Annotated in this window: 93 protein-coding genes, 1 tRNA gene and 2 riboswitches (2 of these 96 only partly in view); of the genes, 29 read left to right on the top strand and 65 right to left on the bottom strand. The window is 60.6% G+C overall.

The window, feature by feature from the left end:
• From CI601_RS03235 to CI601_RS03160, 16 genes are all read right to left on the bottom strand, one after another.
• Positions 1–29: the start of a helicase gene (locus CI601_RS03235; protein ID WP_183129718.1), read on the bottom strand. Its footprint begins 2143 nt before the window's first position; 29 of the gene's 2172 nt are visible here — the first part of the coding sequence; it begins with the start codon at positions 27–29; its stop codon lies beyond the left edge, outside the window.
• 23 nt (positions 30–52) lie between these two features.
• A complete protein-coding gene (gene tyrS, locus CI601_RS03230) occupies positions 53–1384 on the bottom strand; it encodes a tyrosine--tRNA ligase (protein ID WP_121914256.1) in 1332 nt (443 codons plus the stop codon).
• A gap of 248 nt (positions 1385–1632) precedes the next feature.
• Positions 1633–2364, bottom strand: coding sequence for an SGNH/GDSL hydrolase family protein (locus CI601_RS03225; protein WP_121914255.1), 732 nt, complete (start codon positions 2362–2364; stop codon positions 1633–1635).
• A gap of 92 nt (positions 2365–2456) precedes the next feature.
• Complete coding sequence (argH, locus tag CI601_RS03220) at positions 2457–3923, bottom strand: argininosuccinate lyase (RefSeq protein ID WP_183129717.1); 1467 nt, start codon at positions 3921–3923, stop codon at positions 2457–2459.
• Positions 3920–5155: an argininosuccinate synthase gene (locus tag CI601_RS03215; RefSeq protein ID WP_121914254.1), complete on the bottom strand. Its 1236-nt coding sequence runs from the start codon at positions 5153–5155 to the stop codon at positions 3920–3922. Before CI601_RS03215 ends, argH begins: the two co-directional genes overlap by 4 nt.
• A 59-nt stretch (positions 5156–5214) precedes the next feature.
• Positions 5215–5751, bottom strand: a complete 537-nt coding sequence (locus CI601_RS03210) for an arginine repressor (protein ID WP_121914253.1) — start codon at positions 5749–5751, stop codon at positions 5215–5217.
• Complete coding sequence (gene argF / locus CI601_RS03205) at positions 5751–6725, bottom strand: ornithine carbamoyltransferase (protein ID WP_121914252.1); 975 nt, start codon at positions 6723–6725, stop codon at positions 5751–5753. Before argF ends, CI601_RS03210 begins: the two co-directional genes overlap by 1 nt.
• A 47-nt stretch (positions 6726–6772) precedes the next feature.
• Positions 6773–8068, bottom strand: coding sequence for an acetylornithine transaminase (locus CI601_RS03200; protein WP_121914251.1), 1296 nt, complete (start codon positions 8066–8068; stop codon positions 6773–6775).
• Complete coding sequence (argB, locus tag CI601_RS03195) at positions 8055–9002, bottom strand: acetylglutamate kinase (RefSeq protein ID WP_121914250.1); 948 nt, start codon at positions 9000–9002, stop codon at positions 8055–8057. The genes CI601_RS03200 and argB overlap by 14 nt, the downstream gene beginning before the upstream one ends.
• A 71-nt stretch (positions 9003–9073) precedes the next feature.
• Positions 9074–10243 carry a bifunctional glutamate N-acetyltransferase/amino-acid acetyltransferase ArgJ gene (gene argJ / locus CI601_RS03190; protein WP_121914249.1) on the bottom strand — a complete coding sequence of 390 codons (1170 nt, stop codon included), beginning with the start codon at positions 10241–10243 and terminating at the stop codon, positions 9074–9076.
• Positions 10240–11334: an N-acetyl-gamma-glutamyl-phosphate reductase gene (gene argC, locus CI601_RS03185; protein WP_121914248.1), complete on the bottom strand. Its 1095-nt coding sequence runs from the start codon at positions 11332–11334 to the stop codon at positions 10240–10242. Before argC ends, argJ begins: the two co-directional genes overlap by 4 nt.
• A 108-nt stretch (positions 11335–11442) precedes the next feature.
• Complete coding sequence (locus tag CI601_RS03180; protein WP_220702619.1) at positions 11443–12033, bottom strand: DJ-1/PfpI family protein; 591 nt, start codon at positions 12031–12033, stop codon at positions 11443–11445.
• A 23-nt stretch (positions 12034–12056) separates the two neighbouring features.
• A complete protein-coding gene (locus tag CI601_RS03175; protein WP_121914247.1) occupies positions 12057–12665 on the bottom strand; it encodes a DUF4190 domain-containing protein in 609 nt (202 codons plus the stop codon).
• Positions 12666–12690: 25 nt separating this feature from the next.
• Positions 12691–15297 (bottom strand): phenylalanine--tRNA ligase subunit beta, encoded by a 2607-nt coding sequence (gene pheT, locus CI601_RS03170; protein ID WP_121914246.1) that lies wholly within the window; start codon positions 15295–15297, stop codon positions 12691–12693.
• 7 nt (positions 15298–15304) lie between these two features.
• The gene (gene pheS / locus CI601_RS03165) at positions 15305–16372 is read right to left on the bottom strand and encodes a phenylalanine--tRNA ligase subunit alpha (protein ID WP_121914245.1); all 1068 of its coding nucleotides are present in this window, start codon (positions 16370–16372) and stop codon (positions 15305–15307) included.
• A 69-nt stretch (positions 16373–16441) separates the two neighbouring features.
• Complete coding sequence (locus CI601_RS03160; protein ID WP_121914244.1) at positions 16442–17362, bottom strand: RNA methyltransferase; 921 nt, start codon at positions 17360–17362, stop codon at positions 16442–16444.
• 220 nt (positions 17363–17582) lie between these two features.
• Between CI601_RS03160 and CI601_RS03155 the strand changes: the two genes are divergently transcribed.
• Positions 17583–18203: a superoxide dismutase gene (locus CI601_RS03155; protein ID WP_024626528.1), complete on the top strand. Its 621-nt coding sequence runs from the start codon at positions 17583–17585 to the stop codon at positions 18201–18203.
• A gap of 109 nt (positions 18204–18312) precedes the next feature.
• On the opposite strand, the gene CI601_RS03150 is transcribed toward CI601_RS03155, so the two are convergent.
• The 3 genes from CI601_RS03150 to CI601_RS03140 all read right to left on the bottom strand — a co-directional run bounded on the left by CI601_RS03150 (position 18313) and on the right by CI601_RS03140 (position 23032).
• Positions 18313–20802: an ATP-binding cassette domain-containing protein gene (locus CI601_RS03150; protein WP_121914243.1), complete on the bottom strand. Its 2490-nt coding sequence runs from the start codon at positions 20800–20802 to the stop codon at positions 18313–18315.
• Between the two features lie 10 nt (positions 20803–20812).
• Positions 20813–21487 (bottom strand): ECF transporter S component, encoded by a 675-nt coding sequence (locus CI601_RS03145; protein ID WP_121914242.1) that lies wholly within the window; start codon positions 21485–21487, stop codon positions 20813–20815.
• 49 nt (positions 21488–21536) lie between these two features.
• Positions 21537–21652, bottom strand: a riboswitch (TPP riboswitch).
• 3 nt (positions 21653–21655) lie between these two features.
• Positions 21656–23032, bottom strand: a complete 1377-nt coding sequence (locus tag CI601_RS03140) for a dipeptidase (RefSeq protein ID WP_121914241.1) — start codon at positions 23030–23032, stop codon at positions 21656–21658.
• Positions 23033–23098: 66 nt separating this feature from the next.
• Here CI601_RS03140 and CI601_RS03135 point away from each other — a divergent pair, with 66 nt between their 5' ends.
• From CI601_RS03135 to CI601_RS03115, 5 genes are all read left to right on the top strand, one after another.
• Positions 23099–23725: a DUF3043 domain-containing protein gene (locus CI601_RS03135; RefSeq protein ID WP_121914240.1), complete on the top strand. Its 627-nt coding sequence runs from the start codon at positions 23099–23101 to the stop codon at positions 23723–23725.
• Between the two features lie 141 nt (positions 23726–23866).
• Positions 23867–25354 carry an NAD(P)/FAD-dependent oxidoreductase gene (locus tag CI601_RS03130; protein WP_121914239.1) on the top strand — a complete coding sequence of 496 codons (1488 nt, stop codon included), beginning with the start codon at positions 23867–23869 and terminating at the stop codon, positions 25352–25354.
• Between the two features lie 48 nt (positions 25355–25402).
• Positions 25403–26137, top strand: a complete 735-nt coding sequence (locus CI601_RS03125) for a DUF4191 domain-containing protein (RefSeq protein ID WP_121914238.1) — start codon at positions 25403–25405, stop codon at positions 26135–26137.
• A gap of 142 nt (positions 26138–26279) precedes the next feature.
• A complete protein-coding gene (glnA, locus tag CI601_RS03120) occupies positions 26280–27716 on the top strand; it encodes a type I glutamate--ammonia ligase (RefSeq protein WP_024626535.1) in 1437 nt (478 codons plus the stop codon).
• 202 nt (positions 27717–27918) lie between these two features.
• The gene (locus CI601_RS03115; protein WP_121914237.1) at positions 27919–29265 is read left to right on the top strand and encodes an MFS transporter; all 1347 of its coding nucleotides are present in this window, start codon (positions 27919–27921) and stop codon (positions 29263–29265) included.
• A gap of 44 nt (positions 29266–29309) precedes the next feature.
• Here CI601_RS03115 and CI601_RS03110 read toward each other — a convergent pair whose 3' ends face one another.
• From CI601_RS03110 to CI601_RS03100, 3 genes are all read right to left on the bottom strand, one after another.
• Positions 29310–30506 (bottom strand): Mrp/NBP35 family ATP-binding protein, encoded by a 1197-nt coding sequence (locus tag CI601_RS03110; RefSeq protein WP_121914236.1) that lies wholly within the window; start codon positions 30504–30506, stop codon positions 29310–29312.
• Between the two features lie 69 nt (positions 30507–30575).
• On the bottom strand, positions 30576–33164 hold the full coding sequence (gene ligA, locus CI601_RS03105) for an NAD-dependent DNA ligase LigA (RefSeq protein WP_121914235.1): 2589 nt from the start codon (positions 33162–33164) through the stop codon (positions 30576–30578).
• On the bottom strand, positions 33157–36561 hold the full coding sequence (locus CI601_RS03100) for a tetratricopeptide repeat protein (RefSeq protein ID WP_259465293.1): 3405 nt from the start codon (positions 36559–36561) through the stop codon (positions 33157–33159). Before CI601_RS03100 ends, ligA begins: the two co-directional genes overlap by 8 nt.
• A 53-nt stretch (positions 36562–36614) precedes the next feature.
• Between CI601_RS03100 and CI601_RS03095 the strand changes: the two genes are divergently transcribed.
• Positions 36615–38870 carry a hypothetical protein gene (locus CI601_RS03095; RefSeq protein WP_121914234.1) on the top strand — a complete coding sequence of 752 codons (2256 nt, stop codon included), beginning with the start codon at positions 36615–36617 and terminating at the stop codon, positions 38868–38870.
• Positions 38871–38888: 18 nt separating this feature from the next.
• Here the strand turns inward: CI601_RS03095 and CI601_RS03090 are convergent, their stop codons facing one another.
• The 4 genes from CI601_RS03090 to ppgK form a co-directional block, all read right to left on the bottom strand.
• Positions 38889–41126, bottom strand: coding sequence for an exo-alpha-(1->6)-L-arabinopyranosidase (locus tag CI601_RS03090; protein WP_121914233.1), 2238 nt, complete (start codon positions 41124–41126; stop codon positions 38889–38891).
• Positions 41127–41197: 71 nt separating this feature from the next.
• On the bottom strand, positions 41198–42574 hold the full coding sequence (locus CI601_RS03085) for an MFS transporter (protein WP_121914232.1): 1377 nt from the start codon (positions 42572–42574) through the stop codon (positions 41198–41200).
• A 131-nt stretch (positions 42575–42705) separates the two neighbouring features.
• Complete coding sequence (locus CI601_RS03080) at positions 42706–43887, bottom strand: pyridoxal phosphate-dependent aminotransferase (protein WP_121914231.1); 1182 nt, start codon at positions 43885–43887, stop codon at positions 42706–42708.
• A 75-nt stretch (positions 43888–43962) separates the two neighbouring features.
• The gene (gene ppgK / locus CI601_RS03075) at positions 43963–44733 is read right to left on the bottom strand and encodes a polyphosphate--glucose phosphotransferase (RefSeq protein WP_024626544.1); all 771 of its coding nucleotides are present in this window, start codon (positions 44731–44733) and stop codon (positions 43963–43965) included.
• Between the two features lie 172 nt (positions 44734–44905).
• Here ppgK and CI601_RS03070 point away from each other — a divergent pair, with 172 nt between their 5' ends.
• Together CI601_RS03070 and CI601_RS03065 are read left to right on the top strand one after the other, a co-directional pair.
• Positions 44906–45685: a nitroreductase family protein gene (locus tag CI601_RS03070; RefSeq protein WP_121914230.1), complete on the top strand. Its 780-nt coding sequence runs from the start codon at positions 44906–44908 to the stop codon at positions 45683–45685.
• 52 nt (positions 45686–45737) lie between these two features.
• Positions 45738–46511 (top strand): histidine phosphatase family protein, encoded by a 774-nt coding sequence (locus CI601_RS03065; RefSeq protein WP_121914229.1) that lies wholly within the window; start codon positions 45738–45740, stop codon positions 46509–46511.
• 12 nt (positions 46512–46523) lie between these two features.
• Here CI601_RS03065 and CI601_RS03060 read toward each other — a convergent pair whose 3' ends face one another.
• From CI601_RS03060 to CI601_RS03030, 7 genes are all read right to left on the bottom strand, one after another.
• The gene (locus tag CI601_RS03060; protein WP_121914228.1) at positions 46524–47558 is read right to left on the bottom strand and encodes a glycosyltransferase; all 1035 of its coding nucleotides are present in this window, start codon (positions 47556–47558) and stop codon (positions 46524–46526) included.
• A 52-nt stretch (positions 47559–47610) separates the two neighbouring features.
• Complete coding sequence (locus CI601_RS03055; protein WP_183129716.1) at positions 47611–49527, bottom strand: FtsX-like permease family protein; 1917 nt, start codon at positions 49525–49527, stop codon at positions 47611–47613.
• A gap of 140 nt (positions 49528–49667) precedes the next feature.
• Positions 49668–50405, bottom strand: coding sequence for an ABC transporter ATP-binding protein (locus CI601_RS03050; RefSeq protein WP_121914303.1), 738 nt, complete (start codon positions 50403–50405; stop codon positions 49668–49670).
• A complete protein-coding gene (locus CI601_RS03045) occupies positions 50398–51612 on the bottom strand; it encodes a hypothetical protein (RefSeq protein ID WP_147437929.1) in 1215 nt (404 codons plus the stop codon). The genes CI601_RS03050 and CI601_RS03045 overlap by 8 nt, the downstream gene beginning before the upstream one ends.
• A gap of 73 nt (positions 51613–51685) precedes the next feature.
• The gene (locus tag CI601_RS03040) at positions 51686–52543 is read right to left on the bottom strand and encodes an ABC transporter ATP-binding protein (protein ID WP_259465292.1); all 858 of its coding nucleotides are present in this window, start codon (positions 52541–52543) and stop codon (positions 51686–51688) included.
• Positions 52544–52577: 34 nt separating this feature from the next.
• Positions 52578–53441, bottom strand: a complete 864-nt coding sequence (locus tag CI601_RS03035; RefSeq protein ID WP_121914224.1) for a hypothetical protein — start codon at positions 53439–53441, stop codon at positions 52578–52580.
• The gene (locus tag CI601_RS03030; protein ID WP_183129715.1) at positions 53428–54078 is read right to left on the bottom strand and encodes an RNA polymerase sigma factor; all 651 of its coding nucleotides are present in this window, start codon (positions 54076–54078) and stop codon (positions 53428–53430) included. The genes CI601_RS03035 and CI601_RS03030 overlap by 14 nt, the downstream gene beginning before the upstream one ends.
• A 165-nt stretch (positions 54079–54243) precedes the next feature.
• Positions 54244–54378, top strand: a riboswitch (FMN riboswitch).
• Between the two features lie 5 nt (positions 54379–54383).
• Here CI601_RS03030 and CI601_RS03025 point away from each other — a divergent pair.
• Both CI601_RS03025 and CI601_RS03020 read left to right on the top strand, forming a co-directional pair.
• Positions 54384–54989, top strand: coding sequence for an ECF transporter S component (locus CI601_RS03025; RefSeq protein WP_081709191.1), 606 nt, complete (start codon positions 54384–54386; stop codon positions 54987–54989).
• 28 nt (positions 54990–55017) lie between these two features.
• Positions 55018–57420 carry an energy-coupling factor transporter ATPase gene (locus tag CI601_RS03020; protein ID WP_121914222.1) on the top strand — a complete coding sequence of 801 codons (2403 nt, stop codon included), beginning with the start codon at positions 55018–55020 and terminating at the stop codon, positions 57418–57420.
• Positions 57421–57844: 424 nt separating this feature from the next.
• Here CI601_RS03020 and CI601_RS03015 read toward each other — a convergent pair whose 3' ends face one another.
• The 6 genes from CI601_RS03015 to CI601_RS02990 all read right to left on the bottom strand — a co-directional run bounded on the left by CI601_RS03015 (position 57845) and on the right by CI601_RS02990 (position 65637).
• The gene (locus CI601_RS03015) at positions 57845–60493 is read right to left on the bottom strand and encodes an ATP-dependent Clp protease ATP-binding subunit (RefSeq protein WP_121914221.1); all 2649 of its coding nucleotides are present in this window, start codon (positions 60491–60493) and stop codon (positions 57845–57847) included.
• Between the two features lie 101 nt (positions 60494–60594).
• On the bottom strand, positions 60595–61593 hold the full coding sequence (locus tag CI601_RS03010; protein ID WP_121914220.1) for a DUF3027 domain-containing protein: 999 nt from the start codon (positions 61591–61593) through the stop codon (positions 60595–60597).
• A gap of 68 nt (positions 61594–61661) precedes the next feature.
• The gene (locus tag CI601_RS03005; protein ID WP_121914219.1) at positions 61662–62051 is read right to left on the bottom strand and encodes a cold-shock protein; all 390 of its coding nucleotides are present in this window, start codon (positions 62049–62051) and stop codon (positions 61662–61664) included.
• Positions 62052–62137: 86 nt separating this feature from the next.
• Entirely contained in the window at positions 62138–63952 is a 1815-nt protein-coding gene (locus tag CI601_RS03000; RefSeq protein ID WP_259465291.1) for a cell wall metabolism sensor histidine kinase WalK, read from the bottom strand.
• 130 nt (positions 63953–64082) lie between these two features.
• Positions 64083–64841 carry a response regulator transcription factor gene (locus CI601_RS02995; protein WP_024626572.1) on the bottom strand — a complete coding sequence of 253 codons (759 nt, stop codon included), beginning with the start codon at positions 64839–64841 and terminating at the stop codon, positions 64083–64085.
• A gap of 4 nt (positions 64842–64845) precedes the next feature.
• The gene (locus CI601_RS02990) at positions 64846–65637 is read right to left on the bottom strand and encodes a TPM domain-containing protein (RefSeq protein ID WP_121914218.1); all 792 of its coding nucleotides are present in this window, start codon (positions 65635–65637) and stop codon (positions 64846–64848) included.
• Between the two features lie 69 nt (positions 65638–65706).
• Here CI601_RS02990 and CI601_RS02985 point away from each other — a divergent pair, with 69 nt between their 5' ends.
• Positions 65707–66000 (top strand): WXG100 family type VII secretion target, encoded by a 294-nt coding sequence (locus CI601_RS02985; RefSeq protein WP_024626574.1) that lies wholly within the window; start codon positions 65707–65709, stop codon positions 65998–66000.
• Positions 66001–66206: 206 nt separating this feature from the next.
• Here the strand turns inward: CI601_RS02985 and groL are convergent, their stop codons facing one another.
• The 3 genes from groL to CI601_RS02970 form a co-directional block, all read right to left on the bottom strand.
• Entirely contained in the window at positions 66207–67826 is a 1620-nt protein-coding gene (groL, locus tag CI601_RS02980; protein ID WP_024626575.1) for a chaperonin GroEL, read from the bottom strand.
• A 296-nt stretch (positions 67827–68122) separates the two neighbouring features.
• Positions 68123–68326 carry a cold-shock protein gene (locus CI601_RS02975; RefSeq protein ID WP_015022108.1) on the bottom strand — a complete coding sequence of 68 codons (204 nt, stop codon included), beginning with the start codon at positions 68324–68326 and terminating at the stop codon, positions 68123–68125.
• Between the two features lie 169 nt (positions 68327–68495).
• Positions 68496–69140 (bottom strand): LytR C-terminal domain-containing protein, encoded by a 645-nt coding sequence (locus CI601_RS02970; RefSeq protein ID WP_121914217.1) that lies wholly within the window; start codon positions 69138–69140, stop codon positions 68496–68498.
• A gap of 148 nt (positions 69141–69288) precedes the next feature.
• Here CI601_RS02970 and CI601_RS02965 point away from each other — a divergent pair, with 148 nt between their 5' ends.
• The 12 genes from CI601_RS02965 (at position 69289) to CI601_RS02910 (ending at position 81594) form a co-directional block, all read left to right on the top strand.
• On the top strand, positions 69289–70077 hold the full coding sequence (locus CI601_RS02965) for a uracil-DNA glycosylase (protein ID WP_259465290.1): 789 nt from the start codon (positions 69289–69291) through the stop codon (positions 70075–70077).
• 45 nt (positions 70078–70122) lie between these two features.
• Complete coding sequence (locus CI601_RS02960) at positions 70123–71178, top strand: AAA family ATPase (RefSeq protein WP_395947993.1); 1056 nt, start codon at positions 70123–70125, stop codon at positions 71176–71178.
• A complete protein-coding gene (locus CI601_RS02955) occupies positions 71175–72107 on the top strand; it encodes a DUF58 domain-containing protein (RefSeq protein ID WP_121914215.1) in 933 nt (310 codons plus the stop codon). Before CI601_RS02960 ends, CI601_RS02955 begins: the two co-directional genes overlap by 4 nt.
• Positions 72104–72637 carry a hypothetical protein gene (locus CI601_RS02950; RefSeq protein WP_121914214.1) on the top strand — a complete coding sequence of 178 codons (534 nt, stop codon included), beginning with the start codon at positions 72104–72106 and terminating at the stop codon, positions 72635–72637. The genes CI601_RS02955 and CI601_RS02950 overlap by 4 nt, the downstream gene beginning before the upstream one ends.
• On the top strand, positions 72634–73710 hold the full coding sequence (locus tag CI601_RS02945) for a VWA domain-containing protein (RefSeq protein WP_121914213.1): 1077 nt from the start codon (positions 72634–72636) through the stop codon (positions 73708–73710). The genes CI601_RS02950 and CI601_RS02945 overlap by 4 nt, the downstream gene beginning before the upstream one ends.
• Positions 73707–74735, top strand: coding sequence for a VWA domain-containing protein (locus CI601_RS02940; protein ID WP_121914212.1), 1029 nt, complete (start codon positions 73707–73709; stop codon positions 74733–74735). The genes CI601_RS02945 and CI601_RS02940 overlap by 4 nt, the downstream gene beginning before the upstream one ends.
• A complete protein-coding gene (locus CI601_RS02935; protein WP_121914211.1) occupies positions 74732–75265 on the top strand; it encodes a DUF6466 family protein in 534 nt (177 codons plus the stop codon). Before CI601_RS02940 ends, CI601_RS02935 begins: the two co-directional genes overlap by 4 nt.
• A gap of 126 nt (positions 75266–75391) precedes the next feature.
• Positions 75392–75721 (top strand): hypothetical protein, encoded by a 330-nt coding sequence (locus CI601_RS02930; protein ID WP_121914210.1) that lies wholly within the window; start codon positions 75392–75394, stop codon positions 75719–75721.
• Positions 75718–77145, top strand: coding sequence for an alpha/beta hydrolase (locus CI601_RS02925; protein ID WP_121914209.1), 1428 nt, complete (start codon positions 75718–75720; stop codon positions 77143–77145). The genes CI601_RS02930 and CI601_RS02925 overlap by 4 nt, the downstream gene beginning before the upstream one ends.
• 72 nt (positions 77146–77217) lie before the next feature.
• On the top strand, positions 77218–78663 hold the full coding sequence (gene purB, locus CI601_RS02920) for an adenylosuccinate lyase (RefSeq protein ID WP_024626585.1): 1446 nt from the start codon (positions 77218–77220) through the stop codon (positions 78661–78663).
• Positions 78664–78665: 2 nt separating this feature from the next.
• The gene (locus tag CI601_RS02915) at positions 78666–81137 is read left to right on the top strand and encodes a lysylphosphatidylglycerol synthase transmembrane domain-containing protein (RefSeq protein ID WP_183129713.1); all 2472 of its coding nucleotides are present in this window, start codon (positions 78666–78668) and stop codon (positions 81135–81137) included.
• A 169-nt stretch (positions 81138–81306) separates the two neighbouring features.
• On the top strand, positions 81307–81594 hold the full coding sequence (locus tag CI601_RS02910; RefSeq protein ID WP_015022121.1) for an HU family DNA-binding protein: 288 nt from the start codon (positions 81307–81309) through the stop codon (positions 81592–81594).
• A 105-nt stretch (positions 81595–81699) separates the two neighbouring features.
• On the opposite strand, the gene CI601_RS02905 is transcribed toward CI601_RS02910, so the two are convergent.
• From CI601_RS02905 to rpoZ, 10 genes are all read right to left on the bottom strand, one after another.
• Positions 81700–83127 (bottom strand): proteasome accessory factor PafA2 family protein, encoded by a 1428-nt coding sequence (locus tag CI601_RS02905; protein WP_121914208.1) that lies wholly within the window; start codon positions 83125–83127, stop codon positions 81700–81702.
• Positions 83128–83130: 3 nt separating this feature from the next.
• Complete coding sequence (locus CI601_RS02900) at positions 83131–83334, bottom strand: ubiquitin-like protein Pup (RefSeq protein WP_121914207.1); 204 nt, start codon at positions 83332–83334, stop codon at positions 83131–83133.
• Between the two features lie 24 nt (positions 83335–83358).
• Positions 83359–84195 carry an inositol monophosphatase family protein gene (locus tag CI601_RS02895; protein ID WP_045924645.1) on the bottom strand — a complete coding sequence of 279 codons (837 nt, stop codon included), beginning with the start codon at positions 84193–84195 and terminating at the stop codon, positions 83359–83361.
• Positions 84196–84285: 90 nt separating this feature from the next.
• Positions 84286–85794, bottom strand: a complete 1509-nt coding sequence (dop, locus tag CI601_RS02890; protein WP_121914206.1) for a depupylase/deamidase Dop — start codon at positions 85792–85794, stop codon at positions 84286–84288.
• Positions 85791–87353, bottom strand: a complete 1563-nt coding sequence (gene arc / locus CI601_RS02885; RefSeq protein WP_121914205.1) for a proteasome ATPase — start codon at positions 87351–87353, stop codon at positions 85791–85793. The genes dop and arc overlap by 4 nt, the downstream gene beginning before the upstream one ends.
• A gap of 70 nt (positions 87354–87423) precedes the next feature.
• Positions 87424–88398, bottom strand: a complete 975-nt coding sequence (fmt, locus tag CI601_RS02880) for a methionyl-tRNA formyltransferase (protein ID WP_121914204.1) — start codon at positions 88396–88398, stop codon at positions 87424–87426.
• 45 nt (positions 88399–88443) lie between these two features.
• A complete protein-coding gene (locus CI601_RS02875) occupies positions 88444–89148 on the bottom strand; it encodes an HAD family phosphatase (RefSeq protein ID WP_121914203.1) in 705 nt (234 codons plus the stop codon).
• A 100-nt stretch (positions 89149–89248) separates the two neighbouring features.
• The gene (locus CI601_RS02870) at positions 89249–91552 is read right to left on the bottom strand and encodes a primosomal protein N' (protein WP_121914202.1); all 2304 of its coding nucleotides are present in this window, start codon (positions 91550–91552) and stop codon (positions 89249–89251) included.
• Between the two features lie 92 nt (positions 91553–91644).
• Positions 91645–92865 carry a methionine adenosyltransferase gene (gene metK / locus CI601_RS02865; RefSeq protein WP_121914201.1) on the bottom strand — a complete coding sequence of 407 codons (1221 nt, stop codon included), beginning with the start codon at positions 92863–92865 and terminating at the stop codon, positions 91645–91647.
• Between the two features lie 61 nt (positions 92866–92926).
• A complete protein-coding gene (gene rpoZ, locus CI601_RS02860) occupies positions 92927–93211 on the bottom strand; it encodes a DNA-directed RNA polymerase subunit omega (protein ID WP_015022131.1) in 285 nt (94 codons plus the stop codon).
• A gap of 178 nt (positions 93212–93389) precedes the next feature.
• On the opposite strand from rpoZ, the gene ilvD reads away from it, so the two are divergent.
• Positions 93390–95249, top strand: coding sequence for a dihydroxy-acid dehydratase (gene ilvD, locus CI601_RS02855; protein ID WP_121914200.1), 1860 nt, complete (start codon positions 93390–93392; stop codon positions 95247–95249).
• Between the two features lie 74 nt (positions 95250–95323).
• On the opposite strand, the gene gmk is transcribed toward ilvD, so the two are convergent.
• From gmk to CI601_RS02800, 10 genes are all read right to left on the bottom strand, one after another.
• On the bottom strand, positions 95324–95947 hold the full coding sequence (gene gmk, locus CI601_RS02850) for a guanylate kinase (RefSeq protein ID WP_121914300.1): 624 nt from the start codon (positions 95945–95947) through the stop codon (positions 95324–95326).
• Positions 95948–96042: 95 nt separating this feature from the next.
• A complete protein-coding gene (carB, locus tag CI601_RS02845) occupies positions 96043–99417 on the bottom strand; it encodes a carbamoyl-phosphate synthase large subunit (RefSeq protein ID WP_121914199.1) in 3375 nt (1124 codons plus the stop codon).
• Positions 99410–100639, bottom strand: coding sequence for a glutamine-hydrolyzing carbamoyl-phosphate synthase small subunit (gene carA, locus CI601_RS02840; protein WP_024626599.1), 1230 nt, complete (start codon positions 100637–100639; stop codon positions 99410–99412). Before carA ends, carB begins: the two co-directional genes overlap by 8 nt.
• Before the next feature lie 196 nt (positions 100640–100835).
• Positions 100836–101540 (bottom strand): transcription antitermination factor NusB, encoded by a 705-nt coding sequence (gene nusB / locus CI601_RS08525; RefSeq protein WP_121914198.1) that lies wholly within the window; start codon positions 101538–101540, stop codon positions 100836–100838.
• A gap of 22 nt (positions 101541–101562) precedes the next feature.
• Complete coding sequence (gene efp, locus CI601_RS02830) at positions 101563–102126, bottom strand: elongation factor P (RefSeq protein WP_015022137.1); 564 nt, start codon at positions 102124–102126, stop codon at positions 101563–101565.
• 236 nt (positions 102127–102362) lie between these two features.
• The gene (gene tuf, locus CI601_RS02825; RefSeq protein WP_024626601.1) at positions 102363–103562 is read right to left on the bottom strand and encodes an elongation factor Tu; all 1200 of its coding nucleotides are present in this window, start codon (positions 103560–103562) and stop codon (positions 102363–102365) included.
• Between the two features lie 195 nt (positions 103563–103757).
• Positions 103758–105884 carry an elongation factor G gene (gene fusA / locus CI601_RS02815; RefSeq protein WP_121914197.1) on the bottom strand — a complete coding sequence of 709 codons (2127 nt, stop codon included), beginning with the start codon at positions 105882–105884 and terminating at the stop codon, positions 103758–103760.
• 26 nt (positions 105885–105910) lie between these two features.
• A complete protein-coding gene (rpsG, locus tag CI601_RS02810; RefSeq protein WP_015022140.1) occupies positions 105911–106381 on the bottom strand; it encodes a 30S ribosomal protein S7 in 471 nt (156 codons plus the stop codon).
• Positions 106382–106384: 3 nt separating this feature from the next.
• The gene (gene rpsL / locus CI601_RS02805; RefSeq protein WP_015022141.1) at positions 106385–106756 is read right to left on the bottom strand and encodes a 30S ribosomal protein S12; all 372 of its coding nucleotides are present in this window, start codon (positions 106754–106756) and stop codon (positions 106385–106387) included.
• A 448-nt stretch (positions 106757–107204) separates the two neighbouring features.
• Positions 107205–107573, bottom strand: coding sequence for a DUF488 domain-containing protein (locus CI601_RS02800; RefSeq protein ID WP_121914299.1), 369 nt, complete (start codon positions 107571–107573; stop codon positions 107205–107207).
• A gap of 117 nt (positions 107574–107690) precedes the next feature.
• Between CI601_RS02800 and CI601_RS02795 the strand changes: the two genes are divergently transcribed.
• From CI601_RS02795 to CI601_RS02780, 4 genes are all read left to right on the top strand, one after another.
• Entirely contained in the window at positions 107691–108683 is a 993-nt protein-coding gene (locus CI601_RS02795; protein ID WP_121914196.1) for a YwiC-like family protein, read from the top strand.
• Entirely contained in the window at positions 108680–109255 is a 576-nt protein-coding gene (locus CI601_RS02790) for a DNA-deoxyinosine glycosylase (protein ID WP_121914195.1), read from the top strand. The genes CI601_RS02795 and CI601_RS02790 overlap by 4 nt, the downstream gene beginning before the upstream one ends.
• Positions 109245–109703: an ASCH domain-containing protein gene (locus tag CI601_RS02785; protein WP_121914194.1), complete on the top strand. Its 459-nt coding sequence runs from the start codon at positions 109245–109247 to the stop codon at positions 109701–109703. Before CI601_RS02790 ends, CI601_RS02785 begins: the two co-directional genes overlap by 11 nt.
• Positions 109704–109823: 120 nt before the next feature.
• Positions 109824–109896: transfer RNA gene (locus tag CI601_RS02780), tRNA-His, on the top strand.
• Positions 109897–112635: 2739 nt separating this feature from the next.
• Here CI601_RS02780 and CI601_RS08380 read toward each other — a convergent pair.
• The 3 genes from CI601_RS08380 to CI601_RS02765 form a co-directional block, all read right to left on the bottom strand.
• The gene (locus CI601_RS08380) at positions 112636–113355 is read right to left on the bottom strand and encodes a hypothetical protein (protein WP_147437928.1); all 720 of its coding nucleotides are present in this window, start codon (positions 113353–113355) and stop codon (positions 112636–112638) included.
• Between the two features lie 1174 nt (positions 113356–114529).
• A complete protein-coding gene (locus CI601_RS08420) occupies positions 114530–114673 on the bottom strand; it encodes a hypothetical protein (RefSeq protein ID WP_183129712.1) in 144 nt (47 codons plus the stop codon).
• 34 nt (positions 114674–114707) lie between these two features.
• Positions 114708–115343, bottom strand: the 3' portion of a protein-coding gene (locus tag CI601_RS02765; protein WP_121914191.1) for a DUF3737 family protein. Its footprint extends 342 nt past the window's final position; only the last 636 of its 978 coding nucleotides appear in the window; its start codon lies off the right edge, out of view — the gene reads right to left on this strand; the stop codon is at positions 114708–114710.

The following is a 115343-nucleotide window of genomic DNA, read 5'->3' as shown; positions in this document are numbered from 1 at the left end:
CCCCGGGAATGATTGTGTTCTTCTGCCATCAGTGTCCTTAATTCCTACGTTCCTACTTGCCGGCCCGACGCTCAAGTGCGCCCAGGGCCTTCTTTCCTCTGCGAACCAGGGCGAAGCGCCCATGCAGAAAGTCCTTGTTCTCCAAAACCTGATCCGGATCCTCGACCCGCTGGTTATTCAGGTAGAAACCGCCCGATGCCACAGTCTTGCGCGCCTCGGAGACCGAACGGAAGAGTCCGGCCGCAACACCGGCTTCCACCAGACGCTGGCCCTCGCTGGCTGCGGGCAGAGCTCGCCCGCCTTGTCCATCATCGACCTTGAGGCCGTCGAGTGCGGAATCCAGCACATCCTCGTCCAGCTCCTCCAGGGTCTTGCCACGACCGAAGAGGGCACCAGAGGCATCGATGGCCCCTTGGGCGGCATGCTCGCCATGCACATAGGAGGTCACCTGCCAGGCCAGAACCTTCTGGGCCTCGCGCGCGCCCGGATCCTGGGCGGTCCTCTCCTCCAGACGCTCAATCTCGGCCTTGGGCAGGAAGGTGAAGGTCTTCAGCAGCTTGACCACCTGGTCGTCAGGCTGGTTGAACCAGAACTGATAGAAGCGGTAGGGGCTGAACATGGTGGGATCCAGCCAGACCGCATTGCCTTCGGACTTGCCGAACTTCTTGCCCTGGGAGTCGGTGATCAATGGGCTGGTCATGACGTTGACGGAGGCATTGCGCACCTTGCGGATCAGGTCCAGGCCGCTGGTCAGGTTCCCCCACTGGTCGCTGCCGCCCAGCTGCAGACTGCATCCGTAGCGGTCAAAAAGCTCCAGGAAGTCGTTGCCCTGAAGCACCTGGTAGCTGAACTCGGTAAAGGAGATGCCCTCGTCGGAGTCCAGACGGCGGGCCACCGTGTCCTTGGCCAGCATGGTGCCCATGCGGAAGTTCTTGCCCACATCGCGCAGGAAGTCGATGGTGCTCATAGAGCCGGTCCACTCATAATTATTGACGAATCGGACGGGGTTGTCCCCTTTAGTGTCCAGGAAGCGTCCGATCTGGCCACGCAGGCGCTCGGTCCACTCGGCCACGGTCTGCTTGGGATTCAGGGTACGCTCCCCCGACTGCCGAGGATCACCGATCAGTCCGGTGGCCCCTCCTACAACGGCGATGGGATGCAGACCGGCCGCCTGCAGGTGGCGCATGTTGAGCAGCTGGACCAGATTGCCCACGTGCAGTGAGGGGGCCGTGGGGTCAAATCCGCAATAATAGGTCACCGAGGGGTCGGCCAGCACCTTCCTGAGCTCGGACTCGTCCGTGCACTGGGCAATGAGACCGCGCCACTTGAGTTCGTCGAAAAGCGAGTCGAAACCCGCCTGCCTGAAATCGGTGACCTGCGACATGAGAGGCTACTCCCTATCGAATATTTGATAAATGTATGCTAAACCCTACTATTCTTGCAACAGATACCGACACGGCAAGGCCCTGAGCCGCCGCGGACAAGGCTGCACCAAGCCGGAATTCCCGAGGAATGAAGGTGGGTCGATTATTCATTGCGAATCAGCCGCTGTCGATTGACTATTGATCACTGACTGTCTCGCTGAGGCAGGGCGACCAGAAGGAACCTTTCAGCGTAATCGCTGCATTCAAGTCAGGAATGCGCAGACACAGACAACTGATCGATCAAGTCTTGGGGAATGTGGTCGACCACGCAGGCGGCCATGCGCCGATATCCTTCAACCCCCGGATGGAAGTGGTCAATGCCCCAGAAGTCGGGCCGGTCAGTGCCAACGTCGTCGCGGGTGGCATCCACGAAAGGCACCGAGGCCTCTTGGCAGACCTGACGGCTGGTCTGCGTCTGACGGGCTATCCGACGCTCCACTTCGGCCCTGAGCGCCCGACCCAGGGCAGGATCCCGATAGAGCTGCCCAGAGCTCAGGACCAGCACCTGGCGGCCCTTGTCTTTAGCCAGCTCGATGCTGGCAGCCAGGTCATCCCGCCACTGCTCATCGGTGCGGTTGGCCATGATGTCGTTTGATCCTGCACACAGAACCAGCAGATCAGGATGGTCCTGCAAAGCGGGCAGGAATCGGTAGCGCACCCTGCGGATGGTGGCCCCCAGCCGACCCTGGGTCGACCAGGATACCGGGCGCCCCAACCGGGTGGCCAGGCAGGCGGCTATGTCAGGAACAAAGCCCTGGCTCTGGTCCTTCACCCCGCAGCCGACCGCCATGGAGTCGCCCACCACCAGCATGGTCAGCGGCTCCAGGTCGCGGCCTTGATCCGGTGGCGAGCACAACCCTTGGCGTGAGCCGGGCGGCTCCTTGGCCAGAGTGATGTGCTGTTTGGCCCACCAGGCCTGGACCAGTGCCACCGGATTCATGTTCGCCGCCGCCTTTCGCTCTTTGCCCTCCCTCTTGGGGATTGCCGTTGGGCATTCTAACGCGGCCACCCGCCTGGCGGAAACCGGAAAGTTCACCTGGGCGGACGGTAGGCGGGCCCATCAGACTGCGAGTCGGCGAAGGCCTTCAGCTCCTTCAGCGCATCTGCAGCCTGGTCCATTTGCTCCTTGACTCTCTCCGGTGCGGTGCCACCCTGGCCCCGGCGAGCGCGCACGGCTCCCCCAGCGGTCAGAACCGAACGGACCTTTGGAGCTTGATCGGCAGGCACCCAGTCAGCGAAGACCTTGATGAAATCGGCATCCCCCAGGTCAGCCAACTCGCAACCACGCCCCTCGGCCAGCTTGACGCAGGCTCCGGAGAGCTCGTGGGCATGCCGGAAGGGTACTCCTTGCCTGACCAGCCATTCGGCCAGGTCAGTAGCCAGAGCGAAGCCTGTGGGAGCCTGCTCCTCCAGCCGATCCTTGTTGAAGGTCAAGGTGGCGACCATACCGGCAAAGGCGGGCAGCAGGACCTCCAGAGTGTCCACCTGGTCGAAGACCGCTTCCTTGTCCTCCTGCAGGTCGCGCGCATAGGCTGTAGGCAGCCCTTTGAGAGTGGTCAGCAGGCCAGCCAGATCCCCGACCAGTCGACCGGCCTTGCCGCGAGCCAGCTCAGCCACGTCCGGATTCTTCTTCTGAGGCATGATGGAGGACCCAGTCGAATATCCGTCGTCCAGGCGAACGAAGGCGAACTCCTGGGTGTTCCAGATGATGATCTCCTCGGCCAGCCTAGATAGGTCCACGCCGATCATGGCGGCAACGAAGGCGAATTCGGCCACCACATCCCTGGCGGCTGTCCCGTCGATGGAGTTGGCGCAGACCCGGCTAAAGCCCAGATCCCGGGCCACTGGCAGGGGGTCCAGACCAAGGGTGGTGCCAGCCAGCGCACCCGATCCGTATGGGCTGGCATCAGCACGCTGGTCCCAGTCTCTCAGGCGCTCCAGGTCACGGATCAGGGGCCAGACATGGGCCATGAGCTGGTGGGCCAGGAGGACAGGCTGGGCATGCTGCATGTGGGTGCGGCCAGGCATAACCGTGGTCCCAGCCGCACGGGCCTGATCCATCAGAGCCTGGGCCGTGCGCAGCAAATCCTTGGCCAGCACCCGAGCGTGACGACGCAGCCAGATCCGAATCAGGGTGGCGATCTGATCGTTGCGCGAGCGCCCGGCCCGCAGCTTGCCGCCCAGCTGGTCCCCCGCAATGTCGATCAGGCCGCGTTCCAGCGCCGTGGCTTCGTCCTCATCGCCAGGCTCAGGGGCGAAGGCGCCGGAATCCACCTGGTCCTGGAGTTCATCGAGGGCTTGTTCCATACGTGCCAGCTCATCATCATCCAGCAGCCCAGCACGGTTGAGGGCCCGAGCGTGGGCCCGGGAACCGGCCAGATCGTCATCGGCCAGTCGCCAGTCGAACTGGGTGGACCGGCTGAGCTCAACCAGCGCCGGCGAGGGACCACCGCTGAAGCGCCCACCCCAGAGGGCCATGGGCTTGTCGCCGGTGCTCACTGCTCTTGTCCGTCCTGCGCGATGCCGTTACCGAAGCGCATGTCGCGTGCGGCAGCCACCTTGTCGGCCAGGCCGTAGATAGCGATAAACCCGTTGGAGGCGTTCTGGTCGAAGCTGTCGCCGGACTCGTAGGTAGCCAGGCTGTAGTCGTAGAGTGAGCTGTCGGAGTGCCGACCGGTGACCACGGCCCGCCCCCCGTGCATGACCATGCGGATGCGGCCGGAGACATAGCGCTGGGTCTCCTCGATGAAGGCGTTCAGGGAGCGGACGGCCGGCGAGTACCACTGGGCGTCGTAGACCAGCTCGCCCCAGCGCTTGTCGATGTCGCGCTTGATCCGGTGCTGTTCGCGCTCCAGGCAGCAGTTCTCCAACTCCTGGTGAGCGGTGATCAGGGCAATGGCCCCGGGTGCCTCGTAGAGCTCGCGGGACTTGATGCCCACCAGCCTGTCCTCGATCAGATCCACACGTCCGATCCCCTGGGCTCCGGCCCGGCGGTTCATCTCCTCAATGGCCTCCAGAGGCGTAACGGCCCTGCCGTCGATGCGCACGGGGATACCCTGCTCGAAGTCGATGGTCACCTCATCCTCGACCGGTGGGAAGGCCGGGTCGTCGGTGTAGGAGTAGACGTCCTTGGTGGGCCCGTTCCAGGGATCCTCCAGGTAGCCGGTCTCGATGGCCCGTCCCCAGACATTCTGATCGATGGAATAGGGGCTCTCCTCGGTCTGCTCGATGGGCAGGTGGTGCTCCTTGGCGTAGGCAATCTCCACATCCCTCATCAATCCCAGGTCACGGATGGGGCTGATGGCCTTCAGCGAGGGGTCGATGGACATGATGGAGACCTCGAAACGGACCTGATCGTTGCCCTTGCCGGTGCAGCCGTGGGCTATGGTGTCGGCACCGTACTGGTGGGCCGCCTGAACCAGATGCTTGGTAATCAGTGGCCTCGAGATGGCCGATACCAGCGGGTAGACCCCCTCGTACATGGCATTGGCCTTGAGCGCCAGCATGCAGTAATCCTTGGCAAACTCGTCCCGGGCATCCACCACGACGGACTCGACAGCCCCGCAGTCCAGAGCCCGCTGGCGGATGGTCTGCAGACGCTCGCCGCCCTGCCCCACATCCAGGGAGACGGCCACCACATCCTTGCCGGTGCGCTCCTTGAGGTAGGGAATGGACACCGAGGTGTCCAAGCCGCCTGAGTAGGCCAGCACGATGCGATTGTTTTCGGTCATGGCGATCCTCTTTCCTTCTAATTTCACACTTGTCAATATTCAGTTCGTGCTTTCGGCGATCATCGGACCCTGGCATCCTCCTGGCCGGAGACGATGGTCATGAGCCAGTCGGCCCGGGATGAAGCCGATTCATCGTCTGCAGCGATGATCAGTATCGTGTCGTCCCCGGCTATGGTGCCCAGGATTCCATTGATGGGCTGGCGGTCCAGGGCGGAAGCTGCATACTGGGCGGCGCCGGCCGGGGTTCTGACCACCAGCAGGTTGCGGGCCCGGGCCACCGAAGTGATCAGACCGGTCAGAATCTTGGCCAGGTAGGCATCGGTCTTGTTTTCCCCCTCGACCTCAGGCCCCTCGGCGGCAGCGGCTTCCATGGCCTGCTGATCGGTCGTGGCGGGAATCCAGTAGGCCATGCTGCCGTCTGCATACCGCAACTTGGTGGCGTGCAGGTCGTCCAGGTCCCGGCTCAGGGTGGCCTGGGTCACCTCGATGCCCTGCTCAGCCAGCAGGGCCGACAGCTGCTGCTGGGAGTTGACCCGATGTCGGCTCAGAGCCTGGCGGATGGCATCCAGCCGGGCCACCTTGGTCGTCGGGCGCATCAGCACACCCCCTGCAGGAGGGATTCGTCACCCCGGGAGCGGGCCACCAGCCAGGTCATCAGAGCCTTCTGGGCATGCAGCCGGTTTTCCGCCTCGTCCCAGACCACGGACTGGGGGCCGTCGATGACCTCAGCCGTAACCTCCCGGCCCCTATAGGCGGGCAGGCAGTGCTGGAAGAGGGCATCCGGACGGGCATGGGCCATAAGTTGGGCGTTGACCTGATAGGGCAGGAAGGGATGGAAGCGGATGGCGTACTGGTCCTCCTCGCCCATGGAGACCCAGGTGTCGGTGAAGACGCAGTCGGCATCCTCCACGGCCTGGACCGGATCCGTGGTGACCAGAATGGATCCGCCGTTTTCCGCGGCCAGGGTCCGCGCCTGTTCCACCAGGTTTGGATCGGGCAGGAAGCCGTTGGGTCCGGCAATCCGCACGTTCATGCCGGCTACTGCCCCTGCCAGCAGATAGGAGTTGGCCATGTTGTTGGCTGCATCACCCAGGTAGGCGATGGTCATGCCGGCCAGGGCGTCGACCCCGCCCCGGTGCTGTGCCAGGGTCAGGAAGTCCGCCAGAACCTGGCAGGGATGGAAGGAGTCGGTCAGGGCGTTGATGACGGGCACGGTGGCATGGGCAGCCATGGTCTCCAACCGATCCTGGCCAAAGGTGCGCCAGACTATGGTGGATGTCATCCGTGTCAGCACGTTGGAAGTGTCCGCCACGGGTTCGCCACGGCCCAGCTGCGAGCCAGAGCTATCGATGACCATGGGATAGCCGCCCAGCTGGGCCACACCCACGCAGAAGCTGGTTCTGGTGCGCGTGCTGGGCTTGTCGAAGATGATGGCCACGGCCTGAGGCCCCTTATAAGGCTGAGATAAATAGGGATTTGCCCTGAAAGCCATGCCCAGTCGAAGGACCTCCAACTGCTCCTCGTGGTTGAGGTCGTCGTCACGCAGCATGTGCCGCAAACCCTTGTTCATTTCTACCTCCCTATCACTTTGCTTATGCACGTCATCGATGGCTGATCTCACTGATCATCCTGCCGCAAGCCCTTGTCCGCGAGACTGGCCGGAGCCTTGGACAGAATGTCCACGGCCAGGTCGATCTGATCGGCGTGGATGATCAGGGGCGGGGCCAGACGCAGGGCATCGGGGGCCACAGCGTTGACGATCAGCCCATGATCCAGGGCCCAGGAGGCCAGATCCCCGGCACAGGGCGCGCTCAGCTGGACAGCATCCAACAGTCCCCTGCCTCTGACCTGGGTATAGAGGGGATTGCCGCAATCGGTAAGGCCGGCACGCAGCCTCTCCCCCATCTGCCGCGCCCGTTCCAGCAGGCCCTCCCGCTGGATGGTTTCCAAGGTGGTCAGTGCCAAAGCCGATCCCAGAGGATTGCCGCCGAAGGTGGATCCGTGCATACCCGGGGTCAGCAGACCTGACGGCCCGGGGCCGAAGGTGATCATCCCGCCCATGGGGAATCCGCCTGCCACCCCCTTGGCGAAGGTGAGCACGTCCGGGCAGGCTCCTCCGGACAGGCTCTGGTCTTGGAAGGCGAACCAGTGGCCGGTCCTGCCCATGCCGGTCTGCACCTCGTCCAGAATCATCAGGGCTCCATGCCGGCTACAGAGCTCACGCACCTGCCGAACGTAGTCAGGATTCAGCGGCAGCACTCCGGCCTCTCCCTGGATGAGCTCCAGAATGACGGCAGCCACCGGCTCTCCCGAGGTCTCCCCCTGTGCGAAGGCCTCTTCTATAGCCTCGCCGTCTTCTGCCGGCAGGAAGCCCATACCTGGGACCAGGGGCTGGAAGGGCTCACGGATGGCCGGCTTCCAGGTCAGACTCAAGGAGCCCATGCTGCGGCCGTGGAAACTATGAGTCAGCGCCAGGATCCGACCGGGATGCCCGCCCATGCGAGCGCCATGCAACCGAGCAAGCTTGATGGCCGCCTCATTGGCCTCGGTTCCCGAGTTGGCGAAGAAGACGCGTGATCCCTCCGGTGCCTGAGCCAGGTCCAGCAGCCGTTCGGCCAGCTCGATCTGAGGCTGGGAGGCGAAGAAGTTGCTGATGTGGGCCATCTTCCCGGCCTGCTCAGCCAGTGCCTTATTCCAGGCAGGATGGGCGTAACCCAGAGCATTGACCGCGATTCCGGCCATCATGTCCAGATAGCGGTTGCCGTCCAGGTCCCAAATCCAGGCCCCTCGACCATGGTCCATGACCCTGCCCGGCCGCCCGAAGACCTGCATGTGGACGCGGTCATAGCGGTCTGCCCATTGACTGCTCTGCGGCCCCTCGGGGGTTCTCATAGGTGCATCAGCCTTCGTCATGGCTCCTCCTCATGATCATGTCCTTGCCCGGTACGACCACCGTGCCGATGCCGTTGCGGGTGAAGATCTCGTTGAGCATGGAATGCGGTCGCCGTCCGTCGATGACGTGTGCCTCGCCCACCCCGGAGCGCACGGCCTGCAGGCAGGCCTCCATCTTGGGGCGCATCCCCTCATGCATGTCCTCCAACATATCCTCCAGCCGGTCCACGCCGATACTGGAGACCAGGGAGTCGGCCTGGGGCCAGTTGGCATACAGGCCCTCCACATCGGTGAGGATGACCAGTTTCCGAGCCCCCAGAGCTACTGCCAGAGCGGATGCGGCCGCGTCGGCATTCACGTTGAGCACCTGGGTGGGATCCTGCTCGTCAGGAGCCACGGAGGAGACGACGGGAATCCTCCCGGCATCGATCAGGTCTTCGACGGCCGAGGCATCCACGCCCACGACCTCGCCCACCAGGCCCAAATCTACCGGCTTGCCATCCGCCATGCCGGTACGGCGGGCTGCACTGAACAGGCCAGCATCCTCCCCTGACAGGCCTACAGCCATGGGACCGTGGGCATTGATGGCACCGACCAGATCCCTGCCCACCTGTCCGGTCAGCACCATGCGAACCACCTTCATGGTCTCCGGTGTGGTCACCCGCAGGCCGCCCCGGAAGACCGAGGGGATGCCCAGGGCCTGGAGCATGCTGGAGATTTGCGGGCCGCCGCCGTGCACCACCACCGGATGCATGCCCACCTGCCTCAGGAAGACCATGTCCTGGGCGAAGCACTGCCGAAGATGGTCGTCCACCATGGCATGGCCGCCGTATTTGACTACGATCCGCTGGCCGGCGAACTCCTCCAGCCAGGGCAGGGCCTCGATGAGCACCTGGGCCTTGCGGGCGTCGTCCAAGGCCTTTTCAGCTTCGGCTTCCTGCTCGTCATCCGCCATCCTCTTCCCCTTCCTTATGACTATCTTCCGATTGCTGCAGCTCTTGGCAGCGCGCCTGATCGGGCTTCCCATCAGGTGTGGTAGTCGGCATTGATGGTCACGTATTCGTGGGTCAGATCATCGGTCCATACCGTGGCCTGGCTGTCGCCCTGGCCAAGGTCGATGTCGATATGGACCTCTGGGACGTGCAGGTCGACCAGCTCCGGATCCTGGCCGGGACGGCCGCCCTGGCAAACCTTGATGCCGTTGAAGCTGACATCCACATGGGCCGGGTCATAGGCCGCCGTTGCAACCGGCACGGTGCCCAGGGAGGACACCACTCGACCCCAGTTGGGATCCTCGCCGGCCACCGCGCACTTGAGCAGTGTTGAGCCGGAGACCGCCCGGGCGCAGGCAAGGGCTGCATCCTCACTCTCGGCACCGTCCACCAGGATGCGGATCCGATGCCTACTGCCCTCGCCGTCGGCCACAATCCGATGGGCCAGATCCGCGCAGGCCTGACCGAGCTTCTCCTGGAACTGGTCGGGATCAGGCCGTACTCCTGAGGCCCCGGAGGCCATCAGCAGGACGGTGTCATTGGTGGACATGCACCCGTCCACGTCGATCCGGTTGAAACTGAGCTGGCAGGCCTCTGACAGGGCTTGACGTGCCTGTTCCGGCTCCAGAATGGCATCGGTGGTGATGACACAGATCATAGTGGCCAACTGCGGGGCGATCATCCCGGAACCCTTGACCATGCCGCCCAGCCGCCAGCCGGATCCGTCCACACCCACGGTCTTGGTGCAGGTGTCGGTGGTCAAGATGGCCTTGGCGGCCTCTTCGCCGGCCTCCTGACTGGCCGACATCTCCTGGGCAGCCTGGTCAATGCCGGTCAATATGGAATCCAGATGCAGCAGATGGCCGATGATCCCGGTGGAGCAGACAGCAACCCTCTTAGTCGGCAGGCCCAGTTGCTCTCCTGTCCGCTCGGCCATGGCCCTGGCCTGGTCCAGGCCCTCGGGACCAGTGCAGGCGTTGGCATTGCCGGAGTTGATGACCACGGCTCCAGCATGGCCTTCTTCAAGGATTCGGCTGGTCCAGATGACCGGAGCGGCCCGGAAACGATTGGGTGTAAAGACCCCCACAGCCGTGTCCATGGGTCCGCTGTTGACGACCAAGGCCAGGTTTCGGCGCTGTGAACCTCCCGGACGGTGGGCGATGGCGGTGCCGGTCCGGAAGCCTGCAGGGTAGGTGATGCTCATGGTGCCACTCCTATGGTTGTCAATCCGGTCTCCTCAGGCAGGCCCAGGGCCAGATTCACGGCCTGGAGGGCCTGGCCTGCGGTGCCCCGAGTCAGGTTGTCGATAGCGGCGAATGCGTAGAGGCGGTCGGCGCGCTGGTCCACAGCGACCTGGACCTGGGCCCGGTTGGAGCCGTACACGTCGGCCGTGGAGGGGAGCCTGCCCTCGGGGAGCAGATCGACGAACTGCTCCCCGGCATAGATCTCTTCCCAAACGGCACGAATATCAGCCATCCCCATGCTCCGTCCACGCTCGCTCAGCTTGGCCGAGACCACAGCCAGAATCCCCCTAGACATGGGGACCAGTATGGGGGTCAGCCCCAAACTGATGGGCTGTTTCCCAAGACCTCCGAGGTTCGGGTCCGCAGCTGCGGCCTTACGCAGGTTCTGCAGAATCTCAGGGATATGCCGGTGGGTGCCGCCGACCGAATAGGGATGGGCTGAATTGATGGCCTGGGCTGCCAGCAGATCCATTCTGCCGCTTGAGCGTCCGGCACCCGAATAGCCGACTGCCAGATCAGCAACCAGATCATCGGTCTGCACCAGTCCGGCGGCCAGGGCAGGCTGGAAGGCCAGGGTGACTGCCGTGACATTGCAGCCAGGTCCAGCGATCCGCCGAGTCTGTCCAAGCCGCTGACGCTGACGACCGCCACCAGGATTGAGCAGCTCAGGCATCCCGTAGGTCCACGGGCTTGAGAAAGGTCCGCCGTAATAGTCTTGCCAGTCCTCCGGATCCTCCAGCCGGTGATCAGCGCCCAGGTCGACCATCAGCGATTGTGGATCCAGCTGCTCGGCCAAGGGACCCGAAGCCCCGTGAGGCAGGGCCAGAACCACCAGATCATGGCCGGCCAAGATCTCCGGCTTCGTATCCTGAATCTGCAGCGAGACCAGCGACTCCGGAAGGTTGGGCGAGAACTCCCCCAACAGTCGGCCAGCGGAGCCGTGACCGGTGACCGTGCATACCTGAAAGGCTGGATGCGCTGCCAATAGACGGATCATTTCCGAGCCGGCATACCCCGAAGCTCCCGCTACAGCCACCGTGTATTGCCGCATGAGTGCTCCCTTCATCGGGCACCATCATACATACTCATGCAGTAAAACGCATATTTATACAGTTCGGCGTGTCGCTATGCACATGCTTTAGTTATGCGAAACTGTCACCTATGCGAAGGGGTCATAACCGGAGTCCCGGTTGCGGATGTATTCCATTTGCCTACTGGCCCTGTCCGCAGCCTCGGGCCCGCATGTGTCCTCCACAAAAGCCAGTGCCATGTCAATACCGGCCGAGATACCCGAAGAGGTACGAAACTTGCCATCGACCACCCAACGGGCATCCTTGACCCAGTTCACACGCTTCCCCGTGCTGACGACCCAGTCAAAGGCCAAGTCATTGGAGGTCGCACGCCAACCGTCGAGCACACCGGCGGCAGCCAAGAGAGCCGATCCTGTGCAGACCGTCATTACCTGGGGCGACTGGGCGGCCAGGCTTGCCAACTGCCCAATCCATCGGTCGTTTCCAACCAGAGTTCGCGTGCCGGACCCGCCAGGTATCAGCAAAACTCCCTTGGGATCGATCGCTTCGGGTCCTAGAGCTTCGACCCTGACACCGCCCTCCCCGACTTTCACTCCAGGGCCCTCCAAGGAGAAAAGTCGCACCCGGGCGCCATCAGCATTGATGAAAACCTCAAAGGGGCCGAAAACATCCAAGGGCTCAAACCCGTCGAATACGACAATATTGATATCCAAACCCATCTGAATGACCCCCTGCTTAGATCTCAGGCGCTGACACCGTCCCCGCCTGAGCCGCCGCCACCCGTCGAGGGCGACGGCACCATCTGTTGGTAGAAGTCGTTCAGGGAGACCCCGTTGACCAGAAGCCAGATCCAGGCCAAGGTAAAGAGCAGGTTGATGATCAGGGCAGCCATGGCCAGCCCGTAGCCCTTCATATGCAGTCGGCGGGTCCGATACATGGAAACGCCGCCGAGCAAAGCGGGAATCACAGGCATGGGCAGGAAGAGGGCCATAAGGAAGGCGATGATGGCGCAGGGATCCCAGTGGCCGTAGACCGGATTTTGGGAGGGGTCGTTCAGATCGGGCATGCCCTGGGGAAGCCATCCTGGCGCACCGGGACGGGCCTGAGGATTGCCAGGATTTCCGCCGCGGCCGGGACCCGACTGCCCCGCCATGGGCATGGGCCTATTGGCGGGGTTGCCCTGGGACGAATCGGATTCCTTGGCCTTGGGTTCGGGGTCTGGGCGACCGTAGATGTACGGATTCCATCCTGGATAACGATCGGCGCGCGCGCCGTACAAGGGCTGGTCGCCCCCATCATGATCCTGGCGGTCGGGTCCACCGGCTGTGCCCTGTTCTTGAGAATCCGTCATGTCCCTCGGTCCCCTTGATGCCCGGTCAGGCACGCAGCACGGCGCCCAGACCTGCAGTCTTGTCAACGATGGCCTGGCGCAGGGATTCGCTGTCCTCGGACGTCAAGGTGCGGTCCGGGGCGCGGAAGGTGACTGCGAAGGCCAGCGATTTTGCATGCTCACCGATCTGATCGCCAGTGAAAACGTCGAACAGCTCGATGGATTCAAGACTAGACCCAGCCGCTTCTCTGATGGCGGAAGTCAGGTCGGCTGCCGAGACCGTGTCCGGCACGGTGAAGGCCAGATCCTGACGGACCGGCGGGAAGGTCGACACGGGCTTGGCCTGCAGGGGGGTGTAGTCCAGGTGGTCCAGCACCATGTCCAGACTCAGCTCGAAGGCGGCCGAGTGGGCAGGGAAGCCCAGAGCCTGATCAACCCGAGGATGCAGCTCGCCCACCATGCCGACAAGCGTGCCGTCATCCAGAACCAGCCTGGCGGTACGACCCGGATGCCACTGGTCGGGCACCTGCTCAGCTGAGGGCTGCTCCAGCCGATAATGTGCTCCCAGCCTATCCAGGACACGACGAGCCGATTCGACTGCATCGGTCCAGTCCACATCCCTGCTGTCCTTGAGCCAGCCGTCCTCCTGGGCACGGCCGGTCAGCAAGGCCGCCACATGCAACCGTTGCTCTGGCAGACCCTGGTCCAGGCGGGCCAGATCCGCGTCGCTGGGCCGCACACCGCCTGGAAGGGTGGGCACCGCAGGAGCCTTGGGGTCGCGACGGAAGACATAGCCGATCTCGAAGAGACGCACATCCGTGTTGCCACGGCGCAGGTTGCGCTCCACGGTGTTGGCCAGCGGCAGCAGCAGGCTCTGCCGCAGGTAGGGCCTGTCAGCGGCCATGGGGTTGGCGAGTTCCACGCTGTTGACATGGACCTCATCAGGATCCATGCCGAAGGCCTTGAAATCAATGTCACCGACGAACGGGTAGTCAAGAACCTCGGTCAGTCCATACTCGGCCAGGGTGTCAGCCACCCAACGGCGACGCTGCTGGCGATCGGTCAGACCAACCGCTCCGGACACCTTGGGTGATGGCACGGTGACGGGGATGCGGTCATAGCCCACCAGGCGGGCCACCTCCTCGACCAGATCACAGCCCTCGCCTAGGTCGGGCCTCCAGGTTGGCGGAGTCACCGACAGCCGGTCTTGAGGATCGCCCTGGACCGTGCAGCCGATGTCTCGCAGAATGGCCACGATGCGCTGGGGCTCCACCTCCAGTCCGGTCAGACGTGCCACCTCGCTGACGGCAAAGTCGATGACCGGCATGGGCTTGGTCTGATCCATATCCAGCGGAGCATCCAGATCCTGCCCACCGGCAAGGCGATGCAGCAGGTCAGCGGCCATGGCTGCCGCGGCTGGCTGCATCTGCGGATCAACCCCGCGCTCAAAGCGCTTGGAGGCCTCCGAGGGCAGCTTGTGGCGACGGGCGGTCCGGGCGATGGTCACCTGGTCGAAGTGGGCGGACTCAATCAGAATGTTCTTCGTCTGATCGGTCACTTCTCCGTACAGACCGCCCATGACGCCGGCCAGTCCCAGGATGCGGGAACCCTCTTGGCCGTCGGGCGAGTCAGTGATGAGCAGATCCTCGGTGCTGAGCTCGCGATCCTTGCCATCAAGGGTGGTCAGGTGCTCGCCCTGCCTGGCCCTGCGCACCACGATGGGCCCGCTGAGCTTGTCCAGATCGTAGGCGTGCAGGGGCTGGCCCAGATCCAGCATGACGTAGTTGGTGATGTCCACCGGCAGGCTGATGGAGCGCATGCCGGCCCGAACCAGCCGACGACGCATCCAGCTGGGAGTCGGCGCCTTGGGGTCGCACCCGGTCAAGGCACGCAGGTAGTACCGATCACAACCTGGCTGACCGTGAATAGGGTTCTCATCCTGAACGCGCACGGCCAGCGGAGCCTGATCCTCCTGGGCTGCCGAGGCCGGCACCGTCTTGTTCAGTTCAATCACCGGATCCGTATATTTGGCGCCCGTGGAGTGGTGGTATTCGCGGGCAACCCCCCGGTAGGAGAAGGCATAGCCACGGTCAGGGGTGATGTTGATTTCAAGCACGGGCGTATTCAAATGCAGAAGGCTCATGGCATCGTCACCGGGCTTGAGCTGTTCGTACTGCTCGGGGGTGAACCCGTAGTTGCGCAGCAGGATGATGCCCTGGTGGTCCGAACCCAGCCCCAGCTCACGCTCGGAGGCGCACATGCCGTCCGAGATATGACCGTAGGTCTTGCGTGGTTCGATGCGTAAGTCACCGGGTAGGACGGCCCCTGGCAGGGTCACCACCACCTTCTCACCCGCAGCCATGTTGGGGGCCCCGCAGACGATGCCACGCGGCACCTTGCGACCCTGGTCGTCCACGGCGTTGTACTGCTCACCCACATCAACATGACACCAGTTGATGGTCTTGCCGTTCTTCTGAGGCTCAGGGTCGGCATCCACCACATAGCCGACTACGATTGGGCCGGTCACAGTGGACTGGTGGATGTCCTCTTCCTCCAGACCGACCCGGACCAGGTCCTTGGCCAGCTGTTCATAGGTCAGATCCTCAGGGACCTGCACATGCTCCTTGAGCCAGTCGATATCTACCATTGGCATCTGACGGTCACTCCCCCATCTCGAACTGCTGGCTGAACCGCACGTCGCCTTCGACCAGGTCGTGCATATCGTTGATGTCGTGGCGCAGGAGCAGGGTGCGCTCCATGCCCACACCGAAGGCGAAGCCTGAGTAGCGCTGCGGGTCCACGCCGGCCGACCTCAGAACGTTGGGGTTGACCATGCCGCAGCCTCCCCATTCGATCCATCCGGGGCCGCCCTTCTTGTCAGGGAACCAGAGATCCATCTCGGCGCTGGGCTCGGTGAAGGGGAAGTACGAGGGCCGTAGTCTGGTCCGGGCCTCGGGACCGAACATGGCCACAGCGAGCTTGTCCAGGGTGCCCTTGAGGTCGGCCATGGTCAGGTGTTCATCCACGGCGATGGCCTCGCACTGGTGGAAGACCGGGGTGTGGGTGGCATCAAGCTCGTCGGTGCGGAAGACCCTGCCCGTGCAGGCCACGTAGAGCGGTACGCCACGGGTTATCAGGGAACGGGCCTGATCCGGGGAGGTATGGGTGCGCATGACCATGTTGGAGCCGACGAAGCCGGCGGCGTCCCTGGCCTGGCTGCCCTTGACGTAGAAGGTGTCCTGCATCTGGCGGGCGGGATGGTCAGGGCCGAAGTTGAGGGCATCGAAGTTGTACCACTCGGCCTCCAGCTCGGGGCCCTGGGCGATACTCCAACCCATGGAGACGAAGAAATCCTCCACGTCCTCCATGAGCTTGGACAGCGGATGACGTGCGCCCTGAGGTTTACGCTCGACCGGAAGGGTCATATCCACCTGCTCGGCAGCAAGGCGGCGGGACTCCTCCTCCTGGCGCAGCTGTCGCTCCTTGAGCCCGTAGGCACGGCCGAAGTCAGCCTTGAGCTTGCCCGCTAAACGGCCGGCGGTCTTCTTCTGATCCGCTGGCAGCCTTCCGATGATCCGGCCGGATCCGGCCAGGGCTGAACCTGTCCCTGCATACTCGGCCTTGATCGCCTTGAGTTCTTCCAGATCGGAGGCTTCGCGAATCCTGCCGATGCCCTCGTTGACCTCGTCGGTCATCGCCGCGGGGTCGAATTCTTCCTGTGCCACCATGGACCTTTCCACTGTGGCCAATGCCGTGTCCGGGCCGCAAATCAGCGGAAATCCCGGTCGTTGACGCCTTCACATTCTTTCAATACGACTCGACATGGCCATGGCGTAAAGCAGCACCGCCGCCGAGGTGGCCAGATTGAGTGATTCAGCCCGCCCGTATATGGGTATGCGAACGATCTGATCCATGGACTGCAGCAACTCATTGGGCAGTCCACGTGCCTCATTGCCGAAAAGCAGGGCCATGGGTTGACCCGACGAGTCTGGCTTGGCCAGGGCACCGCTCGCCATCAAATTAGTCAGGGAACGGACGGGTTTGTCCGGCGTGCCATAGACATCCGCGGCCACTATGGACCGACCCTGTCGTCTGCACAGACCCAGGAAGTCCTCGGTGCTCATGGTCACCAGGGGGATGTGAAAGGCCGATCCGGCCGTAGAGCGAATGACCTTGGGATTGGTGAGTTCCACGCACTGGTCCACCAGGATGACCGCCCGGCAACCGGCGGCATCGGCGGTGCGAATGACGGTTCCGGCATTGCCTGGATCACGAATCTGCCAGAAGGCCGCCACCAGGTCGGTCCCCTCCCCCGTCAGGTGCTGGGAATCCTCAAGATCCGTCGGTTGGGCCAAAAATCCATCAGTGCGCGCCTGGGCCAGGATTCCCTGGGCATTGCCGCTGATGGCATGCATGACCCGGGCCGAGACGAAGTGTCCGTAGCAGTCAGGCAGCTCCCGTGCCTGATCCATGATGGCCCCTATGGTCTCGTTGAGCGGCTGCGGATGACCGCCCTGGGCTGCAGGAGAGGATTCATCCGCCTGAATATAAAGGTCGGTCAGCAGGTCGGGACGCCAGCGGATCGCCTCGCGCACGCTCTGCGGGCCCTCTATCAGGAAACGGCCATGACGCTGCCGAGCCCGCCGATCCTGCAGTTCAGCCAAGCGACGAATTCGTTGGGCACGGGGATTGTCAAGAAGGGATTCATCAAAGGGCATGGGCACAACTCTAGCCCCGGCAGCCGAGAGCACGGCTGACGGACCTTCATGAGCCCACATCTGTGGGAAAGTTCACTGAAAGAAAGGTCTGCACCCCTTGTGCTCGGCCAACAAGGGGCTAGGGTAAAAGAACCGGTCGGGTCGACCACGTCCATTGCTGGTATGGCGCAGACCGACCATCGCACATCTGGCTTGACCAGAATCATTGTGAGGAGACGATATGCCCGTATACACACTTCCCGATCTGCCCTACGACTACTCGGCACTGGAGCCGTACGTGTCCGGCAAGATCATGGAGCTGCACCATGATAAGCACCATCAGGCTTATGTGAACGGGGCCAACAAGGCCCTGGAGCAGATCCACGACGCGGCCGAGTCCGGCAACGTGGCTCAGTCCAACCTGCTGGAGAAGAACCTGGCCTTCAACCTGGCCGGGCACAAGAACCACTCCATCTTCTGGAAGAACATGGCCCCGGCCGACGGCCAGGAGCCTACTGGCGAACTTAAGGCCGCCATCGAAGACCAGTTCGGGTCCTTCCAGGGCTTCCAGACCTACTTCGAGTCTATGTGCGCAGGCATCCAGGGCTCCGGCTGGGCCGTCCTGGCTTGGGATACCCTGGGCGAGCGCCTGGTCACCCTGCAGATGTACGACCACCAGGGCAACCTGCCCGTCACCATCTTCCCGCTGGTCCTGCTGGACCTCTGGGAGCACGCCTACTACCTGGAGTACCTGAACGACCGGGCCAGCTACGTCAAGGCCTGGTGGCACATCGTCAACTGGGAGGATGCCTCCAAGCGCTTCGACGAGGTGCGCAACATCAACACCACTCTGGCCAGGTAAAAGACCAGCGCTTCCAACCACAGGCAAACCCTGGCCCTTTCCCCTCTCTGCGGGAGGTGGAAAGGGCCAGGGTTCCTCTATATCTGAAGCCTGCGAAAGACCCTGACGATCAGTTGCCGAAGAAGGCGATGGAGCCAGTCAATGCAGCCACGGTCAGGGAGATTGCGGGCACAGCCAGGCAGATAAGCAGGAAGCCCGCATCACGAGTTCTGACATGGGAAACCCTGGCATGGGTTCGTGGAGTGCTGCCGCCGAAACCGCGGGCCTCCATGGCCGTGGCCAAGGTCGTCGAACGCCTGATGGACAGGACCAGCAGCGCGAAGGCCTGGGGCATAAAGGCCTTGAAACGATTCTCATCGCCCAGTCCGCGACTGCGGCGCGAGGCCGTCAGGGCCGACCAGTCGTCCTTGAGAACAGTGAAAAGCCGCATGCCGGCCAACCCGCCGTAGACGAAGCGATCAGGCAGGTGGAGCACCTGGCTGAAGGCATCAGCCAGGTCAGTGGCGTCTATTCCCAGCACGGTGATGATGGCGGGGATCCCGATGGCCAGGATTCGCAGCGCAGTAGCCAGGGCCAGATCCAGCGACCGCTGGGTGATGTGGATCATCCCCCACTGCCAGAAGGTGGCGCCGCCGCTCTTGCCATAGAGGATGATTGCCAGAGCCGAACCCGGCGCCCCCAGGAAGATGGGCCAGGTGGACCTGACCACGCGCAGGGGCGTGAAGCCTGCCGCGCCCAGCAGCAGGAACTCCAGAATCAGGGCCGTCGTGGCCGAAACCGGGTCCAGGCTAATCAGCAAGGGCAGAGCCGCCAGAAAGGCCCCGATCAGACGAAAGGCTGGATTGATGGATGCTATGTATGGCGATCGGCTGGCTGGCTTGACCGGCTCATCCCGCTGATCCATGGGCGTGACGGTCAGTCTGGCTGCAACAGTCTTCTGGCGAGCCTGCATATCTGACTCGACTGCAGGCCAGACGGCCTTCCGGGCTCCTGGAGGCGTCATTTCCACCAGACGGGCATCCAGGGTCTGAACCAGTTCCCGGTCATGGGTGACCAGGATGATGCAGGCTCCCTGGTCGCGCAGGTCTGCAATCAGCTGGGCCATGCTGACCCAGGTGTTCCTGTCCTGGCCGAAGGTGGGCTCGTCAAGAATCAGCATCTGTGGTGCAGCGGCCAGGGCCGAAGCCACAGTGAGCCGCCGCTTCTCGCCACCGGAGAGCGTGTAAGGGTTGGCGCGGGCGTACTGTCTCAGACTGAAGCGCCCCAGCAGCTCCAGGGCGCGGGCCTGGGCCTGGTCCTCGGTCATGCCGGTGCGAATGGGGGCCAGCTTGACCTCTTCCAGGACCGTGCCCCGGGCAAACTGGTGCTCGGGATTCTGAAAGACATAGGCGATGCGCGCCGCCAGCTGGGATGAGGTCCACCGGATGGGTTCGGGATCTGCAGGCATCTGCCCTTGGGGTCCCCGAAGTAGGCGATCCTGGGCAAGCACCGAACCGGCCACGGGCTCCAGCAAACCAGCCAGGGTCATGGCCAGCGTGGACTTGCCGGCTCCGTTGGCTCCGACCAGGGCAGTGACCTGCCCGGCTCTGAATTCCAGATCGATGTGCTCGGCCACTGCCTTGCCCTGACGACCAACCGCCAGATCCCGGGCGGTCAACAAGACTTGATGGCCATCATGACCGTGGCCGGATTGCCCAGACCGAACCCGTCCAAGCTCAGGGAGCGAATCCTTGGCGCTCCTATAGGCCTCGGGAACCCAGATGCCCAGGGAGGCCAGATCCAATCCAGGATCAGTGAAGACTTCCTGGGGGCTGCCGTCGGCCATGATCACTGTCTTGCGATAGGCTGCAGCACCCGATCCGCCGGCGCTGTCTTCAACCTCGCCCAGCCCAAGCACGATGACCCGGTCGATCATATCCATCCAAGGCCCTGCCCGGTGCTCGACCAGAACCATGGTGGAGCCTTGCCGATCCAAGACCTTCCTGACGGCACCGACAATTTGCTCGACACCGACCGGGTCCAGGTTGGCCGTTGGCTCATCCAGTAGAAGCAACCCAGGCTGCATGGCCAGAGCGCCGGCCAGGGCCAGACGCTGCATCTGCCCCCCACTCAGATGCATGGTGGATCGGGTCAGCTGCAGGTCAGCCAGACCCACCTCGGCCATGGCCTTCCGCACCCGTGGCCAGATCTCCTCGCGGGGCAACCCCATGTTCTCAGGCCCGAAGGCCACATTGTCACCCAGCCGCTGAAAGATGGCCTGAGCATCCGGATCCTGCAGGACCAGACCCACACGCCCCCGGCTGGATACGGCGGGATTGCCGTCGATCAGGACCTGACCCTGGGTCACCCCGCCTTCGTCATCCTCGACCTGGTCCTGACCGCTCTGCGGGGCATGATCGCCCAGCAGTCCGGCCACACCCTCAAGGATGGTCGATTTGCCAATGCCGGAGGCTCCCAGCAGAAGCACCCGTTGACCTGCGGGAATACTCAGGGAAAGATCCCTGACAGCGAAGTGGTTCCGATAGGCATGGCGGTACCCCCAACCGCGCAGTTCCAAGGTCGCGGGTCGATAGGGATTGTCCTGGATGCTCTGGTCCACGCCCAGACCTCTACTTCCCGGCCGTCCGAATATCGCGGCCGGAGGCGAAGCGGTCCAGAGCCCCGGTGGCGGCAATGGCCTTATAGAGGTACCAGACCAGCACTCCGGCGATCAGCGCGCCCGAAATCAGGGTGGCTATCAGATAGATCACCCCATAGGGGCCGGTCAGGTTGATGGCCTGTAGGTGCGTGCAGAAGGAATACAGCCAGCAGCCGAAACCAGCGGCAGCGCCCGACAGTGCCACCGTGGACATGTTCCAACGCCGGTAACGCAGCAGCATGAAGACCAGTTCGGCCATGAAGCCCTGAAGTAGACCGATCAGTATGGTCTCCACAGGCACCCAGAGACTGCCCAGCAGCGACTCCAGGATGGCGGCGACCAACTCGGCATAGACGGCCGCCCCCGGCTTGCGCACGATGACCGATGCCAGGGGCCCGGCAAACAGGTAAAGCCCGTTGAGCACGCCGCCCAGACCGGGTACAACCCCGTCCAGGAATGACCAGGGAATGGTGGTCACCAGGGCGACCACCCAGTAGATGACTGCGGAGGCCACCCCGATGACCGAGGCGACGGCGATATCCACCACCCTCCACCGTCGGGAGGGGGTTCTGACTTGAGAGGGAGTCCGCTCAGACTCCGGCTCTGATCCAGAAACAGTATTGTTGCTGAAATGACCATTGGTCATGATCTTGTGCCTTTCCTCGGGGCGCTCCGTATGAGCGCCATCCCGTTCAGGCACGGGTCCAGTGACATCCGTGCGCCGGCATTACCCGGTAAACGTTCGTCCGGTTGAGGCTAAGCCTCCTCTCAGCCGCACGCCCTTAGGCATACGGCCCCCGTGTCACCAGCCATATTAGAACATACGATGGTCAAGGGAATCCAGCAGGAGGGCCTCGGTGATGATGTTGTCGATCAGCCCCTGCAGGGAGATGGACTCGTTCGGGCTGTGGGCGTTGGACTGGGGATCCTCGGGGCCGGTCACCAGGACCTGGGCCTCAGGGAAGAGGCGCTTGAGCTCGGGGATGAAGGGGATGGATCCGCCCTCGCCCTTGTTGACCGGGTCGCGTCCGAAGGCCTGCCGCATGGCCTCCTCGGCCTGCCGGACCACCGGGCTATCGGCATCCATGGCCCATCCCATGCCCATGTCGCTGGGGGTGACCTCCACCTTGGCCCCATGAGGGGCATGGGCGACCAGGAAATCAGCCAGAGCCTGCGCGGCCTGCTCAGGCCGTTGGGTGGGCGCAGTCCGCAGCGAAATGCGGAAACGGGTCTTGTCGGCCAGCACGTTGAAGGAGCCCTCCACCGGGTGCGCATCAAAGCCGATCACCGCCGCCGCCGGCTTGGTCCAGAGCCTGGAGGCCAGGGAGTCGGTTCCGGCCAGCCGGTAGGAGTCCACCACGCCGGCATCCGCACGCAGCTGAGCCTGGTCCAGGTCACGCTGCAGGCCTCCGATGGGCTGTTCACCCTCCAGGCCGGGCACCGCCAGCTGACCCTGGTCGTCATACATGGATGCAATCAGCATGGCAGCCAGGGTGTTGGCATCCAGGATGGGCCCGCCGAACTGCCCGGAATGGACCGGGTGCTCCAGGACTGTGACCGTGACATCCAGGTCCGCATTCCCTCTTAGTGAGGTGGTCAGGCTGGGGGTGTCCGCCGACCAGTTGCCCGAGTCGGCCACGATGATCAGGTCCGAGGCGAAGTCGTCCCGATGAGCTTGGAGGAAGGGGATGAAACTGCGCGAGCCCATCTCCTCCTCGCCTTCGATGAAGACCTTGACGTTGACGTGCAGGTCCTTGCCCAGGGCATGCAGGGCACCCGAGTGGATGGCGATGCCGCCACCGTCGTCGGCCGATCCGCGTCCGTAGAGCCGTCCCTCCTTCTCCACACCGGTAAAGGGGTCAGTGGACCACTGGGAGGGGTCGGGCACCGGCTGCACGTCGTGATGGGCGTAGAGCAGAACGGTCGGGGCCTCGTCGTCCACCTGCCGGGATCCGATGACCTCGAAAGCACCAGGGGTCCCGTCAGGATTGGTGGCCTGGACCACACGGGCATCTACACCCACCTGCCGCAGTTGCCCGGCCACATAGTCAGCCGATCGCCGCATGTGATCCCCGGTAATCCCCTTGGCCGAAACCGAAGCCAGGGCGATCTTGTCCTTGAGCAGATCGACGATCCGGCTCCTATCGTCCTGCACACGTGTGCGGATCGTCTCCAGCCCCAGCTCCGCCATCGTTACCTCCTCTGATTGCTTGTGAATCAATGCTTGCGAGTCTAGGCGTCACCGTAACCTGTTCGCATGACATGGAACCCCTTCTCACGCAAGGATCGACGGGACAAAGAGGCGGAGGCGGACCAGGCGGCCTCCACTGAAGAGGCACGAGGCAAGGGACGCCCCACCCCCAAACGCAAGCAGGCCGAGGCTAGGAACCTGCGACCGTTGGTCCCCAAGGATCGCAAGGCCTCACGCAAGGCCGCCAAGGCCCGGATCCGGGCCCGTGAGGATGCCCAGTACGAGGCCATGAGGACCGGCGACCTCGACCACATGCCCAAATCGGAGCGCCTGCCCTGGAGGATCTACATCCGCAACTATGTGGATGCCCGTTTCAATCTGCTGGAATGGATATTCCCGGCCATCATCCTTATGTTCGTCGCCACCCTGATGGGCATGTTCGTGGGTCCGCAGCATTATGCCACTTTCACCATGGTGGTGACCGTCCTGCTGTATGGCTACCTGATCATTGCCCTGATCGATACCTGGCTGATGTGGCGCAAGCTCAAGCGACTGCTGATCGACAAGTTCGGCGAGCGCTCGGTGGCCAAAGGTTCACGTTCGGCCTCCTACGCCTGGCAACGTGCCATGATGGTCCGGCGCTGGCGGGTTCCCAAGCCCAATCAGAGCAAGCGCGGGCACTGGCCCGACTGACAAGCGAATCGTCCTGACATACCGAACGATGGACTGGTAGCGCCGCCCGGTGCCCTTTGGGTTCCGGGCGGTCTTTGTACTCACTCCACATTGTGCGAATGCTCTTCATTCTCCCAGCCGGTACGGCTAGCATGGATTCTTATGCAGCAATCGATCAACCAACCCGGCACAGAGTCTCTTGACCCCTGGGATGCCGACAGCCGCCAGTACGACACCATCATTATCGGATCGGGCCCAGGCGGGTATGCCACTGCCCTGCGCACGGCAGAACTGGGCGGACGGGTGGCCCTGGTCGAGCAGGACCCTGTGGTTGGCGGCGTCTGCCTGAACCGCGGATGCATCCCTACCAAGGCCCTGCTAACAGCCACCCAGGTTTTGGAACAGGCTGACCTTGGAGCCGCCATGGGCATCAATATCGGGTCGGCCAGCATCGACTACCAGAAGCTTCAGGATTATCAGGACCGGATGGTGGACGCCATGACCGGCGGCCTGGCGAGCCTGCTCAAGCAGCGTGGCATCACCGTGGTGCACGGCCACGGCACCATCGTCGGCGACGGCTTGGTGGAGGTGACCGCTGCTGACGGCAATCGAACCCGACTGACCACCTGCGATACCATCCTGGCCACTGGGTCTCACGCCAGGCCCTTGGAGGAGCTCCCCTTCGATGATCTGGTCATCGACACGGACCGGGCGCTGACCCTCAAGCCCTTCCCCCGCAGGGCGCTGATTATCGGTTCAGGTGCGGTGGCCCTGGAATTCGCCACCATTTGGAACCAAGCCGGCTGCCAGGTGACCCTGATGGTCAGGCATGACCGGGTGCTCTCCCACTGGGGTCGGCGGACCGGCCAGATCATGACCCGGGAGTTGAAACGTCAGGGAATTCAGATCATTACCCATGCCCGCTGCTCGGGCGGACACCGTCTGCCCGCAGATGGGGGCATGCAGGTCGACTACCAGCCGACCGACGACAAGGGCCAGGCGGGAACGATCGAGACCGATCTGGTTCTGGTGGCCATTGGCAGGGACCCCAACACGAACCCCGAGCATATGAAGGAGCTGGGCATCGACCTGGACGGGCAGGGCCAGGTCCTGACCGACTCCCAGGGGCGCACCAGCCGTGACCGTGTCTGGGCCCTGGGCGACATCACCCCGGGTCACCATCTGGCCCACAGGGCCTTCCAGCAGGGCATCACCCTGGCCGATGCCGCCTCTGGTCTGGATCCTGAACCAGTCAACGAGGCCACCATCCCCCGCGTGGTCTTCTCCTCCCCCCAGGCCGCAGCTGTGGGTTTCAGCCGGCAGGAGGCCGAGGACGATCCATCGCTGAACCAGGTCAAGGAGACCATCTACCCCATGATGGCCAACTCGCGCATGCGCATGAGCGGCCTGCAGGGCACCCTCAGCCTGATCACCGCCTGCCAAGCCACCGATCTGGAGAAGCAGATAGTCGTCGGTCTGGAAATGGTCTCCCCCCAGGCCTCCGAGAACATCGCCGAGGCCCAGCAGCTGGTGGGCAACCAGATCCCGCTGCACCGGGCGGCCGGGCTCATCCATCCCCATCCCACCTTCTCGGAAGCCATTGGAGAGGCCCTGCTCAAGGCTGACGGCAGACCCCTGAACATGCAGTAGGCATGCGGTAGACTGGTCAACCAGTGAACGTTTCCGAGTGAGGATGGCATGGCTACAGAGGACACCAAGGGCAAAAAAGCAAAAAAGAAGAACAGCACGATCAGTCAGATCGTCAAGATCTACCAATTCACTTACGCAGAAGACAAGGCTCTTCCCTGGCTACTGGCCGCGGCCATTCTGGTGCCCACACTGATAACAGTGGTGATCTGCCTGCTGGCTCACTTTGGGTGGCTGTCCTGGATCCTGACCGTGCTTCTGGGCATCATGGTCGGCCTGCTTCTGGCCACCATGACCCTGACCAGGCGCTCCGACAAGGTCGGCTACGCCAAGATGGAGGGTCGTCCAGGCGCTGCCGCCGCCGTGCTGAGCAGCATCTCCAAGGCGGGCTTCTCCTTCCCCCAGGAACCCGTATGGATTGATGCCAAGACCAAGGACGCCGTCTGGAGGGGCACCGGCCGCACCGGGGTCTACCTGATAGCCGAGGGCGACTACAACCGCGTCAACAAGGCCATGAACCGCGAAGAGGAGAAGATCCGCCGCATCACCCGTGGGTCGGCCATCCCCATCTACCGGATCAGCGTGGGCCACGGTCCTGACCAGGTTCCACTCAACAAGCTCCAGCGCACCGTGATCAAGAAGAAGGTCAAGCTGACCGCCACCGAGCTGGAGACCCTGAACGACCGGCTGGTCACCCTGCAAAAGCGGCAGAACGCCCTGGGCATGCCCAAGGGCATTGATCCGACAAAGATACACGTCAGCCGCAAGGCCATGCGCGGGCGCTGATGTTTTGAAGGTCCCGGCATCTCCCCAGGGAGGCGCCGGGACCTTCGCATGAAACACCCCCGTAACCTCAGCGGTGCATTGCCGAAAAAACCGGTCCCCTAGACTGGGTGACCGTTACGGTTTCCACGAAAGGAGCAGTTCAGTGAGCGAACTTAAGTCAAAGGCCGATTGCGAAGCTCTGATAAACCAGGAGGGCGTGGAATATGTCTCAGTCAGGTTCACGGACCTGATCGGGGTCCAGCAGCACTTCACCGTCCCCGCCAGCGAATTCCTCAAAGACGCTTTCACGGACGGCATGGCCTTCGACGGCTCCTCCGTCCAAGGCTTCCAAGCCATCAACGAATCGGATATGAAGCTGATTCCCGATCCAGAGACTGCTTACATGGATCCCTTCCGCCGTCATCGCACCCTGAATGTGGCCTTCTCCATTGTTGACCCGGTGACCGACGAGCCCTACTCGCGCGACCCCCGGCAGATTGCCGCCAAGGCGGAGGCCTACCTGCGCTCCACCGGCATCGCCGATACGGCCTCTTTCGCCCCCGAGGCCGAGTTCTTCATCTTCGACAAGGTCCGCTTTGAGAACAGCATGCAGCGCTCTTTCTACGAGGTCGACTCCATTGAGGCTCCTTGGAACTCGGGCGTCGACGTCGAGGAGGATGGCTCCGACAACATTGGCTTCAAGAACCGGGTCAAGAAGGGCTACTTCCCTGTGCCCCCCATCGACCATTACCAGGATCTGCGCGACGACATGGTGGCCAACCTGCAGAAGGTGGGCCTGATTCTGGAGCGCTCCCATCATGAGGTGGGCGGCGCCGGCCAGCAGGAGATCAACTACCGTTTCAACACCCTGCTGCATGCGGGCGACGACCTGATGAAGTACAAGTACGTGGTCCACGAGACCGCCGCCCTGGCCGGCAAGGCGGCCACCTTCATGCCCAAGCCCATCGCCGGGGACAACGGGACCGGCATGCACTGCCACCAGTCCCTCTGGAAGGATGGCAAGCCCCTCTTCTACGACGAGAACGGCTATGGCGGACTTTCCGACATTGCCCGCTGGTATGTGGGCGGCCTGATCGAGCATGCCTCGTCTGTTCTGGCCTTCACCAACCCCTCCACCAACTCCTACAAGCGTCTGGTGCCCGGCTATGAGGCCCCTGTCAACCTGGTTTACTCGGCCCGGAACCGTTCGGCGGCCATCCGCATCCCCCTGGCCGGCACCTCGCCTGCCGCCAAGCGGATCGAGTTCCGCGCCCCCGACCCCTCCTGCAACCCCTTCCTGGCCTTCTCGGCCCAGCTGATGGCAGGACTGGACGGCATTCTCAACCACACCGAGCCCCCGGCCCCCATCGACAAGGACCTCTATGAGCTGCCTCCCGAAGAGCATGCCCAGATCAAGCAGGTGCCCGGCTCCCTGGAGGAGGCTCTGAACGCTTTGGAAGAGGACCACGACTTCCTGAGCGAGGGCGACGTCTTCACCGACGATCTGATCCAGACCTGGTTGGACTTGAAGCGCGGTGAACTGGACCAGACTCGTCTGGCCCCCACACCTCTGGAGTACGAGCTCTACTTCCACATCTGAGTTCGTATGACGACTGAGGCCGGCTGACCGGCCAGTTCACACATAGGGCCTGATCCTTCATGCCGAAGGGTCGGGCCTCTTTGCGTATCAGGACTATCGGCATCCGCCCATTGATGGCAACACGCCAGCCCCGGCATCCCGGCAGGCGGTCAGGCCAGAATGAGGAGAGGTACGAAAACAGATCCGATGGAGGTGGAAACCGATGCGCTGGCTGCGTGAGTTCATGGAGTTGCCCGTATATCTGCGAGCCATGCTCATCGTGGACCTCATGTGCAACTTCGGCATCGGTCTGGTTATGCCCATCGAGCTGCTCTTCGCCACCCATTCCCTGGGCGCCACCATGAGCGAGGCCGCCCTCCTGGTGACCATCAGCTCGGTAGGGTCGCTGATCTCCAACCCCATCATCGGCTGGGTCTCGGATCGTCGCTCCTCCTGGCTGGCCATGCACACGGCCATGATCTTCTCGGTCATCGGCCCCCTGATTTTCACCGTGGCCCACGACTACCGGGCAGCAGTGGCGGGAGCCTTCGTCTCGGGCTTGGGGATGGGCATGCAGACCTCCTGGGCCAGCATTCTGACGCAGATCTCCACCAGGGAGCAGCACCGGATCGTCTACGGCATCAATCAGGCCGAACTCAACCTCGGCATCGGCCTAGGAGCTGCTGTGGGCGGACTGCTGGCCGCAGGTGGTCAGGACTTTCTCTACCGCATTGGCTTCGGCGGCAGGGCCTTGGGATTCGCCCTGCTCAGCCTTTCCTTGCTAGTTATCGAACGACACTGGCAGCTGCGACGGTTGACGGCTGAGCTCAAGGCCAAGGCAGAGCGGGAGGTCGTCCAGGAATCCGCCGGGACAACCCATGCCCTAAAGGCCAGCCGGGCAGACAGCACAGAAAGCGTGACCGCCAACGACACCTTCGGCGGACGGACCAGCTCCCTGACCAGGGTGTTGGTCTCCATGGCGCTGCTGACCCTGGGCACCTTCTTCATGGACCTGTTCGGCTACTCCCAGTTCGACGCCGGTCTGGTCACCACCCTGATCTCAGATCCACACATCCCCCGCTGGTCCCTGTCGGTGGTGGACGTGGTCAACACCTTCTCGGTGGTCATCATGAATATCGTGTTGCTGCCCCGGCTCAAGGACGCCAACCATGTACGCCTGCTGCGTACCGTGCCGGTCTTTTGGGCTGCGGCCTGGGTGATCATCGTCCTGGGTCTGCGCCTGGATTCCACTCCCGGCGCTCTGAGCGTGGCCTCCCTGGGCATCACCATCTTCGGACTAGGCGAGGTCATGATGGGCATCTCCCAGCCGGTGGTGGCCGCTGAGCTGGCCGGGCCATCATTCAGCGGACGTATGTTCGGCCTGCTCAACACGGCCGCCTCCCTGGGCTACATCGTGGGACCCATGTTCGCCTCCTACATCCTGGCCGGACATGAGGCCATTCCCTTCCTGGCCATGTGCGCCATCGGCTTGGTCGTGCTGGCAGTCCCCTGGTTCCTGGCCATCCCTTCGCGGCAGATCACCAGCCAAAAGAGCCCGACCGCCGTCTAGCCTCAGGCAAGGTACGGCACCGGACTAATAACCTTGTTTTAGAGTCAGTCCTCACCGGCGGCCCGACGAGCATCGCCAGGCTCCGAACCTTCCATCAGGGTCTTGGCCAGATCCACGAATCGCTCGGTCAGCGGCGAATCATCCAGGGAGCCATCTGACCTTAAGACAGCCGGACGGCCGGACTCCCCCGACTCGCGCAGGTCGGTCTGTAGGGGCAACTGCTCCAGCAGAGGCACCTGATACCCCAGATCCCGGGTCAGCTGGTCGGCTACACGCTGGCCGCCTCCCTGACCGAAGATGCGCAGCCGCTCGCCATTGTGCTCGTACCAGGACATGTTCTCGATTACACCTTGGACCTTGGTAGGTAGCTGGAGAGCCACCAAACCTGAACGCACGGCCACCTGCGAGGCCGATGGCTGGGGGGTGGTGACCACGATCAGGCGACTGTTGGGCAGGGCCTGGGCCACGGACAGGGCCATGTCCCCGGTGCCTGGGGCCAGATCCAGCAGGAGCACATCAGGGTCACCCCACCAGACATCAGAGAGGAACTGCTCCAGCGAGCGCTGCAGGCGCGGACCCCTCCAGAGGATGGCCCGGTCCGATCCGGCGAACATACCAATGGATATCAGCTTGACACCCCATGCGGTGACCGGCATCAGCATGCCGTGCAGATTGGTGGGCCGACTGTGTACGCCAAAGAGCCCAGGCAGGGAGAATCCGTAGATGTCCGCATCAATGGCGGCCGTGTCATAGCCCAGGGCAGCCAGCGTGGCCGCCAGGTTGACCGTCACCGAGGACTTGCCCACGCCCCCCTTGCCCGAGGCGATGGCGAAGATGCGGGTACCCACGCCAGGCTTGGAGAAGGGGTTGCTGCGCCGGGCGGCCTTGAGATCGGCCACCAGGTTGTCCAGTTTCTCCCGGCTCATGGAGGAGACATCGATATGGGGGCGCAACCGGGCTCGCGGATAGGAAGTCACGGTCCCATTGATCTGGTTGGTGATGGTGGTCGATAGCGGACAACCCTTGATGGTCAGCTCCACCCGCACGGTCACCTCATAGTCGGCCTGGGCATCCCTGGCTGGCTCGACAATGATGTCGGTGATCATGCCCAGATCTGTGATGGACCGTCCCAGCTCTGGATCGATGACCCGGCTGAGCCGCTCATAGACCTCCCCCTTGATTCTTCGAGGCAGCTCCTCCAGATTCCGGGTCCCTTCCTTGCGATGCTCTACTTGTTCCATGCCGTCACCATATCGCGACCAGCCATCAGCTGCTAGGGCGCGGCTGGTCGGATATTGCGAATGTCACAATCAACCTTGGGCCGGGTTGGGGTCGCCGGTATCGAGCAAGCGGTGGAAAGCCGCTTCGTCCAGGATGGGCAGGCCCAGACTCTCAGCCTTGTCGGCCTTGGAGCCAGGGTTGGCGCCCACCACCACATAGGTGGTCTTCTTGCTGACGGACCCCGAGGCTTTGCCGCCGCGTTCCACGATGGCCTCCTTGGCTGAGTCCCTGGAGAAGTCCTCCAAGCTGCCGGTGACCACCACGGTCATGCCCTTCAGGGTCTGCGGCTTGGTGCTGCGTTCGACATGAGCGCCCACCCCAGCGGCCTGCCAGGCATCCAGGATGCGCCCACGCCAGTCACCTGGCTGCCTGGCGCCCTGGAACCAGTCGTGGATGGAGTGCGCAATCTCGGGGCCCACCCCGTCCAGCTCGGACAGGTCCTCCACACTGGCCTCCTCCACGGCCTGCAGTGACGGGAAGCGGGTAGCTATGGCCCGAGCCGAAGTCGGTCCCAGGTGCCGAATGGAAAGGGCCACCAGAACCCTCCACAGATCGGCATGCTTGGCCTTGTCAATCTCTTCAAGCATCTGCAGAGTGTTCCTGGAGGGTTGGGCGTCGGCACTGCCCAGGGCGGCCTCCTGGACCTGGGTCTCATGACTGTTCATGGCCCGCTCGCCCTGGCCCGCTTGAGCACTCTTGGGCAGATTATAGAAGGCTGGCACCCGGTACCAAAGACCGCTGCCACCAGTCCGGCGCTTGGTTGTTGTACGCCCCTGCCGGCCTTCGACCTCCACCTGTTCCATCAGGGGGACCTCACGCCAGACATAGACTTGGCGCAGGTCCTCCACCTTCAGGTCGAACAGGCCCGCCTCGCTGGTCAGGACCGGATCCTGCCGGGGCGGAAGCTTCAGATCCGGATCCGGCTGGTAGGGGGCTGCCTGACCGCCCTGGTCGACCAGGACCTCACGCAGACCAGGAGCGTAGACCTCCACGGAATCGGGCCGGTTCTCATCGGGGTTGGTCAGGGCTATGGCGCTCTGCTCCCCCAGATGCTCGATGTCCAGTGCCTTTCGCGAGGCCATATGGATGATCCGCTCGGTCAACTGGGCTGGACAGGACTCCACGTTGGGGCAGCGGATGTCCACGTCGCCCTCCTTGGCCGGGGCCAAGCGAGCGCCACAGCTGGGGCAGGTCTCGGGCATGACGAAGGGTTTCAGATCCTTCTCGCGCCCTTTCCTGGCTTCGATAACTGGTCCAACCAGCTCGGGGATTACGTCGCCCGCCTTGCGGACTACAACCGTGTCCCCGATCAGAATCCCCTTGCGCTTGACCTCGGAGGCGTTGTGGAGGGTTGTCCTGGAAACCGTGGACCCGGCCACGGTGACCGGGGTGAGAACAGCCACCGGGGTGATTCGCCCGGTCCGGCCCACCTGGACGGTGATGTCCAGAAGCCGAGTATTGACCTCCTCCGGCGGGTACTTGTAGGCCACGGCCCAGCGGGGGGCACGGGAGGTAGCGCCCAGCCTGCGTTGAAGATCCCTATCCTGAAGCTTGACCACGATGCCGTCCAAGGCGTGCTCGATGTCATTGCGGTGCTGGCCGTAATAGTCGATCATGTCCAGGATCTGGTCGAATGAGGTGACGACCCGGTTGTGGGGCGAGACCGGAATCCCCCACTGCTTGTAGAGGTCGTAGGCCTGGGACTGGTCAATGACCTCGTCGTGTGTCCCCTTGGGATGGGCCGGCCCCCACCTCAGTGATCCCAGGCCATGAGCGTAGAAGCTTAGACGCCGGCTGGCGGTGATGCGCGGATCCTTCTGCCTAAGGGATCCGGCGGCGGCGTTGCGGGGGTTGGCAAAGGGCGCCTTGCCCTCCCGCTCCTGCTGCTCGTTCAAGGCATTGAAGTCGTCAAACCGCATGAAGACCTCACCACGGACCTCCACGAACTCTGGGATGTCACGCGCCGGGCCCGACAGGTTCTGCGGAATGCTTGGGATGGTTCTGACGTTCAGGGTGATGTCCTCACCAGTCACCCCGTCTCCTCTGGTAAGGCCTTGCTCCAGGACTCCATTGCGGTAGAGAAGGTTCAGGGCCAGGCCATCGATCTTGACCTCGCTGGTCATGGGCAGGGCCTTGTCCTGCGGCCAGTCGAGCTCGCTGCGAAGCCCGTCATACCACTGGCGTAGCTCCGAAATGCTGAAGACATCATCCAGACTGGGCATCTGGGAGGGGTGACGGACGGAGGCAAAGTCGTTGGAGAAGGTCCCTCCGACCCGGTGCGTTGGCGACTGGGGGGTATCCAGGCTGGGGAAGCGGGACTCCAGCTCCTGCAGGCAGCGCATCCTGGCGTCATATGCCGCGTCGGAGGAGACTGGCGCGTCGTCTATGTAGTAGGCGACCTGGTCGGACTCCACCCAGGCGGCCAGCCTGGACCAGAGACGCTGGGCCTGCTGGGCTCCCAAGGAGTCAAGATCCAGTTCTTCGAGTCGCATGGCATCAGCATCGTCGGGCTGGAGGAATGCTATCCATCGGTCAGTGCCCGGCCTGGGCCTGGACTCGGCATCCCCACCCGCATCACCGGTTTGCTGAATATCTTCCTGAGCTGTTTTGTCATGCATTGAGCGACCTCATGAACTGTGCCTGTACCACATCAACACCTTCATTATCGTCGTCGTTCATCCTGGCGGCCGCCATTGACAGTGTTCGGGCCGGGACGAAGAGCCCGCCATCCACGCAGATGCGCGCGGCCTGGCGCACTATCGAAGCCACCTCGGTGTGAGGCCAGACCGGCAGGCCGTGTTCAGCCAGCACCCGTCGGGCCTGCCTGTGGTCTTCCGGCAGAACCACGCACTGGGATCGGGCCCTGGCTTGCAGCTCGGCCAGCTCGGTCTTGAGGGCTGGTATCCGGTCGGGACTGATATGCTCGCTCATCAGATAGGCCGCCGCAGCCACATCGAACTCGTCGCGCATCCATGAGGCATAGGCCAGACGGTAGTAGGCGAAGGAGGCATCGTCCCGGTCCAGAGCCACCCGCAGAGCGTTCAGTGTGGCAGCCCGGGCCGAATCCCAGTCCTCACGGTTGGCCAGCATGACCGCCAGCTTCAGGTGAGAGAGCGGGTAGGCAGGCGCATAGGCCACCATGGCGTTCAGATGCTTGAGGGCCGCCTGGTCCTCCTTGAGCTGGGCCAGCAGGTCGGCTATCTCCAGGTGGGCATAGAAGAGGTTGTCAGGAATGAGCAGGGTCCGCTCCCCCGGTGTGGCGAAGAGACGGTTATAGACCACCCGCTCGGCGTATGAGTTGAAGTAGCGGGGCACCTGGCCCTCGGCTGCAAAGACGGCATCCATATGGGCAATGGCATCCTGCTCAACCTGTATACCCTGGGCTGCGCCGCCGGAGAAGAGCAGGTCGCGGGCTTTGACGCGCTCCTTGTCCAGCTGTGAGGACAGTGAGAAGTCGAAGTCGGGAACAGGGGTACCGTCGATCATGGCGCTGGCAACCTGAGGGGCCAGCTGTTCCAGCTCCGGGTCACCGATGCTCTGGATGATGCCCGTGGCCGCCTGGGCCTTGGCCGCTGATGTCATGGTCCGATCCGAGGCCAGCTGATGGAAACCGCCTACAGCCCTCTGTAGCAGGTCGGCACGCTGGATGGACAGATCGACGGCCTTATGCGCGCCCAAGGCCTGGGCAGACTTGTCGGCGAAGGCCACCTCGGAAAACTCGGGCTCCTCCTGGCTGCCATGGGGGCTGAAGCGGTCATCGTGCATGTCGAAGACAGCCTCGGTGGGCTTGAGTCCGCCCTGGGGATCCACCTGCATGGCCGCGTCGAAGAAACGGTAGATGGCACGTGGATCCTTCAGCCCCTGTGAACGGATGCGGGAGAGGAAGAGTTCCCTGCTGAAGACCACCGAGACCAGGGTGCGGATGGTCGGATTGCTCTGCAGGGCGCTGAGCGGATTCTGGGATGCGTCGTCGTCAGTCTGATCTGCGGAGGCATCTTCATTCGGGACATCCTCCTTCGATGCATCCCCATTGGCTGACGAAGGCGGCGCAAAGGCGGCAGAGTCAAGGTCCACGCCCTGCATGAGATCCTTGAACTCGCGGTCCACGGATTCCTTTTCGCCCTGATCCTCGGCCTTGTCCTCCCCGTCTTCCTGTTGTTGCTCAGGAGCCATTCGGGAGGCAATGGGCTTGGTGGGATCGCCGTGCACGTCACCATCCTTGGGATCAGCCTTGGACCCTGTAGGGGCCACCTCGCCTGAACGCATGCGCTCAAAGGCCTCCAAGGCCTGTCCCATCATGGTCCTGATGGCCGAGTTCTGCTGGTCGACAGCCTCTTCCAGACCGATGGAGTCAATTTGCAGGCTGACCTCGCGCACGGACGGATCCGCCCCGAAGGCCAGTGCGGCCATCATCAGCCCGACGCGCAGGTTGTAGTCAGCGCTCATGGCGGAACGCTCGCCCTCGTCCAGGTCCCGCCAGGCCCGCGACTGGTCCTCATAGCGGCTGGAGGGCATCATGGTGCGCCCTGCCGCGGTGAAGGCCAAGGCTACCTGTCCTTGGGCAAGATTGGACCTAAACTCCACGTCGAAGCGGAAGGGCAACCGAAGGGATCGTATCAGCATGGCCATCGTCTGCCGGTAGACCCACTCGGATCGCACCGGCTCCTGGCCCTGGCCGTCCGCTCGCACGGGGAGCGCCTGGGGAGCCTGTTGACGGACCATGACAGCAGTGGCTGCAGCCTTGTCAACCATGGCATTGATAGCAGTCCGCCCGTCGTCCTCCAGGGGATCGAAGCGAATCGGATAGTCTCCCGGGCGCAGCAGGGCGACGATGGCAGGATCCTCCAATAGGGCCTGGTCCAGCCGGGTTGCCTGGACGCGATTGATCGAGTCCTCGGTGGGCAACATTCCAAGACGGGCATTGTGCTCCAACCAGGCGCTGACTGCGGCGAATCTGTTGAGGTTGCCCTCGATACGTAGGGCCGCAAGCGCGGCAGTGAACTCCAGTCCGTTGTCCCAGCTCAGGAAGTATGCGCCTGAGTAGGAGGAAGCATACAGATGCAGGGGCTCCGCCCCATGAACGGCCTCAAGGCCTGAGACGGGCGATAGAGCCCCGGCCTCACGCATCAGGTCGGCGAACAAATCCTCCAGTCCGGAGACCCGCTGTCCGTGGGAGCGTGCCTGGATCATGTCGCCCACGCTGCGTCGGATGGCTCCCATGGGCGCCTCCCGGTTGAGCCGGTAGAAGATGTTGCCCGAGCCGAACCCGGTGAAGGTTCCCTGGATGCGCGGCAATAGGTAAGCAGCGAAGAAGGCGATGGCCACAGCATCCCGATACTCCAGATCCAGGCGCATTTCAGGAGGCAGGAGGGGACGCAGCTGCTCCAGGCAATAACGACCATCGGCTCGCAGCCAGGAGGCCAGCCAACGCATGTGGCCGGCATCATCACGGCCTGCTACGGCACCCTGCAGGGCATGGACCGGGCCCGAATCCTGACCCGGATCGCGGCCCAACCGACGGCCGTCGACCAGGGTCACCTCCTCCTCACGACCCAGCAAGAAGGCAGGCTCCATGTTCTGCAGGTCCATCCGGCTCTGCTCGCCAATGAAGACCCGGCCATGGTCGTCGGCCAGGGCGATCTGGGCAAAGTGACGGTGATCGGTGAAAATCCCCAACGCGAAGCCCCGGCCCGGGGCATCGGGCCACTGGACCCAGCCCAGCGTCAGTCCCTCGGGCACGCCCTGCAGGCGTGGAAAGAGCCGACGCTTGACAGCGATACCCAGAACACGGCTGTGAGAAGCCAGGAATTCGCGCATCTGCCGATCATCCGGATGGCCTCCCGTCCGGTTGATTAGATCGACCATGTCGGCCACCGAAGAATCCAGGGGATGATCCCCACGACCCCCTCTGGTCGGCCGAGAGGAGCCCACCAATCCCTCCAGTACGGAAAGAATGGAACGGCCCAGGCCGGACAGATCACCGAAACCCCGGGACTTCTTCGCGTTCTTGGACATACCTTTGATTGTCCCAATCCAGCCAGACATGTCGCCGTTAGAATAAAACCGTGATGACTCTGCCAGCCCTGCGACGACCCACCCCGGCCAGGGGCACGACCATTCGCCTGCTGGTAGCGCTTGCTGCGGTGCTCATCCTCGAACTGGGAGTATTCAATCTGGCCCATTGGCAGTCGCTGATGGGCTCCACGTCAAACTCTCCGGCACAGACTACGGCCGATGCCCACTCCCCACTAGGTCGGCTGGGACCAGGGCTGTCCCCTCTGCCGGACGGGGGACTGAAAGTCACCGATCCGGCTGGCGCCTGGGTGGATGTCCCTGTCGTCGACGGACAGGCATCCTTTGTTCAGGCCCATATGGCAGAGGATGTCGAGGGTTCATTCCTGTCGCAGATCCATGTACGTCTGGACCTGCGCCCGGCCGGCGGCAAGGGATGGATCCAGGGCACCCGAGGGCTGATCTGCCCCGGTCAGGCCCGTAGCCACTACCTGCGCGTCCGCGGAAAACCCAGCGGCGCCCGGATACAGGCCATGCGCCTGTGGATACAGGAGCCCATCGGTTCCCGGCTGGAACTGACAGGAGTGACCCCAGCCAAGGTGGTCCCCCTGGACTTCAACTTGGCGCGGATACTGATGCTGACCTGTCTGTCGGTACTGATCCTGGGCTACCTGCCCGGCTCGATCCTCTGGCGGACCCGGTTGGATACAGGCTCGGTGAGCCAACGTCTGGTCCTGGCCCTGATTCTGGCCCCACTGGCAGCCTGGTCCTGCTGGAACATCCAGCATGATCTGTCCACCTTCACCCCCATGGCCTACCACCAGCCGCATGCCTACGTCTACGACTTCAACCAGTACGATCACGTGGCCCAGGCACTTCTTCATGGACGACCCTGGCTGGATCTGGGCCAGGCGCCGGGTCTGGCCAAGGCGGCCAACCCCTTTGACATACCCACCCGCAACGCACTTCTGGCCCAGGACCAACAACCCATATATTGGGACTACGTCTACCGGGACGGCCACTGGTACTCCTACTTCGGTGTCCTGCCGGTACTGCTGCTCTTCCTGCCCTATCGAGTGATAACCAGCCTGGTGCATCCAGGCGGCTATGCCCTGCCCACCAGTTCGGCTGCAGCCCTGCTGGTTGCGGCGGCCACTGTCATGACGACTCTGGCCACCATCCGCCTGCTGGCCCGCTGGTTCCCTCGGGTCAACTTGGCCGTGGTCGGCATGGCCCTTATGACCATGCTGGGAGGATCCGGCATAGTCTACCTCTGGTGCCGCCGGAACTTCTATACGATTCCCTTCGATGCCTCCTTACTGGCGGTTATGACTGGACTCTGGCTCTGGATGGGGGCCAGACGGGTCCAGCGACAGACTGTGGACGCTGCTGAACATCCGAGTCGTCGGTCAACACGTATGTGGACCATAGAAGACGGGAACCACTCCTGGCATCTGTCCCGAACCCGGCTCTTTTGGGGATCGCTGTCAGTGGCTGCCACCCTGGGTTGCCGACCCACCTTCCTGGCCGCCGGTCTATTGGCACTACCCCTATTTGCCCAGGAAATAAAGGCAGTGTTCAGTACTCTGTTCACGCGTGGAAGCCATCCTGAGGGCCTGTCCCGGGGGCGGGCGCTGTCCCTGCTGGTCTGCGGCCTCTTGCCGGTCCTCCTGGTGGCCGCCCCCCTGCTCTGGTACAACCGATGGCGCTTCGGATCCCTGTTGGACTTCGGCAACCGGTATCAGATGACCGTCCTGGACCTGACCAACTATCATCCCGGTACCCAAGGCCTACTTCAGATCTTTGGCTACTACCTGTTACAGCCATTGACTAGTCTGCCGATCTTCCCCTACCTGCAATTCTCCCCGGCTCCCATGCGGATCTGGCACTTCACCGAACCTGGCCTGGGAGGGCTCCTGGTCACCGCCCCGGTACTATTGCTGGCCATCGCCCTTATCGCCCTGCCCCGAGTGCGAAAAGACTTGCAGCGCCGGGGATGGATGCCCACCTTGATCCTGGCCCTGGCCCTGGCGGCTTTGGTCATGGCCGCAGACTCCTATATTGGCGGATTCTCAGTGCGCTACACCATCGATTTCGCCTGGCTGATCTGCCTGGCCGCCGTGGTGATTATGGCCACTGCATCCTCAATATACGAAGATGGCCACTCCACAGAGGGAGCGGCCATCATGAGCCTGCTGACACTGGCCTGTCTGGCTGGACTGGTTCTGACCTTGGCCAACGCCATGGTCCTGCTGGAACACTTCGACTCCAGTCAGGCCATGAATGTGGCTGTCTGGTTCCTAGGACCCTGAGCCCAACCTACTGCAGCATCAGGAGTCCAGACCCTGTTGCTTGAGGGCCTCGTGATACCGGTCGACCATGTCGGCCACGATGCCATTGCCATCGCCACCCGACAGGGTGATGACCGAGGCTAGAGGCATGGTGTCGAAAAGCTGGGCCGTATTGGGATCGTCAGGCAGCGGTATACCATCCTGCTCGATACGATCGCGCAGGATGGGCCCGCCGATCGAATTCTCGCGCCACTCAGCCATGGTCGATTCGGCATTCAACGGAATGAACCTGCCGTCGCCGTCCACCTGCAGATCCTGCTCCGCAACCAGATCACGGCTGGAAGTGCCTACCTGGATGCGGTAGGTGCCCGCCTCCACATGCCAGACATCCATGGTCGTGGACCAGTAGGCGAAGTCACGCTCAGTCAGGTCCAGGCTCACCCGTCGGGACTGCCCGGCCTTCAGGAAGACCTTGGCGAAGGCCTTAAGCTCGTGGCTGGGCCGATTCACCCGGCTGGCACAGGGGACCACATAGACCTGCACGGTCTGAGCGCCGTCCACCTGCGAGGTGTTGGTCACGGTCACCTCCACCCGCGCCGAGTTGGCTCCGGTCTTGGTCACCGTAACCTGGTCCAGTGCAAAGTCGGCATAGGACAGTCCGAAGCCGAAGGGGAAAGCCACCGGACGCTGGAAGGTGTCGTAATAGCGATATCCCACGTAGACGCCCTCGCCATAACGGGAGTGTCCTTCCTCGCCGGGGAAGGAGGTGATGGTGGGGTTGTCCTCCAGCCGGACCGGAATGGTTTCAGGCAGATGGCCCGAGGGGTTGGCGGCACCGGTCAGCACATCTACCACGGCGCGTCCACCCTCCTGACCCAGCAGCCAGGTCTCCAGCAGGCCCTTGGTCTTGTCCATCCAGTCGGCAACCGTCACCACGGCACCATTGGAGAGGACGACGACCACACGATCGTTGACCTCGGAGACAGCCTTGAGCAGAGCCACCTGCTTGTCGGGAAGATCCATGCTGGTGCGGTCAAAGCCTTCAGACTCGGCATCTTCAGGCAGTCCCAGGAAGAGCACCACAGTGTCGGCTCCGCGCGCAGCCTCAAGTGCCTGCTGGGTCAGAGCCGGATCCTGCTCCTTGTCGTCAAACGTGAACCCGGGCGCGAAGTCCACATTCATTCCAGCCTCTTTGAAGCCATCCAGAGCCGAGGAGACCTCGGTGGGCGTGATGTGCGAGGAGCCTCCGCCCTGGTAGCGCGGAGTCCGGGCGAATTCGCCGATAACGGCGACCTTCTTCTGGTGGTCGAGAGGAAGAATCCGATCTTCGTTGCGCAAGAGGACGATGGACTCCTGAGCCGCTCGACGAGCCATGTCGTTGTGCGCCTGAACATCGTAGCGATACCCCTGCTGCGACATGGCCGGACGGGCCTTGTCGATCAGGTCCAGGATCCCCTGGGCCATCCTATCCAGTTGCTTCTTGTCCAACTTGCCAGCCTGCACGGCCTGAACCACCTGGTCATCAGTGTGGGAGGGCGGCATCTCCAGATTGAGCCCGGCCTGCAGGGCATTGACCCTGTTGTGGACGGCCCCCCAGTCGGACATGACCATGCCCTGGTAGCCCCACTCGCCGCGCAGAACCTCCGTCAACAGCCAGCGGTTCTCCGAGCTGAAGACCCCGTTGAGCTTGTTGTAAGCACACATGATGGTCCAGGGCTTGGCATTCCTGACCACGTATTCAAAGGCCGGCAGATAGATCTCGCGCAAGGTGCGCTCGTCCACGTCAGAGCTGACCCTGAGCCTGTCGGTCTCCTGGTTGTTGGCTGCAAAGTGTTTCAGAGAGGTTCCCACACCCTTGGACTGGACCCCTTCGACCAGACCAGCGGCTTCATGCCCAGCCAGGACCGGGTCCTCCGAGTAAAACTCGAAGTTGCGGCCGCCCAGCGGACTACGCTTGATGTTGATGCCGGGGCCCAGAATCACGGCCACCCTCTCCTGGATGCACTCTTCACCCATGGCCTGGCCCACCTGGTAGGTCAGATCAGGATTCCATGAGGAGGCCAACCCAGCGGTCGGAGGGAAGCAGGTGGCCGGAACCGATCCGTAGACGTCGGAGCCAGTAGCCTTGCGCAGGCCGTAAGGGCCATCGGTGATCATATAGCCTTCATAGCCCTTGTCGGGAAGTCCCTGCAGGTGCCAGGAGTCGGATCCCGAGGTCAGCGAGGCCTCCTCTTGCAGATCCAAATCCTTGGCTTTGGTATGCGATTTTTCCGTCATGTCTATTTTCCTTTCGGATTCGATTGGCCGGGCCGCTGCTCAGCACAGGTCCGGATTACAGGTTTTCAGACTCACTTGACCTTGCGGATCATCATGATGAAGAAGGTCCCCGCCAGCAGGCAGACGATGGCAACGGGGAAGATCATCCTGTAGCCACCAAAGACACCGATGACCAGGGTGGTGCACCCGGGGGCGATCACCTGACCTATGGTATTGGCTAGGTTGAGGATGCCCAGGTCCTTGCCGGCCTCCTTGGCATTCGGCAGCACATCGACATTCAGCGCCTGGTCCACTGACATATAGCAACCGTTGCCGATTCCAGCCAAGGCGGCATAAATGTACATGCCCGTTGCGGTCGGCATCAGGAAGGGGAAAACCATCCCGAGAGCAATGATCAGACAGCTGATGGCCACAATCACCTTCCTCTTCTGCAGGAAGTCCGAGAGAGGGCCTGAGACCACAGCGGCCAGGATGGTGGTGATTACCGAGAGCAGAGCCATGATCTTGAGTGTGGATGCAGCCTGGTCGTCACTCAAACGGCAGTACTTCTGCAGAATGTAGAGTTGGTAGCCCTGGATCATGTAACATCCGACGATGAAAGTGAACCTGCCCAGCAGCGCCATGTAGAAGTCCCGGCTGTTCTTGGTGGGCGGTATGAAGGACCGGCCGACGTCAGCCCAAGTCCGCTCCACGACTGTGTTTGCAGCTGACTTCTCGCGCGGCCAGATCAGCACGGTGAGGATTCCGGAGAAGAGGAAGATGATCATGCCGACTATCAGGCCCGTGCGGATGTTGGCTATGAACGAGCTGCCGATGATGTTTCCCAGTTGCTGGCCGACCACCTGGCTGGCACCATACAGAGCCGAGTAGGTTCCCCTGGTCGATTCGGGAATCCTGTCTGAGAGGACCGCCACAGCCGGGGCTATCAGGCAGTTGATGCCCACCTGGACGATGCACCAGCCAAAGATGATCATGAAAAGGGTATGCGACTGGATGATCATCAGAAAACCGAGGGCACCGATAATACCGCCCAGCACGATCCAGGGGGTGCGTTTGCCGACGCGGAACCTGGACATATCCGAGAGAGCACCGAAAACAACGTTGGCCACCAAGGCGAATACGCAGCCAATCGAATTCATCGTCCCTAGGGCCGCTTCGGCGCTGACCCCGTGCAGGGTATTGAAGATCTGAGGCAGAAGAACCCCTGAACCCATGGAAAAGGGCGCGGCCCAGAGCAGAGATACCAGGGCGAACCCAATGGCGAAACGGACCTTCTCCTTGCTGTTGAGCTTTCTGCCAGTATCCGGAGCCAGGCTCGTATCCACGCCTTGGTCTGCGACGGCACCTCCGGTCTCATCTACAGAAACCATGGCTTTGATGTCCTCTCCGACTCGAGCACCAACCCCCTCGACCGGGTCTTCCCTTCGATCCTTGTTTCCGTTCCCCATCGTTACTGCTCCTTCGTGTGCAACATTGCAATCAGTGGCTCATCATTGAGCCCCACCAATCTCCCCCTTCCATGACGGGTGATTATTCCGCACTTATTATCGGAGCAAACCAGGCAAGAGGAGGGTTTTCATCACAACATTTCTTCAATAGCTGAGACGACTGAGTCCACATTTCGGCGGAATTCCAAGGTTTCCGGCAAGAGTGACAGGGCCAGATATCCGTTGCCTGGCATGTCGAAAAAGTATCCGGGCTGGCCAGTCAACCCGTAGGACCCAATCAGACGGAGAATCAGTTCCTCCTCGTCAATGACCTCGGGGAAGCGCAACAGAACGTTCCAGCCCCCCTCGGGTCTGAGCAGAGAGACACAGGACTCCTTTTGGCCCAATAGTTGTCTAAGGGTTTCAAGATTGCGCCTGACACGCTCCCCCACTCGGCTGGTCTGACTGGGAATACTTGCCAGCATGGATTCCATATCCTTGCTGATCAGCAGACTCATGGGCAGATAATCGTCGGCTATCAGGTCAAGATGGCGCTTCGCCTCGACAACCTGATCGGCTGGCCCGGAAACCTGGATCCAGCCCACCTTGGCGTGGGGAGCTGCCAGGCTCTTCGAGAACCCGTCCAAGGCGAAGGTCAGCACCCGATCCTCACCAGCCAACCGGGCACGACCCGGCAGAGGATCCAGAGGATAGTCGAAAAAGACCTCGTCCGCTATGATCGCCACCCCATGCCGTTGGCAGAGATCCAGCAGTGACTGACGTTCTTCAGGATGAATGTAGGAGCCCGTGGGATTGTTGGGGTTGATGAGAACCAGGGCACGAATACGGTCGCCATCCGGTCCCTCCAAGGCCTGCCTGACCGTGGCCAGGTCAAGGACCCAGGATCCGTCGTAAGACAGGCGGTATGGGATTGTCCGAACGCACTCCAGTCCGGCGATGGATTCTATGAGAGGATATCCAGGCCTGGGTTCCAGAATGGCGTCACCCGGATCGCAGAGAAGCTTCATCAGCCAGGAATAAGCCTGGGATGTGGAGGAGAGCAGGTAGAGGTCATCAGGATTGACCTCTGCAGCGCCCTCATTCTCGTCCAATTCTTGACGGCTGGTCAGAAACTCAGCCAGGGCCTGACGGGCCTTACGAGCCCCTCTGGGTTCAGCCTCATAGACTTGGGGTAGGAATGACGGGGCCAGACCGAAACGGGTGGGGTTTGAATCATTCAGCCTGCCCAGCTTGAGACCCTGGGAGCGTGCTTCCGACTCGGCCAGAGCAATGCGATTGGGGCGGTCAGACCCTGTACGGTGAGAAAAATGCACGGTTTCTCAGCTCCTCATCCGATCCAGCAGTGGCCAGAACGCCCCAAACAGGTCGGTCGCAGGAAAAGCCCTGCTTCACCCCAGGTGCTTTTGCCGAAGGTCAGCCAGATAGGCGGCACCCACAATGCCAGCCTGGTTGCGCAGCTTGGCAGCCACGATGGGGGTCTTGATGTCGATGTGAGGCAGGAACTTCTCGCTCATCCGACTGACACCGCCGCCGACGACGAAGAAATCGGGATTGAAGTAGTGCTCGAGCAGTCGATAGTACTTGGTCAGACGGTTGGCCCACTTCTTATAGCTCAGCTTCTTGCGGTCACGCACCGAAGAGGCTGCGTACTTCTCTGCGTCCTTGCCGTCCAGCGTCAGGTGGCCCAGCTCACTGTTGGGGATCAGAACGCCGTTGTATATCAGAGCCGTGCCGATGCCGGTGCCCAGTGTAGTGGCGATGACCAGACCCTTCTGTCCCTTGGCCGCCCCATACTGCACCTCGGCAAGGCCAGCTGCATCCGCGTCGTTGACAACGCTGACGGGCCTGCCGCAAGCCTTGGAAAGAACCTCCTGAACATTGGTGCCCACCCAGGCCTGGTCCAGGTTGGCCATGAAATCAAGCGGCTTATCAGGCTTGACGGGTGCTGGAAAGGCGATGCCTACAGGCACGTCCGAGGAAACCTCGAAGCGATCCAGGAGCTCTTTGACGACAACACCCACAGCCTCCGGCGTGGAGTGCTCCGGAGTGAGAATTTTCTTGCGAGGCTCGGCAAAATCACCGATTGTCAGGTCAACAGGGGCAGCCTTGATACCGGATCCACCTATATCCACTCCGAAAGCCTGCGCTGTTTCAATCATTGCTGCTCCTTAGCTGATCAAAGATGAGGGTCCGAACCGGCACGGTAGTGATTGTACCCCAAGGCATGCCTCTGCAGCCCTTGGGAGCGGTATAAGCCAGACCAAGCGCGGCCCTTCCACTTGGCTTGTGCCACTACCTGCAGGAAGAATAATTGGGTGGGATAATGAGATTATGACCGAACATACACAGCTTATTGACGCAGTCAACGTGCGCATCACCACCAGAGAATACGACCCCAAGCCCATCGATTCCGACCTGGCCAGGCAGCTGAGCAGCACCCTGAACGCTCTGAACACGTTGAGCGGTCTGGACATGCAGCTGGTTCTGGGCAAGCCCGATGCCTTTGCGGCCGACAACGCTTCCGGCCACCTGGCCAATGCGGCCAACTACCTGGCCCTGGTCGGACCCAAGGATGATCAGGAGAGCCTGGAGAAAGCCGGCTTTTACGGCGAGCGCATGGTTCTTGCCGCCACCCTGTACGGACTGGGGACAGGATGGGTGTCGGGCAGCTGGGACCGTCAGGCAGCCGAACGCCACTGCCGGATTACCCCCAGTCAGTCGCTCTATCTGGTGGTCACCATCGGCTATCCGGCCGACCAGATCGGCTACGGCAACCAGGACTTCGCCATGCTTTGCCAACGCCAAGCCGAACATCGAACATCCAAGAGCTATGAGGAACTGACCTCAGCCATGAGCGCGCAGGACCGCCAGGATGCACCGGAATGGTTCAAGTCCGGCGTTGCAGCTGCCGCCAAGGCACCTTCGGCCATGAACGGACAGCCCGTGGTTTTCGCCTGGGACAAGGACTCAGGCGATGCGATCGCCACTTTGGATCCCTCGGTCGCCTACGGATCCGCGGTCGATCTGGGCATAGCCAAAATGAACTTCCAGATTGGCGCCGGCGGCGGCACTTGGACCTGGGGCGACGGGGGCCGGTTCATCAGGTCCTGACCATGGATGTGCCCTAGTGCCCCGGCAAGGGGGCCGTGTAGGGTGATGAACTATGAACAATGGAGCATCATCATCACAATCCGCCGCTGAACCGAGCACTGAAGCAGGTTCGACAACCCTTTACCTGACCCGTCACGGCAGAACGACGGCCAATGTCATGCATCTGATGCAGGGCTGGTCCGATTTCCCCCTGACCAGGCAAGGCCGCGAGGACGTGCGCCAGTTCGGCCGGGGTCTGCGGCCCATTCGTTTCCGGGCGGCCTGGAGTGGCAATCTGAGCCGCCAATACGAAACGGCCCGCCTGGCCCTTGACATGTCAGGCAACGGGGACCTACCCGTGGGCGTGGATCCCGACCTGCGTGAAGACAATTTCGGCAGTTTCGAGGGCCGGGACGAGCGCACCACTCTGGACCAGGTCTGCGCCGCCATGGGTTTTAAGGACTTCGTTACGGCCAAGGCAACCTACGGCAGGAACATCTCCGTCCATATGCAGGACACCTTCCATCAGCTGGATGCCCAGGACGTCCTTTCCGCCGGACTTGAGGAACAGGATCGGGCTGAGACCACCGCCCAGGTCCGCAGCAGGATGATCGCGGTGTTGACGCGCATCGCCCAGTCTGCCATCGAAGAGGGTGGCGGACCTGTCCTGGTGGTTTCCTCGGGCATGTGCCTGCAACAGTTCCTGGTGGCCATCGATGACCATTGCCCCATCCCTGATATGGACAACACCGCTGTCACCAAGGTCGTCTACCAGGATGGCGGTTTCCATCTGGCAGGGCCTATCGGTTCCATGGAGCACTTCCAGGCAGGAAGTCAGGAAAAGTAGCAGGCAGAACTTTCAGGCGCCCTGTATTTTCCCGGCTGGTTGGCCCTTGAGGGGCTCCATGGGTCGCCAGTCGGGATCATGCAATATCTGGCGCGAATCCACCCATCCCTTCAGGATGGCAGGGATACCAGTCATGATGTGACTGCGATCAACAGCCAGAAGGCGGATGATTTCCTTGAGAGCTGTTGCCAGGGTTCCTAGAGCGAAAGCCAGAGGCCGATAGTCCCCATGGACCATGAAATACCTGGCCATAAAGCCCCGGTTGCGCATGATGTGGTAACGATTCATATCCGAGGTGGAATTGAGCTGGCGCACCCCGGCAATGTTCCAGTTGGCGATGTTGCGAGTCCGACGCATGACTACATCGGATACGACCACAGGCTGTGTGACCTTGGATGCCAAATACCCATAGATGGTGTCATCCCAATAGATGAAGAAGCGCGGGTCAGGCAGACCGATTTGCTCCACAACCTGCCGGGAGAAGAACCCTCCTTCAAAGCACATGGTGTTCATGGGCCGACAGCCCGATGGGCCGAACTCCCCCGGTGCTATCGGGTCTGGAATGCCCAAGGCGGTAAGAAAATGATACTGCCAGTAAAATGGTCCGCCATCATAATCCAGCCGGGAACCCTGCACCACCTGATAGCGGTCACTCCACTTAGCCAGCAGGTCAAGTCCTTCAGGTTCTACTGCAACATCATCATCCATGACCCAGAACCACTTGGCCCCCAGCTCGTATGCCTTGCGCACGCCAGCGGAGAAGCCTCCCGCGCCGCCGCCATTGTGGTCTTGTGGCAGATAAACGACACGCTCCTGATTGCCGGAGCCGTCGATGATGGTCCTGCCCCAACGTCCTGTCACACGTTCAGAAAACTGCTCGACCATGGTTCGCGTGTCTGCCGAATTCTCGTTATCCACCACCACGATCCGCCAGGGGGCCTGGGTGAGCTGGAGAATCGAATCGAACAGGCCTGTCAGCAATTCCTGACGCTTATAGGTTACGACGACCATGGCCGCCTTATTCAAGGTCTTTCCCATGCTCTCCATTGTGACACCGCCCCGCAACTTTGCTTACTGAAGCAAAATCCTCCTAGTAGGTTCAGCCTTCTTCCGCCTTCCTGGATCGCAGGCTGCACACCCAGGATGTGAACACCGCCACCAGCAGCAGAACCACAGTCACCAGAAGGAACCGGCCGACGGGCACGGGGGTCAGAGCCATAGACATGCCAGCCTGGACAAAACTCAAGGCAATACAGCCCTCGACAATGGCGATCCCCAGCAGCGCCATCACTGCACCGCCCGCCACATCGGTCAGTGTCTCCATCACTCCCGACCAGGCTAATGACCTCCAGGCCACCCCGATCTGATTGAGCCGCTGGTTCTGCCGCTTGCGCTCCCAAGCCGAAATGGCGATGGACTGCATCATGAAAATTAGGGCAAGAATGGTCCCGCCGACGATCATGACCGTCATGGCCGTCTGCCCGGACAGGCCTCGTTGAATGAAGTCATCTATATACTCCTGCCTGGTCCGCACCGCGAAATCGCCCTGAAGGCCACTCTTCAGACGGGAGGTAATCCCGTGCGCATCAGTTGGATTGACAGCCGATATGGGAATGATCGTATGTGCGTCTTCACCCAATTGAGGCAGGTCACCCTCCGCCGTCAGAAACAGAGGATAGTTATTGCCTGCAGATAGTTCTGGAATGCCCTCAGGCGACTGAACAAGGGCAACGACCCGCACCTGATGCAGTTGATCATGGCGATCAAGAAGACGAACGGTGTCGCCTATGGAATAGGAGGAATCCTGATTCACAGCGACGCGGTCTGAACCGAGATCAGACGAATTCCCCTGGACAAAGGAGAAATGAATGCTCGGCGAACTCTGAACTTTCTGACCCTGCAGTTGCTCGGCAGGTTCCCATACCACCGTTGCCGTCTGGCCCGCTGATCCTTCCATAGCCCATTGCTGAGTCTGGTAGGCAACAAAGTCTCGAACCTCAGGCATCCCACCGATCAGATCGGATGGGTTGCGGTTTTGGGCATCCGAATCAAGGGAAGTAGCCATAACATCGGCCTTCAGCGGATATAGGCTCAGAACCGCCCCTCCGATGGAGCCAGCCTGCATGGCGGCTACAAGGGAGATGATGATGGTCAGGATCATCATGGCTGGGAGGGCTATAGCGGTTGAGCCTGCGCTCTCCTTTCGAGCACGCTGCAGGGCCAGAAGACCTGGCCCCCCGGCAGCCTTCGCCGGGATCAGACCAATGACCGACACAGTCAGGACAACCAGGATCGGAGCCGCCAAATAGACCGTAGTGATGACAAGAATGACCTCGAGCATAATACGCAGGTCCTGGGTCATAGAAGGCAGTGGGGCGAACCCGACCACCAAGGTCAGGATCAGGAAGACCAAGGCTGCCGAAGAACGAATCCATCCGATCCGCTTGGTTTTGTCACTGGTCTCCGTCATGAGCTGGAGCGGAGCTGCCCCGCCCACCTTGCGCATAGCCATCCATACTCCTAACAGGCAGGCGACCATCATCATGATGAAGGTGACCACTGCAATGGAAGGTCGAATCCGCGGTGTGAAAACCATGCCACTGTCGCTGAACTCGGCAGAGCGCGCGTAAAACCGTCCAACTGGTATGGTCAGGAGAGATCCGACCAGGCAGCCAATGAGATTCGAGAGGGCCAGGGGGATCGAGAATTCCAAGATACCTATGATCAGGATCCTCCTGCGCGAGGCTCCGTTCAACCGCATCATTGCATACTCGCGTCGGCGTTCCTGAATCAGAAAAGTGACCGACGAGAGGACCAAAAAGACCGACACCAGCAGGCAGCAAGCCAGCGCCGGAATAGTGACCATGGAGAGATTTGAATAAGGTACCTTGGCTTGGAGACGCTGGTAGGTGTTCAACCTATTCAGATCGCCGATATTGTCAAATGACTTTCCCGCTTGGTAGACCTGCATGGTCGAAGAGGTCAGCAGGGATGCCAGGAAGGTGGATAGACCCATGACCGCGTACGATGCTCGATGCTTCCTGATCAGGGACAAGACCAAGGAGAACAGGGTCGGTCGACTGATTGAGGAGAATGCATGCAGGGAATCCCGTCCGGGAACTTCTCCTCTTCCTGCTTGGCCTTTACGCGCATGCATCATCGTCCTACCCCCTGGCCGACCTGAGTCATGCTGGTCAGGTGAGCGGACAGCTGCTCGGCCGTATATCCTTGGCATATCGAATGCACTGTGCCGTCCACCAAGAAGACCGTGCGCTGCGCCCAAGCCGCCACATTGGGGTCATGGGTCACCATGAGCACGGTCCGTCCGCTCTCCACCAAGGTCGAAAGGGCATCCAGAACCATTTCCGAGCTGCGCGTATCAAGTGCCCCGGTGGGCTCGTCCGCGAAAATCATATCTGGCTGGGCGACCAGCGCTCTGGCAATGGCCACGCGTTGCCTTTGACCGCCAGATATGTCAGACGGATATTGCTGCGCATACCCATCTAGATCCAAAATCTTCAAGGCCTGCAGCGATTGGGCGACACCAACTTTGGGACCGCCGAAGAGCTGGGGCAGCATGACGTTCTGCAAGCAGGTGAAGGCTTCGACCAGGTTGTAATCCTGAAAAACGAAACCGATATGGTCGCGGCGCATCCTGGTTAGGGCGGACTCCTTCATCCTGGCTATGTTCTGGCCGGCTATCTCGACCGATCCCTGCTGTACTGGCAAGAGCCCCGAGGCGCAATAAAGCAAGGTGGTTTTCCCCGCTCCGGAAGGACCCATAACTGCGGTCCAAGATCCTGCCGAGCATTCCAGGCTGATTTGATCTATTCCAGCTTCACCAGCCTTGTAGTGGAAGGACACCTCCTCCATTTTCAGTGGCAGTTCATTCATTGATCTTCCTTTCATTCAGGTCGCCTAGGCAACAAAGCCTTCTGGCCGACCACCAGCAAAGACAAAGGGTCAAAACCAACAGTCCCAGGATTAGGTAGAGCTCAATGCCGGGCAATGGCACAATCCGAGTCACCACACTGCCAATACAGCATGGATCCACGAGAAGCCAGACGACAAAGACATGAACGGCCAGCAACACCACCGGAACTGCAAGCAAGACCAAGCGCGTGTAGGTCCTGCAGTGCATGGAAATCCAGAGAACCAAGAGAAAAACAAGAAAGGCGGACCCCAGGCAGAGCAATACGAACACAGCCAGATACTCCCCCAAGGACCAGGTGAACCAAGGCAATGCATGTCCATCAAAAACCGGAAGATCCTGCAAACCCGCGATCTTGGGCACCCACATCAGGAATGATCCCGCTGCCACCATGAGCATCATCAGCAGGCCCGTACAGACCATGGCGAACACCTGCAGCCCAGGCAAGAAGCGTCCGGTCCGTGTCGTCAACTGCGTCTGCCGGACCCCATGGACCTGGTCTTTAACAAGGCGTGGGGCCACGACAACCAAGGCTGCCAGAAGCGGGACCAGATAGACTGAAAGTCTGAAGTTGCTCTGAGTGTAGTCCAGTAATTTAGGAGCGGCCAGGCCCATACCCGCCCTGCACTGTCCACTTAAGATGTCAAGCCGTTTCGTCACCGATTCGGGCAGTTCGATGCCATTACTACCGCCCTTATGCAACTGTTTCTCGGCTCTTGCAGTCAGGGCTTCCCGGTTGCATCCACGATAGGCATCCATGACATCATGGCAATGAGCAAGCCGACGATAGCTAGGCAAGGCATTGATGCGGCCGGTCAGTTTGCCCCGGTCTGTATTCAGTACTGAAGGATTTGTCCAGCGCGAGCCCTCGACCGAATCGACCAGGTCCCTGGCCAACTGATAATTCTTGACGCCCAGTTGAACAGCCTGAGGACCAAGTGCCATCAGATCTTTGGATACCACCGGTTCAAGTCTGTTAGCCTCACGCTTGAATCCAGCAATGGTGGACTGACTGACATACGGTCCGTAGCTAGCTAGGTCATGACGGGCTTCGTCAGTGGGAATTTGGTCATACATAGCTAGATTCATACAGAAAACGAATACAAGAGACAGACTGAGCACCACCCAAAAAGAGGTACCCAGAAGGTGCCGCATTTCGTTCCTGACCACCGTCCATCTCATTGAAGACATCCCTGGCAAGAAATAAGATTGCGAGCCCGATTCGGCGGAGTATGCTGCATCGCTACTCCTCGTCTCCGTAGATCACCAGGAAGGCATCCTCCAAGTTGGCAGGAACAGCCTGGCCCTGGGACGGCGACTCAGGTGAGTAAATTCTGAGCCGGGTCGCATCCCCGTCCAGCTCGTCCTCAAGGAGCAGCTGCCCCTGCCCTAAGCGATAATCCGCAGGAACCAGGAATATTTTGCCTTCCAGCCAGCGGCTTATCTGCCTTGGGGACTGGTTGCAGCAGATCTGTCCATCCTTAAGCATGATGACCCGGTCGGCGATGGTCTCCAGGTCAGAGACGATATGAGTGGATAGGATGACGATCCGGTCGCGCGAAAGGGCATGGACCAGGTTGCGGAAGCGGACACGTTCCCCAGGGTCCAAACCAGCGGTCGGCTCGTCCAAAATCATCAGTTCCGGGTCATTGATCATGGCCTGTGCCAGTCCCACGCGCTGAATCATGCCACCAGAGAGCGTCTTCATTTTCTGCTTGCCCTGGTTTTTAAGTCCCACGGTCTCCAGGAGATCTTTCACCAAGGGCTTGGCCCGTTTCCGGCCGATCCCCTGAAGGGCAGCTATGTAGGTCAAAAAATCCTCAGCGCTGTAGTCCGGGTAATAGCCGAATTTTTGGGGCAGATACCCTAGTAGTCCCCGATAGTCCTCGTCCATGACCATGATGTCTTGCCCGTTCCAGGTAATGCTTCCCGAATCCGGGCAAATCAGGGTGGCGATCATTTGGATCAGCGTGGTCTTGCCTGCTCCGTTAGGCGCGAGAAGCCCATGGACACCGGTTCCAATGGAGAGGCTCAGATCGTTGATAACCCGCTTGTTCCTGAAGCTCTTTGACACATGGTCCAAGTGCAGCACGAAACTCACCGTCCTTTCACACTAAACATGTAAGATTCCGCCCTCATGCCGTCGCCAGTCTTTTCATATGCCATGCTCGCTTTGACAGATGTGAGCCTACGCAGCGTCCATGCAGAACAAGCAGGAAGATCGTCAGAAGAACAAGGCCCGTCGCCAGGCTCAAGGCCGGCGGAATGGAGACAAGGATGGGGGCGGTGGCGAATCGAGTCAGATAAAGCATCATGCCGAGCACAATCCAAAATCCCAGAACCAGATAGACGGACAGTTCTCCACGCATATGCTCCTCTACCCAGATCTGCACCAGGGAAAAGAGAAAGAGGGAGGAGAAGCTGATCCCCAGAAGGGTCATGGTGGACAGCCCCGGATTGGTCGTCCACGCCAGCAAGACCGTAGCCAAGGATGAAATCATCATGCTGACCATGCCGAACAGAAGCATCCTGACTGCGGCTATCTGACGGAATGACCACCTGCAGGTTCTGATCAGATTCAGGGTATTCAGATTCCGTTCCTTGAGCACTACCAAAAGGTGCACCACCAGGAAAAGAGCAGGCGAGCAGACGAATATGGGGACAACCAGACCGAAGATTCTATCGACTCTGCTGGGCCAAGCAGTCTTCATGAAGGAGCCAAAGACGGTCGCCCAAACTGCCACAGTCAGAATCAAGCCGATAAAGACGCAGTCCCAGAGGCCAAAGAGCAGATTTCTCAGGCCTAGGGAACGGACCATGGCTACAAGGGTCCAGATCAGCCCAGGACGTCTTCCCATCCCTTTGCGGACAATCGTTTTTATGATTCGCTCGCGCATCCGGGAACTGCCGATCTGTGATTCAGCAAAATCATCGCGCTCAAGGTCGCTACCCTGAAGAGCCGCCAGAACGGGACGGATATCAGGTTCAGACCGATTCATGACCAAACTCCTTCCTCAAATTGTCCAAAAGTCGGTAATACCGAGCCTTGACCGTGTTTTCAGGCTCTCCGCAGGCCTCGGCAATCTGCGCGAACCCATAGCCGGCATACAGATGGAGACGCAAAACTGCCTGCGCCGGGACCGGGGCTTGTGAGATCTTGTCTTCAATCCGACCAACTAGGTCGTCCTTGAAGGTCTGGTCGGCGGGGTCGTCATGTTGATCGTGGCCGGATGCCACAAATACTTGTGCCTCCTGCCGCTGCCGCCTGCGACGGATCCGCCAGTAGTCAATAACCTTGTAGGTAGCGATGCGGTGGATCCAGGTACGGAAGCTGGACTTGTGCGAATCGTAGCTGCCCAAAGACCGCAGAATGGCAACAAAGGCATCCTGGGCAAGGTTCAGCGACTCCTCCTTATCGCCTACTTGAGCTCGGATGTAGGCCAGGATGTCGTCGTAGTACTTGCGAACTAGGTCATCGGCTGCGCGAAAGGATCTAGTTGTCAGTATGTTTCTGATCCATTCCAGGTCCTCTGCCTGGGATTGGCCACCATCAGCGTCTCCGTCACTGGTTTGTCTGACCAAGGCCGGATGCATAGCGTCATCCGCAGGCAGCAGATGGTCACCCATCCTCGCCATGCTCCAGCCTCCTTGCAGCATTGTGAACTTTCGACAACCTCATATTCGTTGTGCAGGCTGCAATAGTTGCATGGAAGGCGGTTTTATTTCCTTCCTGGCGTGTCTAGAAATGCACTAGCAGTGAGAAAGAATTGACCATTCCAAGGACCGCAGCTATATTGAAATCGTCAGTTTCAGGGAAGGTGAAAGTCCTTACTGGCGGTATCCGGCTGAATGCCGGGAGCCCGCGACCCGCGCAAGCGGTGGATATCGGTTCAAGTCCGAAGCCAACGGTTACAGTCCGGATGGAAGAAACGAGGCCCTCTATGAGCATGCCCAATTCTCATTCACATACCACTGCAAACAAGGACACGCGCTTCAACGATGTCCATTCCACAGGTGCAGGCGGTTCAGGACGCTGGTCGACCAAGCGGATCGCGGTTTACGCGCTCTTCGTAGCCCTGGCCATGGTTCTGAGCTTCTTCTCCTTCCCGATCTTTCCTGCCGCCCCGTGGCTCAAATACGACCCCTCAGGCATCGTCGTCCTGGTATGCGGCTTCGCATTCGGCCCAGCAGCTGCCGCCATCATCTCCATATTGGGATTCGTCCCACACCTGTTTACCAACCCCTTCGGCGCTCTAATCTCGATGATCGTGGCCCTGGCACTGAGCGTGCCGGCAGCCTTGGTCTACCGCAAGATGCACAGCCGTAAGGGAGCAGTCATCGGAATCGTCTCCGGCGCCATTCTGGGCGTGATCGCAGCCATCCTGTGCAACGTAGTGATCACACCCTTCTACGCGCACATGTCCATGGCCAAGGTAGTCGCCATGATCGTGCCCATCCTCCTGCCTTTCAACCTGATGAAGTTCGCCATCCACGGCGTGGTCACCTTCCTGATCTACAAGCCCATTTCCACGCTGATCAACAAGTAGGCCACGGCAGAACGTCATGGCAACATCCATGACCGAATCCACAGTCTCGGATTCTACGGCTTCAAAGGCAACGGTCGCCCGTCTCAGCCAGGTCTCCTTCTCCTATGATGGAGGACAGACCTGGGCCTTGGATCATCTGTCCATGGAAGTACATGCAGGTGAGCATCTGTGCATCCTAGGGGCGAATGGTTCCGGCAAATCCACCCTGGGAAGCATCCTCTCAGGTGCGACGGCACCCGACCACGGTCAGGTCGAGCTTATGGGCAGGGCAGTCTGTTCCGATAACCCGGATCAAGGCCGACAGATCGACGCTGAGGCCTACCGGCAGGCACGACGGAGCATCGGCATGGTCTTTCAAAACCCCGAAGACCAGATCGTGACCACCGTCGTCCAGGACGACGTGGCTTTCGGACCCGAGAATCTGGGCCTGCCCCGCCAAAAGATGCTCTCATGCGTGCCGGCGGCCCTGAAGCAAGTGGATCTGCAGGCGCGGATGAATGACGATCCCACTCGCATGTCTGGCGGACAGCAGCAACGACTGGCCCTAGCCGGCAGCCTTGCCATGAACCCAGGCATGATGGTACTGGACGAACCTGGAGCCATGCTCGATGCGGCCGGCCGACAGGAGATTCAATCGATCCTCTGCCGGCTGACAGCCCAGGGCACAGCTGTCGTCCATATCACCCATCTACTTGAACAGGCCAGACAGGCTGATCGAGTCCTCGTGCTTGACCATGGACGCATCGTGGCCTCCGGAAGACCCGATCAGATCCTGACCAGGCAGGATCTGCCTGCCCTTGTTGGCGAACCTGACCAAAATCGACCGACCCAAAACGGGGTATCAGATACGGACGCGAAGACCGCAGTCGATGACCACGCCGTTCCCATGGTCAAGTTGTCGGATGTCTCTTACAGTTTTCCGGATGCCGACAGCAAAGCCCTCAGCCAGGTGAATCTGGAGCTGGCGGCAGGACAGACCCTGGCCATTATCGGGCGCAACGGATCCGGCAAGTCCACCCTGGCCAGACTCATCTGTGCCCTGGCCGCTCCCGACAGCGGATCCATCCAGGTGGCCGGCCTTCCCCTGGCCGGGCCCGACAGACCCAAGGCCAAGCATCTGCGACGCCAGAATCTGAAGCTTCTGCGCCAAAGGGTCGGCTATGTCATGCAATACCCCGAACATCAGCTTTTTGCGGATACCGTAGCCCAGGACATCGCCTATGGTCCGCACAACCTAGGCTATGGACCCGAGCAGGTGCAGCAGCGGGTGGATGATGCCATGAAGCTTCTGGGCATCAGTGATCTGGCCGACCGCTCACCCTTCGAGCTCTCGGGGGGTCAGCGGCGCTTGGTAGCGATTGCCGGAGTCGTGGCCTGCAGCCCTCAACTGCTGGTTTTGGACGAGGCCACCGCCAGTCTCGATCCCCAGGCCTGCGCAGGCATCATACGGCTACTTCGAGTGCTCCACCAGCGTGGAGTCACTATCGTCATGAGCACTCACGCCGATCGGGAGGCCCTGGATCTGGCCGATCAGGCCCTGCTACTGGAGCATGGAAAAACGTTAGCCTATGGGCCTACTACTCAAGTCGTGGAGCGCTACCACCAACTGCTGGCAACAGACGCAACAGAGCAGGTAGCGGATCACACTCAAACCGACCAGAAACCCGTCTCCTTGCTGGCGAGGTTGGACCCGCGAGCCAAGATGGTCACTTTCCTCCTAGCCATGTTCACCGCTTTCGCCATCTCCACGCCAGCGCAACTTATTCTGGCTCTGGTGGTCACTGTCGGTCTCTTTGCCGCTGCCCGAGCTCCACTGCGTTCCATTTTGAACTCGGTCAAGGGTTTTCTGGCCCTCATGCTTCTGCTGGCCCTGTTCAATCTTTTGGTCACACAAACAGGCCGCAGACTGGCTGCCTGGGGTCCATTCGTGCTGACCACTGGCGGCATCTGGGTGGCTGTACTCTATGCCTGCCGCTTCATGCTGATCATCTTCCTGGGAGCGCTGTTGGTCGAGACCACCACCCCGACGCAGATGACCGATGCCTGTGAATCCCTCCTGAGTCCACTGTCCAGGCTGGGCATCCACACCAATGAGATCGCCCTGGTCCTCTCACTTGCTCTGCGTTTCATCCCCACACTGGGACGTGAGGTTCAGGCCATCGTGGAAGCCCAGGCCGCTCGCGGCGGATCCATCGAGTCTGGCTCGCTCTCACAACGCCTGCATGCAGCCATAGCCATCACGGTTCCCGTCTTCGCCGGAGCCCTTCGCCACGCTGACAACCTGAGCCGAGCCTTGGATGCCCGCTGCTATGAGGGCAGTCGCCAAGAGCGCACCCACTACCGCCTGCTGCAACTTGGCAGGATGGACATCCTGTTCATCGCTCTTATGGCTCTCTATCTCTTGGCCCTGCTGCTGCATCCCCTGTTCTGAGCAGCCAGGCCACATCAAGCGCTTACCCCGCTGTCCTTTCGGTTAACTAGGCCTTCTCCCATGCCTGGCCTAGGTGTTCCATCACGCAACTTCCTGAGTCGTCGTTTACTCGGCTACCCGAGTAAACGAGCCGTTGTGAATTGGAGGCTGACTCGGGAACGCTAGCGTCACTTACTGTCAATTTCACCGCAGACGTACGCTTGATATAAGAACATGATTAATCCCCTCGATGGACTCGTGAGGCAAAACGAATGCGGGGCTCACTCTGCCAATAGACGCCCTATATCCCAAACGATGCTTTAAGGACCATATTACAGAGATCACCATAAATTACTCTCGGCAGCACGAAATAAGAGGGGCTGGAGCACATGGACAGTGCTCCAGCCCCTCTTCAGTCAGCCGCGTCGGGCATTAACCCAGTGTCTCAGTCACTAGCAGGGGAACTCTGACCGGCCTGCTCAGAACCTTGACCATCCTGGCTCTGACTGTCGGTCTCACCTGCTGATGGCAGATCAGCGTCGGAAGCACCTACCGAAGCTCCGACCAGTTCGGACTTCTGGTCCTGCCCATCGGCAGAGCTGGCTGCATGACGAGGTCCCTCGAAGGGCTTGCCGGTAAAGGTGAACTCGCCGAGTATGCCCTCGCCTTCGGCGTCAACCTGAACGGATTCGTTGTCCGTAAGGTCGCCCATGAGGATCTTCTCGGAAACCGCATCCTCGATGTCCCGCTGGATGACGCGACGCAGAGGCCGGGCACCCAGGAGCGGATCGAACCCCTTCTCGGCCAGCAGGTCCTTGGCCTTGTCGGTCAGATCCAGGGACATATGACGCTCGAAGAGACGATCGTTGAGTTGCGCGATGTCCAGATCGACGATCTGACGGACCTGGGGCTCGGTCAGCTGCTGGAAGACAATGATGTCATCCAGGCGGTTCAGGAACTCAGGCCTGAACTGCTGCTTGAGCTCGCTGGTCACCTGATCCTTCATCCGCTGATAGGAGGTCTCGGTGTTGCCGCTCACGTTGAAGCCGGTGTTGGCCGCCTTGGCGATGTCGCGGGTTCCCAGGTTGGTGGTCAGGATGATGATGGTGTTCTTGAAGTCCACCATGCGACCCTGCCCATCAGTCAGATGGCCGTCGTCCAGCACCTGCAGAAGGGTGTTGAAGATGTCCGGGTGAGCCTTCTCGATCTCGTCGAAGAGGACCACCGAGAATGGCTTGCGCCTGACCTTCTCGGTCAACTCGCCGCCCTCTTCGTAACCCACGTACCCCGGAGGGGCGCCGAAGAGACGAGAGGTAGAGTACTTCTCCGAGAACTCGGACATATCCACCCGGATCAAGGCATCCTCATCGTCAAAGAGGAACTGGGCCAGAGCCTTGGCCAGCTCGGTCTTACCCACGCCGGTGGGACCGGCGAAGATGAAGGAACCTGCTGGACGCTTGGGGTCCTTGAGGCCCACACGGGTACGGCGGATGGAGCGGGACAGGGCGGAGACGGCCTCATCCTGGCCGATGATCCGCTTGTGCAGCTCCTTCTCCATACCCAGGAGCTTCTTGGACTCGGCCTGGGTCAGCTTGAAGACCGGGATGCCGGTGGTCGAGGAGACCACCTCGGCGATTACATCCTCGTCGACAACCATCTTGACGTCGGACTCGCCCTCGTGCCAGGCCTGCTCCTTCTCCTTGCGCTCGGCCTCCAGTTTCTCCTGGCTGTCGCGCAGCTGAGCGGCCTTCTCGAAGTCCTGATCCTTGATGGCCTGATCCTTCTGGGCGGAGATGCGATCCACCTTGGCGTCCAGCTCCTTGAGCTCCGGCGGAGCTGTCAGCCGCTTGATGCGCAGACGTGCGCCGGCCTCATCGATCAGATCAATAGCCTTGTCAGGCAGGTTCCTGTCCTGAATGTAGCGTGCAGAGAGCTCAGCGGCCGACTGCAGGGCCTTGTCAGTGATGGTGACGTGATGATGATGCTCGTAACGACCGCGCAGACCCTTGAGGATCTCGATGGTCTGGGCGATGGTGGGCTCGGAGACCTGAATGGGTTGGAAACGCCGCTCCAGAGCCGCATCCTTCTCAATGTACTTGCGGTACTCGTCGGTAGTGGTCGCTCCGATGGTCTGCAGCTCGCCGCGGGCCAGCAACGGCTTGAGCATGTCAGAGGCACCCAGAGCACCGTCGGCCGAACCCGCTCCAACGATGGTGTGAATCTCATCGATGAAGAGGATGATATCGCCCCGGGTCTTGATCTCCTTGAGCACCTTCTTCAGGCGCTCCTCGAAGTCGCCCCGGTAGCGTGAACCGGCCACCATGGAGCCCAGATCCAGCGAGTAGACCTGCTTGCCCTTGAGGGTCTCGGGAACATCGCCCTCATGAATCTTCTGCGCCAGGCCCTCGACCACGGCGGTCTTGCCCACGCCAGGTTCGCCGATCAGCACCGGGTTGTTCTTGGTCCTCCTGGAGAGGACGACCATGACCCGCTCGATCTCGTTGGCCCGGCCGATGACCGGATCCAGCTTGCCTTCAGCAGCCTCCTGGGTCAGGTTCCTGCCGAACTGGTCCAGGATGGCCGAACCGGTCTGTCCACCCTTGTTGGAAACGCCGCCGGCATTGGCCAGATCGCCCTTGCCAGCGTCGCCGCCCTCGTGGTTGCCGCGAATCATGTCAATAGTGGCGGTCCGCAGATCGCCCAAGTCCACACCCATCTTGATCAGCACCTGGGTGCCGACACCCTCACCCTCGCGGATGAGTCCCAGCAGGATGTGCTCGGTACCAATGTAAGAGTGACCCAACTGAAGCGCCTCGCGCAGTGACAGCTCCAGAACCTGACGGGCGTGCGGCGTAAATGGGATATGCCCATTGGGAACCGCATTGCCCTTACCGATCATCTCCTCAACCTGCTTGCGGGTGGCATCCAGTTCCACGCCCTTGGAGGCCAGGGCCTTGGCGGCAACACCGTCACCCTCCCTGATCAGGCCCAGGAGGAGGTGCTCGGTGCCGATATAATTGTGCTGCAGGGTGCGGGCCTCTTCCTGCGCCAGCACAATCACCCGCCGCGCACGGTCGGTAAACCGTTCGAACATACTTGTCCTTCCCTTTGATCCGTAATTCACTCTACAGATTTACGGTGACGTTTATTCTCGGCCCGCCGGCGATTGCGCTCTGAACGCAACGGGGCCTGGAATCAGTCCTCTGAGCCGTCTTCCGGCTGCATCTGCTCCATGAGTTCCACCTCAGGGCGCTCCTCGCGGGGCTTCTGCCTGACCACATCGATATGAAGATCGTCATAGGCCGGCTGGGACTGGACCCAGAGATGGGACTCCTCCTGGGGTTCGATCTCGGAATGCTCGCCGCAGCCATGATCCAGGGAGACCACGCGTCCGTCGTCCGGGCTCCAACGGTTGGCACATACACCAAACATGGTTCCAAGGTCACCTGCCAGCGGAATCATGAAGCCACAGGTCTCGCAGGCCTTGCCCTTGGCTGTACGGGTTGACAGGGACTTGGGGCCGTGCTGCCCCTCGTACCAGCGCTTGGCGGTGGCCGTCCTGGCCTCGGCGGTCATTACGTGTCGGCGGCTCAGAGCGAAGCGGTCGACAGCCTCATCCAAATCCGCGGAAGAGGTCTGTGCGCCGAGGGAAGCCTGATCCTCCGGTTCCTGCTCCTGAGCGTCTTTTTCTTCACCTGGGCGGCCTACCAGGTGAAAGACCACACCATCAGCATCAACCGAGGCTGGCTCCTTCTGGCCTTCTTCATTATCTTCAGGATTATTATCTTCAGGGTTCTGCTGTACTTCAGAATTCTGATGACCGGCTTGCGCAGGCTTGTATCCTGCTATCAGCCTGGGGTCGTCCGGCTCGGTTCCCATGACATCGGTCACGCTCAGATCCGAGGGTAGCAGGCGATCCTTCCAGGGAACCCATGCCGGGGGCTGCAGGGCCGCATCGGTAGGCACCAGAGAGGATTCATCCACAGTCCAGGTATCGGCATCCTCATCGCGGTAGAGGGTGACCGACCACTGCCAGCCCTCATAACCCTTGATGGCCGAGGCGAACCGGTAGTCCCAGACTCCGTCCCCAATCAAAGTGCGGCCGATCAGCCCACCGACCTCATCACTGTCGGCGGCCACGCTCAGAGCCACTCGCCTGGCCAGTTCCTCAGGATCCAGGTCCTCTTGAACCATCTATCACACCTTCATCATCAGTTGGACCGGATCAGGCCGATCCAGATCGGATTCTTCTCGCCGCCCACTCAGTCCGGCACGTCAAAGTCATCGGCCACAGCCCTCAGGAGGGTGGCCAGCTTGGAGGATTCAGCCCGACCTGGATAGTGGTGCCGGCGCAGGCCATTGCCCGCGGAGTCCAGCAGCTTGATCAGATCCTCCACGATGGCTGCCATATCGTCCGGATCGGGTCGCTTGGCACGCAGAATGGAGGGGGTCGGCCCCACCAGCTTCAGATCCAGGGCCTGGGGACCCTTGCGGCCCTCAGCCACCGAGAACTCCACCCGGGATCCCTTGCGTAAGGTAGATACCCCAGCAGGCAGGGCTGATGAAGGCAGGAAGACATCCCCACCTTGTTCATCCGTGATGAACCCGAACCCCCGCTTGGCGTCGTACCACCGTACTCTCCCGCTGGGCATGCTCTGCCACTTCCTTACATTACTTCTTGAACAGGTATATCCGGAATCAGTCTACCTGACCCGGGCGGGCAGGACGACCCATCTTGTCATAGGCGTACGGGACTGTTGGCGGCAGGATTGGTCTGGCCTTCAGTGCGCCCCTGATCCCGGTTGGCGCCCTGGGGTATGACGATGGTGAAGGTCAAGCCGCCCCCCGGAGTCTGCGAGGCACAGATGAACCCCTGGTGGGCCTTGACGATGGACTGGACAATGGCCAGTCCAAGCCCCGTGCCGCCTTTCTCCCGAGCCCTGGACGGGTCGGCCGTGTAGAAGCGCTCGAAGAGCCTGGACCTGGATTCCTCCGGGACACCAGGCCCGTGGTCGACCACTCGGATGATGGCGTAGTCGGTGCCCACATGGCTGTTCTCTGCCACCTGGATCGCCTCGGTCAGGTGTCCCAGCGAGGACTCAGTGGCCTCCAACCTGGTCAAATCGGCTGGAGCGATGGTCGCCTTGACCAGGCCCAGCCCCACCTGGACCGGCGAATCAGATGGGGTGTAGCGGTGGATATTGCCCACGATATTGGTAATCACCTGACGCAGGCGGCTGGGGTCGCCAGTCACCGGTACCGATGGCAGGGAACCCTCCTGGATGTCCAAGCTGACGGCTGGGCCAAGGTGGCCGCCCACGGTGATCTTTTCCTTGTTGCGCCCCTTGAGGCCTGGTAGACCCTTGTTGGGCGTGACCGGCATCTCTTGGGGGGCGGGTTGGTCTTCGGTGTGCAGGCAAACCTTTCCTGTAGCCACTTCTCTGCCCGGGTCCAAGGCATGCAGGTCGTCCACCCCGTCTCGCACCAGTCCAGTCAGATCGACCGGCAGGGTCGGATCGATCCCCCTACCCTCATCCAGGCGCGCAAGCGAGAGCAGATCCGTGACCAGGACCGTCATCCTAGTCGAAGAGTCCTCGATGTGCTGGATGGACTTGTCGGCCCGCTCCAAAGCCCCTGGATAGTCGCGCTGCATCCTGTAGAGCTCTGCATAGCCGTGGATGGCGGCCAGGGGAGTACGAAGCTCATGACTGGCATCCGAAACGAACTGCTTCATTTTCTCGGTGGTCTGGCGCTGCTCGTCGAAGGAACGCTCGATTCGCGCCAGCATGGCGTTCAAGGATGCTGCCAGGGAACCCACCTCGGTATTCTCCGGGAAGCTGGGAATGCGTTGGGAAAGGTCACCGGCCGCTATCTTTGCAGCGGTCTTTTCAATGCGTTTGAGGGGAACCAGGGTGGACTGGATCAGCAGGACCGATATGACTCCGCCCAGAAGGACCACAACAACGGAAATGATCATGCAGAAAGCCGTCAGATCATGCACGGCCTCGTCCTGGTCGCTCATGGACAGACCGATGAAGAGGACGCCGCTGATTTCGGAGCCGTCCAGTTCATTGCGCAGCTTCCACTGCATGGCCACCACCCGCCAGGAGGCCCGGGCTCGCTTCATGGTGTCCCGGTCTGGCGAAGCCTGTCGCGAGACGCGCACATAGGCCGGCACCGTGGTCGGCTTGCCCAGAGGTATCGAATCCAGGCTGCCGTCGGCGGGCAGACGCGGGCGGGATATGACACCGTTGACCTGCATGGGATTCAGATCGTCCGAAATAATGTGCAGCTTATCGTCGCGGATCTGCAGGAAGTAATCAGTGGGGCCAAGGCCATTCTTGCTCAGGTCCTCCTGGCGCAGAAGGGTGGCGTTGCGGATGCCCAGGTTGGCCTGGCGAATCAGCTGGGAGTCCGTGCGCTTCATCAGATAGTCGTCGGCCATCTGGCAGATGGCCACAGAGACACCCACCGTGCCCACGATGAGCAGGATGAGCATGCTGGCTACAAGTTTGGTGCTTAGGGGAATGGCAGCCAGCGGCGACCTGCGCATGGATCGCCCCCTCGATCTGCCGGAGCCGTTTCCCTTGTCAGAATCCGAACCCACAGTGGAGTTGGCCCTGTCAGCCGACCTCGGGTCGTGAGTAGCCGACGGTTCTGCCATAGGGGTCGAGCCCAAGGGACTAGTCGCCATCGCCGCCATCCGATGCGTTCTGCCTAGGGGCCCGAATCATGTAACCGATGCCCCGCTTGGTCTCGATCAGCGGGGTGACCTTGCGCTCCCCACCGTGTCCGTCGCTGATGGTGATGCCATCCACCTTCTTGCGCAGGTAGGAGATGTAGGACTCCACAATGGCCGCATCCCCACCCCAGTCGTACTGCCAGACATGGTCCAGAATCTGCGCCTTGCTGAGCACACGGCCCTCATTGTCCATCAGGTAGCGCAGCAGCTTGTATTCGGTCGGACTCAGGTCGATGGGTCGCCCGGCCCTGGTGACGTCGTGCGAATCCTCGTTGATCTCCAGGTCCCCTACGCGGATGATCGGATCGTCCTCCTGATGCTCGCGCGTCCTACGCAATATAGCTTTGATTCTGGCCACAACCTCCTCCAGGCTGAAAGGTTTGGTCACGTAGTCGTCGCCGCCCACAGTCAGCCCCATGACCTTATCCTGGGTATCATCCCTGGCCGTCAGGAAGAGCACCGGTGCCTCGATTCCCTCCTGACGGATGCGGGAGGTGACCGTGAATCCATCGATATCAGGCAACATGACATCCAGGACGATCAGATCGGGCTGGACGCGCTCAATGACCTGAATGGCCTCGGAGCCGGACGCCGCGGTCTCGACTGCAAAGCCTGCGAAGTGCAAGGAGGCCACCAGCAGATCCCTGATGGACGGTTCGTCGTCGACCACGACCAGTTGTGCTTGCGTCGGTTTGCTCATGGTTTCAGCTTGCCGCGTCTTTCTGGGTATTATCTGATAGTTTGCTGACCGTCTCTGCCGGGCGTGATTGTTTCTTCGCAGCGCCGGACTTGCGATGATGAGCCCCGGTTCGGCTACTACGACGCCACCAAATCGTAACGGCTACGCCCAGCACGATCAGGACGACAACCGTCGCCGAAAGAGCAATGATCATCACCCGGTGATGCCGGTGGTTTTGGTCAAGAGTCTCAACCTGGTCCATCATGGCCTTGGCCGAGCCCACCCAGTCGGGATTGCGGCCCTTGGTGACCGGCTCCAGAGCCGCCTGCGAGAGCTGATCCACGCTGGATTGGTCCTTGAGCCAGGCCTGCGAGTTGCTGGAGACCGCCACGACCAATTTGCCGTCCTGAGAGGCCACAGCCAGCAGGACCGTGTCGTGGGTGGGCTTCATCGATTCGAGCACCCTGGATGCCCAGGTCTCAGGCTTAACACCCTGATAGAAATGCGGAAGGTAGAGCAGTCGGACCGATACTCCTGTCTGCTGCGCAGTTTCCTCGATAGCATCCTTGACTGATCCCACGTCCGAACCCAGCAAATTCTGCGGATCGGTGATCGTGTCGGTCATGGTTCCGGCCCCAGTCTGAGGCTCATCGGCAAAAGCCCTGATCGGTTCTAGGACGCCGACCATCACAATCATCAGGAGCAGGAAAGCCAGCACCCGCCTTATGGGTGAAACGCCGACCGGATTCGTCTTGTGGAAGGGGACTCGTTCGACCACATGGGTCCTCGGACGGGGCAACTGCTTGAACACTGTCATAGTGTCCACAGTAGCGGTTGACGGCAGTGGACTCCCCCACCATCACCGCCATTCACGGAAAGGACAATCATGACACGGTTCCAAGTTGATTCGGATCAGATACAGACGGCCTCCGGCGCGGTCAGCGGCTCAATAGGAGCCATCAGAGATGCCGTGGCGGGAATGTACACCAATCTGGACAATCTGCAAAGCGTCTGGCAGGGCTCGGCGGCCAGCCAATTCGCCACGGTGGCCCAGCAGTGGCGCGCCTCGCAGGCCCAGATGGAACAGGCGCTTGAAGGTATCCAGGCAGCTCTGACACAAGCATCGTCGCTCTATGCGGACACCGAGGCCCAGGCCACCCGTCTATTCGCCGGAGCCTGACGCCTGGTTGATGCATGCAGGCAACCCGAAGCTATGTGATCGTGGCGGATCGGCACTAGACCTGGCAAGCATATGTGGAAAACGAAACAGACGGTCAACGAGTACAAGAACAGAGACAGGGGCATGCGCACCATTACCCGGTGCGCATGCCCCTGTCCTTGGCGATCAATCAGTTCAGCCGAAAAGACGGGCCGAACCTCATGGGATCAGTAGCCCATGTCGCCCTGAGGCTGAGCGGCAGCAGGTGCCGGAGGCTCAGGCTTGTTGGCCACGACGGCCTCGGTGGTCAGGAAGAGCCCGGCGATGGAGGCAGCGTTCTGCAGGGCAGAACGGGTCACCTTGACTGGGTCGGCCACGCCGGCCTCCAGCAGGTCCTGATACTCGTTGTTGGCGGCGTTGAAGCCCTGGCCAGCAGGCAGCGAACGAACCTTGTTGATGACCACGTCACCGGAGACGCCGCTGTTCTCGGCAATCTGCTTGATGGGGGCCTCGATGGCGCGGAAGACGATGGATGCGCCGGTGGACTCGTCGCCATCCAGCTTGACATCCTTCTCGGCCTTGGCAGCAGCCTGAACCAGAGCCACGCCACCTCCGGGCAGCAGGCCCTCCTCGATGGCGGCCTTGGCGTTGCGGACAGCATCTTCGATGCGGTGCTTGCGCTCCTTGGCCTCAACCTCGGTGGCTGCGCCGACCTTGATGACGGCCACGCCGCCGGCCAGCTTGGCCAGCCGCTCCTGCAGCTTCTCACGGTCGTAGTCGGAGTCGGTGTTCTCGATCTCGGTACGGATCTGGCCCACGCGAGCGGAGACCTCATCCTTGGAACCACCACCGGAGACGATGGTGGTCTCGTCCTTGGAGACGATGACCTTCTTGGCGGTGCCCAGCACGCTCATGTCGATGGAGTCCAGCTTGAGGCCAAGCTCATCGGAAACCACCTGTGCGCCGGTCAGAATGGCCATATCCTGCAGCATGGCCTTGCGGCGGTCGCCGAAGCCAGGGGCCTTGACGGCGCAGGAGTTGAAAGTGCCGCGGATCTTGTTGAGGATCAGGGTGGGCAGCGCCTCGCCGTCCACGTCCTCAGCGACGATCAGCAGCGGCTTGCCGGTCTTCATGACCAGCTCGGCGATGTGGACCACGTCCTGCTGGCTGGAGACCTTGCCCGAGGTAAGCAGAATGTATGGATCATCCAGAACGGCGGTCTGGTCGTCGTTGTTGGTGACGAAGTAGGGAGCGATGTAGCCCTTGTCGAAACGCATGCCCTCGGTGAACTCCAGGTCCAGGCCGAAGCGGTTGTTGTCCTCGACGGTGACCACGCCGTCCTGACCGACCTTGTCCAGAGCCTCGGCGATCTCATTGCCGATCTCGGGGTCGCCTGCAGAGATGGTGGCGGTGGCAGCGATCTGATCCTTGGTCTCGACTTCCTTGGACTGTGCCACGAGCTCCTTGACGATGGCATCGGCAGCCTTCTCGATGCCGCGACGCAGGGCTATGGGGTTGGACCCGGCAGCCACGTTCTTCAGACCCTCATGCACCAGGGACTGGGCCAGTACGGTGGCGGTGGTGGTGCCGTCTCCGGCTACGTCGTCAGTCTTCTTGGCGACTTCCTTGACCAGTTCGGCGCCGATACGCTCGTAAGGATCCTCCAGGTCGATCTCCTTGGCGATGGAGACGCCGTCGTTGGTGATGGTCGGCGCGCCGTAGGACTTGTCCAGCACCACATTGCGACCCTTGGGGCCCAGCGTGACCTTGACCGTGTCGGCCAGCTTGTCCAGGCCGGCAAGCATACCCTGACGAGCTTCCTCGTCATACTCGATGATTTTTGCCATTGTTGCTTCCTCCGTCATGGCTTGAGGTTTCATGACCCACCGTCGGAGTGGAACGGAACCCGACCGTCAGCTGTCGTGTTATCACTCCCACACCTCGAGTGCTAATTCAGCAGATTAGCACTCGGTGGGGCCGAGTGCCAACCTGAGGGGAAAATACGCTGCAGGCTGTATGTCATATCGGCCCTGAGCGATCGGCCGTGCCCACAGACGATCCGCACTCTGCTCTCAAACGAATGCTACAAAAAATGGACCCCGGAATGACCGGGATCCACCATGACGAATACAGAAGACGACAATCAGAGCTTGGTGACCTTGGTTGCCTGCAGACCCTTGGGGCCCTGCTCCACCTGATATTCGACCTTATCTCCCTCATCAAGGGTCTTGAACCCGTCGGACTGAATGGCTGAGTAGTGCACGAACACGTCCTCGCCGCCATCGTCGGGATTGATGAATCCGTAACCCTTGCCAGCGCTGAAGAATTTCACAGTGCCTTGTGCCATAACTAACTTCCTTAACATAGGTGCCGCGTCACAACAGATACGAGACTGACCGCATCTGCCTGGTCGGCAAGGTCAGTTTAGGCCCATTGATAGGGCAATTGCAAAACGCCGAGCCGAAATTCGGGAACTTTTGCCATCGAATTTCCTTGGTCGTCCGGTTGGTTGAACCTCACTGCATGAGGATGGCTTCCACCGGAGTGGAGGCCACGGAGGACTGCTCCACCTGGGTGATGCCCAACAGGTTAGCCACCTCCTGGGCAGTAGCCTTGTCAGCCTCGTCACGGTAACGGACCGTACTTACGCCAGGCAGAGCGCCCTGCGGGTTGGTTGCCGTGACCGCACTATAACCGGCATTGACCAGAACCTGACGCTTATTGCCTGCATAACCGGTGATCCTGGTTCCGTTGATGACCGCCACCTGTGTGCCCCTGTTGACCACAGGTGCCGGGCTGCTGCTGGATGCACTCGCCGAAGGCGATTGCGAGGACGGTTGTGAAGCCTGGCCCTGGGAGGATTCTTCAGCAGAGGTCTTGTTCTCTGAGGCAGAGGAGGATGCAGACCGCTTGGGCAGATGGCTGCTGATGACCCGGGAGGCATCGGTATGCGTCTGCTGCCATGGCAGGGAGCCACTGACTGCAGCCCATAAGCCAAGTCCGCACAACACGGCCAAGACCACCACCAGCAGGTAGGGCAGAACCCTGACCGACAGGGAACGAGGCCCCCGATGCACACCGACCGGCCCCTTGGGAGGGTTGTCGAACGCATCATGAACCTGGGGGCGCGCCTGCGTCCCATTGTCGCGCGTGCTAGCCATGAACTCTCCTCTGCTCCACCGGATCCTGAACCATTATAGGTAATGGGACGCCGGAGCAGCATCCCACTGACCATCCGACGTTCCCGCAAGCCTGGGAGAGCCATGACAACCCTGACCGGCTCATAGCACCAAGCGATATAGTGACCTTATGAACAGCAGCCAGCCTATTGCCGCAACCTCCCCCGCGCCGACGAACGGAACCGGTACCAACCCTCCGACCATAGCAGGAGGCCAGGGCCGACCCCATCGCAAACCTCTGAGTGCCCTGGTGGATCCCGGCTGGGCCAAGGCTCTCGCTCCTGTCGAACCCAACATTCACCGGATGGGCGACTTCCTTAGATCCGAGCTGGCCCAGGGCCACCGCTACCTGCCTGCCAGCAAGAACATCCTGCGTGCCTTTACCATCCCCTTCGACTCCATCAAGGTCCTGATCGTGGGCCAGGATCCCTATCCGACTCCCGGGCATCCGGTAGGCCTGAGCTTCTGCGTGGATCCTGCAGTCAGCCCCATCCCCGGCTCCCTGCGCAATATCTACGCCGAGCTGAGCGCTGACCTGGGCCTGCCCACGCCCTCCAACGGCGATCTGACACCTTGGACCCGGAGAGGGGTCATGCTGCTCAACCGCTGCCTGACTGTTCGAGTCGGCAAGCCGGCCAGCCACAGGAACAAGGGCTGGGAGGAAATCACCGACGCCGCCATCCGAGCTCTGAACGACAGGCGCGACCAGGAGGGCAAGATCCGGCCCCTGGTAGCCATTCTTTGGGGAAGGCAGGCCCAGAGCCTGGAGCCTCTGCTGACCAACGCGGCCATCATCAAATCCCCGCACCCCAGCCCCATGTCGGCCCGATACGGCTTCTTCGGGTCCCGTCCGTTCTCCAAGGCCAACCAAGCGCTGGAGGCCATGGGCGCCGAGCCGGTGGACTGGTCCCTGACCTGAGTTCGGCTGGCTGAATCGTCAGGAAATGCCGTTACCATGTCTGCTATGGCATTATTCCCACCACGACCCAGTCAGTCCCCATCTGTTCAGTCCGGTCAGAACCGGCAGGTTCCGCCAATCAGCCAGGACGACCTGCAACGTTGCCGTCAGTTGGCCGACCGGATCCGAACCCGCTTTTCTAGGACTCTGGTAGGCCAGGAGAACCTGCGCGAGGCCCTGATCCTGACGCTGGTGGCCTCAGGACACATCCTGATCGAATCCGTGCCCGGCCTGGCCAAGACCACCGCCGCCCAGACCCTGGCCACCTCGGTCTCCGGCAGCTTCAAGCGGATCCAGTGCACACCCGACCTGATGCCCTCGGATCTGGTAGGCACTCAGGTTTACGACTTCTCCACACAGCGCTTCTCGACGCAACTGGGCCCTATTCACGCCAACTTCGTTCTCCTGGACGAGATCAACCGCTCCAACGCCAAGACCCAGTCAGCCATGCTTGAGGCCATGGCCGAGGGCGCCACCACCATCGGTGGCGAGCGCATAGCCCTACCCCGGCCCTTCATGGTGATCGCCACCCAAAACCCCATTGAGGAGGAGGGTACCTACAACCTGCCCGAGGCCCAGATGGACCGGTTCATGCTCAAGGCCGTCATGACCTATCCTGATGCCGACCAGGAGACCCGAATGCTGCAGATGCTGACCAGCCGAGGCACCGATATGCCCGGCAAGGACGATCGGGACGCACTGACCATCGCTGATGTGGACTTCTTGAGGCAGAAGGCCCGACAGGTCCACGTGGCGGAGCCCATCATGCAATACGCAGTCGATCTGGCAGCCACCAGCAGGGGGGCTGGATCGCGGCCCATCCAAGGGTTGGCCGAACAGGTGAGACTGGGAGCCAGCCCGCGTGCCTCCATCGCCCTAGTGCGCATTGGCCAGGCCAGAGCCCTGCTGACTGGCAGGGATTACGTCATTCCCGAGGATCTGAAGGACTGGGCCCATTCAGTACTCCGCCACCGGATCCTGCTGACCTTCGAAGCCCAGGCCGACGGCATCAGCAGCGACGACATCATCGACCAGATCGTCGACACGGTGCCGGTGCCATGAGCCGTCGACGCTCGGATCGCGATCCGGTCCGCAGGCGGATCGAGTCCTTGGACTCCAGCTTGCGGCTTCCCACGGTGCGCAGGGCCCTTGGTCTGCTGGAGGGTGAGCACTCCTCTAGCCGACGCGGCGGTGGAGACGAACGTGCCGACCTGCGCGCCTATGAGTTCGGAGACGAAACCCGCATGATCGACTGGCACGCCAGCGCACGGATGGGTCGGCCCATGGTGGTGGAGCGCGAGCGCCTGGTTACCAGCAAGGTCTGGCTGTTGCTGGACGTTGGCCGCGAGATGTCCGGAACCTGCCCTGACGGGGAGCAGGCCATCCAGGTAGCCGCCAACGCCCTGTGCATGTTCGCCTCCCTAAGCCTGCGCCGCAGCGATGAGGTGGATCTGGTCCTGGTCGATTCATCCGCCATCCGCCGCATACCCTGCCAGGGCGGCTTCGCTCGATTCGAACAGACCCTGGACCGGGCTCTGGAGTCACCGCTGGATCAGCCGCGCAACCTTGAGGCCCTGCTGGGCTACGCCGCCGGCATCCAGGACCGGCAGGCCATGCTGGTTATCGCCACCGACCAGTCGGCATTGCACGTAGACCTGATGCCGACCATCCGACAGTTGGCAACCACCCACCCCCTGAATCTCATCGGAGTGGAGACCATGAATCCCCTGCGCCAGCAGCCCGCTATGGGCTCGGTAAAGGATGCGCCCAGCGGACGCAGGATCCCGGCCTTCCTGCGAACCGCGAACGGGACGCGAGCTGTGGACCTGCACAGACGCTATCAGATCGAGGCCTTTAGCCGGGAACTGTCCAGAATCGGGGCCTCCCTGATTCGGGCAGACTCCAGCACAGCCATGTTCAACAGATTCATCCACCTGCTTTCAGCCGGCAGACCGGGCATTCCCATGCGACGGACGGTGATGGCGGCATGAGTGGTGTCGTCCTGATCCGTCTTGCGTCCGATCATGGCCGAATCAAGGTCATGCCCACCATGACCCAGCCCACCTGGCTGTTGGCTCTGACAACGACCGCCATCATACTGGCCCTGGCCCTGGCCGGAGCGGCCATTCTTTTGCCTAGGTTCCGCCGTCAGCAGGAAGAGCACCCGATCCAGGCGAGCTCTGGCTCCCTCGATGCATGGCGTCGGCGGATTGATCAGGTGGTGGCCCAGTACAACAAGGGCCATCTGGACCGCGACCAGGCCATGACAGCACTGGCCACTATCGCTCGTGGATTTGCCTCCCACTCCTGGAACAGCGACATGAAATCCAAGACTTTGGCCGAAATCCAGGCTCAGCCCCGCACGCCAAGTACGCGGCAGGGTCTGGATCTGCTTCGACAGACCATAGATGCCCTCTACCCGCCCGAATTCGCCCTTCCACGGGACAGCGAGGGAACTGACGCCACGGTGAATCAGGCAGCCGACTGGGTACGGAATTTGATTGAACGGTGGCCGCGATGAGCATAGGCAATCTGTCCTGGCGGTGGCCCTGGCTGCCGGTTCTGGCTCTGGTCCTGGCCTTGGCATTGGGCCTGCTGACTCACCGTATGGCACGTCGTGGCCGGCCGGATCAGGAACCGGGAGCCCGGATCTGGACCTTGGACAACGACCTGGACACCGAGGAGGGCCACGAGGCCCTGCGGCGCTGGCGGCGATTGAACCGCTGCGCCGCAATCCTGCTCGCTCTGGCCCTGCTGATGGTTTTGAGCCTGGCTGCAAGGCCCGCCCGGGTCGATCGGACATTGGAGCAGGGTCATAACCGCGATATCGTCCTATGTCTGGATGTGTCCGGGTCCACCCTGCCCTACGACCGGCAGGTGATCGCCTCATACCTCGATCTGGTCCGCAACTTCCGGGGCGAACGCATGGCCCTGAGCATCTTCAATTCCACCTCGCGCACCGTCTTCCCCCTGACTGATGACTATGACATGATCACTGCCGAATTGGGCAAGGCTCGGCGGATCCTGGACGGGGTGCAGTCCCAAGACCGCATCGACGCCATGAGCGGACGACAGTACCAGGACATCAGCGATTGGCTGGAGGGCACGCAGAACCGTCGGGACACCACCTCACTGATCGGCGACGGGCTGGTGGGCTGCGCTGCGCTCCTACCGCAATTCGCTCCCAAGAACCAAACCCGACCGGCAAAGGCCGACCAACGTTCGAGCTCCTTGGTTCTGGCCACCGATAACGTGGTCTCCGGCAAACCCACGTACACCCTGGAAGAGGCGCTCAAGCTGACCTCGGCCGCAGGAATCGCGGTGGACGGGCTCTATTCGGGACCGGACCAAGGTACCGAGGATGAGACCACCAAGCAGATGCAGCGGCTGATCGAAGCCCGTGGCGGTATCTTCCTGCGACGGCAGGATGGGAACTCCATTAACGCGCTGGTCCGCCGGATCGAACGTCGCCATGGAGCCGACCCACGCCAACAGGAGCAGTCCAGCCTGGTGGATGCACCCGGCTGGTGGACCCTGGCCCTGACCCTGGCCCTGTCCGCATATCTGCTCCTGGCCTGGAGGCTGAAGCGATGAACATACTCAAGTCCCTGACCTTTGAGCCTGCCCTAGGCTGGGTGGCCGGCGGCCTTCTGGCAGGCCTGCTCTTGCTCCTGGCCATTGCGCTGGTCATCCATGGACTGCCTAAGGGGCAGGATACGGATGCCGATCGCTGGGCCCTGACCCGACGTACCGCCATGGTCCTGATCCTGGCCCTCATGGTCCTGACTCCCAGCACCGTCAGCAAAACCACCAACAAGGCCGTCAACGCCACTGATGTCTTCATTGCGGTTGACGTGACCGGATCCATGGCAGTCAAGGATGCCGGATATGGAACCCAGGACGGCATGAGCCGGTTGGAGGCGGCCAAAGCGGCCGTTCGAGACCTGGTCGACATCTATCCGGATGCATCCTTCTCGGCTCTGAGTTTCGGTGCCTCGGCCAGCGTCGATCTGCCCCTGACCCCCGACGTACGAGCTGTGGACAACTGGGCCCGTGGGCTGACCACAGAGCCCACCTCCCGTTCCTCGGGTTCAAGTCTGGACGCTCCTTTGGATCGGCTGACTCTGACATTGAAGCAGACCAAGGACCGACATCCCAACGACCTGATCCTGCTCTATCTGATCAGCGATGGGGAGCAGACCGGCAGGGACGAACGGCGATCCTTCAGCGTTCTTAGAGAAGGGTTGGACGAGGCTTTTGTCCTGGGAACCGGTTCAGCCAAGGGAGGCACGGTGCCGTTGACCTCCGATGTGGGCGGCAGCGATGCCGGAGGCTGGGTGAAGGATCCGCAGACCGGCCAGCCGGGCATCTCGGTCATGGACCCGAACACCCTGAAGGCCATGGCCGACGAGATGAGCGGCCACTATCAAGCCCTGGCCAAGGGGGTCACCGTCCGCGAGGGTGCTACGGCTTCGGTCTCCAAGCGCTACCGGGTGACCACGGTCGACCAGGTACGCCGACATGTCACTCCACTGGTCTGGCCCTTGGCACTGGTGGAGCTGGTCCTGATCCTGGTTGAGGCAGGGCAATGGATCCGTACTTCGAGGAGATTGCTATGAGCAGGAAGGTCCTTCGAACGCGTCTGGTTCTTATTGTTGTAGCCCTGATAGCAGCGCTGGCCGGGGCATGGGGCCTGATCAACGTCAGAGCCATCGCCACTTACAACGAGGCCACGCGCACACTGAACACCAGCATCCGGCAGGCCCGAAACCCCCAGGCAGACCCGGCAGCAATCAAGGCGCTGCAAGATCAGGCAGACCGCCTTTTCGCCCAAGCGGCGCGGCCGGGCCTCTTGCTTCTGCCGAAGACCAGGCAGGCCGCGCAGGCCAACCAAGCGACCAGCACTGCGCTGACCCAACGTACGGAACGGGTACTCAAAAAACAACAAGCAGACAAAACCAAAAATGGGCAGGATGGAAAGAGCGGATCAGGCAAGGGCTCATCCTCTGGGCTGACCAAGCAGCAGGAGGCTGAGGTGGAGGATCTGCTCAGGCGCAACCAACAACAGAGCGATCCCTCCTCCTCCCCCAACCCAACAGGCAATACGGGCGGCCACCAGGATCAGGAAAAGGGCGTCAAACCCTGGTGACCGGCCTTACCAGGCATTGCTCAATCATTTGCAAAGACCTGTCCCCATCAAAACGGGTCAGGCAACATTCGACCACATAGCCCAATCGACACCATACAAGCGTGACCGCGGTGATGAAGTAGACGCATGGACAAGTCATCACCATCGTCACTACCCACCTGGGGCTCCTTCCTCGAGCAGTCCTCATACCTGTCCGATCCTGAGGCGGCCGGAGCCTGCCCCTGCCACGCACGGGCAGCCCGTTGCCGGACCATGCTGGCCGATATGGCTCGGCAGTCGAGAACAACCCTGGTCCACCTGAGCGAATTAACCGGCCAAGCTCTAAGGGTCGACTGGCAGGGAAAGGCCGCTCAGGCCTACCGGGCCCAGGTACGGGCCATGGATGCCCTCTGCCAGGATCAGCGTATCCAGGCAGGACGCACCCTGAACCTGATCGATCAAGAGAGCCAGCCATGAAGCGGACGATCACCGCCGCACCAGACGCCAACGGTTACACCAGCACCGAATTGGATCATCTGACCGGCATGGCGGACCGGCTCAACCAGGCAGGTGGTGCCCTGACCACCCTGCAGACACAATGGATTCTTACCGATCAGGCCATCCGCAGAACCATGTTAGGACTGCCGGCACTCCCCTGCGCCCAGGCTGCCGTGCCGCCACCAGGTCACGCCCGTCTGCCCCTGGACCTGATGGTGACCTTCTGCAGTGACCAAGCTCAGTCCTGCGAAGACCTACGCGCCAAACTCCAGTCTGTGGCCGATCGGCTGACCAAGGCCTACGGGTTGTACTCGCAGGCGGAATCATTCATGGAAAAGCTGATGGACTCCCTGATATCCACGGCCGTGACCCTCTTTCAGCCCATCGCCCCGTACATGTTGGGAACCATCGGTCTGAGCCTGGGAGCAGCTAAACTGACCGGCAACCTGGATGCCTCGCAATTCCAGGAATTTCTGGAAACTACAGCCGGCATCCATCAGCCTCTGCTGGCCGCAGTCGCGTCCGACCTGACTTCAGACCACCATGATCCTATTGGCAGATTGGTCACCGATCCAGGCCTGCTGGTGCCCTTCATACTCGCTCATCTTCAGGGTGACCGGCTCACGATGGATCCTGTCCAGCCACAGGGCAAGGGGTTGGGCGAGGCTCATGACATCGCCACTGCTCTGCAGAATCTGGAGGCCTTGGGATCCTGCCGGGACGGCATTCCTTACGCAACCATCGCTGTACAACGATATCGGGAGGCGGACGGCAAGGACCGTTGGCTGGTCTACATACCCGGCACCAGCTCCCATCTCGATTCCCCCATCGGATGGGGCCAAAACATCCAGCTCATGAGCGACAAGGCTTCAGTACGCGAAAGTGCGGCCTCCCTGCGTCTAGTGGACCAGGCCATGCGGGAGGCCGGGGTGCGTCCGGACGATCCGGTCAGCCTGGTTGGTCATTCCCAGGGCGGCATCGTGGCCGCCACCATGGCCTCGGATCTTTCCAACCGTTACCATTTCGATCACATCGTGACCGTCGGATCACCCATCGCTCATCGCAAGATAGGGTCAGACACCTGGGTCACCAGCGTGGAGATGCGCGAGGAGCTGGTCTCCAGTCTTGATGGAGCCGACAACCCCTCGCGGCCCAATCAGCTGACCGTCAGAGGAAGGGCAGGCGGACCTCCCCCTCCAGGCGACAACCAAAGTGGCCGGTCGGTGACCACTGCCGGCCCCGGCAAGGAATCCACCCATGGCATGGCCTACCAGCGGGCGGCCTGGGCTGATGCCCGCGATCAGAATTCACCAGCCGTACGACGTCAGGACGACCACTTCGCCCATGCCATCGAGGGCGATCTGCAGGAGACCCGCTACTACCGCGGCAGGCTGCAGCGATGAGCGGGACACGCGGACCCCCAAGAGCACTCATATCGATTCCTGCTGGTTGACCCGGTCGTCTAGGCTGGAGGCATGAACCTGAGCCGAATCACCCCAGTCATCCCCCTCAACCCCTTGGACGGACGTTACCGCAGGCAGACCGCCGATCTGGTGGACTATCTGAGTGAACCTGCCTTGAACCGCGAGCGTATGCGGGTCGAGGTCGAATGGATGATCATGCTGGCCAACGGCTACCAAGGCAACGGCCAGCACCCGGTCCTGCCGGGTGTAAAGCCTCTGACCGAGGCTGAGCAGGCTTATCTGCGGGCCATCCCCGAGGATTTCGATGCCGATGGCATCACCGAACTGGCAGGTATCGAAGCCCAGACCCACCACGATGTCAAAGCAGTGGAATACTTCATCGACCGCCGTCTGGAGGCTGCAGCCACAGCCCTTGGCCCCGAGTCCCAACTTCCCAAGCTGACTCCCCTGGTCCACTTCGCCTGCACCAGCGAGGACATCAACAACCTGGCCTATGCCCGTTGCATCCGAGGCGGGGTCGAACAGGTCTGGCTCCCCAAGGCCACCCGGATCGAGAACCATCTGGCCACCATGGCAGAGCAATACCGTGATCTGCCCATGCTTGCCCTGACCCACGGCCAGCCGGCCACACCCACCACCCTGGGCAAGGAGATGGCGGTCTACGTCCACCGGTTGCACCGGCAGCTGGACAGGATCCGCAATCAGGACTACATGGGCAAGATGAACGGTGCCACTGGAACCTTTGGGGCCCATATGGCCGCCCTGCCGCAATTGGATTGGATTGATCTGACCCGGACCTTCATCACCGAGCGGATGGGCCTGGTCTGGAACCCATTGACCACCCAGATCGAGTCCCACGACTGGCAGGCCGAGCTCTTTGGCAACATCGCCCACCTGGGCCGGATCCTGCACAACCTGGCCGTGGATGTCTGGATGTACATCTCCCGTGGCGTCTTTGCCCAGGAACCTGTCAAAGGCGCGACAGGGTCCAGCACCATGCCCCACAAGGTCAACCCCATACGCTTCGAGAACGCCGAAGCCAATCTGGAGATCTCAGGGGCCCTGCTGGACACCCTGGCCACCACCCTCACCGAAACCCGCTGGCAGCGGGACCTGACTGACTCCACCACCCAACGCAACATCGGTTCGGCCCTGGGCTACAGCCTGCTGGCTCTGGACAACCTGGACGGCGGCCTGCAGACCATCCACCCCGACAAGGCCCTGATGGCCCGCGAGCTGGACAGCAATTGGGAGGTTCTGGGCGAGCCCATACAGACGGCCATGCGGGCCGCTGGGCTGGCTGGACGCTCAGGCATGGATCACCCCTACGAGCAGGTCAAGGAACTCATGCGGGGCAAGAGGATCGGCCGGGAGGATGTCGAGCACTTCATCGATGGCTTGGACCTGGACCAGGACACGGCCAGTCGGCTCAAAGCCCTGACGCCGGCAACCTACACCGGCGCAGCCGGAACCTTGGTGGACTTCGATCGCGACTGACCATGACCCCGTCCCAGTCGACCACCACCCCCGAGGACACTGATTCCGCCCACCCTGGACAGGCAGACCAGGTCGTCATCAGAGATACCCCACCCCAGCGGGTCCATGATGCCGAAGACCTACTTCGAGCCCTGGCAGCCCTGATCCTGGGAATCCTGGTCACTCTGGCAGCTGTCTACCTGAAAGGAATAGCGGCCGGGGTCGAGTCTGACATGCGCCAGGCTGGCAATGCCATGGACTGGCTCATGGACGTACCCACCGCTTTCCTCCAGCAGGCGGTGACGGTGACCGTGGTCCTGGCCGTGATTATCCATCTGCTGGTCAACAGGGAATGGATCCAGGCCATCACCGCCCCCCTGGCCATGTTCCTGGGGTTTGGGCTGGTCATGCTGACCTCCAACCTCATCCTGAAGGCGGGCAACCCGACCCTGATCGCCTCATTCAGCTCCCAGAACGCCATAGGGTCGCCCGTCCTGCTGCCTGACTTCTATGCCGGTCTGGCTGCCTTCCTGAGCGCAGCAGGACCCCGTCGCCTGCGCAGCTCGGTCAAGTGGGGATGGAACGCTCTATACGTCGTGGCCATCATCATGGTCGCCATATCCTCCAATTCGGCCAGCGGGGTTCTGGTCTCGCTTATCCTTGGACGAATCATGGGCATGGTCGTCCGATACCTGGCGGGCACGCAGAACAAGGGCGCCTGGGGACAGGGGGTGGTGCAGGCCATAGCCTCCATCGGTATCCATGCCACGAGTCTGGAACGTCAGGATCCCAGTCTGGACTCCGATGGTCAGCCCCTGCCAGCCCTCGACGACGACCTCATTGAGGCCTCCCGCATCTACAGAGCCCGTGACGGGCAAGGCCGCAACTACACGGTGTCGGTCATGGACGGCCAGCTGCACACCATGGGCTATCTGATGCAGCTCTGGCAGTGGATCAAGCTGTCCGGAGTCTCCATGCGCCGGGACCGGTCAGTCAGAAACTCCATGCAACACCACATGGCCCTGCTGACTGAATTGCGGGATCTGGGGCTGCCCGCCCTGCACCCTTATGGTCTGACGGAGAGCGCCGAATCCTCAATTCTGGTACTGGAGGATGATGTCCATCTTGATCCCCTGGAACCTGAGAACCTGGATGCCGACAGGGCCAAGCAGCTGATGGACTACCTTCGTCGGGCCAACGAGCGCGGCTTCACACACCGCCGCATCCGCCCGGAGACTTTGGCCATGGACCAGTCGGGCTCCATGGTCATCGCCGGCTGGGAGAACGGCGACAGCGCCAGCTCCCAGGCCAACATCGCCCTGGACCGGATCCAGCTTCTGGCCTTGATCGCCACAATGATCGGGGTGGATCAAGCCATTGATGCCGCCCGTGCCTCCTGGGGGGTCAAGACCCTGGCGGGGCTATCGCCATTCTGCCAGATGGTGGCCATTCCCGCACAGACCCAAGCCCTGCCCGGCTGGGATCGACAAATTCTGACTGACCTGCGCAAACAGTTGCAGGCTCTGGCTCCCCCTGAGTCGGTGGCTGAGACCGGCCAGGTAACCCTCTCACGTTTCAGTCTGCGCAGCTTCGTGGCCCTGGCCCTCTTGGTAGTAGCTGTGGCAGTCATTGTCACCCAGTTCAACCTGCCTCAGGTCATCAGCGCCGTCCGCAATGCCAATCCTTGGATGGCTGGACTCTCCTTCCTGCTGGGATCACTGTCCTGGGTGGGCTGCGCCATCACCCTAGGAGTCTTCATCGATCCTGCCAAGCGCGATTTCAAAGGTATCTTCCTATCCCAGGTGGCCTCCTCCTTCACCTCGGTCTCCATGCCTGCCGGAGTGGGGCCGGCCTTCGTCAACCTACAGTTCCTGCGGCGGGACGGTTATGGCAACACCATGGCCACGGCCATCATGAGCGCCGTGGTGGCCGTCCAGTTCGCGACCACCTTCTGCCTGCTGATCGTCATCGGACTGTTCACCGGGCGCAACACCCTATCCGGGATGATCCCCACCAACACCCTGGTCATCGTCATCGGAACAGTGGCCATCATCGCAGCCCTGATCATGGCCGTGCCTTACACACGGCGACTGGTCATGGAACGCTTGATGCCCATTGTGGCCTCCTATGCCCGCCACCTTGTAGAGATATTGACTCAGCCCCGACAGCTGGTAGTGGCCGTACTTGGGGCCGTGCTGCAGTCGGCAGCCTTGGGCATGAGTTTCTGGGCCGCCCTGATGGCCTTCGGCTGCAGGACCAACGTTTTCGAGACCACTTTCGTCTTCCTTCTGGCCAACACGCTAGGTTCGGCTGTCCCCACCCCTGGCGGCCTAGGGGCCATAGAGGCTGTGCTCTTCTCCGCCTTCCGCCTGGCTGGCGTCCCCTCAGGCGTGGCTATCTCGGCCACTCTGGTCTTCCGTGTAGCCACCTACTGGCTGCGCATCCCCCTGGGAGCCCTTGCCATGCGCTGGCTGAGCAAGCACAATCGCATCTGAAGAGCCCTTTGGACACTTTCATTCCCAAGGACCTCAAAAATCGCTTGATGAAATGTCGGAAACCCCCGAAAAATGCGGTGTTTGGGCCTAATCTGCGGTAATATCAGTCATTGACCGTTGGGCTTTCCCCAAATCAAGCAATGGGAGGCCCCCGAAAGAAGGATGTTCTATGGCATACAACAAGTCTGATCTCGTGTCGAAGATCGCGCAGAAGTCCAACCTGACCAAGGCTCAGGCGGAAGCTGCTGTCAACGCCTTCCAGGATGTCTTCGTCGAGGCCATGAAGTCCGGTGAGGGTCTGAAGCTGACCGGTCTGTTTTCGGCCGAGCGTGTCAAGCGCGCCGCTCGCACCGGCCGCAACCCCCGCACCGGTGAGACCATCAAGATTCCGGCCAGCTACGGCGTGCGGATCTCCGCAGGCTCGCTGCTGAAGAAGGCCGTCACCAACAAGAAGTGAAACCAGCCTTTCTTTCTACAAGGGCCCCGGCATCCATCCACGGATGCTGGGGCCCTTCTTGGTTAGAGAAGACCTAATGGAAGTCCCGCGGTGCAAACTGAGCTTCTAGGCACGAGGTTCTGCGGCATTCTTGAGAAAGTCCATCAAGGAGTGGTATCGGGGTGGGCCCAGATGATCGAAGGGGTCAGGCAGGGCAACCTCTACTCGGTGAGAGCCGCCTAGGACCAGGTTGCTCCAGTCGCATGACCAGCTGCGTGTTCCCCGGTCTGCTGCACGGACGAAGTCGCCACGCAGACGGGCCCGGGTATCCTCCGGAGGTTGATCCATGGCGCGACGTATCTCCGAGTCGTCGACCGGCGAGCGCATGAGCCCATGCCTGATCAGGCCAGGGAAGGATCTTCCGGCGCTCAGATCGTGATAGTCCAGATCCAGAGCCTCGGCCAGATCCCGTCCGGTCCCTCGTCGACTCAGGCCCTGGATCAACCGCAACTTGGCGGCCCAATCCACCCAGTCAGCCAGATCCTGCCAACGCCCCGCATCGAGCGCATCCAGGGCAACCCTCCAAAGTCGCAGGGCCTGCAGAGCCTGAGACCGGTCGATACCTATATCCTCCTGCTGGTCAACAAAAGCCTTGCAGGCCGACCAATAGGCCTCTTGCAGACCCAGAGCGCTGATACTGCCAGTTTTCGTGGAAGCCTGCAGTTCCAGAGTGACCCGGCCGGTCCGATCCCGACTGACGGCTCGGACGGCTGCACGGGGCTCAGCCAGGGCCCAGTCCGCCAGGTCTGGTCGTCGGCGTTGACGGCAGGCTTGCTCGATCAGGTTCAGGACCAAGTGAGTGCTGGCCATCTTGAACCAAGTGACCAACGGCGACCGGTTGGTATCCCCTACGATCACATGCAGACGCCGCCATCGTTCGGGATCGGCCAGAGGCTCGTCACGGGTGTTGACCATGGGACGGGCGCGGGTGGTGGCCGAAGAAACCGCCTCGTCCAGAAAGTCGGCCCGCTGGCTGATCTGGAAGCCATCTGGGTCCAGACGACCCGCCCCGGTGATCAACTGCCGGGTGACCAAAAAGGGGACCAGGCAGGCTCCGATCATGTCCAAGGGGACTCCCCGATCCAGCAGGTAGTTCTCATGGCAACCGAAGGCATGACCCTGGGCATCCACATTGTTGGCAAAGACATGCACCTTCACGGGTCTGCCCATGTCCTCCGTCAGGCGTTTCCCAGCGCGCTCCGCAAGGTCGGTCATGATCCGCTCCCCGGCCAGCACCTGTTTCAGGGCCGTCAGCGGATCGCGGGCCTCCGCCGTGGCATACTCCGGGTGGGAGCCCACATCCAGGTAAAGCCGAGCGCCATTGGACAGATAGATGTTGGTTGACCCGTGCTTCTCGATCAGAGGACGGAACATGGCCATGGCCACCCTGCCAGCAGCGTAGGGGCCACTGGCGCCGGTCAGGCTCAGTCCATACTCGGTCTCGATGCCGAATATTCTGCGAAAGTCCGAGTCAGTCCCCTGCCCATCCGCCATGGATCACTGGCCGCCCTTCTGGACGAAGCCCTGCACATACTCCTTGGCGTTGGTCTCCAGGGTGGTCTCGATGTCATCCAAGACGGCATCAAGATCGGACTGAGCCGTCTGACCCTGTTCATGCGTCCCGGTCTGCGGCAAATCCTCTTCCTGCTCCTGCTGCTGCCCGGCTGCCATATGCCGTCCCTGCTGGGATGCCTCAGCCATGGTCGCTCTCCTTCCCTGTGCGAATCAGCGTCCGCTCAGATAGGTGTTCAAATCCTCGGCAATGAGCCCGTTGGTGGCTACCACGTCGTTGCTGCCCTCCCAGCGCACGTGTCCGCCGTCCCAGCGCCAGAGGGTGCCCTTGGCCTCCCGAACCACGACAGCCGCCGCAGAGACAGCGGGGATGTCCCAGGAGTGCAGGGCCGGCTCGAAGTAGGCGTCGTAGCTGCCGTCCGCCACCCGACACAGGTCCAGCGAGACCGGACCAACACGCTTGATATCGGCAGGCTTGCCGGCCATGCGTGAAACGATCTGCAGAACCTTTTCGGACTCGTTGGGGAAGTAGGACATACCGAAGCTGATCACTGACCCATTCAGGGTGGTCATCGTGGAGGGGATGATCTTCTCCCGCTTGTCGCCCACAATAGTCCGTCGGATCCTGATGGCGCCCTGGCCCTTGGCGGCCAGATAAGTCAGGCCCAGGACCGGTGCATGCACAATGCCCAGGACCGGTGAAGCGTGACCCTTCTCGTCCACGGCGAAGAGGGAGATGGTCAGCGTCCATTCGGCCATGTTGCGCACATAGTTGACCGGACCGTCAATGTGGCCCAGGCACCAGTAACGACCGCCTGGACGGCGGTTGCCGGCCTCCTCTTCCCAGAAGCCGTCCATGGGGTCCAGGGCAGCGATCTTGGTCCGGCAGTATCGGATCAGACGCGTGTCAATGCCCGGCGAGAACTGGGTGCCCTGGCCGATGGCTGAGGTGGAGCGGGGATCGTGGGGGTTGATCTGGTCCTGGAGGGCATGACGACCGGCCTCCACAGCAATGGTGGCGGCCTGCATGGCCAAATCGCGCAATTCCATACTTCTCTTCTCTTTCAAACGGGTGGTCGAGGCATTGCCGACCGTGGTCCACCGGTGGTCGTCCTGTCGGATATCGGACTATTTTCTGCGCTACCTGCAGTATATGTCGCGGCCATCCCGGTAGGAAGACCGTGTGTGACTCAGCGGATCGGACAGATCCACCACCCTGGTCCTAGGCTCCCCATCCGGCCCCTGTTCCTTAAGAATGACACGACTCCAGGAGACAGCCCTGACCGCATCAGGGCAGCGGTGTAGCAGCCGGGAACGGTACCAGGCGCGAGTCTGCTCCGGCCCCTGGTCCATGGCTATAGTAATCTGGTCGGGATCAGCCAGTTGCAGGGCGGATCCTCTCAGTCGCCAAGGCAGGTCACGGCCGGGATCCACCCGTGCCCAGGCCAAATCCAGGGCAGCCAAACGGGGATCCGACCAGTCGGATATGGAACGGCGACGACGCAGACACTCCAGGAGCTGCCATTTGAGCAGCCATTCCAACCTGCCAGCCTGGTCGTGCATAGCCAGACGGGCCTCCTCGTCGCCCGAACGCACTGCGGCCAGATCTTCGAGCACCTGATCCCAGAGGTTCAGAACCCGGTCGTCGGCACATCCAGGCCTGTCGACATCCCGTCTGGCCTGGCAGGCCACATCCAACAATGCCCTTTGGATGGTCAGCGCATCGGCAAATCCTCCGTTTGCCAAGGCCAGCGGTTTGCTCAGGGTGACATCTCGCGAAACCGTGTGCAGGGCCGACACCGGATCATCCAGCGTCCAGCGATCCAACAGCTCATCGATCTGACAGGCCGAATCGTCCTCGGATTCCAAGAGGCCCAGCAGTAAATCAGTGGTTCCCAGCTTGAGGACCAAGGGCGCATCCAGCCGGTTGGCATCGCCCACAATCACATGGAGACGGCGACTGCCCGCCCCGGCATGTGACTCGTCTCGGGTATTGATGATCGGCCGCCCGAAGGTGGTCTGCAGTCCAATGCGGCTGGTCAGATAGTCGGCGCGCTGGCTGAGCTGGAAGCCGGCCTCCTCGCTCCTGGGCCCCAGACCCACCCTGCCCGAGCCGGTGTAGATCTGCCGGGTGACGAAATGAATGGTCATCAGAGCCGCCACCCTGGCGAAGGGCACCGCCCTATCCATCAGATAGTTTTCATGGGATCCCCAAGCGGCACCCTTGCCGTCCACGTTGTTCTTGTAGAGAGCAAGACCTCCGGCCCTTTTTGCGGCCTGGGCCATCATCCGATCACCAGAACGGTCCTGGACCAGCGCGTCGAAGGCATTCACTGTTTCCGCCGAGGCATACTCCGGGTGGGCATGATCCACGTAAATGCGAGCGCCATTAGGAGCTGCCACATCAATCAGCCGGGCGCCGGGCGCATCAGTGAGCATGCTCGGAGCGGCGGCGGAACGCGGCAGCCGACCTCCCCTGGCATCATTGACCGGGTCCTCTTGCCCGTAGTCCCAGCGGATATGCGCCAAGGCCGGCTGGGCGGCGGCCCTTACCAGACGCAGGGCCAGGGTACGTGGATCGGCGCCGGGATCCTGGGGATCGGCTATGGCGTACTCCGTCTCGGTACCCATAACCCGCCCGGCATTCATGATCGCTCCCCTGGCCCGTCAACCGGGCGAACCTCCTGAACCTGCCCTGGGCGCAGTCCTGCCAGATCGGCCCAGCGGTCCGGATCCTGCCCACTGAGCTCCTCCAGCGTGTCCTCATACTGCCCACGGACCGCCCTCGCGCAGAAACCGCGGTCAAGACCCACCTGCCGACCCTGTTCGATGGAGGCCTTGACCGCCATGGTCTTGACCCGATCAACCAGGTTATGCAGCATGGCGCCGGAGACCACTGACTCTAGGTAGAGAGACTGCCAGCGACCCCTGGCATCCATGATTCTGCCCAGCAGGTGGTCATCATCCCGAGCGAAGAGTCCGTCGACCAGCACCTGGATCAGCTCCTCCGGCTCGGCATCATCCTCCATGGGCATATCGGAGCCCAGATATTTGCCCAGAATGGCAGCTGACCTGGTTCTATCGGGCCGATCGATGCGGATCTTGACATCCAGCCGTCCAGGGCGCAGAACCGCCGGGTCGATCATGTCAATGCGGTTGGAGGCGCCGATGACCATGACCTGGTCCAGGGATTCTACACCGTCCAGCTCGGTCAGGAACTGGGGGACGATGGTGGTCTCCACATCCGACGAGATACCAGAACCTCGGGTTCGCAACAGGGCATCCATCTCGTCGATGAAGACCACCACCGGTCCACCCTGGCCTGCCAGGTTGTGGGCCCGGGCGAAGAGACGGCGGATCAGCCGTTCGGACTCGCCCACGAACTTGTTGAGCACCTCAGGGCCCTTAACTGACAGAAAGACCCCATGACCGTCGCTCTCCTGGGCCAGGGCACGGGCCAGGGCCTTGGCGATCATGGTCTTGCCATTGCCGGGCGGACCGTAGAGCAGGACACCCTTGGGGGCCTGAAGCCCATAACGACGCATGAGATCAGCATGCTGGAAGGGCAGCTGGACTGCATCCCGGATCCGCCCGATCTGCCTGTCCAGACCGCCAATATCCGAGAAGTCCACGTCAGGAGTCTCCTCCAGGAGCATGTCGGCCTGATCCGACTCAGGCAGCACAGCCAGGGCCATCGAACAGCTTTCGTCCATGAGCAAGGCGCTGCCCGCCTCGATGGGCTGGTCCTGCAGAGAGCCCGCACGCGCGGCTACGCGGGTCTGACCGGAGGGGTCTTCCACCAACAGGGCACCGGATTCCAAGGTCTCCCGCAGCGTGCGGACCTGCCCGGTCACCGGCTGATCGCCCACACGCACCACCACCATATCGGCGTTTAGCAGAACCTCCTGACCGGCCCGGATCCGCTCGGCGTGGATATCAGGCGCCAGGGGGACGACCATCCGTCTGGAACCGTTCAGGATCAGCAGACGGGCCTGCTGCACCCCCTGGCTGTCATAGGCGACGGAATCCACGCCCAAGGCCAGGGCGACGGTCAAGGGAGGTTGGCCCAGCTGTGCCAACTGGCTCTTGGCCTTGGACAGTTCCTTGGCAGCCCTGGTCAGCGCGGCAGCCAAGGCCCGGTTGCGCCGTTCCCCGGCCTGATCCTGGTCATTGGCATCGTCAGCTTGCTCAACATCATCGGACTGCATGACTTCCCTTTCCCTCCATCGTTCGCCCTTGGAATCCCCGCACGGCTTGGACAGCCAGCCGGGGAGGTGCTCAGCTGCAGTGGGCCCCGTCTTCCAAACGAGCTCCACGGGCCCAGTCCATGGCCTTCATGGCGCGTTTGCCGGCAGCCTTGACCATCTGCAGCTCCAGGGGCAGGGTCTTGGTACCCACCCAGAGGTGATGACGGTCCATGGCCAGCCGACCCGGTTCCAGGTGCGCCGGAAGACCGGACTCATCCCCTCGGGCCGGCGCCGCCCTGAGCACGGTCAGTCCTGTCTGCTCGTCCTGCGGGCCATCGCCCCGCTGATACAGACACCAGGCTCCCGGTTCCGGACTGCAGGCGCGAACCTGCCGATCCAAGGCAAAGACGGGCACATCGAAACGCATGTGGGCATCCTGATGGGTGATTTTGGCCGCCACCTGATAGGCGCCCCGCGTCTGCTCCTTGGGTTGAATCCGACCCTCCGCAAGGGCCTCCAGACTGGCAGCCAGCAGGTGGGATCCGTCCTCAGCCAGGCGATTCAGTAGCTCGCCCGAGGTCTCGTGCGACCCGATCTCCACGGTGGACTGAGCCAGGATGGGCCCTTCATCCATGCCAGCCGTGAGCCGGAAGACCGTGGCGCCAGTGATGGTATCCCCGGCCCAGATGGCCCGCTGTACTGGGGCTGCTCCACGCCACTGCGGCAGCAGGGAAAAGTGTAGGTTGTACCAGCCACCCTCAAAGGCATCCAGGACCGGCTGGCGCAGGATCCGTCCGTAGGCCACGACAGCCGCACAGTTGGCACCCGTATCCTTCAGCCGCGCCGGAAAATCCGGATCGGATGGGTTGTCCTCAAGAACGGGAATCCCCAGCTTGATGGCCTCAGCCTTGACCGGACTGGGTTGCAGATGCCTTCCACGCCCCTGGGGTGCGTCGGGTCTGGTGAGCACGGCGGCAACCCGGAAATGCTCCTGGTCGGCCGCCAGCAATCTCAGGGAGGGCAAGGCGACCTGGGGTGTGCCCGCAAACAGCAATGTCATGACCATATCGTCTATCTCCTTTTCATCTGACGGCTTCGGAACTCTGCACGTTCAATGCACCTGAGGAATGTTCACCCCTGCCTCAATCAGAGCAGTGCGCAGCCCGTAGGGGTCGCTGAATCGCAGACTGCGGATACCGGCCTTGTTGGCACCTACTACATTCATACCCTTGTCATCCACGAAGAGGGTCCTGTCAGCCTGGATTCTGAACTGGTCCAGGGCGTACCGGTAGATGGCCGGGTCAGGCTTGCGCATGTGAATGGGCCCGGAGACCACCACACCGTCCAGCCTATGCAGGAAGGAGTCGCCATCCCAGGCGTGATGGAAGAGTTCAGCACCCCAGTTGGTCAGCCCCCAGACACCCAGGCCTGCCGCCTTGAGATCCTCCACCAGCATACGTGCCCCGGGTACAGGTCCGGTCAGTGAATCGACGAAATGATCACAGTAGTAGGCGAACATGGCATCCCAAGGAGCCCCGCAGTTGTCGGCCACCCAATCACGTGCCTGGGCGCAGGTGGCTCCGCCATCCATCATGTTGTTGGCACGATAGAAGCCGGAACGGCTGTCGTCCAGCATGGCTTCGATGCTCTTGCGCCCGTACCTGGCCACCATGGCCATCTCGGGCTGCCAACGAATCAAAACGTTGCCGAAGTCGAAGATGACCTGCTCGATGGGCTGACCCTGGGCCTGAGCCGCCGCCTGCTCAGCCTGGATCACATCTGCCTCAACCCGAATCTCGCCCGGCCATCCCTTCATGCCTCTCCGCCTTTCCTGAATTCGTTCATCTGCGCCTCTGCCTGCGCCCCCTCATGAAACCACGCCGCATAGACCCTGTAAGTTTCGCCTGGAGCGACAATCAGGTCAGGTCCTTGGGATCCATCCGGAAGCGCAACTCCCCTCGTCCGCGACCGGCCACGTACCTGGCCTGAGCCTGCTTGAGATCGTCAGCCAGCTTATCCCTGGAACTGGTGGGTACCCGAACCAGGGCTTGGACCCTATCCTGAGTTCCCTCCAGATAGCCGGCTTTCAGCGTGGAAGGCGCCGATATGGGCACGGGGCCAAGCAGAGCAGGGACCGGCTCAGGACCGGCATCTGTCATAGCCTCCTGCTCCGGCGTAATCCCAACGGCATCCAGCATCCAAGTGACGGCCTCCCTTTCGCCCCATATGGCAGCCATGCCGACCGCAGGGGGCATGGCAGTCAACCGACGGTCCGCCAGATCGGCAGCCGCCAACACCGGCCCCTGCCAGGTCATCAGCGCCTGGGCCAGCTGGGGATCGCACTCCCCCAACAGGAGCACCTGACCTCCCTGGGCCCGGGGGCGACAGAAGGAGGCCACGCGCATCCAGGCTCCCAGGGTGTCCATACGTGCATCGACGCCAGGGGCATACAGACTGGTCCAGGCATCCAGAATGGCCACGGCCCGGTATCCTCGCGACAGCCGGGGCAGGTCCGAATCACCTGTGTCTGTATTGTTGCCTTCAACACTCGAAGCGACCACTCTAGGCTCGGCACCCGGGGTGGCGATGACCAGGCTGGGACGATCCTGTATGCGTTCGACCACCCCGCGAGGCTGGCTGGGCGAAGAGATGACAATGGGCACATTTCTGAAGAGCATGCGCAGCTCCTGGGCCGTCCCGGCGGCACCTACCCTGACCACCCGAAGCCGCGAACCCCCGCAATCCGGACAGGACCAGTCCGTAGCCGCAGCCCCGCACCAGGCGCATCGAGGCGCACCAGGCCGCCTCGCCCGCAGGGGTCCGGTGCAACGCGGGCAACGAGCCTGATGATGGCAGCGAGCGCAACTCAGGCTTTCGAAGATGCCGTCCTGAGGGATGGACAGCAGAACCGGACCACGCTCCAAGGCTTTGTCAATAACCGCGACGGCGGTATGCGGAACCCGGGCACCCATGGTCGGGTCGGCCAGATGGCTCAGTTCCTCCCGGTTCAGCCAGCGGATCCAGGGCTGCAGGGTCGTCACCGTAGGCCGGTCAAGCGCCAAAGCGGTGCCTGGACCGGTCACACCGGAGTCCGCCTCGGCGGCCTCGGGCAGACTCTCCCAGTGGGAGCGCACGCTTCTGGCACGGGCCATGGCCAGGAATACGCCGCCGTGGGCACGCGCCCGCAACCTCAGCACTCCACGGGCATTGGCATAGGGCATCATCCCATCGGCGTACTGGTAGCTGGCATCGTCCATCAGGGCGAAGAGGGCGGGCCCCTCCACCGGGGCGTACATGGCAGCCCGCAGCCCGATGACGCAGCGGACCTGACCTGAAGCCAGGGCAAGGTAGGCCCTGTAGCGTTCGGCGGGAGCCATGCCGCTATCCAGAATGGCGAAATCACCGGACCAGCCGTGAGCCTCCTGTTGACCAGGACCGACGGCAACAGAGGGGCCAAAGGGACGCAACCCCAGCTGCTGGAGGACTGCGGACAGGTGGGCCACCTGACGGGTGCCAGGCAGCACCATAACCGCCGATCGGCCGGCCAGCAGGGCCCCTATCAGCACCCTGGCAGCCAGCAGGGCGGCCTGGTCCATACCGGGCAGAATATCGGTCAGATAGGACGTGAACGTATCCTCTTCCAGCGACTGGTCCAGTTTCTCCAGTCCCTGATAGCCCGGATCAAGCCTCTGTTTCAGATCCCTCTGCCGCTGGGCCAGCCCAGCCACCCAGGCGGGGTCAGACGCCAGCCGGGGCTGACCGGGAACCAGCTGCTGCTCCTTGTCGATGCGGGCCACACGAGGGGGCAGGGCCAGACGCAGAATATTGGCCTCAGTACCCCCATAGGCCCTGGCGATGGCAGTGATGTCCGCGCGCAGGGAAGATGAGATCAGGCTGCGATCCAGCACCACCCGCTCCAGGAAACGCAGGGAGGCACGGGGAACCTGGCTGTCTGCCGCGCGTTCCCAGATGATGCCGTTGACCCTGCGCGCCCCGAACCGGACGCGAACCAGACATCCCGGCTGTGCATGATCGTCCTGGTCCGCATCCACCAGATAATCAAAGGTCCCGCCCAGATGAGTGGCCTGCACATCCAGCACCACCCGTGCCACAGGGAGTTCATGGGCCGGTCGGCGCGGAGGTTTCTTTCGACTACTGCTCGAACGACGGCGTGGGGCAAGACCATCCAGGGCTGGCTGACTGACGTCCTGCGAATCCATGGCTTCTCCCCTCGCTTTCACAATTAAGAGAGCCACGGCGGATTCCCCAGTCGATGACCTAGGAACCCGCCGTGGCTCTTGATGAACAGCTACTACCTGGTCATGCCGATGGCGGCCTTGAGCTCGCCCACCTTGTCCACCTGCTCCCAGGTGAAGTCGGGATCCTCCCGGCCGAAGTGCCCGTAGGCTGCAGTCTTGGCGTAAATGGGCCTCAACAGATCCAGCTCATCAATGATGGCTGCCGGCCGCAGGTCGAAGACCTCGCGCACAGCCTCCTGAATCTGTTCCCGGGTGACTCCCTGCTCGGTGCCGTAGGTCTCTACGTTGACGCTGACCGGATCGGCCACACCAATGGCATAGGCCACCTGGACCTCGACCTTGTGTGCCAGACCAGCGGCCACAATGTTCTTGGCCACCCAACGCGCGGCGTAGGCAGCAGACCGGTCGACCTTGCTGGGATCCTTGCCGGAGAAGGCGCCGCCTCCGTGATGGGCCGCACCGCCATAGGTGTCCACGATGATCTTGCGACCGGTCAGTCCTGCGTCAGCCGCAGGACCGCCCAGGACAAAGGAACCGGTAGGATTGACCAGCACCCGGTAGCCCTGGTGTTCGACGGCCTTGCCGCAGACGCGATCCAGGACGGGCGTGATGACATGCTCCATCAACTGCTCCTGCAGCCAGTCATGCCCCACCTCGGGATCGTGCTGGGTGGAGATGAGGACCGTATCCACCCGGCGGGGGCGGTCATCCTGATCATATTCGATGGTGACCTGGGTCTTGCCGTCGGGCCGCAGGTGTGGGATGATCCCCTCCTTGCGCACCTGTGCCAGTCGAAAGGCCAGCTGGTGGGCCAGATAGATGGGCAGGGGCATGAGCGTGTCGGTCTCATCACAGGCGTACCCGAACATGACTCCCTGGTCGCCGGCCCCCTGGGACTGGTAACGCTCCTCACGGGTGGCAGCGCTCTCCTGGCTGGCCGACAGCCGTTCCACGCCCTGGTTGATTTCCTTGCTCTGCTCACTCAGCGCCACGGTCACGCCGCAGGAATCCGCGTCCAGTCCGATATCGGATGAGGTGTAGCCGATCCTGCGCAGCACCGACCGAACTTGGGACTGAATATCCGTGTAACCCTGGGATGAAACCTCTCCGAAGACGAAGAAGAGGCCGGTGGCCGCCGAGGTCTCCACGGCCACATGCGAGTGCGGATCCTGGGCGATCAAATCGTCCAGGATGGCATCGGAAATCTGGTCGCAGACCTTGTCTGGATGGCCCTCGGTCACTGATTCAGCCGAAATCAGCTGTCGCTCTGTCATTTCATTCACCTTTGTCTAGAAACCGTCACCGTCCGAGAACCCTGCACTGAGAGTCGAAGGCTCAGTTGCCTTCGCTCAGATCATCCTCGCCCAGGGTCTCTTCAAGCAGGCCCTCGTTGATCTCACGGAAGGCGATGGACAGGGGCTTCTCCTGGTTCTGGTACTCAACCAGCGGGCCGACGTTCTGCAGCAGGCCCTCATTGAGCTGTGTGAAATAGGAATTGATCTGACGGGCCCGCTTGGCCGCGAAGATAGAGAGCGCATACTTCGAATCGGCGTGCTTCATGAGGTCGTCGATGGGAGGATTCGCAAATCCCTGCGGATGGGGCTCGGTACCGAATGCCATAAGATGTTTCTCCAATTCAACTGGATGAACCATTCATTCAATCTGAATGATTTTACCGCCCGGGCTCGATTTTAGCCTCGAATGCTTCTCTGCCGGGGAAAGCGGAGCGAGAACCTCGGAAATTCCAACATGTGGTCATGTTCAAACCGTTGATGCCTGCGATCACTTGAATAAAACTATGCAGATGCGATCAGCCAAATTAATGAAGGAACGAGAGTTCGCGGGCGCCCGTGCTCTCTATCGTGCCGCTGGCGTCAAGGGTGAGGACTTCGGCAAGCCCATCGTGGCCATCGCCAACTCCTTCTCCGAATTCGTGCCCGGCCACGTCCACCTGAACAAGGTGGGGCGTCTGGTCTCCAAGGCCGTCAAGGAAGCGGGCGGCATCCCCCGCGAATTCAATACCATCGCCGTGGACGACGGCATCGCCATGGGCCATACGGGCATGCTCTACTCTCTGCCCAGCCGTGACCTGATCGCGGACGCCGTGGAGTACTCGGTCAACGCCCACTGCGCCGATGCCCTGATCTGCATTTCCAACTGCGACAAGATCACCCCTGGCATGCTCATGGCCGCTCTGCGTCTGAACATTCCCACAGTCTTCGTCTCCGGCGGCCCCATGGAGGCCGGGCGCACGGTCATGCCCGACGGGACAGTCCAGGAGAGCACAGACCTTATCGACGTCATGTACGCCTCGGCTGACGACAGCATCGACGATGCGGGTCTGCTGGCACTGGAGAAGACGGTCTGCCCCACCTGCGGTTCCTGCGCCGGCATGTTCACCGCCAACTCCATGAACTGCCTGACCGAGGCCATGGGTCTGGCCCTGCCCGGCAACGGCACCACCCTGGCCTCGCACACAGCCCGGAAGATGCTCTTCGAACGGGCCGGCAAGCTGGTCGTCGAGATTGCCAACCGGTACTACCAGGATGACGACGACTCGGTCCTGCCACGGTCCATCGCCACCAAGAAGGCCTTCGAAAACGCTATGACCATGGATGTGGCCATGGGCGGGTCTACCAACACCGTCCTGCACATTCTGGCCGCTGCACAGTCGGCGGATGTGGACTTCACCCTGGACGACATCGAGCGCATCTCCCACACAGTCCCCTGCATCTGCAAGGCCTCTCCCTCCGGAGACTGGGAGATATCCGACGTCCACCGCGCTGGCGGCATCTGCGGCATCCTGGGCGAGCTGGACCGTGGCGGAGTGCTGCACAAGGACACGCATTCCATCGACTATCCGGATCTGGAGTCCAAACTCAACGACTGGGACATCATGCGCCCCACCTGCCTGGACCAGGCCAAGGAGCTCTACCACGCAGCGCCCGGACACATCACTTCCCCCGAGCCCTTCAACCAGTCCAAGGAGTGGGAGGACCTGGACACCGACCGTGTCAACGGCGCCATCCATGACCTGGATCATCCTGCCGTCTCCGAAGGCGGTCTGGCCATACTGCGCGGCAATCTGGCCCCCGATGGCTGCGTGGTCAAGACCGCCGGTGTGCCCAAGGAAATCTGGAACTTCCGCGGACCGGCCCTGGTGGTCGAATCGCAGGAACAGGCCGTGGAGGTCATTCTCAACGGCACCCTGCACAAGGGTCAGGCCCTGGTCATCCGTTACGAGGGACCCAAGGGCGGCCCCGGCATGCAGGAGATGCTCTACCCCACCTCATTCGTCAAGGGCAAGGGCATCGGCAAGGACGTGGCCCTGCTGACCGACGGTCGCTATTCCGGCGGCTCATCCGGCCTGGCCATCGGCCATATCGCTCCTGAAGCAGCCAACAAGGGCCCCATCGCCCTGATCCGCAACGGCGACATGATCCGCATCGACATCCCCAACCGGCGCGTAGACGTCGAGCTGAGCGATGAGGAACTCGCCCAGCGTCGCGCAGAACTCGAAGCCGGCGAGGGCTATGTGGCCCACAGGGACCGCAAGGTTTCCCTGGCGCTGAAAGCCTATGCCGCTTTCGCCCGCTCTGCAGACAAGGGCGCCACCCGCGACCCTGACCTGATCAACCGACTGTCAGGCTTGGACTGATAGACTAAAATCCTTCAATCGGGCTCTCACTCGATTGGAGGATTTTTTAACTCTTCCGCAGCTAGGGCAGGCGTTCAGAGACCGTACTCTTTGGCGATTACCGCCCAGAGCGCCTGGGCGGCTTTATCCACGTTGTCGTTGACTATGACCTGGTCGAACTGACCCTCGGAGGCCAGCTCCACCTTGGCGGTTTCCAGCCTTCGTGCCCGCTGCTGCTCATTCTCGGTTCCCCGCATGTTCAGTCGGGTAACCAGATCCTGGAATGACGGCGGCGCCAGGAAGACGTAAAACACTTCCAGGCCCAGCTCTCCCGCCCTTTGACGAACACGGTGCGCCCCCTGCAGGTCGATCTCCAGAATTGTGGGCACCCCTGCTGCCAGATGTTCAAGGACCGGCTGCAGCGGGGTGCCATAGTGGGACAAGCCATGGACCAGAGCGGTCTCCAGAAAATCTCCGGCGGCCTCCCTGCGGGCAAACTCCTGCTCATCCATGAACCAGTAGGTGATGCCATCCTTTTCGCCCGGACGCGGTGCGCGGGTGGTGGCCGAGACGGAGACCCAGACCTCCGGGTGGGCACGACGCAGAGCTGCCTCCACAGTACCCTTGCCAACAGCCGTGGGCCCCGTCAACACGATCAGCCGGCCGCCCGTCTTCCCCGGCCCCCCGGTCTGTACTCCCGAAGAGTCCTGACTTGACATGTCGGCACCGTTGATCGTTGACACGGCCACTTCCTTTCCTAAAGGTCACCCTCCGGCCTATCTGGACCGGAACATGGATCAATCATATAGCGTACCTACTTGGCCTTTTCCAGCTCCAGCAGCCGGGCCGCGTGTTCCTGGATGCTCATGACCTCATAGTCGTCCTTTTTGACCACGTCAATGGCCATCAGTGCGGCTGAGAATTCGGTGATGGTGGTGAATTGCGGCAGATCGGCGGCTATGGCAGCCACCCGGATCAAATATCCGTCAGAACGAGAACCCCTGGAGCTGGGCGTGTTGAGGATCATGTCGATGGTCCCATCCTCAATAAGCTGGACGGGATTCCGACCCATATGCCTCACTCCGTCAGAATCAGTAAAAGCCTGACCCTGCTCCTCACCATCGCTGATCTTGTCGACAACGGCCACATCGAAGCCGTACCGGCGCAGGACAGAGGCCGTGCCACTGGTGGCGCAGATGCTGAAGCCCTGCTCCAACAGGCGGGCTGCCAGCATGGGCAGCTGGCGCTTGTCTGCGTCATTGACCGACAGGAAGACAACACCGCTGGTGGGCAGACCTCCTTGGTAGGCGGCCAGCTGGCTCTTGGCGAAGGCGTGGGGGAAGTCCCGATCGAAGCCCATGACCTCTCCTGTGGAACGCATCTCCGGGCCCAGCAAAATGTCCACGGTCCGGCCAACCGGAGTGCGGAAGCGCTTGAAGGGCAGGACAGACTCCTTTACCGCCACAGGCTGGCCGACACGAACCATGCCGCCGTCGCCGACAGGCAAGAGCAGACCATTGGCTCGTTGCTGGGCGATGGACTCCCCCACCATGATCCGCGCCGCAGCCTTGGCCAGCGCCGTACCCGTAGCCTTGGAAGCGAAGGGAACGGTCCGGGATGCGCGCGGATTGGCCTCGATCACATAGAGGGTGTTGGCCATGAATGCATACTGAACATTGATCAGCCCCTGGACCCCGCAACCTTGGGCTATTGCCAGGGTGGCCTGCCGCAACCGGTTGATCTGGTCGTCAAAGAGAGTCGAAGGCGGCAGGGTGCAGGCGGCATCACCGGAGTGGACTCCGGCCTCCTCCACATGCTCCATGATTCCGCCGATGTAGAGCTCCTGCCCGTCATAGAGGGCATCCACATCGATCTCGATGGCATCCTGAAGGAACTTGTCAATCAGCAGGGGTGAGGGCAGACGGCCGGAGACCACCGTATCGGCCTTGGCCTCATCCAGGGCACGATCCACGTAGGTGGCCAACTGCTGGTCGTCGTAGACGATCTCCATGCCTCGTCCGCCCAACACGTAGGAGGGCCTGACCAGAACCGGGTAACCGATGGCGTGGGCTGCTTCCTTGGCCTCATCCAAGGAAAGAGCAGTGCCGTACCGTGGAGCGTTTAAATGCTCCTTGCTGAGCACCTGCCCGAATAGCTCGCGGTTCTCGGCCAGATCGATGGACTCGGGACTGGTTCCCAGAATGGGCACCCCGGCCGCCTTGAGCCTGGCCGCCAGAGACAAGGGCGTCTGTCCGCCCAGCTGGACGATGACCCCCTTGACAGGTCCCATGGCCTTCTCAGCCCGGTAGATCTCCAGAACATCCTCGAAGGTCAGCGGCTCGAAATAGAGCCTGTCCGACATGTCATAGTCGGTGGAGACCGTCTCGGGATTGCAGTTGACCATGATGGTGTCATAGTCCTTGCCTAGCTCCTGGACGGCGTGCACGCAGGTGTAATCGAACTCGACCCCCTGACCGATTCGGTTGGGCCCCGAGCCCAGGATGATGACCGCTTCGCGCTGACGGGGTCGCAGCTCGGACTCGTCGGCGTAGCAGGAGTAGTAGTAGGGCGTGACCGCATCGAACTCAGCTGCACAGGTGTCCACAGTCTTGTAGACAGGATGAAGACCGAAAGCCCAGCGAAGTTCCCTGACGACTGCCTCGCCCTGGTCACCCATGCCACGCAGGTGGGCAATCTGCAGGTCGCTCAGCCCCGATTGCTTGGCCCGGCGCAACAGATCCTCGTCCAGGACCTCGGACTGGCGCACTTGGAGGGCCAGGTCATTGATCATGCTGATCTGCTCCAGGAACCAGGGATCGATCCTAGTGGCCTGGTGGACCTGCTCAACAGTGGCTCCGCCCCAGAAGGCCCGCTGAATCTGCAGGTAGCGGTGCTCTGTGGGAGTGTGCATGGCTTCCAGCAACTGGTTGGTCTCGGCCTGGTCGGGCCTGGGGCCATCCCAGGAGAAGGTCATATGCCGCTTGTCGATGGAGCGCATGGCCTTGCCCAGGGACTCGCGGAAGTTGCCGGCCAGGGCCATTGCCTCGCCCACGGACTTCATCGAAGTGGTCAGGGTCGTATCCGCCCCGGGGAACTTCTCGAAAGTGAAGCGCGGAATCTTGGTGACCACGTAGTCGATGGTCGGCTCGAAGGAGGCAGGGGTTGAGCGGGTGATGTCGTTCTCTATCTCGTCCAAGGTGTATCCCAGGGCCAGCTTGACTGCGATCTTGGCGATGGGGAAGCCGGTGGCCTTGGAAGCCAGAGCCGAAGACCGTGAAACACGCGGATTCATTTCGATGACGATGATCCGGCCGTTCTTGGGGTTAACTGCGAACTGGATGTTGCAGCCGCCCGTATCCACCCCCACGCCGCGGATGATGGCGATGCCGATGTCGCGCATGCGCTGATACTCCCTGTCGGTCAAGGTGAAGACCGGGGCCACGGTGGTGGAGTCGCCGGTGTGCACGCCTACCGGATCCACATTCTCGATGGGGCAGACCACAACCACATTGTCCAGGCGGTCGCGCATGAGCTCCAGCTCATACTCCTTCCACCCCTCGATGCCCTCCTCCAGGAGGATCTCATCGGTGGGCGAATAGTGGATGCCAGCACCGGCGATCCGCCTCAGCTCCTCGCGATCGTGGGCGATGCCCGAGCCCAAGCCGCCCATGGTAAAGGAGGGACGAACCACCAGGGGGTAGCCCAGTTCGGCAGCAACTGCCTCGGCCTCATCCAGACTGTGGGCGATGCGGGACTTGGCTGACTCGGCGCCGGCCTGGTCCACCACCTGCTTGAAGAGCTCCCGGTCCTCTCCCCTATCGATGGCCTCCAGCGAAGCGCCGATCAGCTCCACCCCGTAGCGCTCCAGCACGCCGGCCTTGCCCAGCTCCACGGCAGCGTTCAGAGCGGTCTGGCCGCCTAGGGTGGGCAGCAGCGCATCTGGCCGCTCCTTGGCAATGATCCGCTCCAAGAAGGGCAGGGCAATGGGCTCGATGTAGGTGGCATCGGCCATCTCGGGGTCCGTCATGATGGTGGCGGGATTGGAATTGACCAGGATGACGCGAATCCCCTCTTCGCGCAGCACCCGGCAGGCCTGTGTCCCCGAATAATCGAACTCGGCCGCTTGCCCGATGACGATGGGCCCAGAGCCGATGACCATGACCGAATGGATGTCCTGCCGCTTAGGCATGTGCCTTCCCTTCCTTGGCGTCCTGCATCAACGTGACGAACCTGTCAAACAGGTAGGAGGCATCGTGCGGGCCAGCCGCCGCCTCCGGATGGTATTGAACAGAGAAGGCCGGAATATCCAGGCACTCCAGACCCTCGACCACGCCGTCGTTGAGATCGACGTGAGAGACCCGGACACGACCATATCGGCCTTCACCATAGGGTGAGGGCACTGGGTCCCCCTTGGGCGCCTTGACTGCGAATCCGTGATTATGAGCAGTGATCTCAACCTTGCCGGTGCTGAGGTCCATGACCGGCTGGTTGATGCCACGATGACCGAATTTGAGCTTGTATGTATCGAATCCCAGAGCTCGCCCCAGGAGCTGGTTGCCCAGGCAGATGCCGAAGAAGGGCAGCCCGGCATCCAGGACCTGTCTGAGGAGCGACACCTCTTCGTTTGCAGTCGATGGGTCGCCTGGACCGTTGGAAAAGAAAACCCCGTCAGGCCCCAGGGCCTGTATCTGCTCGATGGTGGTGTCTACGGGAAGTACGTGGACCCTGCACCCGCGCTCAGCCAGCCTGTGAGGGGTCATGGACTTGATTCCCAAATCTACCGCTGCCACTGTGCAGACAGGCTCTTTCCCCTGATGGTCTCCAGCTGGTTCGACAATATAGGACCTGTCGGTGCTGACCTCGCCGGTCAAATGGGATCCACTCATCTTGGGAGCCGAACGGACCTGGTCAAGGAGTTCCTGCATGGTTCTGGGCATGCCGCCATCATTAAGCATTATGTCCGGGCCTGAAAAAATACCGGCCCGCATGACACCTGCAGAACGCAAGTGCCGCACGAGCCGGCGAGTGTCTATGTGACTGATACCGACAATGCCCTGATCGACCAGCTGGTCGTGGAGACTGCCCCGGGCCCGCCAGTTGCTAAAATCGGGGCTGGGTTCCCGGACTACGTACCCTGCCACCCAGATCCTGTCCGACTCCCCGTCCTGGTCATTGACACCGGTATCACCGATGTGGGGGAAGGTCTGCACAACGATTTGCCGAGCATAGCTGGGATCCGTCAGGGTTTCCTGATATCCCGTCATTCCGGTAGAGAAAACAATTTCACCTATGGTAGTGCCCACCGCTCCGAAGGCTCTCCCCAGATATACTTCCCCATCCTCAAGGATGAGCAAGGCCCGATTGGAGAAACGGCTATCGGAGGTGATAGTGTTGGTGTCTTTCAGGTTCACCGAACCCCCTTGATTACCGCGGATATTCGCACCCATATTAATGACCCCCATGGATTATGCCGGTCGAATCACCCAAAAAATGGTTGGTCAAATCTTCCTGGATAGACTGCAGGTCAACCAGTCCGAATAGGGCAAAAGGCCGACCTGATGCCCTGATAGTTAGCGGGCATCGGTCGGCCTTTATCCGAATCATTGCTCAGTTGTCCAAAGGACGATCCGCATCGGGGGTCAGTTCCTCCGGCAGGGTCAGTTTCAGCTGGTCCAAGCTGGGGGCCGACTGATCGACAGTATGGTCAGGAACCTGATCGGAGTCCCCTCTTTCAGATCCACTCGCTGCTGGTTCCGAATCGCTGTCAGCATGGGCATCCTCGGAGGAAACGGACTCGGAGGCTACGACCGCCGCTTTTGCCTTATCGGATTCATCATCTGAAACATCTGCATCGGCCTCGGCATCAGCCAGGGCAGCGATTTGATCGGCTTGCTCACGACGAGCTTGGTGCTCATCCTTCTCCTGTTCCAGGGCACTCAGAACGCCGTGGATGAAGGAGGGAGCATCGGCATCCGAAAGTGTCTTGGCCAAGGACAGGGCCTCATCGATGGCCACCTTGTCAGGAACCTCGGGGTTGTAGAGCATCTCCCAGGCGGCGATACGCAGAATGTTGCGATCGATGGCGTGCATACGGCTCAGCGGCCACCGGGTGGAATGGGTTTGCAGCGCCTCATCGATATCTCGACGGTGCTCTGCCACACCCTCAACAACGGTCACCGCATAAGCAGGCAGAGGTGTCTGCGCCCCCGGCCGAGCCTTGCGCTCCTCCAGCAGGGAGAGGAAATCCTGGCTCTTCTCATCGGCCTCATACAGGGTGTTCAAGGCCCGCTTACGGGCTGTGGAACGTGCCATGGATGTGTGGTTTCCGCCTTGCTCAGTTCTCGCGGCCCAGGTAGGAGCCGTCGCGGGTATCCACCTTGACCTTCTCGCCCTCGCCCACGAAGAGGGGCACCTGGATCTCAGCCCCGGTCTCCACAGTGGCGGGCTTGGTGCCGGCGTTGGAGCGGTTGCCCTGCACGCCGGGCTCGGTTGCAGTCACGGTCAGCACCACGGATGCAGGCAGCTCCACGGACAGGGGGTTGCCATCATGGAAGCTGATGATGCAGTCGGTGCCCTCAAGCAGGAAGCGCTCCTGATCGCCGACCAGGGCCTCGGGGATGTTGACCTGCTCGTAGGTGTTCATATCCATGAAGACGAAGGAGTCGCCGTCCCGGTAGGAGTACTGCATGGTCCGGTTGTCGACGGTCTCGAAGTCCATCTTCATGCCCGCATTGAAAGTGCGATCCACGATCTTGCCCGAAAGGACGTCCTTGATGGTCGTGCGCACAAAGGCCGGCCCCTTGCCCGGCTTGACGTGCTGGAACTTGATGACGGTCCAAAGCTTGCCGTCCAGGTTGATGACCGATCCGTTCTTGATGTCGTTGGAAGTCTGTGCCACCTTGATACCACCTCATTCTGATGAACGTTCCTTCGGAGGGCTCCTGGCCATCTGCCGAAAGCACCGGGCCACACAGGATCCGGCCCGCTCGCGATAAATCCTCGCCTATTATGCCACGGCGCATGAACACCGCGGCTGGTCCGGCGACAAAGCCTGCCGGATATGGGCGGGGCCCGGAATCACAGAAAGGATTCCGGGCCCCGTCATTGGATCGCGTCGACAAGCGACAGGCAATCCTACTCGATGATCTTGGTGACTCGACCTGAGCCGACCGTGTGGCCGCCTTCACGAACAGCGAAGGTCAGACCTTCCTCCATGGCGACGGGCTGAATCAGCTCGACGGAGAAGGTGGCGTGATCGCCGGGCTGAACCATCTCCACGCCCTCGGGCAGGGTGATGACGCCGGTGACGTCGGTGGTCCGGAAGTAGAACTGCGGACGGTAGTTGGAGAAGAACGGCGAGTGGCGTCCACCCTCGTCCTTGGTCAGCACGTAGACCTCGCCCTCGAACTTGTGGTGAGGAGTCACGGTGCCGGGAGCAGCCACAACCTGGCCGCGCTCAACGTCCTCACGGCCAATGCCGCGCAGCAGCAGACCGGTGTTGTCGCCAGCCTCGGCCTCGTCCATCTGCTTGTGGAAGGTCTCGATGGAGGTGACGGTGGTGGACTGGGTGTCACGCAGGCCGACGATCTCCACGTTGGTGTTCACGGGCAGCTTGCCGCGCTCGACACGGCCGGTCACCACGGTGCCACGGCCGGAGATGGTGAAGACATCCTCGATGGGCATCAGGAAGGGCTTGTCCAGGTCGTGGACAGGAGTGGGGATGTAGTCGTCGACGGCATCCATGAGGTCCTTGATGGTCTGGACCCACTTGTCATGGTCAGGTGCATCGTCATGCAGGGCGCCGTAGGCGGAGGTGCGGATGACGGGGCAGTCGCGGTCGAAGCCATTCTCGTCCAGCAGATCGCGGACTTCCTCCTCGACCAGCTCGATCAGCTCTTCGTCGTCGACCATGTCGCACTTGTTCAGAGCGACCAGGATCTTCGGCACGCCGACCTGGCGGGCCAGCAGCACGTGCTCGCGAGTCTGAGCCATGGGGCCGTCAGTGGCGGCGACCACCAGGATGGCGCCATCCATCTGGGCAGCGCCGGTGATCATGTTCTTGACGAAGTCGGCGTGTCCGGGGCAGTCCACGTGGGCGTAATGGCGCTTGGCGGTCTGGTACTCGATGTGCGCGATGTTGATGGTGATGCCGCGCTCCTTCTCCTCAGGAGCAGCGTCAATCTGAGCGAAATCGTACTCGGGGTTGACGTCCGGGTACTCCTCATGCAGCACCTTGGAGATGGCCGCGGTCAGGGTGGTCTTGCCGTGATCGACGTGGCCGATGGTGCCAATGTTAACGTGCGGCTTGTTCCGCTCGTACTTTTCCTTTGCCATTGTGTTTTGTCCTCCTGGACGTCTCGTAGGTTGCCTGCACGAACCACGCACAGAGCACTCGCTACATATTACTGGGTTATCGGGTTCTTTGCCACTTTTGCCCTCCGCCCAGTCAGCGCTACAAGAGTGTAACGCCGACTTGTGACAGAAGAGCCTTGTTGCGGCGGCCCGCCGTGGCGGCGGACCGGACCGGCATTACTCGCCCCGCTGGGCCTTGATGATCTCGTCGCTGACGGCCTTGGGGACCTCAGCGTAGGAGTCCATCTGCATGGTGAACATGGCGCGCCCCTGAGTCTTGGACCTGAGGTCACCGATGTAACCGAACATCTCCGACAGGGGCACCTTGGCGTCGATGACCTTGACACCGGTGGCATCGGTCATGGACTGGATGGAGCCACGACGGGAGTTGATGTCACCCATGACGTCGCCCATGTACTCCTCGGGAGTACGGACCTCGACAGCCATGATGGGCTCGAGGATGACGGGCTTGGCCTTGGGAGCAGCCTCCTTGAAGCACATGGAGCCAGCGATCTTGAAGGCCATCTCCGAGGAGTCGACCTCGTGGATCTGACCATCGGTCAGAGTCGCCTTGACACCCACGACCGGGAAGCCTGCCAGCACGCCGGACTCCATGGCCTCCTGCACACCCGCATCGACCGAGGGGATGAACTCCTTGGTGATGTGGCCGCCGGTGACCTTGTTCTCGAAGATGTAGGACTCGCCCTCGGAAGTGTCCAGGGGCTCGAAGTTCATGAGCACCTTGGCGAACTGGCCGGAGCCACCGGTCTGCTTCTTGTGGGTGTATTCCTGGTTCATGACGGGCTTGCGGATGGTCTCGCGGTAAGCCACCTGGGGCTTGCCCACGTTGCACTCCACATGGAACTCGCGGCGCATGCGATCCACCAGGATGTCCAGCTGGAGCTCGCCCATGCCGGAGATCAGGGTCTGACCGGACTCCTCGTCCGTCTTAACCTGGAAGGTGGGGTCCTCCTCGGAGAGCTTCTGCAGGGCGATGCCCATCTTCTCCTGGTCGGCTTTGGTCTTGGGCTCCACGGCCACCTCGATCACAGGATCGGGGAAGGTCATGGATTCCAGCACCAGCGGCGCCTTCTCGTCGCAGAGGGTGTCACCGGTGGTGACGTTCTTGAGCCCGACGAAGGCGTAGATATTGCCGGCGATGGCCTCGTCGACCGGATTCTCCTTGTTGGAGTGCATCTGGAAGAGCTTGCCGACGCGCTCCTTCTTGTCCTTGGTGGAGTCCAGAACAGTTTCGCCCTGGGCCACCTTACCGGAGTAGACACGCACGTAGATCAGCTTGCCGTAGAAGGGGTGGGTGGCCACCTTGAAGGCCAGGGCCGAGAAGGGCTCGTCCACGGTGGGCTTGCGGTCGATCTCGACAGACTCGTCGCCGATCTTGTAGCCCTTGATTGCCGGCACATCCTCGGGGCTGGGCAGGTAATCCACGACCGCATCCAGCATGGGCTGCACGCCCTTGTCCTTGAAGGCGGATCCGCAGAAGACCGGGAAGGCCGACTGCTCGATGGTCATCTTGCGCACAGCGGTGCGGATCTCCTGCTGGGAGATCTCCTCGCCGCCCAGGTACTTCTCGAGCAGGTCCTCGTCGGACTCGGCAACAGCCTCAAGCAGTTCGGTGTGGTACTGCTCGGCCTTGTCCTTGAGATCATCGGGAATGTCAATGGTGTCGTACTTGGCGCCCAGGTCAGCCTCGTCCTTCCAGTAGTAGGCGACCATGCGAACCAGGTCGACCACGCCGTGGAAGTCGCTCTCAGCGCCGATGGGCAGCTGCATGACCAGCGGCTTGACGCCCAGCTTGTCCTTGATGGTGTCCACCGAGTAGTAGAAGTCGGCGCCCAGCTTGTCCATCTTGTTGATGAAGCAGATACGGGGCACGCCATACTTGTCGGCCTGACGCCAGACGGTCTCGGACTGGGGCTCCACGCCCTCCTTGCCGTCGAACACTGCCACAGCGCCATCGAGCACACGCAGGGAGCGCTCCACCTCAGCGGTGAAGTCCACGTGGCCGGGGGTGTCGATGATGTTGATCTGGTAGCGATCCTCAGGATCGTGGGACTGGCGGTTCCAGAAGGCTGTAATGGCGGCGGAGGTAATCGTGATGCCACGTTCCTTCTCCTGGTCCATCCAGTCCATGGTGGAGGCGCCATCGTGGGTCTCGCCGATCTTGTAGTTGACGCCGGTGTAGTAGAGGATACGCTCGGTCGTCGTTGTCTTGCCGGCATCGATGTGGGCCATGATGCCGATGTTGCGAACCTTGGTCAGGTCCGTGAGCACGTCTTGTGCCATAATTCCTTGTTCTCGCTCTCTTGGGATTACCAGCGATAGTGGGCGAACGCCTTGTTGGCCTCGGCCATCTTGTGGGTGTCCTCGCGGCGCTTGACCGCGGCACCCAGGCCGTTGGAGGCATCAAGGATCTCGTTGGCCAGCCGCTCCGACATGGTCTTCTCACGACGGGCGCGGCTGTAATCGGTCAGCCACCGCAACGAGAGCGTATTGGCGCGGTTCGGCTTGACCTCGACGGGAACCTGGTAGGTGGCGCCGCCGACACGACGGCTGCGGACCTCCAGGCTGGGACGAATGTTGTCCAGGGCGCGCTTGAGTACGGCCACGGGCTCTTGGTCGGTCTTCTCCTTGACCTGCTCCAGAGCGGTATAGACGATGTTCTCGGCGATGGACTTCTTGCCATCCAGCAGGATCTTGTTGATCAGCTGGGCCACCACGGTGGAACCGTAGATGGGATCGGGCAGGAGCTGGTGCTTTTTAGCTGGTCCTTTGCGTGACATGTGTTACTTGGCCTTCTTTGCTCCGTACAGGGAACGGCCCTGCTTGCGATCCTTGACTCCCTGGGTATCCAGTGCACCGCGCACGATGTGGTAACGCACGCCGGGCAGATCCTTGACACGACCGCCGCGCACCAGCACGATGGAGTGCTCCTGCAGGTTGTGGCCCTCTCCGGGGATGTAGGCGGAAACCTCGATGCCGGAGCTCAGACGGACACGCGCAACCTTCCGCAGAGCCGAATTCGGCTTCTTGGGGGTGGTGGTGTAGACACGGGTGCACACGCCGCGACGCAACGGGCTGCCCTTGAGTGCCAAAGTCTTTGACTTACGAGGCTTGGCCTTGCGCCCTTTGCGGACGAGCTGTTCAATTGTTGGCAACTGACTCTCTCCGATTCCTTCGATGAACTTGTCTTCGTTTGCACTGCGAGACCGCCGCACCGCAGCCGCAGTCGCTCCCGGGAGGAGAGATCAGCCACTGTCCACCGGCCCGATGGCCCCTGACCCTCCTGCCGAGCATTGCTGCCTGCATTCTTCGGATTTGGGGATATCCCGACAAGCCCACCTGTGACATAAGGCGTGCTGTCGGCACACACGATGAAAAGTATATCACCGGGGCAGACATGACAATGCCTGGCACTTGGAAGTATGCTCTGGGCTTTGCTCACTGTGAAGCCGTACCGGAACCGTTTACAGGAAGGCCCCTGCAACGGACCTTATATTTACCGATACCTATAACGGAGTCCTACATACATAGATATATAGATAGATATCAGAAATACGTATTTGGATCAGTAAATAGAGATGCCGGAAACAACAATGCCGGCGTCTACTTACCTTCCTTTTCCAGAGCCTGGCGAATGTAGTCGCGCAGAATGAGGGCATGGTTGACAGCGGGATCCTTGGCCGCATAGACCAGTGTTGTCCGATCGTGTTCGCGCACGATGCTCAGCAGATCCTCCAAGGCGGGATTGTCGTCCAACTCAGTGCGGTAGCGGCGCGCAAAGTCCTCAAAGCGTTCAGGATCATGGTGCCACCAGCGCCGCAGGTCCGGACTGGGTGCGACTTCCTTGAGCCAGCCGGACAGGGCTGCCCGCTCCTTGCTGACACCGCGCGGCCAGAGCCTATCGACCAGGATGCGGACCCCGTCCTCGTCAGCGGCCTGCTCGTATACGCGCTTGATATCCACCTGACCCATCATCTGCCTCCTGAAACCAGGAACCTGTATGATTCACGACTCCTTCAACCATGATATTGACCGAATCGGCGTTACGGAAGAGGCCGTGACAGCCGCACCGGGGCGTAGGCTGTGAGTATGCTTACAGACGCAGACAGAGGCAAGGCCGCCAGGTCAAAGGGCAGCAGACCAAGCCCTCAAGCCCGCAAATCAGCAAAATCGACCGGAGCAGGATCCAAGGGGCGTCAGTGGCGGCGGCTATGGATACCCGACCAGATAGGCGGCTGGGCCATGGCCTTGATGCCGGGACTGGCCGGTCTGCTGATTGGAGGCCCGACCTGGAGGAATCTGCTGCTCATGGTCGCCTGGGCCTTCTGCTACTGCTTTGAGTTCACTGGCTCGCGGTGGATGGTCTCGCACCGAGCTGCCAGATTCGCACCGCCAGCTTTGGGATACGCCCTGCTCACGGCCGTTACCGGACTAATCCTATTGGTCGGTACCCCTGGGCTCCTACGATGGGCCCCGCTCTACCTGGTGCTGGGTGTGCTGAACTTTGCCGCCGCCTGGATGCGTACGGAACGCTCCTGGTGGAACGACACCGTAGCCGTGATTGCGGCCTGCACGCTTTGTCTAATAGCCGTCTCACTAGGGTCACGATTCCAAAAGCCCGGACCAGGACTGGAAAGTGCCAACTCTGGCTTCTTCGGATGCCAACCGAATCCTGCTGTGGACTGCTTCGCCAGTGGATTCCTACCAAGCGCCGCCCTGCCGTCGGTTGGGGTGATCAGTGCAGCTGTCTTCGCTGTGACCCAGTTCGGTTCGGTCATCTTCGTCAAGACCATGATCCGCGAACGCGGCAAGACCTGGTGCTACCTGCTTTCGCTGGCTTGGAACCTGGCCCTTTGCCTGATTGGGGTCGCCATGGTACGCACAGCAGGATGGTGGCCTTTGTTGACCGCCCTGGTTCTGCTGGTACGTGCGGCCTTGTTGCCTGCAATCGCCCGTCAGCGCCGCATTCCCATTCTGTATGTGGGCCTGGTCGAATGCGCAACCAGCCTGCTGGTCTTCATTCTGGTGATCGCCCAAGCTGGCGTGATGACTACGGCTCTGACTGGCCTGCTTGGCGCATGACTGCAGGTTCGGCCACGCATGTCACCCATGGGTTCGGGCCTGTTTGGGATGAACGGTCCCGTGTACTGATCCTTGGATCCATACCCAGCCCGAGTTCGCGCGAGGCTGGCTTCTACTACATGTTTCCGCGCAACCGCTTCTGGCCCGTGCTGGCCGCACTCTTCGACCAGCCTGTTCCAGAGCCTGATCCGGCTGTCCGCGCTAGGTTTGCCCTCAATCATTACATAGCACTCTGGGATGTCATCCAGGAATGCGACATCCACGGTGCCTCCGACGCTTCAATAACCAATGTCGTGCCGACCGACATCGCTGGCTTGCTGGACCGTGTGCCCATCGGCACCATATTCACCACAGGACGCAAGGCCGGCCAGCTTTACCGTCGATACTGCCTGCCGATCCTGCAGGAGAAAGGGTATCGACCGACGATGATCAATCTGCCATCCACCAGCCCCGCCAATGCCGCTATGAGCCTGGCCGATCTGATCAAGGCCTACCAACCCATAAGGAAGGCGCTCGACGACAAAGAGGCTAAGTCTGATAGGCAAGACAATCACAACGACTATGACAAATAAGCAAATACCAGCGGTCAAAGCCCAAGATGTTGCGAATCTTCCCAAGGATGAATTCGCCTTCCCTGGTCCAGAACGTGATTGCCTGGTGGAAGCAATCCTGGAGGGGCGCAAAACCGCTACGACCAGCCTGATGGCAGAGTTCATCCATGATCATGAGACACTCCCATCCTCCGGCCGACGAACGCTTCTGTTGAACTCAGATGACCAGCCAATTGCCATCCTCAGATATGCCTCAGTGAGCGTGACCCGACTCGGCCTGGTCACGCTGCAGCATGTTCTGAATGAGGGAGAAGACTATAAAAACCTTCCTGAGTGGCGCGAGGCTCATGAGTCTTTCTGGACATCAGAAAATATGCGACAGGCACTGGATGATCCGGACTTCACCGTCGATGATCAGACCCTGGTGGTGCTGGAGACTTTTTATGTAGAGGCCATGGTCGTGAACTGAAGGTCCAAAGACAAAGCACGGTCTTTAGGCATGGGTCACACTTCACCGGCGTGCCATGTCATGCCATCGTGTATAGTTTCATCTGTTGCATTGATCCGCGATGCGGGTTGATTCACCATGGTGGCTATAGCTCAGTTGGTAGAGCACCTGATTGTGGTTCAGGAGGTCGCGCGTTCGAGCCGCGTTAGCCACCCCGTTTTCTCTCCAAAACGAAGACATTACAAACAAGAAGTCCAATTATTTCAACCTTGTGCTGTATACGGTAGGTCATCATAACAGCACACCCATGCGGACTTCCACTGCATCGGCTGCGTCATCTAACAACTTCAGCTATAGAGTCGCGTAGATACTCAGGTTTTTCATGGCCGTGGGCTTTATAATTTTGCAGGGTTTTGACATCAGTAACGTTAAAGATAGGCGCACAGGAATGAAGTACTCTATAAAGAGTTATTTCGGAGCCCACCATGAAGGATAATCTGCCAAGCCAAAAGTACTATACCCAGTTGCGCCAATTACTCTCCGCCATGGTTCCACCTTTGTTTGCTTGGAAATGTAATTCTCTGCCTTCTTGATCCGCTTCTCTAGGTTGTCTTAAGAAAGGAAACGATGACATTGGTATAGCTGGAATGCGATTCAGATAGGACTAATATGAGCTTGTCATCACTATCCCCGGTTTAAATTTAACGAACCTTTACGCTCTTGATGTACAGACCCTGATTGAAGAGGCTCAGCCTCAAAGTCTGCACGCTCACAACTCCCTAAGGCCTGTTACCTGAGTATCGACGCATCAGCGGACCGAGCGACCATCCCGCAGGCGTCACCTAACGGATTCACCTCATCGGTGGGGGGGGGGGGGGCGATACCGCTCATCCATGTTCAGGACCTTGATTGTCACGACCCACCTGATAATATTGTCCGCGATTGACTAGTTTCTAGCGACCAGGTCACACAACCTAGACATAAGCCATTTTCACAATGTTGGGAATGCTACTGCCTTCTACTACGTAGAAGAACAACATTACATTAAAGCAACCTAGAAATCTATATTCTGCAAATCCGTGACAGAGTGTTGGAGCTCTTTCGACGCCAACCCCGCCACGGGGGTAGATCCTTAGGGACTCATCTAAACCTCGACCTCACGCTCATAGCGGTCCAATGTTCCGGATGAATATCCAGCTTCGTCCCCAACCACTCCTCGACAATACCTGATTACAGCCGCGGCGCCAGACAGAGATCATGATATCTTCTGCGGCTGATATCGTTCACGTCTAACATCAAACTCGTCCAATCAGCCAACAATCAGAGCAGTTTACACTTCGACTAGTTGCCCTTGTACGTGTTCTTCATATATCAATTAAATTATACTGCATTCACGTCATATAGCTGCAAATTAGACATTTTCTGAAAATCATGCCTTAAATAGGTCCTGGTGTGGGCCGCACTATGGTTGGCCTCAGCATAGAGTTCAGTTCTTCGTTCGCTATCTTCTACTATCTATTACTGACGAGAACTCTTGCCATTATTGTTATGGGGGAGGGGGCACTCTTATCAGAATAAGAAGTGCTTTCGTAATCACCTAGTTTACAGCTCATCGCAAATTCCCTGCATCAGTTACTACTGACATAGGCTTTCCTTTTCACATTGTGACTTGTTTCCTTAATCTTCTTAAACTTTAAAAACACCACTAACCAGTCCATGGATGCAATATTGAATTCACGCCTGATCGCAGACTCGTCACAGTGTATTCTGCCTAAGCTCGAATGTCAAAAATTCCCCGACCAATTATCCTCTTTCTGTCTTGCCTACTTCTTCTGTAGTTAATATTTTCAGAGCCGCTAATACTTTATGGGAACCCTTATTAGAATCACACAACTGCTCTCAGTTCTTCTGTGCCTCAATTAACGTTAGTCCATTCATACAAAACTAATCACCGACTGTTTGTTGAAGCAATTTTCTGTCTATTGTCAGCTCTTCCCAGTAGCCGTTATAAGACAAAATCTCAAGTCTTCTACCTGATATCTAAACTCCGTAACAATCACCTTATTATGGAGCATAATTTGCCACATTGCCTTATGCAATAAACAATTTTAAAAACTGATATTCCTAGATTAAATCATTTTAACTCAAATAACACCTGATATATGTTTTTTCTATGGATTCGAAGGTTATATAAGAAAGCATGAATGAACAAAGCCGTATTTATCTTAGCTGAGGATTTATAGTAATGGTATACGAAGAGCTTCAATCAGGAGCCAAACTTATATGAACGAATTTTCTATTCTTAGAGTAAGATTCCATCGGAATTCAAGACTCCTATAATTCTTGTACTTGCACAAAATCGGTAACATCATGAAGAGTCTTGATCTAACGTTGTCTACCATGTTAAGAAAAGATCGTTCCAACAGGGCCGACATTACAAACCGGAGTTTGGTAATCGCAGTTGGAAACAACAACACTGCTTTCAACCATTTACGAGTCTTTCAAACCTATGAGAGCCCCCATGTGTCCACAAAGCTCTCAACATGATTTTACCAGCATCTTTGCCAAATCTAAACAATGTTGTTGACGAAGGAGTCATCTTCAACATAGTGACCATTACCTAACCATTGAAATGAATAATCAATGCCGTTAGACTACCTTCATTTTCTCTGTACGTGCATTCATTTTCTCATTATGTAGATTACGGCCCTTCCAGTACAAAGAAGAGGTTGCCTAATGAAACTGATCAGCCACACCCTGAAGCAGAAAGTCAAGCAGCTTGTCTGAATCAGACTCATGTATTAGAAGGCAAACGCAGAAATCGCTTGGACCGGAAATATGGTTTATGAATGACTAAGACTTTTCAGTCATCAAGTTCTATTTTACTTAAAAAAACGGAACGTGGACTTAGGAGTGTTCTTCTTTGCGGCTCTGACCGTATATCTGGGTCAAGCTAGCTTATCCTTTTACTTTTTTTAACTTTCACCGTGCTGCCATCAGGAAGGAATGCAAACCTTACACGGAGATCAATTCTGCTGTTTCGGTGCACTCCGTATTGTGTTGTCCAACCTATTAGCGCTGTGCAATGAATAGATTTAAATTTTGTCTCTCTTTCTTTAGACGCTTGTGCCAGTAAGTTTGTGACCAACTTGTCGAATCTCGGGCTTTTGCATTCTATTTGATAAGCGGCTTTCACTGCCTCGTAGTGAACGGTCCATGGTCGCCCGCCTAGATGCACGAAAAAAAGCAATACTACATCCCTGGCAACTGATGTAGTTTCGTTACATAGCACAAAAGATTTATTTTTGAAACCAAATTTAAGAACCCACTTGTATTCAATTTGATCAGATGCGATTGACAAGGACTGAATGCTGAGCTTATTGGCTTCTACGGCCAATTTGTTGGCGTTACCGGATCTCACATTGGCTATTCTGGCTATTTCGTTGGAAGACCTGACGGCTTCGTTAGATTCTTTAGACAGGCTGTTCGCTTTTTCAGACAGGCTGTTCGCTTTTTCAGACAGGCTGTTCGCTTTTTCCGCAATTTTCCCTGAGTGACGCGTCTGAAGCAACGCTATGATACCGGTCAATCCTCCAATGATACCGGTTAATCCTCCGTAACCACCGATATGTTGAACTATATGATTGAGGAAATCGAGAATTGCCGAGAACATATTAGCAATTTTAACCCACAATCCAGGAGTTGCATAATGAAAACTGCTGACAGTAAGGCAGTATAATCAGAAATTCTCCGACTTTTATATTCGAATCTTAGACTAAAGAGAGAGTTCAGCCTGCATATGCAAACAGATAGGCGCGCAGAGTTACCAACTGCTTCTTCGGTGTTTGCCATCCTGCTCCGTAAGAAGTGATGCTTATTCACCGAGCAGACAATCCTCCTCGCGAAAGTGGTGGGATCATGACTGTCATTCTTCTCAGCACATACGAAAAAATCTGTTCTTGCCTGTGCCGGGATGGCAAATAAAACGTTTGCTATACAACCGTCCATAGGAAAACTAGCCGCTAACGTCAACATCAAGCCAAATTAGCTGTTTTATGCACTCTCTTCGGAAGCAGTCTTTGTGTGTACGATTTCACCAATAAAAAGAAACCTTTTCGTTACAAAGCAACCCGGTATCGAATTAGTCGAGTTCCTCTACTGCCCCAACCATAATTGTAATTACTCCTCCCGCTATTCAAAATGACACTGTAAACGGTCCAAAACATGGTCTATCGTCTGAACGAATATGATGCATAGTATCGGCGTTTTGTGCGGACTTCAGAAGGCCACTGGTTTAGGTACTTCAAAGTTCTCTAAACTGCACAACCGAAGACCAGCATTCATTCGGCATGTTCGTCGCGCTCAAAGACAAGCCGCAATTGTTAGATTGCGAGTTTACCTTATTATTGCATGAGGAGATGGTACGGGTAATCTGCCAGAACTTGCGAAACGTCGTAGAGCAGTATGGGCGATGTTGCCTAAGAGCGGGATTTACTGTTCAGGCACAACAGAGAACGGACAACCTCGCTATCCTAAACCACGGTTAAAGTTTGCAAACACTGATTTACATATTCAAAAATGGCTAGGCGAGTTGTGACTTGAAGAAGAACAAATGGAACCAAACTTATATCTAGCTTCGCTTATGTCCTGCATCGGTGGGAGCCGCAATAACTTCTATATTTGTATCTTAGTAACGCTGAAGCAAAACAGGCCCAATCGCTGTACTCTATAACTCCCATAGTGAATTATTCGATTTATCAACATAACTTAATAAAAGGTATTTACATGAGGAGAGTATCAACCTGCTCCCCTCATTAAAAGATCGATGACTCCGCTCTCGTAATTAATCAAATAATGGTTAACCCTATGCCGGTGATAAAACCAGCTACCCGTCCTGCAGACAGGGTTCTCTGCATGCTCATAATTCCCGCAATGCCAACAGGTACACCAAAAACCAGTCCAAGAGCCAGACCCGTCAGCAAGCTGATCATTATTACTCCTAATAAGCAGCGGGTTCTGACACAATTACCGCGTGTTCAAAGTCGCAGAATTTTCTTCAATGACGGTTCTCTCAGGCTCGACTCGCTCAGGATTCAAGGTAACATCGCCAAATCCATCCGTCCGAATGGTTCCTGACTGCGGATTGAGTATGCTGTCTACATAACCCTTGGCTTCCACATCCACACTTGAATACTTGAAAGCCAGGGTTGTGTTGATCAGACGGCAGTTGCGCAGAACAAGGTTATCTATGTAGCACATGCCCTGCAAACTTTCGATCTGACAATTCTCAAAAGTCAGGTTTGTAGAGTTCCAACCTAGGTATTCCACCGAGATGGTTGAATTCTGCACTGTTACATTCTCCGTGTTCCAAAAAGCATCCTTGGACAGTATTCGAGCATGGTCAATATTTATGTCACTGACACCATCAAAGGAATAGTTGCCATCCAAACTGAAATCGCCTGCATTGATACCATGGCTGTTCATTGCAAAATAATCGCCTTGTGCGCTGACGCGCTCCATATCGATGTCGCTGCAATTCCATAGCGTCTCATCCGCATTAGGCATCGTTACGTTCCTCATTGCTATGCCACTGGAGCGCCTAAAAGTTTTTGGGGCCTGAATAGTGGTGTCCTCAAGGCTTATGTTTTGCGTATACCAGAT

The organism is Bifidobacterium sp. wkB344 (assembly GCF_003688305.1).
GTDB classification, from domain to species: domain Bacteria; phylum Actinomycetota; class Actinomycetes; order Actinomycetales; family Bifidobacteriaceae; genus Bombiscardovia; species Bombiscardovia mizhiensis.
The sequence above is the reverse complement of the archived record's forward strand: the minus strand, read 5'-3'. Positions and strand labels throughout refer to the sequence as shown.

Coding starts and splice junctions, on each gene's coding strand:
- tyrS (WP_121914256.1), bottom strand. CDS start 1,384: ATGTCGCAGGTCACCGATTTCAGGCAGGCGGGTTTCGACTCGCTTTTC.
- CI601_RS03225 (WP_121914255.1), bottom strand. CDS start 2,364: ATGAATCCGGTGGCACTGGTCCAGGCCTGGTGGGCCAAACAGCACATC.
- CI601_RS03215 (WP_121914254.1), bottom strand. CDS start 5,155: ATGACCGAAAACAATCGCATCGTGCTGGCCTACTCAGGCGGCTTGGAC.
- CI601_RS03210 (WP_121914253.1), bottom strand. CDS start 5,751: ATGCGCCCGACGACCAAGGTGGCCCGGCTGGATGCCATCCGCCAGGCT.
- argF (WP_121914252.1), bottom strand. CDS start 6,725: ATGAACAAGGGTTTGCGGCACATGCTGCGTGACGACGACCTCAACCAC.
- CI601_RS03200 (WP_121914251.1), bottom strand. CDS start 8,068: ATGACGAAGGCTGATGCACCTATGAGAACCCCCGAGGGGCCGCAGAGC.
- argB (WP_121914250.1), bottom strand. CDS start 9,002: ATGGCGGATGACGAGCAGGAAGCCGAAGCTGAAAAGGCCTTGGACGAC.
- argJ (WP_121914249.1), bottom strand. CDS start 10,243: ATGAGCATCACCTACCCTGCAGGCTTCCGGACCGGCACCGCCATCGCC.
- argC (WP_121914248.1), bottom strand. CDS start 11,334: ATGCGGCAATACACGGTGGCTGTAGCGGGAGCTTCGGGGTATGCCGGC.
- CI601_RS03180 (WP_220702619.1), bottom strand. CDS start 12,033: ATGGGTTTGGATATCAATATTGTCGTATTCGACGGGTTTGAGCCCTTG.
- CI601_RS03175 (WP_121914247.1), bottom strand. CDS start 12,665: ATGACGGATTCTCAAGAACAGGGCACAGCCGGTGGACCCGACCGCCAG.
- pheT (WP_121914246.1), bottom strand. CDS start 15,297: ATGCCAATGGTAGATATCGACTGGCTCAAGGAGCATGTGCAGGTCCCT.
- pheS (WP_121914245.1), bottom strand. CDS start 16,372: ATGGTGGCACAGGAAGAATTCGACCCCGCGGCGATGACCGACGAGGTC.
- CI601_RS03160 (WP_121914244.1), bottom strand. CDS start 17,362: ATGCCCTTTGATGAATCCCTTCTTGACAATCCCCGTGCCCAACGAATT.
- CI601_RS03155 (WP_024626528.1), top strand. CDS start 17,583: ATGCCCGTATACACACTTCCCGATCTGCCCTACGACTACTCGGCACTG.
- CI601_RS03145 (WP_121914242.1), bottom strand. CDS start 21,487: ATGACCAATGGTCATTTCAGCAACAATACTGTTTCTGGATCAGAGCCG.
- CI601_RS03140 (WP_121914241.1), bottom strand. CDS start 23,032: ATGGCGGAGCTGGGGCTGGAGACGATCCGCACACGTGTGCAGGACGAT.
- CI601_RS03135 (WP_121914240.1), top strand. CDS start 23,099: ATGACATGGAACCCCTTCTCACGCAAGGATCGACGGGACAAAGAGGCG.
- CI601_RS03130 (WP_121914239.1), top strand. CDS start 23,867: ATGCAGCAATCGATCAACCAACCCGGCACAGAGTCTCTTGACCCCTGG.
- CI601_RS03125 (WP_121914238.1), top strand. CDS start 25,403: ATGGCTACAGAGGACACCAAGGGCAAAAAAGCAAAAAAGAAGAACAGC.
- CI601_RS03115 (WP_121914237.1), top strand. CDS start 27,919: ATGCGCTGGCTGCGTGAGTTCATGGAGTTGCCCGTATATCTGCGAGCC.
- CI601_RS03110 (WP_121914236.1), bottom strand. CDS start 30,506: ATGGAACAAGTAGAGCATCGCAAGGAAGGGACCCGGAATCTGGAGGAG.
- ligA (WP_121914235.1), bottom strand. CDS start 33,164: ATGCATGACAAAACAGCTCAGGAAGATATTCAGCAAACCGGTGATGCG.
- CI601_RS03100 (WP_259465293.1), bottom strand. CDS start 36,561: ATGTCCAAGAACGCGAAGAAGTCCCGGGGTTTCGGTGATCTGTCCGGC.
- CI601_RS03095 (WP_121914234.1), top strand. CDS start 36,615: ATGACTCTGCCAGCCCTGCGACGACCCACCCCGGCCAGGGGCACGACC.
- CI601_RS03090 (WP_121914233.1), bottom strand. CDS start 41,126: ATGACGGAAAAATCGCATACCAAAGCCAAGGATTTGGATCTGCAAGAG.
- CI601_RS03085 (WP_121914232.1), bottom strand. CDS start 42,574: ATGGGGAACGGAAACAAGGATCGAAGGGAAGACCCGGTCGAGGGGGTT.
- ppgK (WP_024626544.1), bottom strand. CDS start 44,733: ATGATTGAAACAGCGCAGGCTTTCGGAGTGGATATAGGTGGATCCGGT.
- CI601_RS03070 (WP_121914230.1), top strand. CDS start 44,906: ATGACCGAACATACACAGCTTATTGACGCAGTCAACGTGCGCATCACC.
- CI601_RS03065 (WP_121914229.1), top strand. CDS start 45,738: ATGAACAATGGAGCATCATCATCACAATCCGCCGCTGAACCGAGCACT.
- CI601_RS03060 (WP_121914228.1), bottom strand. CDS start 47,558: ATGGAGAGCATGGGAAAGACCTTGAATAAGGCGGCCATGGTCGTCGTA.
- CI601_RS03055 (WP_183129716.1), bottom strand. CDS start 49,527: ATGGGTCTATCCACCTTCCTGGCATCCCTGCTGACCTCTTCGACCATG.
- CI601_RS03050 (WP_121914303.1), bottom strand. CDS start 50,405: ATGAATGAACTGCCACTGAAAATGGAGGAGGTGTCCTTCCACTACAAG.
- CI601_RS03035 (WP_121914224.1), bottom strand. CDS start 53,441: ATGAATCGGTCTGAACCTGATATCCGTCCCGTTCTGGCGGCTCTTCAG.
- CI601_RS03030 (WP_183129715.1), bottom strand. CDS start 54,078: ATGGCGAGGATGGGTGACCATCTGCTGCCTGCGGATGACGCTATGCAT.
- CI601_RS03025 (WP_081709191.1), top strand. CDS start 54,384: ATGAGCATGCCCAATTCTCATTCACATACCACTGCAAACAAGGACACG.
- CI601_RS03020 (WP_121914222.1), top strand. CDS start 55,018: ATGACCGAATCCACAGTCTCGGATTCTACGGCTTCAAAGGCAACGGTC.
- CI601_RS03015 (WP_121914221.1), bottom strand. CDS start 60,493: ATGTTCGAACGGTTTACCGACCGTGCGCGGCGGGTGATTGTGCTGGCG.
- CI601_RS03010 (WP_121914220.1), bottom strand. CDS start 61,593: ATGGTTCAAGAGGACCTGGATCCTGAGGAACTGGCCAGGCGAGTGGCT.
- CI601_RS03005 (WP_121914219.1), bottom strand. CDS start 62,051: ATGCCCAGCGGGAGAGTACGGTGGTACGACGCCAAGCGGGGGTTCGGG.
- CI601_RS03000 (WP_259465291.1), bottom strand. CDS start 63,952: ATGCGCAGGTCGCCGCTGGCTGCCATTCCCCTAAGCACCAAACTTGTA.
- CI601_RS02995 (WP_024626572.1), bottom strand. CDS start 64,841: ATGAGCAAACCGACGCAAGCACAACTGGTCGTGGTCGACGACGAACCG.
- CI601_RS02990 (WP_121914218.1), bottom strand. CDS start 65,637: ATGACAGTGTTCAAGCAGTTGCCCCGTCCGAGGACCCATGTGGTCGAA.
- CI601_RS02985 (WP_024626574.1), top strand. CDS start 65,707: ATGACACGGTTCCAAGTTGATTCGGATCAGATACAGACGGCCTCCGGC.
- groL (WP_024626575.1), bottom strand. CDS start 67,826: ATGGCAAAAATCATCGAGTATGACGAGGAAGCTCGTCAGGGTATGCTT.
- CI601_RS02975 (WP_015022108.1), bottom strand. CDS start 68,326: ATGGCACAAGGCACTGTGAAATTCTTCAGCGCTGGCAAGGGTTACGGA.
- CI601_RS02970 (WP_121914217.1), bottom strand. CDS start 69,140: ATGGCTAGCACGCGCGACAATGGGACGCAGGCGCGCCCCCAGGTTCAT.
- CI601_RS02965 (WP_259465290.1), top strand. CDS start 69,289: ATGAACAGCAGCCAGCCTATTGCCGCAACCTCCCCCGCGCCGACGAAC.
- CI601_RS02960 (WP_395947993.1), top strand. CDS start 70,123: ATGGCATTATTCCCACCACGACCCAGTCAGTCCCCATCTGTTCAGTCC.
- CI601_RS02955 (WP_121914215.1), top strand. CDS start 71,175: ATGAGCCGTCGACGCTCGGATCGCGATCCGGTCCGCAGGCGGATCGAG.
- CI601_RS02950 (WP_121914214.1), top strand. CDS start 72,104: ATGAGTGGTGTCGTCCTGATCCGTCTTGCGTCCGATCATGGCCGAATC.
- CI601_RS02945 (WP_121914213.1), top strand. CDS start 72,634: ATGAGCATAGGCAATCTGTCCTGGCGGTGGCCCTGGCTGCCGGTTCTG.
- CI601_RS02940 (WP_121914212.1), top strand. CDS start 73,707: ATGAACATACTCAAGTCCCTGACCTTTGAGCCTGCCCTAGGCTGGGTG.
- CI601_RS02935 (WP_121914211.1), top strand. CDS start 74,732: ATGAGCAGGAAGGTCCTTCGAACGCGTCTGGTTCTTATTGTTGTAGCC.
- CI601_RS02930 (WP_121914210.1), top strand. CDS start 75,392: ATGGACAAGTCATCACCATCGTCACTACCCACCTGGGGCTCCTTCCTC.
- CI601_RS02925 (WP_121914209.1), top strand. CDS start 75,718: ATGAAGCGGACGATCACCGCCGCACCAGACGCCAACGGTTACACCAGC.
- purB (WP_024626585.1), top strand. CDS start 77,218: ATGAACCTGAGCCGAATCACCCCAGTCATCCCCCTCAACCCCTTGGAC.
- CI601_RS02915 (WP_183129713.1), top strand. CDS start 78,666: ATGACCCCGTCCCAGTCGACCACCACCCCCGAGGACACTGATTCCGCC.
- CI601_RS02910 (WP_015022121.1), top strand. CDS start 81,307: ATGGCATACAACAAGTCTGATCTCGTGTCGAAGATCGCGCAGAAGTCC.
- CI601_RS02905 (WP_121914208.1), bottom strand. CDS start 83,127: ATGGCGGATGGGCAGGGGACTGACTCGGACTTTCGCAGAATATTCGGC.
- CI601_RS02900 (WP_121914207.1), bottom strand. CDS start 83,334: ATGGCTGAGGCATCCCAGCAGGGACGGCATATGGCAGCCGGGCAGCAG.
- CI601_RS02895 (WP_045924645.1), bottom strand. CDS start 84,195: ATGGAATTGCGCGATTTGGCCATGCAGGCCGCCACCATTGCTGTGGAG.
- dop (WP_121914206.1), bottom strand. CDS start 85,794: ATGAATGCCGGGCGGGTTATGGGTACCGAGACGGAGTACGCCATAGCC.
- arc (WP_121914205.1), bottom strand. CDS start 87,353: ATGCAGTCCGATGATGTTGAGCAAGCTGACGATGCCAATGACCAGGAT.
- fmt (WP_121914204.1), bottom strand. CDS start 88,398: ATGGTCATGACATTGCTGTTTGCGGGCACACCCCAGGTCGCCTTGCCC.
- CI601_RS02875 (WP_121914203.1), bottom strand. CDS start 89,148: ATGAAGGGATGGCCGGGCGAGATTCGGGTTGAGGCAGATGTGATCCAG.
- CI601_RS02870 (WP_121914202.1), bottom strand. CDS start 91,552: ATGGATTCGCAGGACGTCAGTCAGCCAGCCCTGGATGGTCTTGCCCCA.
- metK (WP_121914201.1), bottom strand. CDS start 92,865: ATGACAGAGCGACAGCTGATTTCGGCTGAATCAGTGACCGAGGGCCAT.
- rpoZ (WP_015022131.1), bottom strand. CDS start 93,211: ATGGCATTCGGTACCGAGCCCCATCCGCAGGGATTTGCGAATCCTCCC.
- ilvD (WP_121914200.1), top strand. CDS start 93,390: ATGCAGATGCGATCAGCCAAATTAATGAAGGAACGAGAGTTCGCGGGC.
- gmk (WP_121914300.1), bottom strand. CDS start 95,947: ATGTCAAGTCAGGACTCTTCGGGAGTACAGACCGGGGGGCCGGGGAAG.
- carB (WP_121914199.1), bottom strand. CDS start 99,417: ATGCCTAAGCGGCAGGACATCCATTCGGTCATGGTCATCGGCTCTGGG.
- nusB (WP_121914198.1), bottom strand. CDS start 101,540: ATGGCACGTTCCACAGCCCGTAAGCGGGCCTTGAACACCCTGTATGAG.
- tuf (WP_024626601.1), bottom strand. CDS start 103,562: ATGGCAAAGGAAAAGTACGAGCGGAACAAGCCGCACGTTAACATTGGC.
- fusA (WP_121914197.1), bottom strand. CDS start 105,884: ATGGCACAAGACGTGCTCACGGACCTGACCAAGGTTCGCAACATCGGC.
- rpsG (WP_015022140.1), bottom strand. CDS start 106,381: ATGTCACGCAAAGGACCAGCTAAAAAGCACCAGCTCCTGCCCGATCCC.
- CI601_RS02800 (WP_121914299.1), bottom strand. CDS start 107,573: ATGGGTCAGGTGGATATCAAGCGCGTATACGAGCAGGCCGCTGACGAG.
- CI601_RS02795 (WP_121914196.1), top strand. CDS start 107,691: ATGCTTACAGACGCAGACAGAGGCAAGGCCGCCAGGTCAAAGGGCAGC.
- CI601_RS02790 (WP_121914195.1), top strand. CDS start 108,680: ATGACTGCAGGTTCGGCCACGCATGTCACCCATGGGTTCGGGCCTGTT.
- CI601_RS02785 (WP_121914194.1), top strand. CDS start 109,245: ATGACAAATAAGCAAATACCAGCGGTCAAAGCCCAAGATGTTGCGAAT.
- CI601_RS08380 (WP_147437928.1), bottom strand. CDS start 113,355: ATGTTCTCGGCAATTCTCGATTTCCTCAATCATATAGTTCAACATATC.
- CI601_RS08420 (WP_183129712.1), bottom strand. CDS start 114,673: ATGATCAGCTTGCTGACGGGTCTGGCTCTTGGACTGGTTTTTGGTGTA.